Annotated in this window: 80 protein-coding genes, 1 pseudogene and 1 other annotated feature (1 of these 82 running past the window's edge); of the genes and pseudogenes, 55 read left to right on the forward strand and 26 right to left on the reverse strand. The window is 41.3% G+C overall.

Features of this window, described 5'->3' with window-relative positions; translation table 11 throughout:
• Positions 1-281 carry the 3' portion of a tyrosine--tRNA ligase gene (gene tyrS, locus AB4140_RS02985; RefSeq protein WP_102439257.1) on the forward strand. Its footprint begins 916 nt before the window's first position, so the window shows 281 of its 1,197 coding nt (coding positions 917-1,197); the start codon falls outside the window, past its left edge; the stop codon is at positions 279-281.
• A 124-nt stretch (positions 282-405) separates the two neighbouring features.
• Here tyrS and AB4140_RS02990 read toward each other — a convergent pair whose 3' ends face one another.
• From AB4140_RS02990 to gltB, 7 genes are all read right to left on the reverse strand, one after another.
• The gene (locus AB4140_RS02990) at positions 406-891 is read right to left on the reverse strand and encodes a nuclear transport factor 2 family protein (RefSeq protein ID WP_102439256.1); all 486 of its coding nucleotides are present in this window, start codon (positions 889-891) and stop codon (positions 406-408) included.
• Positions 892-1,518 (reverse strand): trimeric intracellular cation channel family protein, encoded by a 627-nt coding sequence (locus tag AB4140_RS02995; RefSeq protein WP_102439255.1) that lies wholly within the window; start codon positions 1,516-1,518, stop codon positions 892-894. It abuts the gene before it with no gap.
• Positions 1,511-1,891, reverse strand: coding sequence for a DUF2721 domain-containing protein (locus tag AB4140_RS03000; protein ID WP_102439286.1), 381 nt, complete (start codon positions 1,889-1,891; stop codon positions 1,511-1,513). The genes AB4140_RS02995 and AB4140_RS03000 overlap by 8 nt, the downstream gene beginning before the upstream one ends.
• 80 nt (positions 1,892-1,971) lie before the next feature.
• Positions 1,972-2,973 carry a cobalamin biosynthesis protein gene (locus tag AB4140_RS03005; RefSeq protein WP_371999744.1) on the reverse strand — a complete coding sequence of 334 codons (1,002 nt, stop codon included), beginning with the start codon at positions 2,971-2,973 and terminating at the stop codon, positions 1,972-1,974.
• A gap of 103 nt (positions 2,974-3,076) precedes the next feature.
• Positions 3,077-3,769 carry a 5'-methylthioadenosine/adenosylhomocysteine nucleosidase gene (locus AB4140_RS03010; RefSeq protein ID WP_102439253.1) on the reverse strand — a complete coding sequence of 231 codons (693 nt, stop codon included), beginning with the start codon at positions 3,767-3,769 and terminating at the stop codon, positions 3,077-3,079.
• A 206-nt stretch (positions 3,770-3,975) separates the two neighbouring features.
• On the reverse strand, positions 3,976-5,388 hold the full coding sequence (locus AB4140_RS03015; protein WP_102475604.1) for an FAD-dependent oxidoreductase: 1,413 nt from the start codon (positions 5,386-5,388) through the stop codon (positions 3,976-3,978).
• 6 nt (positions 5,389-5,394) lie between these two features.
• Positions 5,395-9,843 (reverse strand): glutamate synthase large subunit, encoded by a 4,449-nt coding sequence (gene gltB / locus AB4140_RS03020; protein ID WP_102475605.1) that lies wholly within the window; start codon positions 9,841-9,843, stop codon positions 5,395-5,397.
• Positions 9,844-10,358: 515 nt separating this feature from the next.
• Between gltB and AB4140_RS03025 the strand changes: the two genes are divergently transcribed.
• The 3 genes from AB4140_RS03025 (at position 10,359) to oxyR (ending at position 12,905) form a co-directional block, all read left to right on the forward strand.
• Complete coding sequence (locus tag AB4140_RS03025) at positions 10,359-11,279, forward strand: TIGR01212 family radical SAM protein (RefSeq protein ID WP_102475606.1); 921 nt, start codon at positions 10,359-10,361, stop codon at positions 11,277-11,279.
• A 190-nt stretch (positions 11,280-11,469) separates the two neighbouring features.
• On the forward strand, positions 11,470-11,835 hold the full coding sequence (locus tag AB4140_RS03030; protein ID WP_076542524.1) for an Hpt domain-containing protein: 366 nt from the start codon (positions 11,470-11,472) through the stop codon (positions 11,833-11,835).
• A gap of 164 nt (positions 11,836-11,999) precedes the next feature.
• Positions 12,000-12,905, forward strand: coding sequence for a hydrogen peroxide-inducible genes transcriptional activator OxyR (gene oxyR, locus AB4140_RS03035; protein ID WP_102439249.1), 906 nt, complete (start codon positions 12,000-12,002; stop codon positions 12,903-12,905).
• Between the two features lie 39 nt (positions 12,906-12,944).
• Here oxyR and AB4140_RS03040 read toward each other — a convergent pair whose 3' ends face one another.
• Together AB4140_RS03040 and mutH are read right to left on the reverse strand one after the other, a co-directional pair.
• Positions 12,945-13,961, reverse strand: a complete 1,017-nt coding sequence (locus tag AB4140_RS03040; protein ID WP_198589262.1) for an adenylate/guanylate cyclase domain-containing protein — start codon at positions 13,959-13,961, stop codon at positions 12,945-12,947.
• A gap of 181 nt (positions 13,962-14,142) precedes the next feature.
• Entirely contained in the window at positions 14,143-14,808 is a 666-nt protein-coding gene (mutH, locus tag AB4140_RS03045) for a DNA mismatch repair endonuclease MutH (protein WP_102439285.1), read from the reverse strand.
• 733 nt (positions 14,809-15,541) lie between these two features.
• Here mutH and rppH point away from each other — a divergent pair.
• The 9 genes from rppH to AB4140_RS03090 all read left to right on the forward strand — a co-directional run bounded on the left by rppH (position 15,542) and on the right by AB4140_RS03090 (position 24,008).
• Positions 15,542-16,060, forward strand: coding sequence for an RNA pyrophosphohydrolase (gene rppH, locus AB4140_RS03050; RefSeq protein ID WP_076542529.1), 519 nt, complete (start codon positions 15,542-15,544; stop codon positions 16,058-16,060).
• A 24-nt stretch (positions 16,061-16,084) separates the two neighbouring features.
• Entirely contained in the window at positions 16,085-18,319 is a 2,235-nt protein-coding gene (gene ptsP, locus AB4140_RS03055) for a phosphoenolpyruvate--protein phosphotransferase (RefSeq protein WP_371999748.1), read from the forward strand.
• A 160-nt stretch (positions 18,320-18,479) separates the two neighbouring features.
• Complete coding sequence (locus tag AB4140_RS03060) at positions 18,480-19,283, forward strand: sulfite exporter TauE/SafE family protein (protein ID WP_371999750.1); 804 nt, start codon at positions 18,480-18,482, stop codon at positions 19,281-19,283.
• A gap of 75 nt (positions 19,284-19,358) precedes the next feature.
• Complete coding sequence (locus tag AB4140_RS03065) at positions 19,359-20,210, forward strand: thymidylate synthase (RefSeq protein WP_102439245.1); 852 nt, start codon at positions 19,359-19,361, stop codon at positions 20,208-20,210.
• A 501-nt stretch (positions 20,211-20,711) separates the two neighbouring features.
• Positions 20,712-21,884 carry a Na+/H+ antiporter NhaA gene (gene nhaA, locus AB4140_RS03070; RefSeq protein WP_102439244.1) on the forward strand — a complete coding sequence of 391 codons (1,173 nt, stop codon included), beginning with the start codon at positions 20,712-20,714 and terminating at the stop codon, positions 21,882-21,884.
• A gap of 14 nt (positions 21,885-21,898) precedes the next feature.
• Positions 21,899-22,285, forward strand: coding sequence for a hypothetical protein (locus AB4140_RS03075; RefSeq protein WP_102439243.1), 387 nt, complete (start codon positions 21,899-21,901; stop codon positions 22,283-22,285).
• 28 nt (positions 22,286-22,313) lie between these two features.
• A complete protein-coding gene (gene nhaR, locus AB4140_RS03080) occupies positions 22,314-23,246 on the forward strand; it encodes a transcriptional activator NhaR (RefSeq protein WP_076542538.1) in 933 nt (310 codons plus the stop codon).
• Between the two features lie 30 nt (positions 23,247-23,276).
• Positions 23,277-23,525, forward strand: a complete 249-nt coding sequence (locus AB4140_RS03085) for a succinate dehydrogenase assembly factor 2 (RefSeq protein WP_371999753.1) — start codon at positions 23,277-23,279, stop codon at positions 23,523-23,525.
• A 51-nt stretch (positions 23,526-23,576) separates the two neighbouring features.
• Entirely contained in the window at positions 23,577-24,008 is a 432-nt protein-coding gene (locus tag AB4140_RS03090; protein WP_102475608.1) for a protein YgfX, read from the forward strand.
• An 11-nt stretch (positions 24,009-24,019) separates the two neighbouring features.
• Here the strand turns inward: AB4140_RS03090 and nadB are convergent, their stop codons facing one another.
• Positions 24,020-25,630, reverse strand: a complete 1,611-nt coding sequence (nadB, locus tag AB4140_RS03095) for an L-aspartate oxidase (protein WP_371999755.1) — start codon at positions 25,628-25,630, stop codon at positions 24,020-24,022.
• Positions 25,631-25,854: 224 nt separating this feature from the next.
• On the opposite strand from nadB, the gene rpoE reads away from it, so the two are divergent.
• From rpoE to AB4140_RS03155, 12 genes are all read left to right on the forward strand, one after another.
• Positions 25,855-26,433 carry an RNA polymerase sigma factor RpoE gene (rpoE, locus tag AB4140_RS03100; RefSeq protein WP_102439239.1) on the forward strand — a complete coding sequence of 193 codons (579 nt, stop codon included), beginning with the start codon at positions 25,855-25,857 and terminating at the stop codon, positions 26,431-26,433.
• Positions 26,434-26,457: 24 nt separating this feature from the next.
• Positions 26,458-27,072, forward strand: coding sequence for a sigma-E factor negative regulatory protein (locus AB4140_RS03105; protein ID WP_102439238.1), 615 nt, complete (start codon positions 26,458-26,460; stop codon positions 27,070-27,072).
• A gap of 12 nt (positions 27,073-27,084) precedes the next feature.
• Entirely contained in the window at positions 27,085-28,017 is a 933-nt protein-coding gene (locus tag AB4140_RS03110) for a MucB/RseB C-terminal domain-containing protein (RefSeq protein ID WP_102439237.1), read from the forward strand.
• A gap of 181 nt (positions 28,018-28,198) precedes the next feature.
• A complete protein-coding gene (locus tag AB4140_RS03115; protein ID WP_102439284.1) occupies positions 28,199-28,666 on the forward strand; it encodes a SoxR reducing system RseC family protein in 468 nt (155 codons plus the stop codon).
• A gap of 141 nt (positions 28,667-28,807) precedes the next feature.
• Positions 28,808-30,598 carry a translation elongation factor 4 gene (lepA, locus tag AB4140_RS03120; RefSeq protein WP_102531398.1) on the forward strand — a complete coding sequence of 597 codons (1,791 nt, stop codon included), beginning with the start codon at positions 28,808-28,810 and terminating at the stop codon, positions 30,596-30,598.
• Between the two features lie 208 nt (positions 30,599-30,806).
• On the forward strand, positions 30,807-31,721 hold the full coding sequence (gene lepB / locus AB4140_RS03125) for a signal peptidase I (protein WP_102475612.1): 915 nt from the start codon (positions 30,807-30,809) through the stop codon (positions 31,719-31,721).
• On the forward strand, positions 31,721-32,401 hold the full coding sequence (gene rnc / locus AB4140_RS03130) for a ribonuclease III (RefSeq protein ID WP_102439234.1): 681 nt from the start codon (positions 31,721-31,723) through the stop codon (positions 32,399-32,401). Before lepB ends, rnc begins: the two co-directional genes overlap by 1 nt.
• Positions 32,398-33,402, forward strand: a complete 1,005-nt coding sequence (gene era / locus AB4140_RS03135) for a GTPase Era (protein WP_102439233.1) — start codon at positions 32,398-32,400, stop codon at positions 33,400-33,402. The genes rnc and era overlap by 4 nt, the downstream gene beginning before the upstream one ends.
• Before the next feature lie 47 nt (positions 33,403-33,449).
• A complete protein-coding gene (recO, locus tag AB4140_RS03140; RefSeq protein WP_102439232.1) occupies positions 33,450-34,157 on the forward strand; it encodes a DNA repair protein RecO in 708 nt (235 codons plus the stop codon).
• Between the two features lie 113 nt (positions 34,158-34,270).
• A complete protein-coding gene (pdxJ, locus tag AB4140_RS03145) occupies positions 34,271-35,008 on the forward strand; it encodes a pyridoxine 5'-phosphate synthase (protein ID WP_102439231.1) in 738 nt (245 codons plus the stop codon).
• Positions 35,008-35,388 carry a holo-ACP synthase gene (gene acpS, locus AB4140_RS03150; protein WP_102439230.1) on the forward strand — a complete coding sequence of 127 codons (381 nt, stop codon included), beginning with the start codon at positions 35,008-35,010 and terminating at the stop codon, positions 35,386-35,388. The genes pdxJ and acpS overlap by 1 nt, the downstream gene beginning before the upstream one ends.
• Before the next feature lie 157 nt (positions 35,389-35,545).
• Positions 35,546-36,088, forward strand: coding sequence for a DUF962 domain-containing protein (locus AB4140_RS03155; RefSeq protein ID WP_102439229.1), 543 nt, complete (start codon positions 35,546-35,548; stop codon positions 36,086-36,088).
• Positions 36,089-36,166: 78 nt separating this feature from the next.
• On the opposite strand, the gene AB4140_RS03160 is transcribed toward AB4140_RS03155, so the two are convergent.
• Positions 36,167-37,450, reverse strand: coding sequence for an HlyC/CorC family transporter (locus tag AB4140_RS03160; protein WP_102439228.1), 1,284 nt, complete (start codon positions 37,448-37,450; stop codon positions 36,167-36,169).
• A 101-nt stretch (positions 37,451-37,551) separates the two neighbouring features.
• The gene (locus tag AB4140_RS03165) at positions 37,552-38,340 is read right to left on the reverse strand and encodes an inner membrane protein YpjD (protein WP_102439227.1); all 789 of its coding nucleotides are present in this window, start codon (positions 38,338-38,340) and stop codon (positions 37,552-37,554) included.
• Between the two features lie 266 nt (positions 38,341-38,606).
• Here AB4140_RS03165 and ffh point away from each other — a divergent pair, with 266 nt between their 5' ends.
• From ffh to AB4140_RS03205, 8 genes are all read left to right on the forward strand, one after another.
• Positions 38,607-39,980: a signal recognition particle protein gene (gene ffh / locus AB4140_RS03170; protein WP_102439226.1), complete on the forward strand. Its 1,374-nt coding sequence runs from the start codon at positions 38,607-38,609 to the stop codon at positions 39,978-39,980.
• 216 nt (positions 39,981-40,196) lie between these two features.
• Positions 40,197-40,448: a 30S ribosomal protein S16 gene (gene rpsP / locus AB4140_RS03175; RefSeq protein WP_102439225.1), complete on the forward strand. Its 252-nt coding sequence runs from the start codon at positions 40,197-40,199 to the stop codon at positions 40,446-40,448.
• Positions 40,449-40,466: 18 nt separating this feature from the next.
• On the forward strand, positions 40,467-40,997 hold the full coding sequence (rimM, locus tag AB4140_RS03180; protein ID WP_303445534.1) for a ribosome maturation factor RimM: 531 nt from the start codon (positions 40,467-40,469) through the stop codon (positions 40,995-40,997).
• Positions 40,998-41,012: 15 nt separating this feature from the next.
• The gene (gene trmD / locus AB4140_RS03185) at positions 41,013-41,759 is read left to right on the forward strand and encodes a tRNA (guanosine(37)-N1)-methyltransferase TrmD (RefSeq protein ID WP_076542576.1); all 747 of its coding nucleotides are present in this window, start codon (positions 41,013-41,015) and stop codon (positions 41,757-41,759) included.
• Positions 41,760-41,794: 35 nt separating this feature from the next.
• Entirely contained in the window at positions 41,795-42,148 is a 354-nt protein-coding gene (gene rplS / locus AB4140_RS03190) for a 50S ribosomal protein L19 (RefSeq protein ID WP_076542580.1), read from the forward strand.
• 249 nt (positions 42,149-42,397) lie between these two features.
• Positions 42,398-43,471, forward strand: coding sequence for a 3-deoxy-7-phosphoheptulonate synthase (locus tag AB4140_RS03195; RefSeq protein ID WP_076542582.1), 1,074 nt, complete (start codon positions 42,398-42,400; stop codon positions 43,469-43,471).
• A gap of 25 nt (positions 43,472-43,496) precedes the next feature.
• The gene (gene tyrA, locus AB4140_RS03200; RefSeq protein WP_102439223.1) at positions 43,497-44,636 is read left to right on the forward strand and encodes a bifunctional chorismate mutase/prephenate dehydrogenase; all 1,140 of its coding nucleotides are present in this window, start codon (positions 43,497-43,499) and stop codon (positions 44,634-44,636) included.
• A gap of 108 nt (positions 44,637-44,744) precedes the next feature.
• Entirely contained in the window at positions 44,745-45,077 is a 333-nt protein-coding gene (locus AB4140_RS03205) for a hypothetical protein (protein ID WP_102439222.1), read from the forward strand.
• Positions 45,078-45,177: 100 nt separating this feature from the next.
• Here the strand turns inward: AB4140_RS03205 and pheA are convergent, their stop codons facing one another.
• Together pheA and hpf are read right to left on the reverse strand one after the other, a co-directional pair.
• Positions 45,178-47,133 (reverse strand): prephenate dehydratase, encoded by a 1,956-nt coding sequence (pheA, locus tag AB4140_RS03210; protein WP_371999762.1) that lies wholly within the window; start codon positions 47,131-47,133, stop codon positions 45,178-45,180.
• 62 nt (positions 47,134-47,195) lie between these two features.
• Positions 47,196-47,311 (reverse strand) — a sequence feature (Phe leader region).
• Positions 47,312-47,442: 131 nt separating this feature from the next.
• Positions 47,443-47,796 (reverse strand): ribosome hibernation-promoting factor, HPF/YfiA family, encoded by a 354-nt coding sequence (gene hpf, locus AB4140_RS03215; protein ID WP_102439283.1) that lies wholly within the window; start codon positions 47,794-47,796, stop codon positions 47,443-47,445.
• A 599-nt stretch (positions 47,797-48,395) separates the two neighbouring features.
• Between hpf and AB4140_RS03220 the strand changes: the two genes are divergently transcribed.
• Positions 48,396-49,076 carry a cytochrome b/b6 domain-containing protein gene (locus AB4140_RS03220; protein WP_102439220.1) on the forward strand — a complete coding sequence of 227 codons (681 nt, stop codon included), beginning with the start codon at positions 48,396-48,398 and terminating at the stop codon, positions 49,074-49,076.
• 114 nt (positions 49,077-49,190) lie between these two features.
• On the opposite strand, the gene AB4140_RS03225 is transcribed toward AB4140_RS03220, so the two are convergent.
• The gene (locus AB4140_RS03225; RefSeq protein WP_102439219.1) at positions 49,191-49,640 is read right to left on the reverse strand and encodes a cytochrome c; all 450 of its coding nucleotides are present in this window, start codon (positions 49,638-49,640) and stop codon (positions 49,191-49,193) included.
• 204 nt (positions 49,641-49,844) lie between these two features.
• Here AB4140_RS03225 and trpR point away from each other — a divergent pair, with 204 nt between their 5' ends.
• A complete protein-coding gene (gene trpR, locus AB4140_RS03230) occupies positions 49,845-50,123 on the forward strand; it encodes a trp operon repressor (RefSeq protein WP_102439218.1) in 279 nt (92 codons plus the stop codon).
• Positions 50,124-50,141: 18 nt separating this feature from the next.
• Here the strand turns inward: trpR and AB4140_RS03235 are convergent, their stop codons facing one another.
• Together AB4140_RS03235 and AB4140_RS03240 are read right to left on the reverse strand one after the other, a co-directional pair.
• Complete coding sequence (locus AB4140_RS03235; protein ID WP_102439217.1) at positions 50,142-50,531, reverse strand: hypothetical protein; 390 nt, start codon at positions 50,529-50,531, stop codon at positions 50,142-50,144.
• A gap of 289 nt (positions 50,532-50,820) precedes the next feature.
• Positions 50,821-51,372: a peptidylprolyl isomerase gene (locus tag AB4140_RS03240; RefSeq protein WP_102475618.1), complete on the reverse strand. Its 552-nt coding sequence runs from the start codon at positions 51,370-51,372 to the stop codon at positions 50,821-50,823.
• 800 nt (positions 51,373-52,172) lie between these two features.
• Between AB4140_RS03240 and thrA the strand changes: the two genes are divergently transcribed.
• From thrA to AB4140_RS03260, 4 genes are all read left to right on the forward strand, one after another.
• A complete protein-coding gene (gene thrA / locus AB4140_RS03245) occupies positions 52,173-54,641 on the forward strand; it encodes a bifunctional aspartate kinase/homoserine dehydrogenase I (protein ID WP_371999766.1) in 2,469 nt (822 codons plus the stop codon).
• The gene (thrB, locus tag AB4140_RS03250) at positions 54,638-55,594 is read left to right on the forward strand and encodes a homoserine kinase (RefSeq protein ID WP_371999768.1); all 957 of its coding nucleotides are present in this window, start codon (positions 54,638-54,640) and stop codon (positions 55,592-55,594) included. Before thrA ends, thrB begins: the two co-directional genes overlap by 4 nt.
• 32 nt (positions 55,595-55,626) lie before the next feature.
• On the forward strand, positions 55,627-56,910 hold the full coding sequence (thrC, locus tag AB4140_RS03255) for a threonine synthase (RefSeq protein ID WP_371999770.1): 1,284 nt from the start codon (positions 55,627-55,629) through the stop codon (positions 56,908-56,910).
• A gap of 186 nt (positions 56,911-57,096) precedes the next feature.
• Positions 57,097-57,639, forward strand: coding sequence for a hemerythrin domain-containing protein (locus AB4140_RS03260; RefSeq protein ID WP_102439282.1), 543 nt, complete (start codon positions 57,097-57,099; stop codon positions 57,637-57,639).
• Between the two features lie 133 nt (positions 57,640-57,772).
• On the opposite strand, the gene AB4140_RS03265 is transcribed toward AB4140_RS03260, so the two are convergent.
• The 5 genes from AB4140_RS03265 to AB4140_RS03285 all read right to left on the reverse strand — a co-directional run bounded on the left by AB4140_RS03265 (position 57,773) and on the right by AB4140_RS03285 (position 64,879).
• Positions 57,773-57,958, reverse strand: a complete 186-nt coding sequence (locus AB4140_RS03265) for a DUF3545 family protein (RefSeq protein WP_076542968.1) — start codon at positions 57,956-57,958, stop codon at positions 57,773-57,775.
• 209 nt (positions 57,959-58,167) lie between these two features.
• Positions 58,168-59,805: a glucose-6-phosphate isomerase gene (gene pgi / locus AB4140_RS03270; protein WP_102475621.1), complete on the reverse strand. Its 1,638-nt coding sequence runs from the start codon at positions 59,803-59,805 to the stop codon at positions 58,168-58,170.
• A 17-nt stretch (positions 59,806-59,822) separates the two neighbouring features.
• Entirely contained in the window at positions 59,823-60,776 is a 954-nt protein-coding gene (gene tal / locus AB4140_RS03275; protein WP_102475622.1) for a transaldolase, read from the reverse strand.
• Positions 60,777-61,081: 305 nt separating this feature from the next.
• Positions 61,082-62,185, reverse strand: a complete 1,104-nt coding sequence (locus AB4140_RS03280; RefSeq protein WP_102475623.1) for an OmpA family protein — start codon at positions 62,183-62,185, stop codon at positions 61,082-61,084.
• Positions 62,186-62,512: 327 nt separating this feature from the next.
• Positions 62,513-64,879: a phosphoketolase family protein gene (locus tag AB4140_RS03285; RefSeq protein WP_102439209.1), complete on the reverse strand. Its 2,367-nt coding sequence runs from the start codon at positions 64,877-64,879 to the stop codon at positions 62,513-62,515.
• Positions 64,880-65,454: 575 nt separating this feature from the next.
• Between AB4140_RS03285 and AB4140_RS03290 the strand changes: the two genes are divergently transcribed.
• Complete coding sequence (locus AB4140_RS03290; protein ID WP_076542978.1) at positions 65,455-66,891, forward strand: sodium:alanine symporter family protein; 1,437 nt, start codon at positions 65,455-65,457, stop codon at positions 66,889-66,891.
• A 165-nt stretch (positions 66,892-67,056) separates the two neighbouring features.
• Positions 67,057-67,836: a peroxide stress protein YaaA gene (gene yaaA, locus AB4140_RS03295; protein WP_102475624.1), complete on the forward strand. Its 780-nt coding sequence runs from the start codon at positions 67,057-67,059 to the stop codon at positions 67,834-67,836.
• Between the two features lie 106 nt (positions 67,837-67,942).
• Here the strand turns inward: yaaA and AB4140_RS03300 are convergent, their stop codons facing one another.
• A complete protein-coding gene (locus AB4140_RS03300) occupies positions 67,943-69,379 on the reverse strand; it encodes a M20/M25/M40 family metallo-hydrolase (protein ID WP_102439207.1) in 1,437 nt (478 codons plus the stop codon).
• Positions 69,380-69,513: 134 nt separating this feature from the next.
• Here AB4140_RS03300 and AB4140_RS03305 point away from each other — a divergent pair, with 134 nt between their 5' ends.
• Entirely contained in the window at positions 69,514-69,810 is a 297-nt protein-coding gene (locus AB4140_RS03305; protein WP_076542961.1) for a metalloregulator ArsR/SmtB family transcription factor, read from the forward strand.
• 229 nt (positions 69,811-70,039) lie between these two features.
• Here AB4140_RS03305 and rpsT read toward each other — a convergent pair whose 3' ends face one another.
• Positions 70,040-70,306, reverse strand: a complete 267-nt coding sequence (rpsT, locus tag AB4140_RS03310) for a 30S ribosomal protein S20 (RefSeq protein WP_076542960.1) — start codon at positions 70,304-70,306, stop codon at positions 70,040-70,042.
• 256 nt (positions 70,307-70,562) lie between these two features.
• Between rpsT and murJ the strand changes: the two genes are divergently transcribed.
• From murJ to AB4140_RS03370, 12 genes are all read left to right on the forward strand, one after another.
• A complete protein-coding gene (gene murJ / locus AB4140_RS03315) occupies positions 70,563-72,122 on the forward strand; it encodes a murein biosynthesis integral membrane protein MurJ (RefSeq protein WP_371999774.1) in 1,560 nt (519 codons plus the stop codon).
• A 64-nt stretch (positions 72,123-72,186) separates the two neighbouring features.
• The gene (gene ribF / locus AB4140_RS03320) at positions 72,187-73,122 is read left to right on the forward strand and encodes a bifunctional riboflavin kinase/FAD synthetase (RefSeq protein ID WP_102439205.1); all 936 of its coding nucleotides are present in this window, start codon (positions 72,187-72,189) and stop codon (positions 73,120-73,122) included.
• 32 nt (positions 73,123-73,154) lie between these two features.
• A complete protein-coding gene (gene ileS / locus AB4140_RS03325; RefSeq protein WP_371999776.1) occupies positions 73,155-75,977 on the forward strand; it encodes an isoleucine--tRNA ligase in 2,823 nt (940 codons plus the stop codon).
• Between the two features lie 12 nt (positions 75,978-75,989).
• On the forward strand, positions 75,990-76,487 hold the full coding sequence (gene lspA, locus AB4140_RS03330; RefSeq protein WP_076542956.1) for a signal peptidase II: 498 nt from the start codon (positions 75,990-75,992) through the stop codon (positions 76,485-76,487).
• Positions 76,488-76,497: 10 nt separating this feature from the next.
• On the forward strand, positions 76,498-76,929 hold the full coding sequence (fkpB, locus tag AB4140_RS03335; RefSeq protein WP_277869342.1) for an FKBP-type peptidyl-prolyl cis-trans isomerase: 432 nt from the start codon (positions 76,498-76,500) through the stop codon (positions 76,927-76,929).
• A 31-nt stretch (positions 76,930-76,960) separates the two neighbouring features.
• Positions 76,961-77,890 carry a 4-hydroxy-3-methylbut-2-enyl diphosphate reductase gene (gene ispH, locus AB4140_RS03340; protein WP_198589266.1) on the forward strand — a complete coding sequence of 310 codons (930 nt, stop codon included), beginning with the start codon at positions 76,961-76,963 and terminating at the stop codon, positions 77,888-77,890.
• A gap of 272 nt (positions 77,891-78,162) precedes the next feature.
• Entirely contained in the window at positions 78,163-78,681 is a 519-nt protein-coding gene (pilV, locus tag AB4140_RS03345; protein WP_371999779.1) for a type IV pilus modification protein PilV, read from the forward strand.
• Entirely contained in the window at positions 78,682-79,674 is a 993-nt protein-coding gene (locus AB4140_RS03350) for a PilW family protein (RefSeq protein ID WP_371999781.1), read from the forward strand.
• Positions 79,675-79,687: 13 nt separating this feature from the next.
• On the forward strand, positions 79,688-80,116 hold the full coding sequence (locus AB4140_RS03355) for a PilX N-terminal domain-containing pilus assembly protein (protein WP_371999783.1): 429 nt from the start codon (positions 79,688-79,690) through the stop codon (positions 80,114-80,116).
• A 58-nt stretch (positions 80,117-80,174) separates the two neighbouring features.
• Positions 80,175-83,690, forward strand: a complete 3,516-nt coding sequence (locus AB4140_RS03360) for a pilus assembly protein (RefSeq protein WP_371999785.1) — start codon at positions 80,175-80,177, stop codon at positions 83,688-83,690.
• A 6-nt stretch (positions 83,691-83,696) separates the two neighbouring features.
• Positions 83,697-84,095: a type IV pilin protein gene (locus AB4140_RS03365; protein WP_371999787.1), complete on the forward strand. Its 399-nt coding sequence runs from the start codon at positions 83,697-83,699 to the stop codon at positions 84,093-84,095.
• Complete coding sequence (locus AB4140_RS03370) at positions 84,092-84,391, forward strand: TapY2 family type IVa secretion system protein (protein ID WP_371999789.1); 300 nt, start codon at positions 84,092-84,094, stop codon at positions 84,389-84,391. The genes AB4140_RS03365 and AB4140_RS03370 overlap by 4 nt, the downstream gene beginning before the upstream one ends.
• 80 nt (positions 84,392-84,471) lie before the next feature.
• Here the strand turns inward: AB4140_RS03370 and AB4140_RS03375 are convergent, their stop codons facing one another.
• Complete coding sequence (locus tag AB4140_RS03375) at positions 84,472-84,972, reverse strand: GspH/FimT family pseudopilin (protein WP_371999791.1); 501 nt, start codon at positions 84,970-84,972, stop codon at positions 84,472-84,474.
• 124 nt (positions 84,973-85,096) lie between these two features.
• Entirely contained in the window at positions 85,097-85,621 is a 525-nt protein-coding gene (locus AB4140_RS03380; RefSeq protein ID WP_371999793.1) for a GspH/FimT family pseudopilin, read from the reverse strand.
• A 145-nt stretch (positions 85,622-85,766) separates the two neighbouring features.
• On the opposite strand from AB4140_RS03380, the pseudogene AB4140_RS03385 reads away from it, so the two are divergent.
• A pseudogene (locus AB4140_RS03385) lies at positions 85,767-86,030 on the forward strand (transposase); the annotation flags it as partial.
• Between the last annotated feature and the right edge of the window lie 143 nt (positions 86,031-86,173).

Consider the following 86,173-nt stretch of genomic DNA (forward strand, 5'->3'; position numbering starts at 1 on the left):
ACTCAGCACATCAAGCCTTTATTGATCGTTTCCAGAAGGGCGCTATTCCTGATGATATCGAAGAAGTTGAGCTTGAAGCTGGCGAAGGCTTAGCGATTGCTAACTTACTTAAGAGTGCGGCACTGGTTGCTTCAACATCTGATGGCATGCGCATGATCAAGCAAGGCGCGGTTAAAATGGATGGCGAAAAGCTCACTGATACTCGTCAGGTATTTACTGCGGGTATGACCGCGGTATTCCAAGTAGGTAAGCGCAAGTTTGCTAAAGTTTCGCTTGTATAGGCAGACAATAAATTCTGATGGGGCTTAATCCCTAAAAGCAAAAAACGGCTCAATGAGCCGTTTTTTTATGGGTAAAATTTACCAAATAATGGCAATCTACACAGGTTTTTAGCGCGAGTTAACTTTATTGTGACTCAAGTTGATCGGACATGGTTTGATAGTCCATTAAGTCAACTTGTTCTGTCACCCGCTCGGTTTTCATATCGAACTTTAAGGTGGTAACACCAGGCACGGCGATTTCAATAATCTTGCCGGGTTTGCCAAATTGATCACCTGGGCCTCTAAGGTGATAGTTACCAATGAGTACCACTAAAGAGCCAGTATTAAACATGTGCTCAATATTCAATTTATACTCAAGAACGCCATCATGGGCGCGCTGGAAAAACTCGATAATATGACGACCGCCGGTGTATTTTACATTGGCGGTTTTATCAAAAAAGACGCTTTCACGATTATAAAACTTCTTTAAAGTGCGGTAATCATGGCTGGTTAATGCTTGCATGTATTGCACTGCAAGCTGCTGCTGTTTTGGCATTTCGCCGCTATTAGCCAGGCTTGAAGTGCTCCAAATACTACTCAATAAACAGCATACTAATAAAATGAGTCGCATCTAATGGCCCTTAGTTTTTAAATCGAATGCAGGTAATGATAAATGCCAGCGAATTGCACTTAAGCGAATAATCAAGGTGCTAAACATGGCCAAAAACAGCGCGTAAGTGCTATCCATACCCACTGCAATACTCAAGGTATAACAAATACCGCCAACAATAGAGGCAGTGGCATATATTTCGGTGCGCAGTACCATAGGCACTTGCTGGCATAATAAGTCTCGGATAATACCACCACCGACACCGGTGATTAAACCTAAGATCACCGCAGACATGCCAGATAACCCTAGTTGCAATGCTTTTTCTGCACCAATCACGGTAAACAGAGCCAAGCCAAAGGCATCGGCTATGGGGAGGGTTAACTTAGGTAATTTATGAGGTTTACGAACTAAAATGAAACAGGCAATCACGGTTGCCAAAATGACCACCACATAACTGGGGTTACTGATCCAAAACACCGGTGTTGAGCCAATAAGCGCATCACGAATACTGCCGCCACCAATGGCGGTCACTGAGGCCAAAACAATTACCCCAAATGGGTCCATTTTATGCTTACCTGCGGCTAATGCGCCTGATAAGGCAAAGACCGCGGTGCCACACAAGTCAAAAAAGTAAATCCACTCAATCATTGCTAAGCTCTTTTAAGTGGATATTGAGTGCATCGACCGAAATACGGATTTCAACTACAGATAAAATCAGTGAATAAAGTAAAAATAATAAACTCACCCCAAATACCATTGAGCCGATATCAAACAGCCCCAAATAAATAAAAATCATGCTAATGACACAGATGGCAAAACTGATGACGCCTGCTTCTTGCATGCGTCTAATAATCTTAATGCGCTGACGAAGGTTTTTAATTTGTTCGCTATTAATTGGCTTACCTGAGGAGCTTAAGTTTCTGATTAAAGCTGCTAATGCGAAAAAACGGTTAGTGTAAGCTAACAACAATAATGAAATAGCTGGGAATAACAAACCTGGGGTCGTTAAAGATATTTGCAGATTATCTAACAAAAGGAGTCGCCTCTACATCAAACAACAAAAATGACTAAGCTGGGTATAATAACCTTTTTATAATAAAGTTACATCGCTTGAAACCACCTTAATGCGGTCCACAAAATCGGAATGGCAATGGTAAAACAAATCCAAAAGCTGATTGCCCATGATGTCAAGCTGATCGCGTTGCGGATATCTTGAGTAAGCGGCATTCTTGATGGGTTTATCTTGCTTAATTCAACTCGTTGCAATTGGTGTTTTAAGATAAATTTTTGCGGCCCGCCTAACTCCACTTCCAACACTTTACTGCCAATGTATAAGCTTGAGTAACCGAACACTCCAGCTGTATGAGGTGGCTGTTTAACTAATGCTGATACGTTTTTTAATTTGCCTTGCAAAATTAAAGTCAGATTCCACAGTAAACTGGGGAGAGCAAAAATGATTTGGTTGAGGGCATAAATAGGGGCGCTGAAGTAGCGGTATTGCGGCACGTAATTAGGCCAGCAATGTTCTAATTGACGTAGCAAATGGATAAATAACACCAAGGGGGCACCGCCAATGGCAAAAAATAAGATGGTGGCGACAGTGCCATAACTTGGGCTGATTAATAGCCTTTCAATGGTGGCTTTACAAATACCGACTTCTGACAAACTATCGGTTTGCTGAATTAGCCATGGGCTCAGTAACTTTTTGGCTCGTTGTTTATCATTAAGCTTTAGGGAGTTTACAACGTCATTCGCGACGGGTCTAAAGCCTGCGTCACTGATGCAAAAATACACTAATAAAAAGTCAAAAAACCACGGGTATACCGCGAGCGACAAGATAAAGTAGACGCTAAACCACAGTGGTAAAATCAGTAACAGTGTTGCGAGTAGGCCGGCGGTAACTTGCTGTTGAGAAGAACGCTGTGGATGGTTAACTTTCGTGCTTAATTTATTAGCCAGTAGCTGAAAAAAAACAATTGGCTGCAAATGTCTAGGTATTGGCGCCACTCTAGAAATGAGCAACGCCATAAAAAGCACCAGACAGTTAGCTAGAAAACTACCATCAACCGTAATGAGCTGTTGGTAAAAAGAACTATCAAACAATGTCATAGCACCTTATTAGTCCACATCCACAGTGTTAACCCTATTGGCAGAACGACATCATTTTGCTGCCAATAACGGCTAAATTAAATTACCTTGGGCTTCTTTATAGGTTTTTTAGTAATGCAATGACCATTAATGCTGAGTAATGACCTGCTTTTACAATGTAGGAATCAAAATCAACAGGCGAGTCGTTGTTAGCATTATCTGATAATGAGCGGATGACAACAAACGGCACCTTAAATTGATGACAAACTTGCGCAATCGCAGCGGCTTCCATTTCACATGCCGCCATAGTTGGGAAGTTAGCCAGCATCACTTTTGTGCGTTCAGGATCGCAAATAAAGCTATCACCCGTGGCGATTAAACCTTCAATCACCTTAGCTTCACCTAATGATGAAATAGCCGCTTTTGCAGCAGTGACTAACTTTTCATCAGGGATGAAAGCAGCAGGCTGCGATGCCATTTGACCAATTTCATAACCAAAGGCGGTTACATCAACATCGTGATGACGTACTTCAGATGAAATAACAATATCGCCAATATTTAAACTGTCAACAAATCCACCTGCAGAGCCAGTGTTAATCACAGCGTCAACCTTAAAGTTGTTGATAACTAATGTGGTTGCAACGCTGGCAGCGACTTTACCAATGCCTGAACGGGTGACGACAACATCTTTACCTGAAAGTTGTCCTTCAACGAATTCGATTCCCGCTACAGTTGAGTGTACTGGATTGGTCATTGATTCAATTAGGTGAGCAACTTCAGGTTCCATTGCACCGATAATAGCGATTTTCATAATTAGCGTCTCAAACAGTTCATTTAAATAATGGCGGCTAATATAGCACAAAAGCAAACAGGGAATGAGCACTGTAGTAGCAATTTCAGCAAATAAAAAAGCGCATCAAAAGATGCGCTTTAAGAGTTTTGCTATCACAAGTTTTTGTTATTAATCAGCCCAAGCAGTGTTATTGACCGCGGCTTGTCAGTGGCTGCAAAAGTGAGTTATGCGTCTTCAAAAGCGTTTAAAATCCCTTGAGCTGCATCGCGGCCTTCAGCAATAGCGGTAACGACTAAGTCTGAACCACGTACCATATCACCACCGGCAAACACTTTCGGGTTGGTTGTTTGGAAAGGGTTATCGTCAAACTTACTGGCTTTTACTAAACCCCATTCATTGGTTTCAATGCCAAAGTCGCTAAACCAAGCTGCAGGGCTGGCTTGGAAACCAAAGGCAATGATAATGGCATCAGCTTCAAGGGTTTGCTCACTACCGGCAATGACTTCAGCTTTTTGACGACCAGATTCATCGGCTTCGCCCATTTGAGTTTCTACACTCTCAATGCCTGTGACTATGCCATCTTGCTCTTTGATTGCCACCGGTTGACGGTTAAATAAGAAGTTGACGCCTTCTTCGCGGGCATTTTGCACTTCACGGCGAGAGCCTGGCATGTTTGCTTCATCACGACGATAAGCACAAGTGACGCTTTTAGCCCCTTGGCGCACAGCAGTGCGGACACAATCCATAGCTGTATCACCACCGCCTAATACCACCACGTTTTTACCTTCAAGGCTTAAATATGGGTTTTCAGAGCATTCAGTGCCCATTAAATGATGAGTATTACCAATCAAGTAAGGCAGTGCTTGAATGACACCTTGACTGTCTTCACCGGGTAGGCGAGCTTTCATTGCTGTGTAGGTACCCATGCCGAGGAACACAGCATCATAACCATCTAGCAGGCTTTGAAAGGGAATGTCTTTACCAACGGTAACGCCCATTTTAAATTCAATGCCCATACCTTCAAGTACACTACGTCGGGTGGCCATAACCTCTTTATCAAGCTTGAAAGATGGAATGCCATAAGTCAGCAAACCACCAATCTGTGGGTATTTATCATATACCACAGCTTTAACACCGTTACGACTTAAGATATCAGCACAACCAAGGCCCGCTGGCCCTGCACCAATAATTGCCACGCGCTCTTTGCGTGGCTTCACTTTTGTCATATCGGGTCGCCATCCCTGGCTGATTGCAGTATCGGTAATGTATTTTTCAACATTACCAATGGTGACTGCGCCGAAATCATCATTGAGGGTGCAAGCCCCTTCACATAGACGATCTTGAGGGCACACTCTGCCACATATTTCTGGCAAGGTATTGGTTTCATGAACCAAATCTGCCGCTTCTAGAATACGACCTTGTTCGGCCAGTTTTAGCCAATTAGGAATGTAGTTATGCAGTGGACACTTCCACTCGCAATAAGGATTACCACAATCTAAACAACGGTCTGCCTGCTCAGCCACTTGAGGCTGAGAAAACGGCTGATAAATCTCAATAAATTGAGTTGAACGTTTCGAAGCGGCGTGTTTAGTTGGATCTTTACGATCGACTTCTATAAATTGAAAATCATTACTCATCTTAATTTACCCCGCCTTTACTGCAAGTTCCGGGCTTTTTTGCTCAATTTTGAGCAAGTCAGCAACGGCAATGTTCTTCGGCTTCACTAATACAAAACAATCTAACCAGTTCTCAAAATCACTTAAGATCATTTTGGCATGCTCACTGCCAGTGGCGCTTGCATGCTCTTCAATCAAGCCTTTAAGGTGTTGCTGCTGTATTGTTGATTCTAGTTTTTGGGTATCAACAAGCTCAGTATTAACTCGGCGACTAAAGTGATTAAAGCGATCAAAGATATAAGCAAAACCACCCGTCATACCTGCGCCGAAGTTAACCCCTGTTTTACCAAGAACAACTACGATGCCGCCAGTCATGTACTCACAACCGTTGTCACCCACACCTTCAACCACAGCTACGGCGCCAGAGTTACGAACCCCAAAACGCTCGCCAGCTTGACCTGCAGCATAAACTCGGCCGCCAGTTGCACCATATAGACAGGTATTACCCATAATGGCACTGCGCTCACTTTGGAATGGGCTGCCAACAGGAGGATGGATAATAATCTTACCGCCAGACATGCCTTTACCGACATAGTCATTAGCATCACCAATTAGCTCTAAATCTAACCCCGGGCTATTCCATACCCCAAAGCTTTGACCTGCACTGCCGTTAAATTGCAGTGTGATAGGTGATTTAGTGCCTTCTTTACCAATGTTGGTGGCAATAAAACCTGATAATGTCGCGCCGATTGAGCGGTCGGTATTGTTAATGGCATATTGCTTGGTTAACGCCTCACCGGCTAATACCGCTTGGGCTGTGTCTGAAACAATTTGTAGATTTAACTCACCTTTATCAGAAGGCGGGTTTAACTCTTTCCAAGTTATAGCACTTCCGTCAGCGACTTTTGGCTGATATAAAATTGGCGCTAAATCGAGTCCTAACTGCTTGGCTGTTTGGCCTTCAAGGGCATATAACCAATCAGTACGGCCGACTAAATCTTCAAATTTAGCAACGCCTAATTTTGCCATCCATTCACGGACTTCTTGAGCGACAAACTCAAAGTAAGTAATTACTCGCTCTGGCAAGCCATGATAATGCTTGTCACGTAAGTTTTTATCTTGGGTTGCAACACCGGTTGCGCAGTTGTTTAGATGACAAATACGCAGGTATTTACAACCTAAAGCAATCATAGGTACGGTACCAAAGCCAAAGCTTTCTGCACCTAACAACGCGGCTTTAATGATGTCTTGACCGGTTTTTAAGCCGCCATCGACCTGTAAGCGAATTTTATGACGCAAACCATTCTCAACCAGTGATTGATGCACTTCCGCAAGGCCAAGCTCCCATGGTGAGCCAGCATATTTAACTGACGTAATTGGACTGGCACCAGTACCGCCATCGTAACCTGATATGGTGATCATATCGGCGTAAGCTTTCGCAACACCCGTTGCGATGGTGCCAACGCCCGGCTCAGATACCAGTTTCACTGACACTAAAGCTTTAGGGTTGATTTGCTTTAAATCGAAAATCAGCTGGGCTAAATCTTCGATAGAATAAATGTCATGATGCGGCGGTGGCGAAATTAAGGTAACCCCAGGGCGCGCATGACGAAGACCAGCGATTTCAACACTCACTTTATGGCCAGGTAACTGACCACCTTCACCGGGTTTTGCCCCTTGAGCGACTTTAATTTGCAATACATCAGCATTAACAAGGTAGTGGGCTGTAACGCCAAAACGGCCAGAGGCAATTTGCTTAATCGCTGAGTTACGTTCGCTATTGAAACGACTTGGGTCTTCACCACCTTCACCAGAATTTGAACGGCCACCAATGCGGTTCATAGCAACGGCTAAGGCTTCATGGGCTTCCGGACTTAATGCGCCGATACTCATTGCAGCGCTATCAAAGCGTGGGAATAAGTTTCCGGCAGCTTCAACATTTGACTCGTCAATGGCCGCATTTGTGCCTTTAATGCCAATTAAGTCACGTAAGGTCGCAATAGGGCGGTCATCGACTAACGCTGCAAATTTCTTATATTTCGGGTAATCCTGATCTTTAAGACTTTGCTGTAACGTATTGACGACATCGGGGTTGAAACTATGATACTCGCCGCCTTCAACATACTTTAATAAACCGCCTTGTGGCAGTGGTATGTGAGCGCGAAACGCTGCGGTATGAAGCACTTTTTGATCGGTAGCTAAATGTTCAAAGCTTGCACCTTCAATACGGCTAATCACGCCTTTAAAGCACAATTCAATTACATCTGAAGATAAACCAATGGCTTCAAATTGCTGGCTACAACGGTAAGAGCCTACAGTGCTGATCCCCATTTTCGACATGATTTTACGCAGGCCTTTTTCAATACCTTGGCGGAAGTTCAACATCAAGATACTGTCATCTTCTACTTGATGTTTCTTTGCCATGGCTGAAATAGACTCATAAGCCAGATAAGGGTAAATCGCTGTCGCGCCAAAACCTAATAGCACGGCAAAGTGATGTGGGTCGCGCGCTGATGCAGTTTCAACAATAATGTTGGTGTCACAACGTAAGCTTTGATCAACAAGGCGTTGCTGCACCGCGCCCACAGCCATAGCGGCAGGGATCACTTGAACATTTTTAGCGGCGGCTCTGTCTGACAGGATTAGTAAGGTTGTGCCACTTCTTGCTAAACGCTCAGCTTCATCGGTAATGCGCTCGATAGCTTGCTTTAAGTTTTCGTGGGCGTCATAGTTTAAATCAATAGTATTCGCACGGTAGTAACTGCTATCAAGACCAAGTAACTGATTAAAATCACTAAAAAGTAAAACGGGTGATTCAAACATCACTCGATAAGCCACGCCGGTTGTTTCGCAAAATAAGTTTTGCTCGCGCCCAATACAGGTGGTTAACGACATCACATGTTTTTCACGTAATGGATCAATAGGCGGGTTGGTGACTTGTGCAAACTTTTGACGGAAATAGTCATACAGTGAGCGAGATTTTTTCGACAATACCGCCATTGGAGTATCATCACCCATTGAGCCAGTAGCTTCTTCACCTTTACTTGCTAGCACCCAAATAACTTGCTCTAACTCTTCACGGCTGTAACCAAATTGCTTTTGATACTGAAGTAACACATCAGCACTAAAATTACTGGCGCCTTGTTGAGCGGCATCAATTTTGGTCGCAGGTTTTAAGGTGCGGCTATTTTTAGCCATCCATTCTTTGTATGGGTGGCGACGTTTTAAGTCATTATCGATTTCAAATGACGAATACAAACGGCCATTCATGGTATCGAGTACTAATAATTCGCCAGGGCCAACACGGCCTTTTTCTACCACTTCATCGGCAGAATAATCCCAAATACCCACTTCTGATGCCAGTGTTAGGATGCGATCCTTGGTTATAACGTAGCGAGAAGGGCGTAGGCCGTTACGGTCTACGGCGCAGGCAGCATGGCGGCCATTGCTCATTACGATGCCAGCAGGGCCGTCCCACGGCTCCATATGCATCGAGTTGAAATCATAAAATGCTTTCAACTCATCATCCATTTCAGGATTACTTTGCCAGGCTGGTGGTATAAGTAAGCGCATAGCACGGTATAAATCCATGCCACCGGCTAATAGCATTTCCAGCATATTATCCAATGATGATGAATCAGAGCCAGTTTCATTAACAAAAGGCGCGGCTTGTTGTAAATCAGGCAATAGCGGTGAATTAAATTTATAAGCACGGGCTCTGGCCCATTGGCGGTTACCGGTAATGGTATTGATTTCACCATTATGTGCTAAAAATCTAAATGGCTGCGCTAATGGCCACTTCGGCGAGGTGTTAGTTGAAAAGCGCTGATGGAATAAGCAAATGGTGCTTTTGAGACGAATATCGGCTAAGTCAGAATAAAATGCTGGCAAGTCTGCAGGCATCATTAAGCCTTTATAGACAATAACCTCACCCGATAAGCTGGCAACATAGAAGTCGCTATCATCGATGATTTGCTGTTCAAGACGGCGTCTGGCCATATAAAGCCGACGTTCTAAATCTTTTTCACGCCAGCCCACAGGGGCATTAATTAACACTTGGTAAATTTGTGGCAGGCTTTTGCGGCCAATCTCACCCAGTACATCAGGGTTTACAGGCACCTTTCTCCAACCGGCAACACTTAAGGTTTCACGCTGGAGTTCTTTTTCTAAAATGGCTTTTGCGGTTTCAGCTTTGACTGGATCTTGGCTGAGAAATAGCATGCCCACTGCAAACTTGCGGCTAAGGTGCCAATCATTTTCAGTTGCAATGGCTGCAAAAAAGTCTTTCGGCATCGACATTAATAGTCCACAGCCATCACCTGTGCGACCGTCTGATGCTATCCCGCCACGGTGTTTCATTCTATCCAAACCGTGAATAGCAGTACGGACAATACGATGGCTAGCATCGCCATCCATTTGGGCTATTAAACCAAATCCACAATTGTCCCGCTCAAAACTGGGATGATATAAGCTCATACAAAAACTCCCTAAACCTAACTTAATACGACTCGGATAATGCGGAGAAGTTCTCATAGATATGCACCCGAACCACCCAAATTAGCTTGATAATGGATAAAGGTCAAACTTAAATTACTCAACAAAATGAATTGTTACTGTTATTACAAATGTTATAAAAAAGCTACTTTACGTTAACGTAAGATGTTTTTTTGTTCGTATAACCTTATGAATAAAAAGAATTTTAAAATTACAAAATTGTCACTTTTACTTTTGGTTAACATTTGGTGTTGATTGATATTGATTTATGGATAGTGAATTTATTTTCAAGTACAGTTTGAACAGGTAAATTGCCTTAAATGATTATTTATTCAATTAATTTGACTAAGAGTTGTAACTGCCAAGTTCAAAAATGTGCCCTTTGTCACTGTGTGAATATAAATTAATCGATTTATTTACTGTTTTTTTGATGTGGCACTAAGTTTTTATCTGTCAGAGCCTGTATTGTCTGCCACTTTTTGCCGTCAGGAGCAATTGTGGGTTTAGATGATTTTGTAAATACCTTCGGTGCAGTATGTAAGCAGCAATATGGCGGCAGAATTAAAAAGCTGACAATTGATGCTAAGTTCACTTGCCCAAATCGAGATGGAACCTTAGGTAAAGGCGGCTGCACTTTCTGTAATGTGTCGTCATTTAGTTATGAGCAAGGCACTGAAGCCAGTATCTCTGAGCAATTAAAGCAAGGTAAGCAGCGCTCGCTAAATGATAGTGCCAAATATATTGCTTATTTTCAGGCTTATACGAGTACCTATGATGAGTATCAGGTGCTAAAGACGAAGTATGATGAGGCCATTAAAGATTCAGATATTGTTGGCTTACATATTGGTACCCGCCCGGATTGTGTACCAGATGATATTTTAGATTTGTTAGTCAGTTATCAAGATAAGGGGACTGAAGTCTGGCTTGAGCTTGGCTTACAAACTTCAAACAATGACACCTTAAAGCGCATTAACCGTGGTCATGACTTTGCTTGTTATCAAGATACAGTGCAGCGCGCTCGAAAACGTGGCATTAAAGTCTGTGCTCATTTGATCCTTGGCTTGCCCGGTGAAGACTATAGTGATTACTTGCGCAGTTTGAACAGTGTCATTGAAACCGGAGTTGATGGCATTAAACTGCATCCATTACATATAGTAGAAGGGAGTGTAATGGCTAAGGCATGGCGTCATAAAGGGATGGCATTACTCACAAAAGAAGACTACGCCAACTATGCCAGTGAGCTTATTCGTCATACACCTAAAGATATTATTTTTCACAGAGTCACAGCTTATGCTAAAAAACCGCTATTACTGGCGCCTGATTGGTGCGGTTATCGATGGGAAGGCTTAGTGGCTATCGTGCAAAATTTAGCGGCTAACGGTGGACAAGGGCACTATTTGTCAGCCCAAAAAAACTAAAACTCAATCTTTAACTGCAATTTATGAAAGTTTATTCACTTACTTTATAAGGTTTTTTTAACAGCTTGTTAAAATACTGTGCTCATTTGCCAGAAATTAGACTTGAAAAGCCTTGTTTAGTTGCATAGGGGATTTTAGCGAGTATTATAAATTCAATTTTAAAGTTATGAATTGATTAAGAGGTGCCGAGATGGCCACAGTTGAGTTAGAGTCTGTATTGGATCTCAATACGTTAGAGCAATATTGTAGTGCTATTGGTGCTGGAACTTTATTAAAAAGTGTCGTGTTATTTGAGCAGCTAATGCCTGAATATTTAGGAAGCCTCATTAAAGCGAATGAAGCGAATGACAAAGATACCCTTTGTGCTGAAGCGCATAAATTTAAAGGTGCTGCAGGTTCTGTTGGATTAAAGCGTATTCAGCAATTTGCACAGCTTGTTCAACATGGCGAAGAGCCAGCTTGGGATACTGAGCATGATAAATGGTTAGGTCAAATCGTTGAGCATGCAGGTTCAGATCTACAGCAATTAAAAGAGTTTTTAGAAGCAAAAGCTTAATTGCTTTTGACTTTTAAAAGCCCCGCAAGGGGCTTTTTTTTGCCTTTAAAAAAGTAACAGCATTAAATTTGCTGATTATGCGGACTAGATCCAGCTTAATTTATTGTTATTTATGTTTAGTTAATTCATTATTTGAATGACATCATCTTATGGTAATCGATTAAATGAAAAACCTGCCAAGCCTTAAAAATCTATTTTATTTAGTGAATTTGCATCAAGAGCAAAACTTTAACCGAGCGGCAAAGTCTTGCTTTGTTAGTCAGTCGACTCTTTCAAGTGGGATTCAAAACCTTGAAGAGCAATTGGGATATCAGCTTATCGAGCGTGATCATAAATCATTTATGTTCACAGCCATTGGTGAAGAGGTGGTTGATAGAGCGAGAAAATTATTGACGGATGTTGATGATCTTGTCGAATTAGTCAAAAACCAAGGTGAACCAATGACAGGTGAAATCCGCTTAGGTTGTATTCCGACCATAGCGCCTTTTTTATTGAGTCGAGTGGTAAAACAGTGCCAAGCTGATTATCCCCAATTGAGTTTATTGCTAAGGGAAGACACCACAGAAAGTTTGTTAGCATCACTGGGAAAAGGTGAGCTGGATTTACTTATTTTAGCTTTGCCTGTGGATACTACAGGTTTTCATAGTATGAAAGTGGGCATTGACCCGTTCAAAATGGTGGTTCATCAGGAACTATCTAATGGGATCCATGTGCCTATTGATTATCAACAAATGCCCGATGAAAGTATTTTCTTACTGCAAAGTGAGCATTGTATTACTGGCCATGCGATTACGGCTTGCCAATTAGGCAATAGTGCTAAGATTAACCCCTTTGCCGCCACGAGTTTACATACTCTGGTGCAAATGGTGGATAGTAAGTTAGGAACGACCTTTTTACCGCAAATGGCCATTGATGCTGGTATTTTGAATGACACTGAACTTCAGATTATGACACCGCCTGGTGAAGCGCCATATCGTGATATTGGATTGGTTTGGCGACAAACCACTAGTCGTATTTCAACCTTTAGAACCTTAGGCTTGATGCTAGAAGGCTTATTGCAAAAGCAGTAATCAAGCTGGCAACGGTTTATCTTGTTTGGTGTTGTTTCATTAAGGGGTTATTTTCGGAGCTACACCAAATACTTCAATTTCGTGTTTTTTACCTTTTAGCATCATTGCACCTAAATCAGTTAAATCGTATTGGCTGGTTTGACGTTCTAAACGGTGGGCGACTTCACCGGAGATCAACATTCTCTGACCTAAAGGGTTACACTGATCTTGAAGCCTTGCGAGGGTATTGAGTACATCGCTAAAGTAGCTAATTTCTTGCTTATGAACGCCAACTACGGCAGCGACAACCTGACCACAATGGGCAGCAGCTTTAAATTTGGGTACAAAACCATAATGTTCTTCAAAGTAAGCGCGATGCCAGTTTAACTGTTGGCTGAATTCATAATAGATATTCATACAGCGATCTTCTTTAACACCTTCATCTAACGGCCAATGAATTAATACGGCATCACCCATATAACGGTAAATTTCAGCTTCATTATTGGTTACTGTATCTGCCAGCATGCTAAAACTATCTTGGATTAGACGACTGAAACGGTAATCACCTAATGTTTCTGCATGAGCGGTAGATGACACCATATCCACAAATAAAAATAGTCGGTGTTCATAACGTGGCTGGTGGTATTTACCTAAACCTATGTTAAGTAACACTCTTGGGCCTACAAGTAGCGCCATTTGTTCAATAAAGGCTAAGCCGACGCGTACCACGGCGAGATAAATCACTAAGGCCTGAAATGCTGGGCTGTATAAAATATGCGCAGTAAGCATTTGCCTTAGTGATACTAAATGGTTTTCTATGGCCCACATGTTTAAAAATTGGGTGACATAAGCCAGCGTCATGGCACCGAGTAGTAAAAATAGGCCTTTAAATATGACTGAAAAAATATAGGGCAGGCGGCTGATGGCGCTAAAATCGGCAATAAGGTTAGACATCCAATGCAGGCAGCCGAATACGAAGCCCATAAAAATAGCTAGCGTTGCTAAGTCTATTTTTCCGATGGCCCATTGAGGTAAATCAGGAGTTTGTGAATATCGGAAAAAGACAAATGCGCTCATGGCAATACACCATGCTAAAATCGCAAATAATAGCTTTCTTGTCTGACGACGTACTTTCACAGGATTATATCGAGTCCGTTGATATTTTAAGACAGGCTAGTTTATAGAAAATTCCCATACTTGTCATAGTGGTATTTACAATAGTTTTAATAAAAAGCCTTTATATTTACAGTTTGTAACGCTAACTAAATGCATTTGTTAGTATTTGGTGGGTAAAGTTGATCTTTAAATAGAAACCTCGGGGATTAGAGAGCTTAATCAGACCGTCTTCGGCAATTGACTCAGTTAATGCTTGGCTATTGGCTGCCTTTGGTCTTAGTTGTAATACTTCACCATGACGAGCGGTGATTTGCTCTACTTTTCCTATGGCGATTAATTCCATTATCTCTTCCCAGTCTTGCTTTAACTGGACATATTGTTGTTGATTGGGTTGCCATAATACTGGTGAGCCTATTTTTCGCTCAGCGACAGGGATACTTCTTTCACCCTGAATGGGGATCCACAGCACGTGTTGTAATTTATGATAAACCACACTGTCTTCCCAAGTGAGCCCTTGAATATTGGTCAGTGGGGCAACGGTGACATAGGTTGTTTCTATTGGTTTACCCTGTTTATCAATTGGAATGGTTTTTAACTCAATCCCCAAATGAAGAAAGTCTTGCTGTGGTTTTGAGCCTGCCGTTGCCCCTAGCTCCATTTCAATCAGTTGTCCTACCCAGCCTTTGTCTCTTCTTAAGTTTTCTGGCACGTTTACGCCATGCTCTTTTGCTATGTCACCTAAACTGACACCAGCCATGTCATAGGCTCTTTGCATCAATTCATCGATTGAGTTTGGTGGGGTATTCATCATGGAGCAATGTCTTACTTTTAAAAGTTCGCGTGTATTAAAGTGTACTGTTTTATCTATTATTTTAAAATGACAACTACTGGTTGTTTTTTGAGCGCCTTGGCAGGTTAAAGTTATCCAAGGTTTTGCAGTAATATATTGCTTTGTTTATTAACGACTTTTATGAATGCTGGTGAGTTTGTTTGACCATTTTATAAAGTTACACTCCTTTTGCTCCACTATTTCACACACACTTATCCACAGAATGAATGAATAACTTTAATTTGTTTATGCTTAGCGGATATTTTTTTGACAGTCAATGGTGAAAAATAGCTTTATTTTGATATTTATAAAATAAATATGTTGTTTTTTGTGTATAACTTATTTCGCCTGTATGGCCACAATTAATAATTACCTTTGCTGTTTAAAAAGTGACCTCTTGTGTGATTTAATTATAAGTTAACAATGCTCTAAAAGGTCAAGCTGTTGTATTAATACGTTTTTTTGCTGTTGATTTGGTTTTATTAAGGACAGTGGCTGTCACTGTAATTTAGCCTGTTTAGAGTTATTTTAGAGTTTCAAACAGAGATATCCACAGATTTTGTGGATAATAATGATAACTAAGGTCATCATCTGTTGATAAAAGTTGCTAAGGGCTTATTTTATCCAAGTGTTCTATTGAAATAGTCGTTTGCCCGTAGGCGAGCTTTATGAAACAATCTAGTCATTAATTTGTAGTGAAATTGGAGTCCATGTGATTGATAGCGACGGCTTTCGCGCAAATGTGGGCATTATTATCTGTAACAAATATGGTCAAGTAATGTGGGCCAGACGGTTTGGACAACATTCATGGCAATTTCCTCAAGGCGGTGTAGATGATGGTGAAACCCCAGAACAAGCCATGTACCGAGAATTGTATGAAGAAGTCGGTCTTAAACCTGAAAATGTGCAAATTTTAACGTCAACACGTTCATGGCTGAGATATCGTTTGCCTAAGAGGTTAATTAGGCAAGAAAGTAAACCAGTTTGTATTGGTCAAAAACAAAAGTGGTATCTATTACAACTGAAAGGCAGTGACGACACGATTAATTTGAATTCCTGTGGTCATCCAGAGTTTGATGATTGGCGTTGGGTGAATTATTGGTATCCAGTCAGACAAGTCGTTTCTTTTAAGCGTGATGTTTACCGTAAAGTTATGAAGGAGTTTTCCTCTATTACATTGGCATTTCAAGGCCGCGAGCCTAGCCGAAAAAGAGGCCGTTATAGAAATTAGCTGATCAAAAAAGGATGTGAAGCAGTGCTAAATACGCTTAGGGATATTACACAGTCTGTCGCCAGTGCTAATAGCTTAGAGACGGCATTGTCATTATTGGTTTCCCAAACCAAGTTGGCAATGCAAACGCACTGCTGTTCTATTTATATTCTTGAACAGCAACAATTGGTGCTTTCTGCTACAGAGGGCCTTGCACCTAATTCCATCAATCGTGTCAAAATGCCTTTATCTGAAGGCTTAGTGGGCTTAGCGGCAGAAAAAGAAGAAGCTGTTAACCTTGCCGATGCAAAATCACACCCCAGATTTAAACTATTTCCTGAAGTTGAAGAAGAAGAGTACCGCGCATTTCTGGCAGTACCTATAATCTTTCAAAAACAGGTTGTCGGCGTCATTGTGGTGCAGCAACCGCAGCCGAGACAGTTTAGTGAAAATGAAGAAGCCTTTTTGATGACTTTGGCGGCCCAACTAGCGGTTGTGGTACGTAATTTGAAAAACAAAGCTGCGATCAGTAATGTTCAACAACAAGTCGTCTTCAAAGGTACTTCAGCGTCAAAAGGTATCGCCATTGCTGATGGCTTTGTGCTTGGTGGTGCTATCTCTCTCGATCAGCCCGAAGAACAAGCCACAGACTTAGCAACAGAAATTCAGCGTCTAAAAGCTGCTATGCAACGCTGTAGTGATATTATCAGCACTTTATCCCAACGTTTTGATCGTGAAAATGTAGATGATGTTGCCTCTATTTTTTCTGCTTTACAATTACTGTTAGGTGAAGCCAGTCTTGGTGGCGAGTATCTACGGGAAGTGAATTTAGGTTGGCAAGCCGAATCTGCCGTTAGCCGGGTGTCTAAACGCTATATTGAGCAGTTTATCGCGATGGAAGACCCGTATTTAAAAGAGCGGGCCAGTGATATTCGTGAATTAGGCCAAAAAGTTTTACGCCAATTAATCGAACCAGACAAATTAGAACTCGCACCTGATAAACCGGTCATACTGGTGGCGAAAGAGGTTGATGCCACATTATTAGCAGAGTTTCCTCGAGGAAAACTTGCAGGAATAGTCACAGAACTTGGCGGGGTAAATGCCCACGCAGCAATATTGGCAAGAGCCTTGGGTGTGCCAGCAATTGTTGGTGTTGATCAGGTTTTATCTGCAGATGTTGACAACAAAAAGTTAGTGCTAAATGCCAATAGCGGCCAATTATTAATTTCGCCATCTGATGCCATTATTCATGAATATCTTTGCTTAATTTCTGAGAGTAAAGCCCAGCAACGACAATTTTCTGCTGAAATATCCTTACCCGCTGAAACCTTAGACGGTCAAAGAATACAGCTTTATTTGAATGCCGGTTTATTAAGTGGTTTAAGCACCGATATGGCAGAAGGCGCTGATGGTATTGGACTGTACCGCACTGAAATTCCCTTTATGCTGCATCAACGCTTTCCCAGTGAACTTGAGCAAGTTCAAGTTTATAAACAAGTGCTATCGGCAGCGCGAGACAGACCTGTGGTGATGCGCACCCTTGATGTGGGCGGTGATAAACCATTGCCTTATTTTCCTATCACAGAAGATAATCCTTTTTTAGGCTGGCGTGGCATCCGCTTATCTTTAGATCATCCAGAACTGTTTTTAATGCAATTACGCGCGATGTTGACAGCCAATGCTGACTCTTCACAATTGCAGATATTGTTGCCTATGGTCAGTAATTTAGACGAAATCGATCGAACATTACTTTACCTAGAACAGGCATATTCAGAGCTGACTGAAGAGCTCGCAAGAGAAATACCCAAACCTAAAATAGGGGTAATGCTTGAAGTCCCATCTTTGCTTTTCCAATTAGAAGATGTGGCTAAAAGAGTTGATTTTGTTTCTGTAGGTAGTAATGACTTAACCCAGTATTTGCTTGCGGTGGATAGAAATAACCCCAGTGTCAGTTCATTATTTGATAGTTTTCACCCTGGCGTATTAAGGGCGCTAAAATGGACTATTACTGACTGTAACCGTTTTCAGCTTGATGCCAGTATTTGCGGTGAACTTGCTGGCGAGCCCATGGGCGCCTTATTGTTAGTGGCTATGGGCTACGAAAAACTCAGTATGAACCAAGGCAGTATTGCGCGGATAAACTATCTACTTAGACGGATTAACAAAGCTGAACTTGAGCGATTACTAGACCAGGTATTAAGCTTGTCTAATGGTGAGCAAGTCAGGCAATTATTGAATCAATATTTGCAACAGCGTAATTTGCTGTCGATTTTAGACTAATGACAGGCCAACGTGACGCTTATTGCAGTAATTTCAAATCAGCAATTTAAAATCTGCAAGTTGAAATAAAAATACTGAAGCAAAGTTAGTTAATTAAACAAGTTGATAAAAGCAACTTGGCTAAGTCAATTTACACATTTTTCATTGTTAGGGCTGTACGTTGGACAATATATTGTTAGTTTTTTCACTTTGCTTGTTATTAGGCGCAGTGGTTGGATTTTTTGCTGGTTTGTTAGGCATAGGTGGCGGGCTTATTATTGTACCGGCACTGATTTATTTACTGCCCAGGATAGGCATAGAGTCCAGCCAACTCACCCATGTAGCCATTGCCACCTCGTTAGCCTCAATTATTATGACCTCGTTTAGCTCTGCTATTGCCCATCATAGACACGGTAATATCCCTTGGGAGCTTTTTAAGCCCATGTTGCCGGGTATTGTGGTTGGTGCGTTAGCATCGGCTTTTATCTCAGAACAAATAGCAGCCAATGTATTACAGCAGGCTTTCTCGATATTTGTCACAGTGATGGCAATACAAATGGCATTTCCATTAAAACCCAAAGCCGTAGCGAAAGTGCCAAGTTTTAAGCTGATGTTTATCGTTTCAATGCTAATAGCTGTTGTTGCCGGCTTAATGGGCATTGGCGGCGGGGTACTGCTTGTGCCTTTCTTGTGCTATTGCGGTTTACAAATGCGTCAAGCGGTTGGCTTTGCGTCGGTAACAGGTTTTTTAATCGCGATAGCGGGTACTGCGGGCTATGTTATTGCCGGATTAAATGCCACTGACTTACCCACTTGGACAGTCGGTTATATTTATATTCCCGCATTAGTGGGGATCATCATTACCTCTATGCTTATTGCACCTTTAGGGGTAAAGGCCGCCAGTATTTGGCCAACGCCGATACTGAAAAAGATATTCGCAGTTTTGCTGATGGTAATAGGTTTAAAGCTCGCGCTTTCTGCTTAAAAAAATTACACTAGCCACGAGTTTTGACAATTAATATTCTGCAAATAATAAACGTTTTAATAATAGGACAATAAAATGCGTCAGTATTTAGATCTCTGCAACCACATCGTTGAAAACGGCCACTGGATTGAAAATAAACGTACAGGTAAGCGCTGTTTAACGGTGATCAATGCAGATTTACAATACGATGTTGCCAATAATCAATTTCCCATTATTACGACTCGTAAAAGCTTCTGGAAGGCTGCAATTGCTGAGCTTATTGGCTACATTCGTGGTTACGATAATGCCGCAGATTTTCGCGCCATCGGCACTAAAACCTGGGATATGAACGCCAATGACAACCAAAGTTGGTTAAACAATCCACACCGCAAAGGTGAGGATGATATGGGCCGAGTATACGGAGTGCAAGGAAGACGCTGGCAAAAACCTTGTGGTGGAAGCGTTGATCAGCTTGCTAAAATTGTCGATAACTTATCTAAAGGGGTTGACGATCGTGGTGAGATTATCACTTTCTATAATCCTGGTGAGTTTGACATGGGCTGCTTAAGACCTTGTATGCATACTCATACTTTTTCGCTTCTCGGTGATACCCTTTACCTAACAAGCTATCAGCGTTCATGTGATGTGCCTTTGGGGCTTAACTTTAATCAAATTCAGGTGTACACCTTTTTAGCACTAATGGCGCAGATCACTGGAAATAAGCCAGGTCTGGCTTATCACAAGATCATTAATGCGCACATTTATGAAGATCAACTTGAATTGATGAAAACTGAGCAACTTGTCCGTGATCCATTCCCATCGCCACAGTTGAATATTAATCCTGATATAAAAAGTTTACGTGACTTGGAAACTTGGGTCACCATGGATGACTTTGAAGTGATTGGTTACCAACATCACGAAGCAATTAAGTATCCCTTCTCCGTATAAATCACATTTCAGCCATCATTTCACCCAATGGCTTTGGTTTACATCTAAACCAAAGCCATTGTCTTCTACTGCGTAAAGTATCGACGATTTTTAAACCCGATAATGAAAATAACAGCTAACCTTTAATGATCTTATGGGGACAGTGTATGCAAAACAGCCTCATTGCTAAGTTGCTTTTTAAGACTAAAAAGACAATGTTAGTTAATAATGCTTGTGATAATAATTTTGCAGAGTATTGTAAATAAAAGATTAATTAATTTAGCTGATTGTATTTTTATTCAGCAGTTGATATTTTTTTCAAGAAGCTTGTTGGTAATTGATTAGCTTAAAAAAGCGATATGTTGGCAATTTGGGCTCACGTTAATACACTTAAATGTGATCTTGTTCGTGTTATTTTGTTTAATACCTCGGAAATCCCGACATATAAGACCCAAACTAACGATTATGATTGTTTGAATAATTCCGCTAGACTCGAATTAATTGTTTTTTGTGGAGAAAATTATGGAACGTGCAATTAAGAATTTCTTAAGTCAAGAATCTGCAGGGGGTATCATTTTGATGATCTCTGTAGTGCTGGCGATGTTAATGGCAAATTCGCCATTAGCGGGTTTATACAGTGGTTTTCTTGATACAGAAGTCCAAGTACGTATCGGTTCACTGGATATAGATAAGCCATTACTGTTGTGGATTAATGATGGTCTTATGGCGTTATTCTTCCTACTAATTGGTTTAGAAGTTAAACGTGAACTGCTAGAAGGTGCGCTTTCAAGCGTTTCAAAAGCATCATTACCTACCTTTGCTGCTATTGGTGGTATGTTGTTCCCAGCGTTATTTTATTTAGCGTTCAACTACTCAGATCCTGTGACTCAAGTGGGCTGGGCAATTCCAGCTGCGACTGATATTGCCTTTGCACTCGGTATCATGGCGCTACTTGGTAGCCGTGTTCCGGTGGCATTGAAAGTCTTTTTACTTGCATTAGCCATTATCGATGACTTGGGCGTAATCGTCATTATCGCACTATTTTACAGTGCTGATTTATCGATGGTAAGCTTGATTGTTGCAGCTATTTCAATTGTATTAATGGTTGCTCTGAACCGCAAAGGTGTCAGCTCACTGATCCCTTACGGTTTACTTGGTCTGATCTTATGGGTTGCAGTGCTTAAATCTGGCGTACATGCCACATTAGCAGGTGTGATTATTGCGTTCTGTATTCCATTGCGCGCTAAAGACGGCTCATCACCATCTGAGCATTTAGAGCATAGCCTACACCCTTGGAGCACCTTCTTCATTCTACCCGTATTCGCCTTTGCCAATGCAGGCTTATCACTTGCAGGTATGAGCGTAACCTCGTTAGTTGAGCCAGTAACTATCGGTATTATCTTAGGCCTACTATTAGGTAAGCCTGTAGGTGTATTACTGTTTAGTTATGTTGCGGTAAAACTAAAATTAGCTGAATTACCACCAGGAATTGGCTGGAGTCAAATTATCCCTGTGGCAGTGATGACTGGTATTGGTTTCACTATGTCAGTATTTATTTCGTCGCTTGCCTTTGATGGTGCACCTGATCAATATGGTGATTTTGCAAGATTAGGTATTTTAACCGGTTCAATGCTAGCTGCATTAGTGGGTTATTTCTGGTTAAACAAGGTGCTTCCTAAAACTGAAGCAAAATAAGCTGGAGTGATTAAATGAAACTTAAACTGCTAATGTTAGCCTTTGCTATTGGGGCCGTTGTTCCTGCCCAAGCAACGTCATTCAATGTTTGTCAAAAGGATGTTGAATCAAGCGAGTGTAAAAGTTACTTAGATGGTGTGGTTGATGGTGCATTGATGTACCACGACGACGCTTCTGCTAGCCGATTAGACGCTGATAGTGGCTATGAGTCTCGAGCGCTTAAATACCGCGCAGGTAAACGCTATCAAGAGGCTAACCGCAGTTTTTGTGCAGAAAGAGTCCCTGACAAGGCAGATATTGTTTTGGCCATTCAAGAACAAACGGCCAATAAAAACATCAATGACCTAAATGAGTTGTCGATATTAATTGATAGCTTGTTGAACTGCCAGAGACTAAAATAAGTCATCTTTCATTAGCTGGCTTATATGAATGCAACATTTAAATTATAACCATCTATATTATTTTTGGATGGTTAGAAAGAAAGGGACGGTAGCCAAGGCTGCCGTCGCTTTATGTTTAGCCCCGCAAACTATCACAGGTCAAATTCGCGCTTTAGAAGAACGCCTCAATGGCAGTCTATTTAAACGTGTCGGCCGCAACCTTGAATCCACCGAACTTGGTGAAATCGTATTTCGTTATGCTGATAAGATGTTTAGTCTAAGCTACGAAATGATCGATTTACTCTCTTATCAAAAAGATGACTCAGTGTTATTTGAAGTGGGTATTGCTGATGCCCTGTCTAAAGCCTTAGCCAGTCGCGTTTTACTGACAGTGATCCCAAGTGACGGTTCAATGCATTTGAGCTGTTATGAATCAACCCATGAAAGCCTGATAGCAAGGTTACGTGAACATAAATTAGATATGATTTTATCTGATTGTGCTGGCGTATCACTTAAATACCCTGAAATCTTATCCAAAAAGTTAGGCGAGTGCGGTATTAGCTTTTTCTCTTCATCAAAGCCCTCTGCTGACTTTCCAGCATGTCTTGAGCAAGAGAAATTACTGATCCCAGGCAAGCGTACTTCCCTTGGGCAACAGTTACATCGCTGGTTTGCTGAAAAAAATCTTAATGTGAGTATTTTAGGTGAGTTTGATGATGCGGCTATGATGAAAGCATTTGGTTTGTTTAAGCGCGGTATATTTGTTGCTCCCTCTATTTATCGTCATGATATACTCTCTCAAGGCATGGTATTACTGGGTGAAACCACTGATATTAAAGAAGAGTATCATGTCATGTTTGCTGAGAGGATGATTCAACACCCTGCGGTTCAACGCTTGTTAGAAACAGACTTTAATGATTTGTTTGCTGGTGTTGATCCACAAGTTCAAGATGTTGAGCATCGAAGTTTGCAACATCTATAAAGTATCCGAAGAGATGTTAGGAGAAGTACATTGGAATTAATGAATATAGCAAGAGTGCGCTGGGCTTGTCGAAGAGGGATGCTTGAGTTAGATGTTCTTTTTCAACCTTTTGTAGAGCAACATTACCAAGCTTTAGCTGATAAAGATAAGCAAACCTTCATTGATTTATTAGCCTGTGAAGACCCTGAGTTATTTGCTTGGTTTATGGGGCATGAAGTTTGCCCTGATGCTGCTATGGCTGAGATGATAGTTACGGTTCGTGGTCGCCCTCAACCATAAGCTAGTTTATAGCGATATGAGCTTACTGCAAAAGATGAAGGTGCTTAACTGATGCATTTCAGCTTAAGCGCTTCATTTAATCAATTTTTATCACATATTGTATTGCTCTGTGTGTGTTTAAGCAGCTTTATTCTTTGGCCAGATTATCGCCACTGGGCTTATCAACTGGCATTCTATTTTATTCTTATCTCGTATCTGGCTTTTTTTGTCGCTCATCTGTTGGCGTTAAGGCATTGGCGTTGCCAATTTTCTTTACTTGATGCAAGTAAAGGTAAGTTATCCCAAGGGCAAGAATTTCAATTATGGCGCAGTTCAATAGTCACTGTATTTGCTGCAGTGATGTTTATTGAACTTGACGTTTTAGATGAGCGGGGAGTTGCAACTCGGGGAAAAAGGCAGTTATTAATTGTCTGGAGCGACATGCTTGACGACAGCAGTTACCGAAACCTGTGTCGTCAATTAATCGCATATCAAAAGCGTTAATAATCTTAACGCTATCGTTCAGGTTGTAAAATAGTTGGCTTTGGATTATCGACTTGCTCTGGGTAATCGGCATTATAGTGTAGGCCACGACTTTCTTTTCTTTCCATGGCGCAGCGAATGATTAACTCAGCTACTTGAACCAAGTTTCTCAATTCCAGTAAATTGTTACTGACTCTGAAGTTACTATAATATTCTTGAATTTCTTGTTGTAACAATGCGCAGCGGCGTAGCGCGCGCTCCAAGCGTTTATCGGTTCTAACAATTCCTACATAATCCCACATGAATAAACGCAGTTCATGCCAGTTATGGGCAATGACCACTTCTTCATCTGAGTTACTAACCTGACTTTCATCCCAGAGTGGCATAGGCCCGGGTGTCGGCACTTTTTCAAGCAAGCTTTCAATATCTTGAGCAGCAGCTCTAGCAAAAACCAAGCACTCTAATAAGGAGTTACTGGCCAGTCGGTTGGCACCATGTAAGCCGGTGTAGGCTACTTCACCAATGGCATATAGGCCATTGATATCAGTTTGACCATGCAAATCTGTCATGACGCCGCCGCAGGTGTAATGGGCTGCAGGCACCACAGGGATGGGATCGGTGGTGATATCAATACCAAATTCTAAACAGCGACTGTAAATCGTGGGAAAATGTTTGATGACAAATTCAGCGGGTTTATGGCTGATATCTAAATACAGACAATCAGCACCCAAGCGCTTCATTTCATAATCGATTGCCCTTGCCACAATATCACGGGGAGCAAGTTCCGCGCGTTCATCAAATTCAGGCATAAAACGGCTACCATCAGGTCGTTTTAAATATGCGCCCTCACCACGTAATGCTTCAGTGAGCAGATAATTTCTAGCATCAGCATGATACAAGCAAGTTGGATGAAATTGATTAAACTCCATGTTGGCAATACGGCAACCCGCTCGCCAAGCCATGGCGATTCCGTCACCACTAGCAATATCCGGATTAGAAGTATATTGATATACCTTTGAACAGCCACCTGTCGCGATAGCAACAAATTTGGCTGTTACCGTTTCAACGTGCTCAGCATCGCGGTTCCAAATATAAGCACCCACTACACGATTACCGGGGCGGTTTAATTTGCGAGTGGTGATTAGGTCAATGGCGTTATATCGCTCAAGTACTTTAATATTCGGGTGCGCGATTGCGCGTTCTTGCAAGGTTGATTGTACTGCTTTACCGGTTGCATCGGCAGAGTGCAAAATACGTCGATGGCTGTGACCACCTTCACGGGTCAAATGATAAGGTGCTGCGCTTTGATCGCCGTCAGTTTCTTCTTTATCAAATGCCACACCGCATTGAATTAACCATTGCATCGACTTTTTGGCATTTTCAGCCGTGTAAGTCACCACTTCTTTGTCACAAAGTCCTGCGCCAGCAATGAGCGTGTCGTTAACATGTGATTCAATAGTGTCCGATTCATCGAATACAGATGCGATTCCACCTTGGGCATAATAAGTCGAACCTTCCGCCAAAGGGCCTTTAGAAAGTAAAATAACTTTAGACTTTTCAGCTAGATGCAGGGCAAGTGTTAATCCTGCTGCACCGCTACCTATAACCAAAATATCAGACTGGTGTTCAACTGCTTGTTTCATAAGGTATCATGGAGTACTTAATATGTTCCTCAATGGTAAATCAATTACGCTTTTTTGGGTACTTAGACATTACTATTAGATGGGGTAATCGCTAATTTTTTAATTAAATTAATTTTTTTTCATTCAATATCGAACTTTTTCAAAGCATGCGAGTCTACTTTAATGTGAATATGATTCGAGCGACTGAGAAATCAGTATTATAGATTTAGGAGTAGTCGGCTCGGATGAGTGGACAAATAAGTGATCAACAGTTAGTTGAACGTGTTCAGCGTGGTGATAAAAACGCCTTCAATTTGCTAGTCCAAAAATACCAAAATAAGGTAATGAGCTTAATTTCGAGATACATACGAAACCAAGCGGACATAGCAGATGTTGCACAAGAAGCCTTTATTAAAGCTTACCGTGCATTACCCAACTTTCGGGGTGAAAGTGCTTTTTATACTTGGCTTTACCGCATTGCAGTAAACACTGCAAAAAATCATTTGGTTTCTCAGAGCAGAAAAACACCGGCTAACAGTGTTGACGCCGAAGAAGCTGAATACTACGAAGGCAGCGATGCATTAAAGGAATTTGCTTCACCAGAACGCTTGGTGTTATCAGATGAAATTAATCGGGTGATTTTTGAAACGTTAGAAACGTTGCCAGAAGAATTGAAAATTGCAATATCATTACGAGAACTCGATGGTATGAGTTACGAGGATATTGCCAATATCATGGATTGTCCTGTTGGGACGGTGAGATCAAGGATCTTCCGCGCACGGGAATCAATCGATAAAAAACTCCAGCCTTTGCTGGAACAGTAACAGTCTTTATGACATGGGTGAAAAATGCTTAAATCAGGTCAAGAATGGGTTTCATCAGCAGTTGACGGCGAAGTTGATGCAAAAACATTAGCGGAATTGTCAGCAGACGAAGGCTCACATAGCAAATGGCAAAACTATCACATGATAGGCGATGCAATGCGCGGCGAGTTACCACAGACAATTGATTTGGATCTTTCTGCTAATATTGCAGCGGCAATAGAATTAGAGCCAGCCATTATTGCACCTCAGACTCAAACAACTTCAGTACATGATACTGAAACCGTGAACGAGACTAAGAAAGATAATGTGGTACCGTTTTTCAAACAGTTTGGTCAATATGCAATTGCTGCAACTGTGGCTATGGTAGCAATTGTTGGTGTGCAAAATTATGAGCAAGACCCAAGTGTCGACTCACCATTACCTGTGTTAAATACTCGTCCTTTAATTGGGACTGCGTCACCTGTTAGTCTCCAAACTGGGGCTGTACAAAATCAATCTAATATCAGTAACGATAATATGGTTGAGCAACGTCGCCGTATAAATTCTTATATCCAAGACCATATGCTACAACAAAGGTTGAATTCAGGTGCGGTTGTGGACAACAATAGCGAAATTGAACTAAACGATTTTAATCATTAATTCGGAGTTAGCTTGCGTCTAATCCTGTTAGTACTTGCTGTATTGGCTTTCCCTAGTATTGCCGAAGAAGAAAAATCAGCGAAAGCTTGGCTTGAAAGTATGAGCCAAGCATTACAAACCAAACAATTCAAATCTTCTATTATTCAACTGCAAGCCGACCACATACGACCACTGGTTTATCTGCATGGTACGGTCAATGATAAAGAAGTCGCTTTTCTAGAGTACCTCAATGGCCCCCCTAAAAATGCGGTCAGAGTTGCTGATACGGTAACATTTATTGAGCATGACCAACCGGCATACAGCATCAGCGCTCCCCGTATTCAAGGTCTTTGGCCTGCTATTTTTGCATCTAATATCAATTCTTTAGAGCAGGGGTATCAATTTGTTTTAGGTGGAAGAAGCCGTATAGCTGGGCGCCCTGGGCAAATGATCCGCATTATTCCGGTTGATGAACACCGCTTTATGTCACAAGTTTGGGTGGACATGGAAACCCATTTACCACTGCGTTATGACATGATTAACCAAGACAAACAGCTTATTGAGCAAATGATGGTCATTGAGCTAATAGAGCTTGGTGAGCCAGCGAGCATTTTAGTCGAAGCTGAAAAGCAAGAACTGCCGCCTGTGATGAACCCAGCTGAACGGATTGAAGGACAGAATTGGCAATTTACTTGGTTACCTGCAGGGTTTCATTTAGTAGTAAAAGATCATCACCGCTTACTTGGCAGTGATGAATCAGTTGAATATATCGCTTTAACCGATGGCTTAGTTAACATTTCAGTGTATGTGGCCAGAATGGGTGATAGTCCAATGCCTGATGAGCTAATTACCCGCAACGGCCTTTCAATGGTGGTTGAGCAAGTGGGCAATGTTGAAGTAGTTGCTGTGGGTAAAGTGCCTGCAGATACGCTTAATCGTATTGCTAAAAGCCTAGTGTTGAAATAAAGATTCTTGAAATAAATGGTCTTGAAATAACGAGTATTAAAGTAACTGGCCATAAAACAAGCGTTAAAATAAGTGCTAGAATCACTAGCACTTAACCTACAGGGCGCCTTTCGCTATGACTCAACAAGTAGACTCAACATCAGCGCAAAAACCTCAATCACCTCCAGCATTATCGCAATCGATGTTGGAGGAGGTGGCGACGGTAATCGCTTACGATCCCAAAGGGTGGGTCACCGTTGAGATTGAACTTAAGAGTGCTTGTAATCATTGTTCAAGCAGTGACAATTGTGGCACCTCAACGGTTGCTAAAGCCTTTTCGATTAAAAAGCAGCAATTCTCTCTGATGGCAGAACAAGCCTGCGAAGCGGGTGATTTACTGAAACTTGCTCTGCCTGAATCCGTGATATTAAAAGCAGCAATGCTGGTTTATATCACTCCTTTAGTTGGGTTATTTTTAGGCGCTATTATGGGGCAGGGCTTAGCTGGTCTTTTGGATATCAACACTGACCATGGCGCAATGATGCTTGCAGCGATAGGCAGTTTCATGGCTTGGAAAGCCGGTAAAAGCAAAGCGCTAACGCTTGAAAAAGCCTCGACGCCCATCATTACAGCGTATTTAGGCCAAGGGATCAGCCTTTCGCGGGGGTAGATAGCATTATTTATCAGATATGAAGGGCGATTTTATTATTGTTTTTTGTCCAGTTATTGATTGTGATTGGTATTAACCCCTTTATCAGGTACAATTCGACCTCATTATATCCACCATTTTAGTAGTAGCCATTTCACCCACATGAAACACATTAGAAACTTCTCAATTATTGCCCATATCGACCATGGCAAATCAACATTGTCTGATCGCCTTATCCAATTTTGTGGTGGTTTATCAGACCGTGAAATGGACGTTCAAGTTCTCGATTCTATGGATATCGAACGTGAGCGCGGCATTACCATTAAAGCGCAGAGTGTTACCCTCGACTATAAAGCCGATGATGGTGAAACTTATCAGCTGAACTTCATTGATACACCCGGCCACGTTGACTTCTCTTATGAAGTATCCCGTTCACTTGCTGCGTGTGAAGGTGCATTGCTAGTAGTTGATGCCGGTCAAGGCGTTGAAGCACAGACACTTGCAAACTGTTACACCGCCTTAGAAATGGATCTTGATGTGGTACCGATTTTAAATAAAATCGATTTACCTCAAGCCGATCCTGAGCGTGTCGCTGCAGAAATCGAAGATATTGTTGGTATCGATGCTATGGAAGCTGTGCGCTGCTCAGCTAAAACGGGTATCGGTATTAAAGATGTACTAGAAGTCATCGTATCGGATATCCCACCACCAGAAGGTGATATCGATGCACCACTTCAAGCGCTGATTATTGATTCATGGTTTGATAGTTACCTTGGTGTTGTCTCGTTAGTACGTATTAAGCATGGCGTCTTGAAAAAAGGTGACAAGTTTAAAGTTATGTCTACCGGTCAAAACTACAATGCTGACCGTGTTGGTATCTTTACGCCTAAACAAACAGATACACCTGAACTTAAAGCCGGTGAAGTTGGCTTTGTTATTTCGGGCATTAAAGAAATTCACGGCGCACCAGTAGGTGATACCTTAACTCACGCTAAACATGGTGCCGAAGAGCCTTTACCTGGGTTTAAAAAGGTTACACCGCAAGTTTATGCCGGTGTATTCCCAATTTCGACAGATGAGTTTGAAAGCTTCCGTGAAGCATTAAACAAGCTAAGCTTGAACGATGCATCGCTGTTTTTCGAGCCTGAATCATCTTCAGCATTAGGTTTTGGTTTCCGTATTGGTTACCTTGGCTTATTGCACATGGAAATCATTCAAGAGCGTCTTGAGCGTGAATACAACCTTGATTTGATTACCACAGCACCGACGGTTGTTTATGAAGTTCAATTGAACAATGGTGAGGTGGTGTATGTAGATAACCCATCAGATTTACCGCCAATCAATAACATCGACATGATCCGTGAACCTATTGTTGAAGCAAACATGTTGGTGCCTAAAGAGTACTTGGGTAACGTTATCACTTTATGTGTCGAGAAGCGTGGCGTACAAACCAATATGGTTTATCACGGTAATCAAGTTTCTGTGACTTACGAATTGCCAATGGCTGAAGTCGTCATGGATTTCTTTGATAGATTGAAATCAACCAGTCGTGGTTATGCCTCATTAGAGTATAACTTTATTCGTTTTGAAGAAGCGGATATGGTGCGTTTAGATATCTTGATCAATGGTGACAGAGTTGATGCGCTAGCAATGGTTATTCATCGTTCAAACATTCGTCATCGCGGCTTAGCTTTAGTTGATAAAATGAAAGAGCTGATCCCAAGACAGATGTTTGATATCGCGATTCAAGCTGCGGTGGGTAGTCAGATTATTGCCCGCTCAAACATTAAAGCAATGCGTAAAGACGTTACCGCTAAATGTTATGGTGGTGATGTCTCGCGTAAGAAGAAACTACTAAATAAGCAAAAAGAAGGTAAGAAGCGCATGAAGCAAGTCGGTAACGTTGAAGTGCCTCAAGAAGCGTTCTTAGCTGTATTGAAACTTAATGATTAATCCTGCATAGGTTTCATTAGAGTTCAGATAACGCCGCAGTTTGCGGCGTTGTCATTAGCAAAAGTTAATTTTGCAACAACGGTTTATTCGTATAATTTGTAACATTACAGTTAGTGCTTAACGATGTATTCCATAGGATACTCATTATTCAGCGGTTTATTCATTAAACTATTATTTGAAAGTGTTAAAGGCAGGAGCTTAAATTTCAATGGCAGCCCATTTTTCTCTTATTTTAACCATAATAACCCTTGTGAGTGGGTTAATTTGGTTAATCGATGCAACGATATTTGCCCCTAAACGTCGTGAAAGCTTAGCCCTTGCAGAAGCAAAGCAACCTGATTTGAGTGATGATGCAAAATACAGCATTACGCGTGAATCAACCTTGGTTGAATTTGCCCATTCAATTTTTCCGGTTATCGCATTTGTATTGATATTGCGTTCATTTATTTATGAGCCATTTCAAATACCATCGGGCTCAATGAAACCGACTTTACTGGTAGGTGATTTTATTCTGGTAGAAAAATTCAGTTATGGTTTACGTGACCCCGTCTTTCGCAGCAAGCTAATTGAAACAGGTGAGCCTGAGCGTGGCGATGTGTTTGTGTTCAAATATCCTCAGCAGCCTGAAATAGACTATATTAAAAGAGTGGTTGGTTTACCCGGTGACCGTATTATTTACCAAAATAAGCAATTTCTTATTCAGCCTAAATGTGATGCAGCAACAAATTGTCCGCCAGCAAAAGCAATTAAGCTAACGCCAGTTAATCGTGGTGAGTTTACCCATGAAGGTGTGTCGTTATCTCGCTATACCGAGCAGTTAACTGATGTAGAACATGATATTTTAATCAACCCATCTCGCCCTGATTTTAGCTCACATTTCTTTGAGCAACCGGGTACGGCAGTGGGTGAATTTATTGTGCCAGAAGGTCAGTACTTTGCCATTGGTGATAACCGTGACAACAGCACTGATAGCCGCTTTTGGGGCTTTGTCCCTGAAGCTAACTTAGTAGGTAAAGCGGTAGCGATTTGGATTAGTTTTGAATTTGAACGACCTGCAAGTAGTTGGTTACCAACATGGGTACCAACCGGGGTGCGTTTTGACAGAGTAGGTGCGATCAAGTAATGGAACCAATTAAAAACTTACCGCGACTGTGTCGTACGCTGGGTTATGAGTTTACTAATGTTGATTTATTAACTCAGGCATTAACTCATCGTAGTGCTGCATCAAAACATAATGAGCGCCTAGAGTTTCTAGGTGACTCGATTTTATCAATCATTATTTCTGATGCCCTTTATCATCAGTTCCCTAAGGCTACTGAAGGTGATTTAAGCCGTATGCGTTCCACCTTAGTCAAAGGTGAAACCTTAACGGTTATCGCAAAAGAATTTAAGCTAGGCGATTACCTCTACTTAGGCCCTGGCGAGCTTAAAAGTGGTGGATTTAGACGTGAGTCTATTTTAGCTGATGCGGTTGAAGCAATTATCGGGGCGATTTATTTAGATGCTGACATAGAGACCTGTCGTAAGTTATTACTGACCTGGTACCAGCAGCGTTTGGCTGAAATCAAACCTGGCATCAATCAAAAAGATCCGAAAACGATTTTACAAGAATATCTGCAAGGTTATAAAAAGCCCTTACCTGAATACCATGTTGTTGATGTAAAAGGTGAGGCCCATGACCAGACATTTACAGTTGAATGTCGCGTAGCAGAAATCAATAAAGTAGTGACAGGCGTCAGTACTTCAAGAAGAAAAGCTGAGCAGCTAGCTGCCGCTCAGGTATTGGAGCTTATTAATAAATGACCAAAAAAACAGACTTGCCAGAGAACTCACCAGTTGAGCCGAGTTTAGATGAATTATTGGCAAGGATGAATGGCGCTGCGCCAGCCGCTACAGCAAAATACGAGATCACCTATTGTGGCATGGTTGCTATTGTCGGCCGCCCTAATGTGGGTAAATCGACCTTACTGAACAAGTTACTTGGGCAGAAGGTCAGTATTACCTCTAAAAAACCGCAAACCACTCGTCATCGCATTATGGGTATCCATACCGATGAAGCTAGGCAAATTGTTTTTGTTGATACTCCAGGCTTACATATTGAAGAAAAGCGTGCGATTAACCGCCTCATGAACCGTGCTGCAGCAAGTTCGCTTGCTGATGTCTGCATGGTTGTGTTTGTGGTTGATGGCATGACGTGGACTGAAGATGATGAGATGGTGCTCAAGAAATTAGAGCAAGGCAGTGGTCAGCGTAAAACGGTTTTAGCTATCAATAAAGTCGATAATATTAAAGATAAAGAGTCTTTATTCCCTTATCTTGAAAAGTTATCTGCTAAGTTTAAATTTGATGAAATTCTGCCTATCTCGGCTACTAAAGGCACGAATATTCAACGAATTTTAGATTTAGCCAGTGAGTCGTTACCTGAAGCTGGATTTTATTTCCCAGAAGATTACGTCACTGACCGTTCGCAACGCTTTATGGCATCAGAAATTGTCCGTGAAAAGCTAATGCGCTTCTTAGGTGATGAATTGCCTTATGATGCCACCGTTGAGATTGAACAGTTCAAAATGATGGAAAACGGCGTTTATCAAATCAATGCTTTGATTTTGGTCGAGCGTACGGGCCAAAAACGTATGGTTATCGGTAATAAAGGTGAGCGTATCCGCACTATCGCCACCCAAGCTCGACTTGATATGGAAACCTTGTTTGATAATAAAGTTTTCTTAGAAGTTTGGGTTAAGGTTAAGTCAGGCTGGGCAGATGACGAACGTGCTTTACGAAGCTTAGGCTATGGTGAAGACTAAGCCGATGCTTTACTTAATACCGACTTTAGCGACTGTGTAACCCTGCTATGTTAAGGGGGTACATACTACATCATCGACCATACAGAGAATCCAGTGTGATCGTTAACCTGTTAGTTGATGATGTAGGAAGGGTCGATGCCTTAGTCAGAGTAGGTAGCGGAAAAAAATCCCTTAAAAGTATCATTCAGCCATTTCAGCCGCTGATATTCCAGTTCAATAGCAAATCAGGCTCTACTGATTCTTCGCTTAAATTTATTACCCAAGTTGAACCCGCAGCGCCGGCATTACCCCTTAAAGCTGAAAGTTTATATTCTGCTATGTATCTTAATGAGCTGCTGGTTAGGGTACTTAATTCAGGCCAACATGCTGAAGGGTTATTCCTGCATTATCACCGCAGTTTAATGGGCTTGGCGCAGCAATTTAGTTCCAGTCATTTACGCTATTTTGAGATGGAGCTACTTTTAGAATTAGGTGCTTTGCCATCACTGGACTACGACACCTTAGGTGAGATGATCATGGCAGGTTGCAGCTATCGTTTTGTTACTGATGCCGGTTTTGCTGTCGTAAATCAAGCCGCATCAGAGCATTTTACAAGCAGTCGTAACTTGCTCGCTGGTGAGATGCTCATTCAGCTCAAGCAAAAACAATTAACCCCAGAGCACCTAAATCAAGCCAAAGGGCTCATGCGCTATCTGTTAACGCCGCTATTAGGCGGTAAGCCATTACTTAGCCGTAAGTTATTTATTAAACAATAACTTTTTAATATATGAGCAGCCAGTGGTTTACATTAGAATAGGCCCACTAGTTTGTAATATTACTTTTTAGATTTGCTAGTTAGCGAGTCAGTTTTGCCAATTAAGGAGCCACAATGAGTGGAATTTTATTAGGAATTAACATCGATCACATTGCCACTCTTCGTCAAGCTCGTGGAACCAGTTACCCTGATCCTATCCATGCCGCAGCGGTTGCAGAACATGCTGGCGCAGATGGCATCACTATTCATTTACGAGAAGATCGTCGCCATATTCAAGACCGTGATGTGTATTTGTTGGCTAAAACCCTTAAAACGCGGATGAATTTTGAGTTTGCCGTTACCGATGAAATGATTGCGATAGCCTGTGAAGTCAAGCCCGCCTATGCCTGCCTAGTGCCAGAAAAGCGTGAAGAGCTGACCACAGAAGGTGGCTTAGATGTGGCAGGTCAACTTGATAAAATCACTCAAGCTGTCACGACGTTAGCTGCAGAAGGCATCAAGGTATCTTTATTTATTGATGCCGACAAAAGCCAAATAGATGCTGCTGTAGCATCGGGCGCACCTTATATTGAAATCCATACCGGTTGTTATGCCGATGCTGAAACGGATGCTGAGCAGGCTATAGAGTTGGCGCGCATTACTGAAATGGCCAAATATGCTCACAGTAAAGGCTTGATTGTTAATGCAGGACATGGATTGCATTACCATAACGTCAAAGCTATTGCAGCTATCCCTGAGTTGTATGAGTTAAATATTGGGCATGCTGTTATCGCTAGAGCAGCCATTGACGGTTTAGCGACTGCAGTAAAAGATATGAAAACATTAATGCTAGAAGGGCGTAGAGGCGAATAATGGCCATTGTGGGTATTGGTACAGACATTATTGAGATAAACCGCATTGAGCTGCAATATGCCCGTTTAGGGGATAAGTTAGCTAAACGTGTACTCACGCCTACAGAGCTTGAAATTTACCAATCTTCAAAAATAGCCCATCGATACCTAGCAAAACGTTTTGCTGCAAAAGAAGCCGCAGCGAAAGCCTTAGGCACTGGTATTGGCCGCGGAGTTTCATTTCAGCATATTCATATCAGTAATGATGACAATGGTGCGCCACTAATTAGCTTTACTGATGGTGCATTAGCAAGGCTTGAGCAACTTGGCGCAACCCGCGGCCATATTACTATTGCTGATGAGCAACATTATGCCGTTGCAACCGTGATTATTGAGTCTTAGTGACTGAAATTGTTAATATTAAATATCTAAAGGCGCTTAATGCGCTTTTTTGTGGTTGAGTCTTTTTAGGGCGAAACTTGAGTTTGCTGATATCGATAGGGTAAGTTAACGTGAGTTAACCATTACTCACAAAAAACTAACAACTAAAGGTGGTGATATGAAATCAGCGGTCGAGCAGTTAGCAACTTATAAAAGTGTGCACTTAAACCCGAATAATATTCGCACCCATTTCATCGGCGTACCGCTGATTATCTGGTCAGTATTTTTGATGTTAAATTTTATACCGGTGAATTTGCTGTCTTTGCCAAATTTGTATATCAATGTGAATGTGGCATCCGCGTTTGCTATCGGTACTTTAATTTACTACTTCATCTTGCATAAAGGTTTAGCGTTAGGATTAACGATTTTTATTGTTCCAGTGCTTATCACCACTACGCTGGCAGCGCAGCATGGGGCGGGCTGGCTTGTGGCCATTGCTGTATTTGTTGTTGGTTGGGCGATTCAGTTTATCGGCCATAAATACGAAAAAGCCAAACCAGCTTTTATTGACGATTTAAATCAACTTTTGATAGGGCCGTTTTTTTTAATGGCAGAGTTGTATTTTATGCTTGGCTTTGGCAAAGAACTTGAAGAAGAAATCACCCCAATAGCGCGGGATAAACGCAGAGCGTTAGAGGCTAAAAAGCGTCAAACCGCATAAGTTTGATTGAATTTTTGGTATTAAAAAAGGCGCTCAATGCGCCTTTTTAGCTTTTTAATAGCTTAAAACTAACTAATGTTAGTCATCCTGCTCAACTTCAGTAAGCGCAGCATCCGGTATGACTTTTACCGTTTTAATCATGTTATCTGATACCTCTAAAACCTCAATGTCATAGCGGCCTATTTTAAGGCGAGTACTGGCTGATGGTATCTCTTCAAGGTGTTCGATGATCAACCCATTTAAGGTTTTAGGTCCATCGATGGCAAAATCCCATTTCATTTCTTTATTTAAGTCACGTATGGTGATGCTGGCTTCGATAATGAAACTGCCATCTTGTTGAATATCAATATCTTCACTGGCAGTGGTGATCATTGAAGTGGTGAAATCACCGACAATTTCTTCAAGAATATCTTCTAACGTCACCAAACCTTGAATATCACCATATTCATCCACTACTAAGCCAAAACGTTCTTTATTCTGCTGAAAGTTAGACAGTTGTACCGTTAACGGCGTGCCTTCTGGAATGAAGTACAATTCTTTTACGGCTCTTAATAATGTCGACTTACTAAATTCTTCTTTTGACTGCAGTCTTAAGGCATCACGCAGGTGGATAAAACCGACGGCATCATCGATATTATCGCGATACACCAACACTCGTGTGTGCGGGCTTTGAGTCACCTGTTTATTAATCAGTTTGAATTCGTCATTAACGTTAATGGCATAAATGTCTGAGCGCGGGATCATAATGTCTTCAACCGTGACTTTTTCTAAATCTAGAATCGACAAAAGCATTTCTTGATGTCGCTGCGGGATCAATGCCCCAGCTTCATGAACAACCGTGCGTAATTCTTCTTGGCTAAGGGCATCATTAACACTGACATTTTTAATTCCTAATACCCGTAAAAAACCAGAAGTGATTAAGTTAATTACTTTAACTAGCGGCCATAATATCGACAGTAAGGCTTTTAATAGCAAGCTTGACGGAAAGGCAATACGTTCAGGGTGTAAGGCGGCAATGGTTTTTGGGGTGACCTCGGCAAAGATGAGAACCACCAAAGTCAAAACACCTGTGGCAATAGCTACGCCCATGTCACCAAATAAGCGCATGCCAATAATGGTTGCTATAGCTGAGGCTAAGATATTAACCAGATTATTACCAATTAAAATCAGGCCGATTAAGCGGTCGGGTCGCTCTAACATTTTTAGTGCACGAATAGCACCTTTGTGGCCGCTAGCTGCTAAATGACGTAAGCGATAGCGATTTAAGGTCATCATGGCGGTCTCACTACCCGAAAAATAGGCTGAGATACAAATTAACACCAACAGAGAGAAGAGGAGTGCGCTGGTAGAAATAGCGTCCAAAAATGGCTCCAGTTATTGTAGTAAAAAAAAGACGAATGATGAGTATCAATCATTCGTCATGAGTGTCAAGCTTGGTTCATACTATTCAACCAAATATACGGTTATCGTAAAATAATTTCAGTAACGATTCGTGCGCCAAAATAAGCCAGAGAAAGTAACGTTGCCCCAGATAAGGTATATATTACAGCTGTACGAACACGACAACCGATGCTGTAATGCTGCCAAAGCATCACACAGTAAACCACCCAGGCCATAATTGATAAAATAGCCTTGTGACCTTTGCCATCTTCAAACATATCTTCCAAGAAGATAAACCCTGTCGCCAGTGATAATGTTAGTAGCATCACTCCGATAGTTACCAAATGGTACAGCTGTTTTTCAACTGTCATTAATGGCGGCATGCCGGGGCTCATCATGGTTTTCTTGTTTTTCAATTTATTTTGGATTAGCCACAACTGAATAGCGTACAAAGCTGCAATCATCAAGGCACTGTAGGCCATAAGCGATAATACAATATGTGCTAGGATTTCTGGGTGAACATCAAAGTGGATGATGTATTGAGGGGGGATGAGCCACAGCACAGCAACCGAAATAACTGAGCAAGCATAAACCACAGGCACCACAACAATCACTTTTAAGCGGTGCATGATAATGGTAAAGCTAAAGGCAATAATCCAATTAACCAGTGAAATCACATTGGTTAAACTAAAGTTTTGCCCATCAGCGGTAAAAATGGTTTGTGATAATGCAATGCCATGAAGCACAACGGCAATGGATGCAAAGATAGCAACGAGCTTGCGATTGGGACCTTCTACGTGGAAAAGTCGGCTTGTCACTAAAATAAGTGCAATGCAATAAAACAACATCGCCGAAGCTGGGAAAATGACCATCTGGAATAAACCTATCAAGTTATGAGTGCCGTTGTTTTTTACAATATAAAATCAGCACATCTTTAGTTAGTTAAGATTAACACGAACGCCCCCCAATAGTGGAGTGACCTAAGACTCAAAATTTAACAGTTTCCATCATTTAACTGCAAATTCTTTACGAAAGATGATGAATATCAAATCTGATAGCGCAGGCTGATGTCGCATCTTGAAGTAGTTTGGGTATAATGGGCGCCAATTATGGAATCGTTTAAGGTATACAGCAGCGCATGTTTGAGAATCTATCTGACAGACTGTCACGCACCCTCAAGAATATTAGTGGTCGTGGTCGCTTAACCGAAGACAACATTAAAGATACCTTACGTGAAGTGCGCATGGCGCTGCTTGAGGCTGATGTTGCTTTGCCAGTGGTACGCCAATTTGTTAACAGTGTAAAAGAACGCGCTGTTGGTCAAGAGGTGTCAAAAAGTTTAAGTCCAGGACAAGCATTCATTAAAATTGTCCAAAATGAACTTGAAATTGCAATGGGTGAGGCCAATGAAGCCTTAGACCTCGCTAGTCAACCGCCAGCAGTATTAATGATGGCAGGTTTACAAGGTGCGGGTAAAACCACCAGTGTTGCCAAACTGGCTAAATTTTTACGTGAACGCGAAAAGAAATCAGTACTGGTAGTGAGTGCCGATGTTTATCGCCCTGCAGCGATCAAACAGCTAGAAACCTTAGCCACCGAAGTAGAAGTTGAGTTTTTCCCATCGGATGTGAGCCAAAAGCCAGTAGATATTGCTACTGCCGCGATTGCCCATGCCAAGCTTAAGTTCATTGATGTTGTGATTGTCGATACCGCAGGTCGCTTGCATGTTGATGAAGCGATGATGGATGAAATTAAAGACCTTCATGCAGCCGTTAATCCTGTAGAGACGCTCTTTGTTGTCGATGCTATGACTGGCCAAGATGCAGCTAATACTGCAAAATCATTTAATGAAGCATTACCGTTAACCGGTGTGATCCTGACAAAGATTGATGGTGATGCACGTGGCGGCGCGGCGTTATCGATTCGTAATATTACTGGAAAACCGATTAAATTCTTAGGTGTCGGTGAAAAAATTGATGCCCTTGAGCCATTCCACCCTGAGCGTATTGCTTCACGTATTCTTGGTATGGGCGATGTGCTTTCACTCATTGAAGAAGTAGAACGTGGCGTTGATAAAGACAAAGCCATGAAGCTTGCTTCAAAAGTGAAATCAGGTGGCGGCTTTGATTTAGAGGATTTTCGCGAACAACTGCTGCAAATGAAGAATATGGGCGGCATGATGAACATGATTGAAAAGCTGCCAGGTGTAGGCCAATTACCACCCGAAGCGTTAGCCCAAGTTCAAGATGGCAAGATGACCGGCCAAATGGAAGCTATTATTAATTCAATGACACCAGGTGAGCGCAAGCGTCCTGATATCATTAAAGGTTCACGAAAACGTCGTATTGCCTTAGGTTCTGGCACTCAAATTCAGGATGTTAATCGTCTTTTGAAGCAGTTTACTCAAATGCAAAAAATGATGAAAAAAATGTCAGGTAAAGGTGGCATGAAAAAAATGATGCGCAGTATGGGCGGTATGATGCCTCCGGGAATGAAGTTTCCAGGACGTTAATGCCTAAGTTTTTCATGGATATCTATTCAAATACCGCCGGTTAGATTTATTTTGACCTATTGCAGGCATTAGCCTTCGATGTAAAAATCGTCGGATTTGGTTGCAATAGTTGAAAAGTCAGGTAAAATCTTCCGGCTTTCTACTGGGGCCCTTCGCGAACACGGAGTCCCAGTTTTTTATTTTTGCTTCTAGCAAATCATTAGAGGAATAAAACGCATGGTTACCATTCGTTTAGCTCGTGGCGGCGCAAAAAAGCGTCCATTTTACAGTATCGTTGTAGCAGATAGCCGCAATGCACGTGACGGTCGTTTCATCGAACGTGTTGGTTTTTTCAACCCTTTAGCTAAAGGTCAAGAAGAAACTTTACGTTTAGATTTAGATCGTGTTGATCATTGGGTTGCAACTGGTGCTGCAACTTCAGATCGCGTAGCAAAATTGATCAAAGACGCTCGTAAAGCTGTTGCTTAATAGCGTTAAGGTATAAAGATGAGTAGTAATCAACAACCCATCGTACTAGGCAAAATAGGTTCTAGTCATGGTATTAAAGGTTGGATGAAAATCACCTCTTATACCGATTCTGTTGAAGGTATTTTTGAATATTCCCCTTGGTACATAAAAGAACAAGGTGAATGGCGTGAGGTTAAGGTCTCTCAGTGGCGTTTTCAAGGTAAAGCACTCGTGGCTTGCTTAGAAGGCGTAAATACACGAGAGGATGCGCAAGCACTTACAAATTGTGAGATTGCCATTCAGTCAGACCAAATGAAAAACTTGTCAGAAGATGAATTCTACTGGCGAGATTTGATTGGTTGTACTGTGACTAACACCAAAGGTTACAACATGGGTGAAGTCGAACAGATCGTGGAAACAGGATCGAACGACGTACTCCTTGTTAAAGCTAACGTAAAAGATGCTTTTGGCAAAGCGGAACGAATGATTCCCTTTGTCCCTGAGCAGTTCGTCCTTGAGGTGAACTTGCAAAGCAAACAGATATTAGTGGATTGGGATCCAGACTTTTAAGTCGAGGTACATCATATGCGGTTAGGGGTAGTAACCCTGTTTCCTGAGATGTTTCGTGCCGTTACAGACTTTGGAGTCACGGGTCGAGCCGTTAAAAACGGCCTGTTAGAGTTGCAAACGTGGAATCCTCGTGATTTCACCCATGATCGACATAACACTGTTGATGACCGACCTTACGGTGGTGGTCCAGGCATGTTGATGATGGTGCAACCGTTACGCGATGCTATTCATGCAGCGAAAGCTGCGGCAGGTGACGGTGCAAAGGTGATTTATTTATCACCTCAGGGACGTAAGCTGGATCAGCAAGGCGTTTCTGAGTTAAGTAAATCAACAAGTTTAGTGTTGGTATGTGGTCGATACGAAGGTGTTGACGAACGTATTATTCAATCTGAAATTGATGAAGAGTGGTCAATTGGTGATTATGTGCTTTCGGGCGGAGAATTACCGGCGATGACCTTAATTGATTCAGTTGCAAGGTTAGTACCTGGTGTACTAGGTAAGCAAGCGTCAGCAGAGCAAGACTCTTTCTCTGATGGCTTATTGGATTGTCCACACTATACACGCCCTGAAACTTTAGATGGTGTCGGTGTACCAGCAGTGCTTTTAAGCGGTGACCACAAAAAAATTAGACTCTGGCGGTTGCAACAAAGTCTTGGTAGGACTTTTTTAAGACGACCAGAATTATTTGAAAATCTAGCTCTGACTGGCGAACAAAAGACTCTTTTAGCGGAGTTTGTCAAAAATTTAGACAAACCTGTGTAGTCATAAGCCCAGTTATTTCTAGAACGGAGTAAGTTATGAACAACATCATTAAAATGCTCAACGAAGAGCAAATGAAAACAGATGTACCTGAATTTGGTGCTGGTGATACAGTAGTAGTTAAGGTACGTGTAGTTGAAGGCAACAAAGAACGTCTTCAAGCGTTTGAAGGTGTGGTTATCGCTAAGCGTAACCGTGGTCTTCATTCTGCATTTACAGTACGTAAAATCTCTAATGGCGAAGGTGTTGAGCGTGGTTTCCAAACGCACAGTAAACTAGTAGCTAGCATCGAAGTTAAGCGTCGCGGTCGTGTTCGTCGTGCTAAGCTTTACTACTTACGTGATCGTTCAGGTAAATCTGCACGTATCCGTGAAAAGTTGGCAACTAAGTAAGACTAGTTACCCGCTTAAAAAAATTAGATGCAGTGTTCGCACAATAGCCCGCCTTTATGGCGGGTTTTTGTGTTTTTGGAGAAAATTAAATTTAGTGGTTGATTAGTGGCTTAATCCAAGGCATAGTTAGCCTAACCTTGTAATGGTGTAGCGGTACGGTGTTACTTTTTTGGTAAGGTCAGTTAGTGCAGTCATGGTTTACGCGATAGCCCCAAGACAGAAATAATTTTTTAAGAAGTGAGAAATATCATGCAGCAAGATACGATTAATAACGTTCATATTAGTTCAGAGAAAGTACTGGTCACCCCAGCAGAATTAAAAAAAGCATTGCCACTGTCTGATCACGCTTATCAGTACATTCTTGACGCACGTAAAACCGTTGCCGATATTGTCCACAAACGTGACAATCGAGTATTAATCGTTACTGGCCCATGTTCTATTCACGATATCGATGCTGCCAAAGAATACGCCCTAAAGCTTAAAAAATTACATGATGATCTCAGTGATGAGTTTTATATCTTGATGCGGGTGTACTTTGAAAAACCACGCACGACAGTAGGTTGGAAAGGCCTTATCAACGATCCTGATATGGACGAGTCATTCGATGTTGAAAAGGGACTGAGAATGGCGCGTGAGTTGATGATTTGGCTTGCAGAGCTCGAGCTGCCGGTAGCGACAGAAGCGTTAGACCCCATTAGCCCACAATATATGTCAGAGCTGGTGACTTGGTCGGCCATTGGTGCCAGAACCACAGAGTCGCAAACTCACCGTGAAATGGCATCTGGCTTATCCATGCCAGTAGGATTTAAAAACGGCACTGACGGTAAACTTGGAGTGGCGATTAATGCACTGCAATCTGCGGCAAGCAGCCACCGCTTTATGGGTATTAACCAGCAAGGGCAAGTGTCATTACTGCAAACTGCAGGTAACCCCGATGGCCATGTGATTTTACGTGGTGGCAAAACACCTAATTATGATGCTGACAGTGTGGCAGAGTGTGAAGCGCAGTTACATCAAGCCAAATTAAATGCCAGATTGATTATTGATTGTAGTCATGGCAATTCATCAAAAGACTATACAAGACAGACACTAGTTTGCGAGGATGTATTTAAACAAATACATGCAGGTAACCGTTCAATTATTGGGGTGATGCTTGAAAGTCACTTAAATGAAGGTAATCAATCCAGCAATAAGCCTCTGTCAGAACTGGCTTATGGGGTATCGGTAACCGATTCTTGTATAAATTGGCAAACTACTGAGACATTGTTGCGTAGCAATGCTAATTTACTTAAAACAGTATTACCTAATCGATTCGCAGCATAAACGCGGCGATGGATGGATTTAAGCGATGAATGAAAAAACCACTTTAGATTTAGACAATTTGCGTGAGCTCATTGACGGCGTTGATCAGCAACTACTGCATTTATTACGTAAGCGATTAGATCTTGTTGCTCAAGTCGGGGCGGTTAAGCATGCTGCTGGGGTGCCGATTTACGCACCGCAGCGTGAAGCGTCAATGTTGGCGAAACGCCGTAAAGAAGCCAGTGAGATGGATGTTTCACCGCAACTTATTGAAGATATTTTACGTCGTTTAATGCGTGAGTCCTATTTGAATGAAAAAGATGTCGGATTTAAGCAAGTAAAAACGGATCTTGGTCATATAGTCATTGTTGGTGGTGAAGGCCAACTTGGTGGTTTATTTAGTCAAATGCTGACGCTGTCTGGCTATACTGTAAAAAGCCTTGATAAAAACGACTGGCATCGCGCAGACGAGTTATTTGATGGCGCTGGCATGGTGATCGTTACCGTGCCAATTAATGTCACTTGCGAGGTGATAAGCAATCAATTAAACAATTTAGCTGATGATTGTATTCTTGCTGATTTGACCTCAATTAAAACTGAGCCTTTAAATGCCATGCTTGCAGCTCACAATGGCCCTGTAGTGGGTTTACACCCAATGTTTGGCCCTGATGTGGGCAGTTTAGCAAAACAGGTTGTGGTGGTGTGTGATGGCCGTGAACCCCAAGCTTATCAATGGTTGCTCGATCAAATTATTATTTGGGGTGCACGCATTGTTAACGAAGATGCACAAAAGCATGATAAAGCCATGCAACTAGTGCAAGCCATGCGTCACTTTTCAACTTTTGTTTATGGTTTGAACTTATGTAAAGAGCAGGCCGATATTGAGACGCTTTTACAATTTAGTTCGCCTATTTATCGTTTAGAGTTGGCTATGGTGGGGCGTTTGTTTGCTCAAGATCCAAAGCTGTATGCTGATATTATTTTTGCCCAAGAAGGTAGCCAAGTCGCCATTAGTGATTATCTCGATAACTATGGTCAAGCGCTTCAACTACTTAAGACCGGCAATCGAGATGAATTCGTGTCTCAATTTGAGCAAGTTGCAAAATGGTTTGGGGATTTTGCGCCACAATTTCAGCAAGAAAGCCGCGCTATGCTACAGTCTGTCAATGATATGAAGACCAATTAATCCGAGTTAACGCTGAATAATATTGCGAAATCATCAAACAGGGATTAAGGTTAAAGGGAGCTGCTTTTAAGTAGCTCTTTTTTTCGGACTAATAGGAGTGATAATCTAATGACAAATACTGAGGTTTACACCGCAGAAGATTTATCGCTTGGGCATTTTTTATATGCACTAATGAGCGCCTTTCCACTCTTTTTTTTACCAGTGTTTTTTAGTTTATTAATTAATATTTCCCAAAACCGTATTCCAGCAAGCTCTTTGCTGGGCTCTCATTTAAGATGGCAACGTAATAGCATGACAGGTTTGATGCCATTATTGATCTTAGGCTATTTTACTCCTCAATTATGGCTTAGTGTCCCGATATTTGTATTAGCTTTAGGCTGGTTTAGTTATCGTATTTTTAAAGGATGGCTTGGGTTAAATGATAATGTCAGCATGTATTAATTGTTGATTAACCAATAAAAAACCGAACTTAAAGTTCGGTTTTTTATTGGGCTAAAAGCAACCGCATGGTTTGGATAAATGATGCGGTTGGTTGCTGGTTTTATTGATGAAGCTCGTGTAGCAAGTGATGTTGGTCATCTGCCTCTGCCAGTTGTTGCTCATTCAGAATCAGCCCGTTGGCCTGTAGTTGCTTAACCGCTATGGCTTGCTGATGTAAAAGTGGGCTGTTAACCGCGTAACTGGTATTAACAATAACTGGCAAGTGGCATTGATGCTTTATTGCAATTAATCCGGCTAAATCCAATGACAGTTGCTCAGGATTAGTAAAGCTTCTAATGCCTGCTTCAACCAAGATCAGTTGTTGATTACCCGTGGTTAAAACTCTATCTGCAGCAGTAAGCCAGTCAGAGGTACTTGCCATAGTATTGCGCTCAAGCAATACCGGTTTACTGATAGCGCCAGCTGCATCTAACAGTTCTTTATCAAACATCGCCTTACCGGCAAGATAAACCATATCGGCCGACTTTACTGCGATATCGAAGCTGCTTACTGAGTCAACTTCAATGGCACTGAACAAGCCTGCTTGCTCAACGATATGACAATAGTTTTTAAGGTTTAACGGCGATAAGTTATCTGTAGATGAAGCTTGTAGCAATACCCCTTGATAACCAGACTCTTTCACCTGCTTCACCTTAGCGGCAAATAAGTCATCGGTGTCTGTAAGGGTCATTTGTTGCAGCGCAACTAAGTCCTTTTCACCAATGGCACACTGTTTGGTTTCAATAATGGTCTGCTCTTGTCGATACAACTTCGAATGCTTAGGGGCATCAAGATTGTCACTGGCAGTTTTATTGGGGGCTTTAGAGCTATTTGGCTCAATCACTAGCTGACTACTATTAAGTTGAGTTGGTTTGACGGTTTCACAAGGGTAACAGCCCAGCACTTTTATAAAGCGTGTCAGTCTTTCTAATTCTTTTAAGGCTTGCTGCATATCATGGTTTGCAAGATTTTCATCAACATCAAGGTAGAACATTTCTTCCCACGGGGTGCCAGGGATTGGGCGAGACTCTAACTTACTCATATTAATGTTATGGGCTTTTAATACGAGTAGCGCCTCAACTAGCGCGCCGGGCTTTTGTCCTGTAGCCATAATCAAGGTGGTTTTTGCCGGCAGTTGTGACGGCACTGCTACAGCTTTGCGTGCAACCACAATAAAGCGGCTTTGATTAATTTTTTGGTTGGCTAACCCTTTTTCTGTGGCACTTAATTGATATAAGGCGCCGCCTTCAGAACTGCCAATAGCGGCAACACTGTCATCATCTGCGTCAATGACTTGCTGCATGGCTTCAGCACTGCTTGAGCAATAGGCCAGCGTTAAGTTTGGATGTTGTGATAACCACTGACTGCATTGGCTAATGGGCTGTGGGTGAGCAAATACGGTTTTGATTTGTTCTAATTCAGCATTATTTTTGGTGAGTAAGCAATGGCCCACTTCAATGGTTGTTTCTCCGACAATTGAAAGAGAGGTGTGTTGCAGCACGTCATACACTTCATTAATTGAACCCGATGAGGTATTTTCAATAGGTAAAAAACCTAAGTCAGCATGGCCGAGTTCAACTGAACTGATAATTTCATCAAAACTTTGGCAGCCTAAATCAATCATTTCTACTTGGCGGCGCTGACAAAAACGGCTGGCGGCGAGATAAGAGTATGAGCCTCTAGCACCTAGGTAGGCGATGGTCGATTGTTGTTGCTGGATTTCAGGGTTAGCACGGCCATGTAAAAAGGCTTGTTGATTCAAGACTGAATCTTCAATAATGCTTTGATAAAGTGAGATAACAAAGTGAGCATCTAAACCTTGCTCTCTACCTTGTTGAACTAAGCGTTCTAATAATTCTTTTTCCCGCTGCGTATCTCTGATGGGCCTAACATCGACTTCTTTACTTCTGGCGACATCAAGGCTTAATTCACGCCTTTTGGCTAGTAAGGCTAATAAGTCCTTATCTAGTGAGGTAATTTGTTCTCTGGTCTGACTCAATTCTGGCGCTTTTTTCATAATAGCCTCAATGACGACTGCTTAGCTGACGTGGTGTTGAACAGCGAGCATTAAATATTTAATAATAAAAAGCCCCCCAGTTGGGAGGCTCTAAATTTCATTTTCGTTTTTACACAAAAAATCGGCCTCAATATGGGGGCTGAATAAAAAAGAAAATAAAATTGCGGCTAGTGATATTTTTCATACTGTAAAATTAAAGCGCTAAGCTATCAGTGTCAATCAAATAATGATCAAGTTTGCCCATTGTTGATGGTTTGCATAAAAAAGCGCACCCGAGGGCGCACTTTGGTTTAAGAGTAATAAAAAACATCAAGCTGCGGTTTCCTCCTTATAGACATACTCAAAATCATTATCGGTTTCAGTTGTTGGTGAAACGTGACGTTGAGCCTGGGGTTTATGAGTCAGGCGATTTAGCTGTTTTTCCAGCTTTTTACCCATTGCAGTTATTGCTGCGTAAAGGTTTTCATTTTTCGCCTGGGCGAATAGTTCTCCACTTGGCAAGCCTACTGACGCTTCTATCTTAAAGAGCTGCTTTTCCTGAGTGATAATTACATGCGGGTTAATGAGTTGTAGATCATGTCTTGCGAGTTTTTCAATTTGTCCTTCGATACGTTCAAGAATCGGTGCAGTTACTTCAAGTTGCTTGCTAGTGATTTTCAGCATATTTCGAACCTTCTGTTGTTTGCTTAAGTTCAGATTACCAAGCTCTGAAAGAAAAATCGTGATCTAAATCACGTTTTGTAGGCCTTTTTAGACTGTTTGATTCATATTTGATCGCTTAGACAATTTAGCTAAAAAACCGCTTAAAAAGTCTTGAAACTCAATCTAAATAGGCGCATATTTGAATGGATAACAACCTAGCTTACCTCCCAGTTTTGAATAATTTTTGTTCACCAACTCCATTCTATGCAGCGGTTCAACGTCATTGAAACCATGTTTGCTGCCAACGTTTATACTGCTTGTCATCACTGGCTCCAAATATCTTTCTAAGTTTGACACTCATATCCAGATTTAAGGCCGCACTCATAGGCAAAGCCCTATTTTCAGAGCTGATTAAATAAACCCAAGTTTTGTGTTTTAATCCAATAATACAGAAACATGTAAGCTGTTGATGCTAATTGCTCCACAAGTGCTAGAGTTTGCACTTGTTTGATGAAACGCTGTAATACTTAATTACTTTTCTTTACCTTAAGGGTCTATGAGTGCAAGAATTTGCTCTTTATAATCAAGCATATTAAAAGAACTAAGCTTAAGGCACATCTATGAGTATAGAACAAAAAAAAATTAAGGTATGGGATATACCCACTCGATTATTCCACTGGTTTACGGTGGCGTTGCTGATTTGTTTGTGGTGGACAGCAGATGCAGGAGAGATGGAGTGGCACCAAGTTTGTGCTTATAGCTTTTTAGTGCTGATTGTCTTTAGGTTACTGTGGGGGGTTGTAGGTAGTGATACCGCAAAATTCAAAGACTTTGTCGCTGGACCTAAAAAAGTTATTGGTTATTTACGTGAGCCGTTAAAAGAGCCTGTTGTTGGCCATAACCCTATGGGTGGTTATATGGTGATGCTAATGCTATTTGTGCTCACATTGCAGTTGCTAACGGGCCTATTCGCTACAGATGATATCTTTACCGAAGGACCGCTTTACGCCATGGTGTCTTCTGATACTGCTTCATTTATGACATGGTTACACAAAATGAACTTCAATTTTATCCTTGGGTGCATCGCATTGCATCTTTGCGCGATTACGATTTATGCCATTAAAGGACACAAGTTAGTAGGTGCGATGATTTCGGGTAAAAAAACCTTAACCCATGAGGAACATAAATTACTGAGCGCAGAGCCTAAAATGAAATCACCGTTACTTGCTTTTGGGATTGTCATGATACTTGGTTCAGGTGTCTGGGTATGGCTTATTGCACCTATCATTGCGTTTATGTGATTGAATTAATTCAAGAGACTGTCAGAAAAAAGCCCACTTCAGTGGGCTTTTTATTAGCGAGCTTAAATATGAATAGCATATTTAGGGCGCTGAATTTTTAACAATGTTTTATGGTTAGTCTTTCTTGTACATGTCATGGCAGCCTTTACAGCTTTTGCCTGTATTACCAAATGCTTGCTTGATTTGCTTTTTATCACCTGTTTGGGCTGCCAAGTCTAACTTAACCGCATTTTCTTGGAATTCGGTCATCTTAGTATCAAAGTCTGCTTTATTTGACCAGATCTTTGCTAAAGCTTCTGTATCGCCGTTATCAGAGCCTGCAATAAAACCTTCATGAGGGATTTTAGCTAGTGCCGCTAAATTAGCAGCGCGAGTTTGAAATACAGTTAATTCAAACTCTTTTTTGCCTTTCATCATTGCAGCCATATCGCCAAATTGGTAGCGGATTAAACTAAAACCTGCTTTACGATAATCGATAGCGTCATTGGCATCTTCAAAGTTATGTGCGTTGACAGTTGGAATAAGCAATGCGCTGACAGCTAAGGCCAATATTTTATTTTTCATGACAGATCTCTTTTTATTTATTGATTTATAGGTGTTTGTCACATTTTAAGCATAAATTTGAACCAAGTGCGAGTCTAGTTTTGTGTTTAATTGTAAATTTGATTTTTACAATAATTATCAGGCATATTTTGCATATATGATTTCTGTAAAAGCTGAATTGTTGCTACACTTTGTACTGTCGAGGCATTACTAAAAGAGAGCGTTATGCGAGCTAATTGGGATTCAGTTGTAGAAAAGGTACTAAGCTATCCAAATTCTGACGAATTAGGCATTTTATTTCAGTTATTAATGACAGAAGAAGAGCGTAGTGCAGTTGCTGGTAGGTTAAAGGTTTTTCAACTTTTATTGCAAGGTGAGCTAAGTCAGCGTCAAATATCTGCAGAATATCAAGTGAGCATTGCGACCATTACTCGCTGTTCAAACTATTTAAAAAATATGCCTCAGGCGCAAAAAGACAAAGTCCAGCAGCTGATACTGGACTAGTTACTTATGTCGCGCTAGCTATCTAAATTTAGCTTTAATGTTCGTTGAGGGATGCTTATGGCATCGATAGCTGATACGGCGCAGTAATATATAGCCTCCGTATGTAAAAAGCCCTATCGACAGTAACTGTGCTGAATCTTGAGGGAAAAAACGAAAGGTGATTACGGCCGAAATAATGTAAATGAATGGCATAAAGCCATATATTGAATCGGGTAGGTAACCCTCGACTCGTTTTCTTTTCTTATCCGTTCGGCGGTTTCTAGAGCGTAGGTTCCAGACATGAGCGCCGTAAAAAAAGACTAATATTGAAGCAACGACAATATAGGGTTGTTCAATGAAAGGTACGCTAGCTGCGCCGACAATCATATAGGCGTAAGGTAAGATTTCGTATAGCGGTTTAATTAACATAAGCACTCCTTCGCTTTAAATTAATTTTCAAACAGCAACAAAGGTTAACTCTATAACCTTCAAACCCAGCTGCTTTCTAGTTACCAAAGCACAGAGAAAGAAACAAAACCTGTGCCCAGCAATGCTTGTGGTTAAGTTTCACAGACAATCTATCTATGATTAATAATAACGTAAAAAAAATACGTCAACCTAAAAAAGACTAACGTATTTAATAATTCAAACTTTAGGCTGAGTTAATCCAGTCTAAGTTATTGAATCAATGTCTAGGACAAAAATTGTTTATTAGACTTTAGTGGCAGCCACAACCGCCATTGCCATCACAACCCGGTTTGTCAGTACCACAAGCTTCATGGGCGTGCTCGCTGCCACAACCACCAGCAGCATGAATATGACCATGGGCAATTTCTTCGGCAGTTGCTTCACGTACATCCATCACTTCAACGCTGAAGTTTAATGCTTGACCAGCTAAAGGGTGGTTGCCATCAACAACGACTACAGTATCTTTTACTTCAGTAACTTGAACTGGGCGTTGACCCATTTCAGTTTCAGCAATAAAACGCATACCTGGCACGATGTCTTCGATATCGCCGAATGCTTCAAGAGGGACTTCTTGTTTTAGGCCGTCATGGTATTCACCATATGCTTGTTCAGTTGGAATATTCGCGTCAAATTTGTCACCAATAACTTTACCTTCTAGCTCAGTTTCTAAGCCTGGAATTAAGCCTTCAGTTCCGTGTAGATAAACCATAGGTTCAGCTTCAAATGAGCTTTCGATTAAACGACCTTCTTGATCGGTTAAACTGTAGTGAATAGTTACTGCTGCATGTTTTGTGATTTTCATAACGACTCCAATTCTGAATGTGGCGGCATAATACTATTGTTTTTACAAAGTCGCGATAATTTGTATCAGCTTTTGCTTATTCAATCACATGTTTTTAAATCAAGTATCTCGCTGGCTGACATTTGCTTTAAATCGTGGCGCATCCGGTTACTTATCCTTTGACAATGGATGTTTTTACCATTGTTGCTGTGACTAAATTTACGCGCAGTACACAGGTCACTGTTTTTAAATAGATTAGATGAATCATTTTCATGGTGATTTGCGCTGCCATGTTTATGAAAATGCTAATTTTAGTGCTTAGGCACTGAAATTTAATGCAAGATGACTTTTGGCGCTTTTAAATAACCATATAAAAATCATAATAATAGTAAGCCTCTGACTTGTAAGCATTTATTCTTGTATATCTTTTTTGGATTACGTTTACGTAAACATACTAAAAACTTGTTTTGGAGGCGTTTTTTAGTGTGATAGCTGCGATTATTGTGATTTCAGCAGTGATTTAGCTTGTTATCAATAGAGTGCTTAAAAATAAACCACTAATTAGGGGTTGACAACATACCTTAAAAAAAGCAATTCTGTTATCAATTCAAAACAAACACATATTAAATCGAGTGTAATGATGAAATCCGTTAACCATGTTGTAGTTACCATTATTACAACCACCACAATTAACATTGTGGGGGCGGGCTGATTACACCCTAAAGATTTATAACGACAAGCCCGCTTCCCACAAAGAAGCGGGCTTTTTGTTTTCAGATTTAAAATTAATATTTAGTGCTAGCGAGTTAAGGGAGAAGAATATGAAAGTGATGAAGTTTGGTGGAACCTCGTTAGCCAATTGGCAACGTTTTTTGATGGCAGCAGACATTATTGAACAAGCTGCAGCTGAAGAGGCTATTGCGACTGTGTTATCAGCGCCTGCAACTGTTACCAATGCCTTGTTAGAGTTAGTAAGTCTCGCACAAACCAATCAAGACTATGCAGCGGTATTAGCCCATATTGAGTCGGTTTTTAGTGGCCTTTTTAGTGACGCTGAACAAGCGTTAATTTCACCGCAGCAAAAAGCGCTACTGGATGAAAAGCTGGCGCTGCAATTAACTGACTGGAATGACAAAGTCACTGGAATAAAGCTGCTTAACGAATGCCCCGATCATGTTCAAGCGCAGGTTATCGTCTCTGGCGAGCGTTTATCGGCAGCCTTAATGGAACAAGTGATGCTAGCAAAATCACTTACCGCAGCGCAACTTGACCCAAGAAAATTATTCTTAGCCCATGGTAAGCCACTTGAGTCTATTGTTGATATCAATGAAAGCAAACCGCGTTTTGCTGCGCTTTCATTAAATGAAGCACGGGTATGGATTATGCCAGGTTTTACTGCTGCTAATGAGCAAGGTAAAACAGTGACTTTAGGGCGAAATGGCTCAGATTACTCTGCAGCGGTTTTAGCAGCTTGTCTTGATGCCTCAAGCTGTGAAATTTGGACCGATGTCGATGGGGTTTATAACACGGATCCACGCGTGGTATTAGACGCTAAATTACTTGAACAACTTAGCTATCAAGAAGCTATGGAGCTTTCTTATTTTGGTGCTAAGGTGTTGCACCCTAAAACCATTGCACCGATTGCTCAGTATCACATTCCTTGCTATATCAAAAATAGTTTTAACCCATCAGCGCCTGGCACATTAGTGTCTAATCGGCCTGACAAAACAGGCTTGCAGGTTAAGGCCATTTCTAACCTTGATGAACAAACCATGTTTAACATTTCAGGCCCTGGCATGAAAGGCATGGTGGGCATGGCCAGTCGTACCCTTGAAGCGATTTCTCGCAGTGGTATTTCAGTTTCATTAATCACTCAAAGCTCGTCTGAATACAGTATTAGCTTTTGTGTTAGCTCTAATGAAGCTTATAAAGCAAAACAAGCATTAGAAGTTGAATTTGAGTTAGAAATCCAGTCTGAGTTACTCGAGCCTATCGAATTAAGACAAGATTTAGCGATTGTGTCGCTTATTGGTGATGGCATGAAAACCCATAAAGGCGCCGCTGCTAAGTTTTTCAGCGCCCTGGCTAAAGCCAGCGTTAATATTATCGCCATCGCCCAAGGCTCGTCAGAACGTTCGATTTCTACTGTAATTGAGCAACGTAAAACTAAGCATGCCATTGCCGCCTGTCATCAAGCCTTCTTTGATGTTCAGCAGTATTTAGATGTGTTTTTAGTAGGCAGTGGTAATGTGGGGGCAGGGCTATTAGAGCAAATCAAACAACAAGCCTCGATGCTTAAAGAGCAGCATATAACCATGCGAGTATGTGGTATTGCCAATTCTCGTAAAATGCTTCTGAGCAGTGCTGGGCTAGATTTAAATAATTGGCAGGCTTTATTGGCTGATAGCGATACAAGCTATGATCTCGCAGAGATGCTGGCCTGGGGTAAAGAACAGCAACTGCTAAACCCTGTTTTAGTTGATTGCACTTCAAGTGAGTTGGTTTCAGATCGTTATCTTGATGTGATGAATGCTGGCTACCATGTCGTCACCCCGAATAAGAAAGCCAACACTCGTGATTATGCTTACTACCAACAATTACGCACAACGGCGTTATTGCAGCGCAGACAATTCTTGTATGAAACAACCGTAGGTGCTGGCCTGCCAGTGATTGATAACTTAAAGAAACTGCTATATGCCGGTGATAAGTTACAGCGATTTAATGGGATCTTATCTGGTTCATTATCTTATATATTCGGCATGTTAGATGAAGGCATGAGCTTATCAGAGGCCACCTCAATCGCTCGTGATAAGTGTTTTACAGAGCCGGATCCTCGTGAAGATTTAAGTGGTTTGGATGTGGCGCGAAAAGTACTAATTCTTGCTCGTGAAGTGGGCATGCCATTAGAACTTGATGATATTAATGTTGAATCAGTTCTGCCAAGCTCGTTTGATGATTCAGGCGATGTAGACACCTTTATGAATCGTTTACCACAACTTGATGCGCAAGTCAGTGCGCGAGTTGAATCGGCAAAAGCGCAAGGTAAAGTACTGCGTTATGTGGGTCAGATTGAAGCAGGTAAGTGTCATGTACGTATTGTAGAGGTTGATTCATCAGATCCGTTATACAGCGTAAAAGGCGGCGAGAATGCACTGGCATTTTACAGCCGTTATTATCAGCCTATTCCATTTGTATTACGCGGTTATGGTGCGGGTACTGATGTGACTGCAGCTGGCGCGTTTGCGGATGTATTAAGAACTTTAAACTGGACTCGCGAGGTGGGGCTATGAGCAAACAAGTCACTTCGGATAAAGCGATAACTGTTTATGCTCCTGCTTCAATGGGTAATGTCGGTGTTGGATTTGATCTACTCGGCGCTGCGCTTGCGCCAATTGATGGCAGTTTACTGGGTGACAGAGTGATGATTGAAGCGGCTGATGCTGGTGTTCATTATTCTCAAACGGGTCCATGGGCGCATAAGTTACCAGAAGATGGTAAACAGAATATCGTCTATCAATGTGCTGTGTTTTTTCTTGAAAAACTTAATGCTAAACAAGGTGTGGCTATTTGTTTAGAGAAAAATTTACCAGTTGGCAGTGGGCTTGGTTCTAGTGCAAGCTCTGTGGTTGCAGCACTTTATGCATTAAATGAGCATTTTGAGCAGCCTTTTGATGAACAAGCATTATTGCTTTTAATGGGCGAGTTTGAAGGAATGATTTCAGGCAGTGTTCATTTTGATAATGTTGCCCCTTGTTATTTAGGCGGCATGCAGTTAATGCTAAATACTCCCAGTAAGGTGTGCGCTGGTATTCCTACGTTTAAGCAATGGTATTGGGTGGTGGCCTATCCGGGGATCTCACTGTCAACGGCCAAGATGCGCGACTTATTACCACAGCAATACGATAAAGCGGTAGCCATCGATTTTGGCCGTCATTTAAGTGCATTTGTGCATGCAAGCTATCAGCAAGATCCAAAGCTTGCTATTAGCGTTTTAAAGGATGTGATGGCTGAGCCTTATCGAGCCGATGCGATTCCGGGTTATAGCCATGCGCGCGCAGAACTTGAAACGTTAGGCATGTTAACCACCGGCATATCAGGAAGTGGCCCAACGCTGTTTTCTGTAACCGATAATCTAGAAACTGCTAAAGCTGCTAAAGCATGGTTAGAGCAGCATTATTTATCACAGGCTGGTGGGTTTGCCCATGTCTGCCAACTTGATGAGCAAGGTACGCGTCGAGTTTAGTCACCACATTTTAATTTTAAAGGCGTTTAGAAATGGAATTATATAATTTAAAGCACCCATCACAAGTGGTCAGTTTTAGTGAAGCGGTAAAATTAGGTTTAGGTAAAGATAGAGGGCTTTTTTTTCCAAAATCTATTCCTGTGCTTGATAATATCGATGAGCTACTCGCGTTACCTTTTGTTGCAAGAAGTCAGCGTATTTTAGGGGCTTGGCTTGCTGATGAAATTGGTCAAGATAAAGTTAATGAGTTAGTTAATGCAGCATTCACTTTTGATGTGCCTTTAGTGAAAGCTGATGATAAACGTGCGTGTTTAGAGTTATTTCATGGGCCTACATTGGCATTTAAAGACTTTGGCGCGCGCTTTATGGCGCAGTGCGTTAACTTGCTAGCAGGAGATGAAAAGCTCACTATTTTGACGGCGACATCTGGTGATACCGGCGCCGCTGTTGCTGATGCTTTCTTCGGGCTTGAATCTGTACAAGTGGTGGTGATGTACCCCAAAGGAAAAATCAGTGAGCTGCAAGAGAAGATGTTCACGACTCTAGGTAAGAATATTCATACTGTCGCTGTTGCGTCAGATTTTGATGCTTGCCAAACACTGGTTAAGCAGGCATTTGATGATAGTGATGTTCGTGATGGGCTGCACTTAAACTCGGCTAATTCAATCAATATTAGTCGGTTATTGGCGCAAATTTGTTACTACTTTGAAGCGGTAGCTCAAATGAAGCAAACCAGCAATGCTGAGATTGTGCTGTCAGTGCCTAGCGGTAACTTTGGTAATTTAACCGCAGGTTTATTTGCCAAGGCGATGGGCTTACCTATTAAGCGCTTTATTGCGGCGACTAACTCAAACGATACTGTGCCACGTTACCTTGCTGCAGGTGATTGGGCGCCAAATACTACCGTTGCGACTATGTCTAATGCGATGGATGTGTCCGAGCCATCAAACTGGCCAAGAGTCGAAGCCATTTGTGAGGCGTTAAATTGGCCGTTATCGTCTATTACAGGGGTGGCGCTTAATGAAGCGCAAACCACTGCGGTGTTAAAAGAGTTATATCAGCTGGGTTATCAATCTGAGCCTCATGCCGCAATTGCCGCACAAGCTTTATCTGATGAGCTTAAAAGTGGTGAAACCGGTATTTTCTTAGGAACGGCGCATCCAGCGAAATTTAAAGATGTGGTCGATGTGCAATTACAAATCGATTTACCATTACCCCATGAGCTTGAAGCTGTAGTGAATAAGCCGATTTTATCTGCAGAACTGAGCGCTGATTTTACCAAGCTGAAAGAGCACTTATTTAACATTCTTAAATAATAAAGCTTTAATATCAGCTTACTAAAGCACCTTAGGGTGCTTTTTTGTTATTTAAACTCATCTGAATGTTTCAGATTTGTATTTTATGATCTCGGTCATAACATCTGCGCAATCCATAGTGTAGATTAATAATACTAGAGGTTTAAACTTTTTAGACATGAAGGAATTGTGGTAATGGAGAAGATGATACTTAAAAGGCTAATGAATGATCACAAACACATAGCCATATTATTGAATATTCTAGCCAAGAAAAATCACAAACTTTCTCAGGGTGAATCAGTTAATTTTGCGCTTATTCGTGATGTCGTCGAATATATGCAGGTTTATGCTGAGCATAGTCACCATCCGGTAGAAGATATTACTTTTGATTACTTTATTAAGCACTTTCCTAGCCCTAGTACGACCAGGCTTCATGATGAACATAGCAGTCTAGCAGAGTCATCTGGTGCATTGATGTATAGTCTGAATTTGATACTTTCAGATGTGGTGATTTCCCGAGAAAAGTTGGTTTCCGACTTAAAAGCGTATGTTGAAATCCAAACGGCTCATATGCAATATGAAGAAAAAGAGCTATTTCCTCTGTTTGCTAAGCACATGCAGGGCAGTGATTGGGATAAAATATGGCAACAATGTGAGCAGCGTTTAGTTGATGATCCGTTATTTAACGATAGTGATGATAATATCTTTGAAGAGCTTAAAGAGCATATTGCTGAAGTTGAACCACAGTAGCTGACTCTGTGTTATCTCCCCTAAAGGATTAATGATAACGAGTTACAGTTAAAAGCATTGCAATTAAAAAGAGCGCGATAAGCGCTCTTTTTATATATAGACCTTTGAATAACTATTCAGTTAGTTATCTTGCTTACAATGGCATCGCATCGAAATCAAAATCGAAACTTGTGTCAATGTCTTGAAGTTCCTTAAGTAAGCGCTGTTTATCCTTTAACGCTTCTATTTCTCGCCATTTACGTTTTTTGTTTGAGCTTTTTGAGCGAGTTGGTCTTTCAACAACTTGGTCTAGCGCACCACCATAGTCTAAACGATCCATGGTAAACCTCCCTTGTTATTATGATGTCTCTATTCAAATAAATATCATATTCCGTCACTATAGTGCAATAGTTATGTTTCAATATTGTTAATGGAAGGTGATGTTTAAGTGATGTTCAAGTGGTGTTTTGCTGGCGTATTTAGAGGCTTGTGCTATGAGGAAATGAAAGTGTATATAAAAAAGCCAGCTTTAGCTGGCTTTTTTAGTGTTTAAATCTGACCTTGACGGTATAAATTAATTAATGAATTACTGGAGCTATCAAGCTCTGTGGCATCATTTTTGGCGCCGATGCGGTCTAGGACATCGTTGCCAAGGACTTTACCTAATTCCACACCCCATTGATCAAAAGAGTTAATTTGCCAAATAGCGCCTTGAACAAACGTGCGGTGTTCATATAAGGCAATTAACGAACCTAAGGTCGTTGGAGTTAGCTTATCCATTAATAAGGTATTACTTGGCTTATTACCTGCCATTGTCTTGTGCTTAGCAATAAGGGCTTTATCAGCATCAGGCGTATCTTTGCCTGCCAATTCCGCTAAAGCTTCTTCATAAGTGCGACCTTGCATTAATGCTTGGGTTTGGCCAAAGCAGTTTGAAGCAAGCTGGTTATGATGTTCACCTAATGGATTGTGACTTTGCAGTGGCATAATAAAGTCAGCTGGGATAAGTGCTGTACCTTGATGTAACAACTGGTGATATGCATGCTGACCATTGGTGCCTTCACCACCCCAGATCACTGGGCCGGTATTGAAATCTACCTGAGTTCCATCAAGCATGACCGACTTACCATTACTTTCCATATCAAGTTGCTGGAAGTAAGCGGGTAAACCACGTAAATAATGATCATAGGTCAAAACTACATGGGATTGTGCATCATGAAAATTGCTATAAAGCACTGACAACATGCCCATAATCACAGGCATATTTTGTTCAAGTGGCGCTTGGGCAAAATGTTGATCCATTTGGTTGGCACCATCAAGCAGTTGCTTGAAGTTATCCATACCCACTAATAACGCTATGGGTAAGCCAATGGCTGACCATAATGAATAACGTCCACCCACCCAATCCCACATCGGGAAAATATTGTCAGCATCAATACCAAACTCAGTCGCTTTAGCAACGTTTGATGTTACTGCGACAAAGTGCTTGGCGACATCGGCTTGGCTACCACCTTGCTCGAGGAACCAGTCTTTAGCGCTTAGGGTATTGGTCAGTGTTTCTTGGGTGCCAAATGACTTCGATGACATGACAAATAAGGTTGTTTCAGCATCTAAGTTTTTAAGCTTCTCACAGATAGAGCTTGCGTCAACGTTAGCCACAAAATGGCAATTAAGGCCTTTTTGCCAATAAGGCCTTAATGCTTGAGAGACAATTTTAGGGCCAAGGAAAGAGCCACCAATGCCAATACTGACAATATCAGTAATGGTTTTGCCGGTGTAACCTTTCCATTCACCTTGAGATACAGACGCCACAAACTGAGTCATCTTTGCTAGTGTTTGCTGCACTTCAGGGACGATATTCGCCCCTTCAGCCATAATTACTTGCTCAGGATTACTCCTCAGCGCTGTGTGTAATACTGCACGGCCTTCGGTGTTATTGATAATATCGCCATTAAACATGGCAGAAATTTTAGCTGATAACTGGGTTTCTTCAGCTAATGCAAACAATAATCCTAAGCCTTCCTTATCGATACGGTTTTTAGAATAATCTAATAATAAACCGCAGCTTTTGAGGCTCATCTTCTCAAAACGTTTAGGGTCATTAGCAAATAGCTCCCGCATATGGGGAAGCGCTGCTGTATTTTTCTTTAGCTGCTGCCAAGTATTACTCTGAGTTAAATTAGTCATGCAAATCACTCCGTTGATTAGCTAAGTTTTGCGTTTAGCATAACCTCAAGTTTACCTTGGTCGATGGCAAAGTTGCGAATGCCTTCAGCAAGTTTATCAACAGCCATTGGGTCTTGGTTATATTCCCAACGGAACTGTGCTTCGGTTAATGGTGCTGGCGCGGCAACCGTTGTTGTTGCAGGTTTTAGCTTTTGGCTAATAACAGTATCGCTATTGGCTAACTCTTCTAATAGCGCAGGGCCTATCGTTAGGCGGTCACAGCCCGCAAGCTCGATAATTTCGCCAGTGTTACGGAAACTTGCACCCATTACCACAGTGTTATAGCCGTGAAGCTTATAGTAGTTATAGATATCGGTTACTGATACCACACCAGGATCGGTTTCAGCGGTGTAATCAAGACCTGTGTCTTTCTTATACCAATCTAAAATACGACCAACAAATGGCGAAATAAGGTAAACACCTGCTTCAGCACAAGCTCGGGCTTGAGCAAAGCTAAATAATAGCGTTAGGTTACAGTTGATGCCTTGTTGCTCAAGCTCTTTTGCTGCGCAGATCCCTTCCCAAGTAGATGCTAACTTGATCAGAATGCGAGATTTATCAATACCGGCTGCTTGATATAGGTTAATTAGCTTATGGGCTTTTTCGATAGAGCCTGCTTTATCAAAAGAAAGTCTGGCATCGACTTCTGTTGAGATGCGGCCTGGAACAATCTTAAGAATTTCTACACCGATGTTGACGGCTAATTTATCACCTGCGTCTTCAACTTGCTGAGCTGTGTCATTTGACTGCTGTTTTGCCCAAGCAATAGCATCATCAATTAATGGGGCATATTCAGGAATTTGCGCCGCTTTTAAAATTAGAGAAGGGTTGGTGGTTGCGTCTTCTGGTTGGTAGCGTTTAATTGCTTCAATGTCGCCGGTATCAGCAACGATTGTGGTTAGTGCTTTTAGTTGAGCTAACGTGTTCGCCATGGAAATTTCCCTCTCAAGTAACAAAGTTATTTTGTTCAATACAGTTATTAAATGCGATCTTACTGTATTTTCCAACAACATTTGTAAAAAAATAACGCAAATAAACGTGAAATGAGCTCATAAGCAACTAATTGTGTAATTTAATGCCTGATTTATTAGTTGTTTAAGTTGTTTTTATCGTTGAAATAAAAGTGTTACCGATAACATCTCTTTATTGGTAAGGGTTTTTATTTTTTAGCTGATGGCTACAAAAACAAAAAAGTCGCTGCAAGCAGCGACTTTTTATTACCAGCTTAATTAGTTGATTATTTTAGAACCGCACGTTTTTCTGTGCCGGTTACGATAGCTTCAATACGACGATTTTGCTTATGGGCTTCAGCGGTATTGCCTTCCATAATAGGTTTAGTAATACCATAGCCAATAGCTTGAATACGACTTGCTTCAATATCATATTTAGCTGCTAAAGCTTCAGCGACTGATTTAGCACGACTCTCAGAAAGGGTCATATTATATGCAGGCTTGCCAACATTAGAAGCGTGACCTTCGATTGATACGGTATGCTCAGGATTTTTCTTCAAGTAATTAGCTAATTTTTCAATGTCAGCATAAGAAGCTGACTTAATAACAGAAGAGTTGTTATCAAATAAAATACCACCTAAGTCATGATTGTCTGTTACAAATTCGTAGACAGTACAACCATTGGCATCAACTTTGTGAGTTGCTGGTGTATCTGGACAGCTATCTTGATCATCCATTACGCCATCGTTGTCGGAATCAATTGGTGCAACAGCAGCTGCAACAACAGGGGCTGCTGCTTTAGCTTTACCAAAGCGGTAGCTTAATTCTAAGCCCCAATAGTTACTTTCCATTTCAAGGGTATTATATTTATCATCGTCTAAGTTTTCGTAGCGACGATATTTAGCCTGCAGCTTTAAGTTTTCGGTAAAATTATAACCGATACCAGCACCGATATAGGGCGCAATACCGCTGTCACTGTAATACTCAGTGCCATAATTTTTTATGTTCTTTAAAAGGTAGTTCATTCCGCCAGCCTCAGCAGACAAACTCCACTTGTCAGCGAAAGGATAAAAACCGACTAAACCTAATGCCATGCCTCTAGCGCCGACATCATTACGTTTATTACTGAAATCTGTCCATTGAATACGACCTAAGTCTCTATAACCGAGTTCAATACCAAAATAGTCATTAAATAAGTAACCACCGAAGACATCCCAAGCATAAGGGTCATCATCTTCACATTGGGTCATTGTTTTAAGGTCGCAATGTGGTTCGTAATTATTAATCCCTAAACCACCACCGACATACCATGGCGTTAACTCTTGTTCTGCGACAGCGGCAAAAGGCAACATTGAGGTGAGTAATACTACTTTTAAGGTGTTTTTCATCATATATAGTCCATTGTTATTTTATGTCACCAAAACACATGTAAACCGATTGTTTACCTTAAGTGTCACCAGCACTTATTTGGCGTTCCTATTATGATTTAGCTGGCAAGCTAATTATCGTCTTAAATTCAATGGTTTTCCATAGTAGTTACGAATATTTTTAAAATATTACCAACAAATACCTAACGAATCCCCGCAAGATGTTGCAGTGTTGGTTTTTTCTAATGAATTGACGATGGGCTTTGTTGTCCGTGGTATAAAGAAAAAGCGCCCAAAGGCGCTTTAACTCGTTATAAACGATTGTAGTTTGTTTTTTGAACTCTAATCTAATTACCGAGTCCAAACCCAATTTTCAATGTCTACTGGGTCAACACCGTTGGCCTTAATGTAGTTACGGTGTTCTACTAATCTTTGGAGCATATCCGTTGTGATTTGAACATGCTGAGTTTCATCAATAACACCTTGTTGGAATAGTTTGTATGCCATATCAATCACAAGGTGATAACGTGATGTGCCATTACGAACGCCCATATCAAATGGTGTTGTAGTTGAACCTTCTTCTTCATAGCCTTTAATGCGGAAACGTTTACTGCCTTTATAATCAAATACCAATTTCTTGATGGTATTTGGATAACCATGGTAGTTAAATACCACGCCTTTATCTTCAGTAAATATTTCATCCATTAACCAAGGCTTATTTTGGAATTTACGACTACCTAAACCGTTACTATTAAGTTCAGTTACACTGACATAACGAATACGCACTCTTGGCAGTAGTTCTCTAATGAGTACTAATGACGCCATACATTCTTGAGTGACATAATCACCACAACCTGCAAGTACTACATCAGGATTATCATCTGATGCAAAATCCCATACCATCACGCCATCTTTAGTTTGCTTACGGGCTTCATCTAGTGATAGCCATTGAGGTAACTCTTTTTTACCTGCAACTAAAATGTTGAGTTTGTCGCGGTCTTCATATGCACGCTCTGTATAAGTGAGTGTACTGTTACCATCAGCAGGTAAATATGCAGAAATAATATCTGGATGCTTTTCTAACATAGCACCTAGAAATGAAGGGTTTTGATGCGAATAACCATTATGATCTTGACGCTCTAATAAAGAAGACAAAACAACATTACAAGAAGGTACAGGTTTACGGAAGTGAACCCCTTGACTGGCATACACATATTTACAGTACTGATCAGCCATTGATGAAACTACTTGAGAGAAGGCTTCATAGGTTGGGAACATGGCATGCCGACCTGTTACTGTGTAACCGTGCATCATACCGAAAAGTAAGTTTTCCGATAGCAGTTCAATAACACGGCCATCACGCGCCATATCTTGATCCCAGCTTTCAATCGGCCATTGCCATGCACGATCTGTTTCTTCAAATACCGCTTGCAGTTGATTTGAGTATGTTTCATCTGGGCTGAAGATACGTAAGTTACGTTGATCTCGATTTAATTTGAATGCGTCACGCATCCACTCGCCCATTTTGTACATTGATACGCCGCGAGTACCACGTGGGGTTTCTGGACCATAACTTAGTTTTTTAAGATCTGGTTGAGCAAGTGCACGGACTACTTCACCGCCATAACTTAAGTGTTGGCGACCACAACATAACTGCTTAGGTGGAATCAAAGATTGAATTTCTTCATCAAAGGTAATTTCACCTTGCGCATTGATACTGCACAGTTCATCAAATTTGTAACTTGCTAACCAGTCATTAAGCGCTTTTAGGTGACCTGCATCTGTTGCACACTTATTGACGATGACTTGATGAGATTCGCAGTTGCCAGCTAGCTTCTTACCGCCAAACTCAGATGTACCTGTCCAGCCTTTAGCTGTTCGCATAAGAATAACCGGCCAGCGAGGCTTACAAACATCTTCGCCGCGACGGGCACGAGTTTGGATATCATTGATCATCTCGTAAGCTAAGTCCATAGCCTCTTTCATTTGAACAAACACATCCTCTTCAAGTTGATCATCAACAATAATGGGATGATAACCTAAACCACGAAATTCAAGATCTAACTCTTCATGACTCATGCGTCCCATACGAGTCGGGCCTGAGATTTTATAGCCATTAATATGCACAATGGGCAGTACCGCACCATTGGTTGCAGGGTCGACTAACCGGTTGGCATACCATGATGCAGCTAATGGCCCTGTTTCAGACTCACCATCACCAACTAAACAAGCTGCGATTAAGTTTGGATTATCAAGAACGGCGCCCCAAGCAACGGATAATGAATAACCTAATTCGCCACCTTCTAAAATTTGGCCGGGGGCTTCAGGGTTTGCATGAGAAGGGTAGCCATATGCTGCTGAGAACTTTTTACAGATATCTTCAATACCTGATTCGTTATAGGGGATGGTTTCTGGATAAAAATGGCTTAAAGAACCTTCAACAAACAGGTTAGCTTGAACTGCTGGGAAGCCGTGACCAGGACCGACTAAATAAATGAATTCTCTTTCATGCTTAACGATTAAGCGATTAACGTTTGCATACACAAAATTGATACCTGGACAGGTACCCCAATGACCTAAAAGTCGAGGTTTAATGTCTGTATGTTGTAGCTCTCTTTTAAAAAGCACATTTTGCTTAAGATAGATTTGTGAGGTAGCGAGGAAGTTAGTTGCTCTAACATATTTTTTAAGAGCAGTGATTTCATTTTGCTGTGTCATAGTGACCTCATTATGAAAGATAAGATTGATTTAGCTTTTAATGAGAACACTGTATTCCCTAAATTGAACCAATAATGTGTTATTGATCTAACTTTGTATTAAAAAAAATCATTAATAAAATGATGTTAGGTTAAGAAATTGTTGAGTCACTTGGTGTTAGGCGATTTGCAATTGTTATTCTAGATGGGGCTTTAGGCGGCTATTTAAATAAATGTGATCACTATCACCTATGTTTGAAGTTTTTCTATGCTAGTTTTTTCTCGCATTTTTTTGAGAACACCTATAACTAAGCGATAAGTGGTAAAGAGTGGTAATGTTTGCTGGGCTTTACTGGTTAAAGTCAGTAAAGTTAACTTGAATAATGCTAAATAATAATTAACTAATATATTCGCTCACTGAATTTAATAAACAGTAACAGCTTGGCTATTTACGAATACATGCTGAGGCTGCGAACTTAGATTTTGATGAGCTCATTATAATAATTCGATAATTTTATTTTGTCTGAAGGTGTTGCTCGGTTTAAGCATATTTTTACAAAATAAAGTTATTCCAAGGAATAGATTAAGCAAATGGCAATGTTAGAAACAATTGTTGGTTTCATGAACAATTTACTCTGGGGTAAATTGTTAGTTTATGGGCTGGTAGGCGCAGGTATCTTTTTTACTGTTCGTCTTGGCTGTATTCAAATTACTCATTTCGTACACGGCGTTAAAGTATTAGCGATTAGCCGCCGCCCTGGTAAGCATGGCTTATCTTCATTTCAAGTTTTTTGTACCAGTATGGCTGCCCGTGTCGGAGCCGGAAATATGGCTGGTGTTGCGGTTGCAATCGGTGCCGCAGGTCCTGGGGCAGTATTTTGGATGTGGGCCATTGCCATGCTCGGTATGGCGACGGCAATGATCGAGTCAACGTTAGCGCAAGTTTATAAAGTTAAAGACGTTGACGGGCAGTATCGTGGTGGCCCTTCATATTATATGGAAAAAGGCCTTGGCCAACGCTGGATGGGGATTCTATTTTCAATCCTACTGATTATTTGTTTTGGCTTAGTGTTTAATGCTGTTCAAGCAAATACTATCTCTGGTGCAATGACTGCCGTATTTGATTTAAATCCAATTTATGTCGGTCTTGGGATTGCGCTATTGAGTGGCCTCGTGATTATGGGCGGTCTTAAAAAGGTCGCTAGAGTGTCAGAAATTATCGTTCCGATTATGGCATTAGCCTACATTGCGATTGCCTTGGTTGTTGTTTTAATGAATGTTGAGCAATTGCCTGCCGTATTTATGTTGGTGATTAACAGTGCATTTGGCTGGCAAGAGGCCGCTGCTGGTGGTGTAGCATACAGTGTTGCTCAAGCAATGCAGGCGGGTATTGCTCGCGGCTTGTTCTCTAATGAAGCAGGTATGGGTAGTGCCGCCAATATTGCAGCAAGTGCTTCACCGAATCCTAATCACCCAGCGTCACAAGGTTTTGTGCAAATGATGGGTGTGTTTGTGGACACTATTGTTATCTGTACTGCTACTGCGGCAATTATCTTATTGTCTGGTGATGGTGGCGGCTCTGGTGATGGTATTGCAAGAACCATTAATGCATTAACGCATCATGTGGGTGACTGGGGTGGGGCATTTATTGCCTTTGCTATTTTACTTTTCTGTTTCACGTCAATTATTGCTAACTATTCGTATGCAGAAACTAACGTGATGTTTCTATCTGGCAATAAAAAAGGTGCACTACCAATCTTCCGTATCGCAGTATTAGGTATGGTTATGTTTGGCGCAGTGGCTAAGATTGGCATCGTTTGGGATTTAGCCGACGTTTCTATGGGCTTGATGGCGTTAGTTAATATGATTGCCCTGCTGTTATTGTCAGGTTTAGCGGTGAGAATTATTAATGATTACCGCCAACAAGTTAATAAGGGTGAAGATCCTGTATTTGATACGACTAAGTTCCCAGAGCTTGAAGGTCAGATAGAAGATGGGATTTGGATCAATAAAGAAGTTGAAGTGACCAAGTAACTCACTTTACTTAATCGCGAATGTTAATTGCAGATTAATCAAATCTGAAAAAAGCATTTAGCACAATCTAAAAAACCATGCAGTAATTGCATGGTTTTTTTTATGAAGCTCAGTATGATAGATAGCATGAATTAGAGTCCATTTTATAAAATAGGATTATCAGCAATGCTAGTATTAGTTTCTCCTGCCAAAACACTTGATTTTGAAACGCCTGCATCAACCAAGAAGTTTACTCAACCGACTTTGCTAGATTACAGCCAACAATTGATTGACGTATGTCGTGAATTGACGCCAATGGATATTGCCTCTTTAATGAAAGTGAGCGATAAAATAGCAGGTTTGAATGCGGCTCGATTTGCACAGTGGCAACCACGTTTTACTCTAGATAATGCCAAGCAAGCTATGTTTGCCTTTAGGGGCGATGTATATACCGGCCTTGATGCTGACTCACTGTCTGATATGGAAATCGATAAGGCTCAAAAGCACCTACGAATTTTATCTGGTTTGTATGGCTTACTGAAGCCGCTGGATTTGATGCAAGCCTACCGTTTAGAAATGGGCACCAGCTTGGTAAACCCCGCAGGTAAAAGTCTTTATGCATTTTGGGGCGAGACAATCACCAATGAAGTTAACGCAGCTGTTGCTAATCAAAGCGATGATATCGTCATTAATTTAGCCTCAAATGAGTATTTTAAAGCGGTTAAACCCAAACTACTTAAGGCCACTTTAATCACCCCGGTATTTAAAGACTGCAAAAATGGTCAATACAAGGTGATCAGTTTTTATGCCAAAAGAGCCCGCGGCTTGATGGCGCGTTACATTATCCAAAACGATGTGACGTCATTGGCACAATTGCAGCAATTTGACTTAGATGGCTATTATTACAGTGAAGACTTATCGACACCTGCAGCGCCAGTGTTTTTAAGAGAAGAGCAAATTAAGTAACCACTACAAGTTTCAGTGTAATGTAACGGGTAAAAAAATACTTAATAAAAAAGCAGCTAAGGTTTGAACTCCTTAACTGCTTTTTTTGCGATAAAAGGCTGATAGATTATTTCTTATCGGCCTTTTTAGCTAATGGGCGTAAGTTAAGTTCTGATTGCGCCATGATATAAGCAAATTGCGCATAAGCAGCGACATTTTGCGCTAATGCGGTAGGGTCGATTTTATCTAAAGTGTCGTTAGGGGTGTGGTGATAATCAAAGTAATCAGTACCATCTTGTCGAAGGGACGCCACAGGGACACCTAGAGAGGGCATCATAGACACGTCAGGGCCACCAGAAGCGTTATTGTTCCCTAACTTAACCCCGTTGATGGTCATTGAACTGTGCTCAGTTTTAACTTGCTCAAATACGTGTGGATTAACGTTGAAATCAATTTGGTAAATCTTGCCTGCGCCAAAATCAGATTCTGCGGCAATATAATGATTAACCAGCTCGTCAGCATGTTGCTTTGCATAAGCCTTACCGCCAACTAATCCCACTTCTTCTGCGGCATATAATACCACTCGAATGGTTCTCGCTGGTTTTTGAGGTAAATCTTGAATCAATTTCGCCGCTGCAGTCACAATCGCAACGCCTGCACCATCATCAATTGCACCCGTGCCTTCATCCCAAGAGTCAAGGTGAGCGCCAATCAGCACCACTTCTTCAGCCTTACTACTGCCAGTTACCTCGGCAATAACATTGTAGGATGTTGCGACCCCTAAATTCTTTGAAGATAGGTTAAGTGATAAGCTGATGTTCTTATCCCTTTTTAACATAGCATTAATCATATCAGCATCTGGTGCAGACAATGCAGCAGCTGGAATTTTTGCCACTCCATCTTTGTAACGCATCATGCCGGTATGGGCCATGCGGTCATGATCGGTACCTATTGAGCGAATGACCACAGCGACAGCGCCTTTTTCTGCTGCAGCAACCGCGCCTCTTGAGCGGCCGCCAACAGACTGACCATAGCCTTTACCACTAATATGGCGCTCGGTTTTATGATCAATAAAGACAATTTTGCCTTCGACTAATGCTGGATCGGCGACTTGTAGTGCAGCAAGGGTGTCAAAGCGCACTATCTGGGCTTGTAAACCTGACTCAGGCGTTGCCACGCTGCCACCTAGAGCGCTAATGACCAGCGGTTGCTCAAACGGTGAGACGATTGATGCCTGAGCATGGCCTCGTGACCAAGCTGGGACTTGGACAGATTCCTTATAGACCTTATCAAAACCTAAGCTTTTGAGTTTATTCATCGCCCATTCGACTGCGATGAGATCTTTCTCGGAACCGGCGAGTCGAGGGCCGACTTCCACTGTCAATGATTCAACAATGTCATAACCTAAAGTAGAAGATAACGCCTTTGTGGCTAGTTGCTGGCTAATTACATCGTTAGCAGACTGTGGTAATTGTGTTACTTGGGTATCATTTGTCTGGCTTTGACAGCCTGATATAGCGGCTAAAACTATCCCTGTAAAAATTGATTTCTTATAGTTTTTCATGAGTTTCCTTCATTTTTATTAGCTAAGTCTCATTTTTAAAAACAATCTACCAAAAAGTGTGCTTCATGTCGCTGCCCGATTTGTTAGGGAAGGCTATATTAGTCTCAGTGATGATTAAGGAGAGCTAACGCGTGATGAATATAGAAATGATGCAGCAGCGAGCAGATCATGCTGTGGTAATGCTAAAGGCACTGGCAAATGAACGCCGTTTATTTATTTTGTGCCATTTGCTGAATGAAGGTGAAATGTGTGTCGGTGAGATGAATAAAAAACTAGGTCTAAGCCAATCTGCGTTATCGCAGCATTTAGCTTGGCTGAGAAAAGACAATCTCGTTTGTACACGTAAAGAAGCGCAAACTGTGTTTTATTCACTTAAAAGTGATGAAGTTCGTGAGCTAATAAAAGTATTGGATAATTTATACTGCCATTAATGGCAATAATTTTGATACCTATAACGTCTTAACAATATCTTGCTACTGATGACAGTAAGATCGAGTTAAGGCGTTTTTTTATGTCTTAAATATGGATTTGATATTTAGCGCAAAAATGTCCGTAAAAGCTTGAAGGCTGGGCAAGTGGAGAGAGTATTTTTGTGAGTTATTTTATTGCAGATATAAAAAAACCGACCTAAGTCGGTTTTTGTAATATAAATCGCTAAAATTAAGCAGCTAGTGCTTTGATTTTTGCGTTTATACGTGCCTTTTGACGAGCAGCTTTATTCTTGTGAATAAGGCCTTTAGTCGCCATACGGTCAACAATTGGTTGTGCTGCTGCGAATGCTTCGGTAGCCGCTTTGTGGTCACCGCTCTGGATAGCAGCGATAACTCTTTTAACGTATGTACGTAACATTGAACGACGACTAGCGTTATGCTGACGACGTTTTTCAGACTGAAGCGCGCGCTTCTTTGCAGACTTGCTATTAGCCAAGGTGCAACTCCTAAAACTGGGTTTAATACTTTGAGGGCGAGGAATATGCCTGCTTTTATTCATTTTGTCAATGAATATGATAGAAATAACGTCGAAAAGACAAATAAAACTACCTGGCTCGGTTATCTTCAACCCAACTCGTGTAAGATGTGGCGCAATTCTATCAGTTCTTATACCCCATAGACAGCATTAGAATCGAAAATTTGAGATATATCAGACTTAATTTAAACGCTTGTGTGCGGCTTTGGAGTGATGCTTGAGTAAATCGTTATTAAAATCAGGTGCTATCGTCAGTGTTATGACCTTGATATCTCGGGTGCTTGGCTTGGTTAGAGATGTAGTCATTGCCAACTTAATGGGTGCAGGTAGTAGTGCCGATGTGTTTATCTTTGCCAATAAAATTCCCAATTTTTTACGTCGATTATTTGCTGAAGGTGCTTTCGCACAGGCATTCGTGCCGGTGTTGACAGAATACCAACAAAACAAAACCCCAGCTGAAACCCGTGAGCTTATAGGTAAAGTGGCCGGTACTTTGGGCGGCATAGTGAGCGTTGTAACCTTAATTGGTGTTATCGGCTCACCGATACTTGCTGCATTATTTGCTGGTGGCTGGTTTTATGATTGGATGAACGATGGGCCGGATGCGGCAAAGTTTGAACTTGCCTCTATGATGCTCAAAATTACCTTCCCTTATTTATGGTTTATTACCTTAACCGCACTGGCTGGCTCAATATTAAATACCCGCAGTAAGTTTGCAGTTTCTGCCTTTACGCCGGTATTTTTGAATATTACCATTATTATTGCCGCTTTAGTGTTTGCCCCCAAGATGGAACAACCTGAAATCGCTTTAGCTTTAGGGGTGTTTTTTGGTGGTTTAGTGCAGTTTTTGTTTCAAATTCCGTTTTTACTACGTGAAAATGCCTTAGTAAAACCGTCATGGGGCTGGAACCACAGTGGGGTCGTGAAAATCAGAACCTTAATGATCCCTGCATTATTTGGCGTTTCTGTTTCGCAAATCAATTTACTGTTCGATACCTTTATTGCCAGTTTTTTAATGACAGGCTCTATTAGTTGGCTTTACTACTCAGACCGCTTACTTGAGTTCCCTTTAGGATTGTTTGGTATTGCCATTGCGACGGTTATTTTGCCAGCTTTATCTAGAAAGCATATTGATGATAAAGGCAGTGGTTTTAGTGACACTATGGACTGGGGAGTAAGAGCCATTTTATTATTGGGCATGCCAGCCATGCTGGGATTAATCATTCTTGCTCAGCCGATGTTAATGGTGCTTTTTATGCGCGGCGCATTTACAGTATCTGATGTTGAGATGGCATCGTACAGTTTAGTGGCTTATGGTTGTGGCTTACTGAGTTTTATGATGATTAAAGTATTGGCGCCGGGGTATTACTCACGCCAAGATACTAAAACCCCAGTTAAATTCGGTATTATCGCCATGGTAAGCAATATGGTGTTCAATATCATTTTTGCCATTCCATTTGGCTACGTAGGACTTGCAATTGCCACTTCTATGTCAGCCTTTCTTAATGCCGGCCTGTTATATCGAGGCTTACACCTAGCTGGTGTCTATAAAGTCAATCGTTCAACCATGGTATTTTTCGCTAAAGTGGTCATTGCGACACTCGTGATGGCAGCGCTTTTAGTTTACTTATTACCAGAGCAGCAAATGTGGTTAGATATGGCAATGCAAGTTAAGGTTTACAGCCTGTTAAAACTCATCATATTAGGTGCATTAGCCTATTTATTCAGCTTAGTGCTAATGGGGCTAAAACCTTGGACAATGAAACGTCGATCATGAATGCTGATTATCCATTCTATCTAGTATATAATCAGCCGATTTACAGTAGCAGTTGTTTGGCGTAATGGAACTAATTCGCGGTATACATAATATTTTACCTTCGCATAATGGATGCGTGCTCACTATTGGTAACTTTGATGGTGTGCATCGTGGTCATGCGCAAGTGATTAATAATTTAGTTAATAAAGCTAAACACTTTCAGCTACCTGCTGTAGTAATGACCTTTGAGCCACAACCGCAAGAGTTATTTCGCCAACAAGATGCCCCTGCAAGAATTAGCTTATTAAGAGATAAAATTAGTTTGCTAGAAGAGCTCAATATTGATCGTCTTCTGTGTGCTAATTTTAATACTCGTTTTGCTAATCAACCGGCAGAGCAATTTATTGAAGATTTATTAGTCAATAAATTAGGGGTGAAGTATCTAGTGGTTGGTGATGATTTTTGTTTTGGTAAAAACAGAACTGGCACCTTTGATATGTTACTTGAAGCGGGTAAAAAGTTCGGTTTTACTGTGGTCAGTACCCAAAGCTTTATCTTAGGTTCGACCAGAGTGAGCTCCACTGCGGTTCGTGAGCAGTTAGCATTAGGGAACTTAGAGCAAGCAAGGCGTTTACTCGGGCACCCAGTGTTACTGTCAGGTAAAGTGGCCCACGGCCAAAAAATTGGGCGAACCATTGGTTTTCCAACTGCCAACATTGCATTAAAGCGCAAAGTATCACCTGTTAGAGGGGTGTTTGCGGTAAAAATGTATTGGGATGGCAGTGATATTTATGAAGGCGTTGCTAATGTTGGTTTTAGGCCAACTGTTGAAGGGCAAGTCTGTCAATTAGAAGTGCACTTATTCGACTACTCTGGTGACTTATACGGTAAAAGAGTGGAAGTTGAATTAGTGGCAAAAATCCGTGATGAACATCCGTTCGAGTCACTGGATGCGTTAAAAAAACAAATTTTGAATGATGTAAATGAAGCAAAAGCTTTATTTAGCAATGATGCAGGTTGAGATTAATCAGCCCAAATAATGGTATAGGATCAATGACCGACTATAAATCTACTTTGAATTTGCCGGAAACCGATTTTCCGATGCGCGGTAATCTGGCTAATCGTGAGCCAGCTATGTTAGACCGTTGGACTCAAGACGAACTTTATCAAAAAATTCGTGACAGTCGAATTGGTCGCAAACCGTTTATTTTGCATGACGGCCCCCCGTATGCGAATGGCAATATCCATATTGGTCACTCGGTAAACAAAATATTAAAAGATATCATTGTTAAGTCTAAAACAATGGCAGGTTTTGATGCGCCTTATATTCCTGGATGGGATTGTCACGGCTTACCAATTGAATTAATGGTAGAGAAAAAAGTTGGCAAACCAGGTCAAAAGATTTCAGCTGCTGATTTTCGCGAAGAATGCCGTAAATACGCCGCTAAGCAAGTTGACGGTCAACGTGAAGACTTTATTCGTTTAGGTGTATTTGGTGATTGGCATAATCCTTACTTAACCATGGATTACAGCACTGAAGCTAACATCGTACGTTCTTTATCTAAAGTGATTGAAAGCGGTCACCTGCACAAAGGTGTTAAACCTGTTCATTGGTGTACTGACTGTGGTTCCGCGTTAGCAGAAGCAGAAGTTGAATACGAAGATAAAACCTCACCCGCTATTGATGTGGCATTTAATGCCGTTGATAGCGCAGCGGTTGCAGCGAAATTTGGCGTTGAAGGTTACACAAACACGGTTTCAGCGGTTATTTGGACCACGACGCCTTGGACTATCCCTGCTAACCGTGCATTATCATTAAGCCCAGAGCTTGATTACAGCCTAGTTGAGCTCGTTAAAGATGGCGTAACTAAAACCGTTATTTTAGCTGAAGTGCTAGTTGAAGGCTGTTTAACCCGCTTTGAAGCTGAGTCACATCAGGTTATCGGTATTACAAAAGGCGCTGAGCTTGAGCTAATGCGTTTCAAGCATCCTCTTTCTGCATTTGATGTGCCTGCCATTCTTGGTGACCACGTAACAACTGAAGCTGGTACTGGCGTAGTTCATACTGCACCAGGTCATGGTCAAGACGATTTCGTGGTTGGTCAAAAGTACGGCTTAGAAGTCGCAAACCCTGTTGGTGACAATGGTGTCTATAAAGCTGACACTGAGTTTTTTGCTGGTCAACACGTATTCAAAGCCAATAAGAGTGTTGTTGATTTATTAGAAGAGAAAGGCCAGCTGTTGTGTCATGTGGCATATCGTCACAGCTACCCACATTGCTGGAGACACAAAACGCCCATTATCTTCCGTGCAACGCCACAATGGTTTATCTCAATGGATAACCATGGCTTGCGTAAGCAGGCGTTATCTGAAATTGAACAAACGCAGTGGATCCCTGACTGGGGCCAAAGCCGTATTGAAAAAATGGTTGAGAACCGTCCTGACTGGTGTATTTCACGCCAACGTACCTGGGGCGTACCAATCACGTTATTAGTGAACCGTGAAACTGAAGAATTACACCCTGATAGCGTTTCTATCATGGAGCGCGTTGCGCACCGTATCGAGCAACAAGGTATTCAAGCTTGGTGGGATCTTGAGATCAGTGAACTGATTGGCGATGAAGCCGATCAATACCGTAAAGTGACTGATACTTTAGATGTTTGGTATGACTCAGGTTCTACTTTCTCATCAGTTGTTGCATCACGCCCTGAATTCCAAGGCCACGAGATTGACTTATACCTTGAAGGTAGCGATCAGCATCGCGGCTGGTTCATGTCTTCATTGATGATTTCAACGGCAATGAATGGTAAAGCACCTTACAAGCAAGTACTAACACACGGTTTCACCGTTGATGGTAAAGGCCGTAAGATGTCTAAATCAGTAGGTAACGTGATTGCACCGCTACAAGTTATTAATAAGCTTGGCGCTGACATCTTACGCTTATGGGTTGCAGCAACTGATTACAGTGGTGAGATGACGGTTTCTGATGAAATCTTAAATCGCAGCGCTGATTCATATCGCCGTATTCGTAACACCGCGCGCTTTTTACTTGCTAACTTAAGTGGCTTTAATCCAGAAACGGATATGATTGCTACTGAAGATATGGTGTCACTGGATCGCTGGGCAGTACGCCGCGCTGCAGCACTACAAGAAGAAATCATTGAAGCTTACGAGCAATATAATTTCCACTTAGTGACCCAAAAACTAATGCAGTTCTGTTCTGTTGAGCTTGGTAGCTTCTACTTAGATATCATTAAAGATCGCCAGTATACTGCTAAATCAGATAGTCACGCTCGTCGTAGTTGCCAAACTGCTTTATACCATATTGCTGAAGCAATGGTACGTTGGATTGCACCAATCTTAAGCTTTACCGCTGATGAAATCTGGCAGCTACTTCCTGGTGAACGTGAGCAATACGTGTTTACTCAAGAATGGTACCAAGGCCTAGAGTCAGTGACCTTAGCTGACGATTTAAATGATGAATACTGGCAGCAACTTTTAGCTGTTCGTAACGAAGTCAATAAAGTATTAGAGCAAGCCCGTCGTGATAAGCGTATTGGTGGCTCACTGCAAGCTGAAGCGACTTTATATGCTGATGAAGAGTTAGCGGCAAAACTGGCTCAAGTGAATGATGAGCTACGTTTTGTATTGTTAACATCTAAAGCGATTGTTGCCCCATTAAGTGATGCGCCAGCTGATGCAATTGAAACAGAGCTTGCTGCATTAAAGCTTGTTGTTGCAGCAAGTGAAGCCCAGAAGTGTGAGCGTTGCTGGCACTACAGCGAAGATGTTGGCACTGTCGAGTCTCATGCGACATTATGTGGCCGCTGCGTAACTAACATCGAAGGCGATGGCGAACATCGCGACTTTGCATAAAGGACTTGCTTGATGCCACTAACATGGAAAGAAAGCGGCATTCGTTGGTATTGGGTAGCTGTATTGGTATTTATTGCCGATCAGCTATCTAAGCAATGGGTGTTAGCCAATTTTGAGCTGTATGAATCAATACAGCTGTTACCTATTTTTAATTTCACCTATGTGCGTAATTACGGCGCCGCGTTTAGCTTTTTAAGTGAAGCCGGTGGCTGGCAGAGGTGGTTTTTTACCATCATAGCCGTTGGTTTTAGCACACTGCTGACGATATGGCTGCGTAAACAGTCAGCGTCGCTGTGGCGCACCAACCTTGCGTATACGCTCATTATTGGTGGCGCCATTGGTAATTTAGTTGATCGTTTAATGCATGGTTACGTAGTGGACTTTATCGATTTCTATTGGAAAACCAGCCACTATCCAGCATTTAATATTGCTGATTCAGCTATTTTTATCGGTGCAGCATTGATTATTTGGGAAGCGTTTAAACCCGAAACCCAAGCGGCAGAAAGTTAGGGAGTCTATTTTGTCTGAGCAACAACTTGCACGTTCCATAGTGTGTCATATGAATATCATTTTAGAAGATGGCTCAACGGCAGAAAGCACCAAAGCATCAGGAAAACCAGCTCGTTTTAATGTTGGTGATGAGAGCTTAAGCCCTGCATTTGAATCAGAAATTTCAAGCCTGAATAAAGGTGATAAGCACAGCTTTACCTTAGATGCGATTGATACTTTTGGTGAGTCTAATCCTGATGCTGTGCATCATATGGACAGAAGTAAATTCCCTGCTGATATGGCATTAGAACCTGGTGTCATTGTTAGTTTCGGTGGTCCAGGCGGCAGTGAAATCCCAGGTATGGTTCGTGAAGTTGCTGGTGATTCAGTGACTATAGACTTGAATCATCCTCTAGCTGGTCAGAAATTAACTTTCGAACTTGAAGTGGTAGAGGTACTTTAAAATGCTTAAAGTTGATCCTACATCGCCAGAACTGAACATCTTACTGGCAAATCCGCGCGGTTTTTGTGCTGGTGTTGATCGGGCGATTAGCATTGTCGAACGTGCTTTAGAGTTATTTGAACCACCGATTTATGTCCGCCATGAAGTCGTACATAACCGTTACGTGGTACAAAACCTAAAAGACCGCGGCGCTATATTTGTTGATGAGTTAGAGCAAGTGCCTGATAACAGTATTGTGATTTTTAGTGCTCATGGTGTTTCTCAGGCTGTTCGCAAAGAAGCAAAAGTGCGTGGTTTAAAAGTATTTGATGCCACGTGTCCTTTGGTCACTAAAGTGCATCTTCAAGTTACTCGTGCAAGCCGTAAAGGCGTGGAGTGTATTCTGATTGGCCATGAAGGCCATCCAGAGGTTGAAGGCACTATGGGTCAATACGACAACACTGAAGGTGGGGTTTATTTGATTGAATCCCCGGAAGATGTAGCGTCTTTAAAGGTTAATAACCCAGATAACCTATGTTTCGTCACGCAGACCACATTATCAGTTGATGACACGCTAGATATTATTGCGGCCTTGCAACAACGTTTTCCTTCCATTGAAGGGCCGCGTAAAGATGATATTTGTTATGCCACTCAAAATCGTCAAGATGCAGTGCGCAATATGTCATCAGATGCAGACTTAATGATTGTTGTAGGCTCAAAAAATAGCTCTAACTCCAATCGACTGCGTGAACTCGCTGAGAAAACTGGTACAGAAGCCTATTTAGTTGATACCGCTGCCGATGTTGATGAAGCTTGGTTTAAAGATGTAAAAAAAGTAGCAGTGACTGCTGGCGCTTCAGCGCCTGAAGTGCTGGTTCAACAAGTTGTTGACGCAATAGCTAAATTTGAGCCATCGGTAATCACTGAGGTTGAAGGTCGTAAAGAAGATACTGTCTTCGCTGTTCCCGCTGAATTGCGCTAGCACTTAATAAACACGCAAACTAACTAAAAGCTAAAAAACCGTAAATCTGTAAAGGTTTACGGTTTTTTTATATCTGCAACTAATAGACTATACTCTTGAAACAGTCTAAGTTAACGATTTACTTATATTTGGCAAACAACTAGACACCTTTCGGTTACATCTTGCTCAAGTGTAGGTAAACAGATATTATTAACCGCTAAGTGATGGATTTATAAAAAGATAGTGATTTAACATTCGTCAATGTATTGGCAAATAATGGAGATTTGACACTCATGCCTGTTAAAAGGAATGGATTTTCTTTAATAGAAGTTATGGTTTCTCTGGTGATTCTGACTGTAGGGTTAATTGGGATTTTTAATCTTCATATTGTTTCTAAACGAGGTAGTTTTGAATCATTTCAGCAAACCCAAGCTTCATATTATGCCAACGATATAATCAATCGGATGAAATTAAATCCAAGCCAACTGGCAAATTATGCCGGAACTTATAGTGGTGCTCCGGCGGGTACCCCTCCCAATTGCACTACTGCGACCTGTGACACCGCTGACATGCTTGCGTGGGATCTCTATGAATGGCGATCATCTTTTACTGGCGCAGATGAAGTTATTGGCACTCAAAATGTGGGTGGCTTAGACACAGCAACAGCATGCGTTATTGTTAATAATAATACGGTCAATGTGATCATGTCATGGAAAGGGATCCGTAAAACCTCTGATGCAGGTGATACAGATGATTGCGGAACAGCCAATGATAGACGTCGTCTCTATTCTGTACAAACAGTGATTATCTAAATGAATCAACAAAATATATTAAACCTGAGTCAAAAAGGTATGTCCTTAGTTGAACTCATGATTGCCATGGTGATTAGCTTGTTTTTAACTTTGGGTGTTTTTACCATGTTTAGCATGTCATCTTCCAATGTAACGACAACCAGTCAATTTAATCAGCTCCAAGAAAATGGCCGAATTGCACTAGCTATTCTTGAGCGCGATATTAGCCAGTTAGGCTTTTTTGGCGATTTAACCGGCACAGATTTTATTTTAGGTATTAATACTACAATTGAAGGCTTAGTTGCAATTACTGATTGTGAAGGTGCTGGTTTAAATAACGCGACATTACCTAACAGCCAACCGTCTCACTTTAGACGCTTATGGGGCTATGAACAAACATCAAGTGCGACAGAGACATTAACCTGCCTTGGCACTGCCAATGTGAAAATTGGTACCGATGTTATTCAGATTAAGCGTTTTGTTGGCCCCAGTATACCACCTGCACCGGCTAATCAAGGTGATATATATGTTTCTGCTAATACGAGTGAAGCCGTGTTTTATAAAGGCGCTGCTCCTGCTAAAACATTAACTAACGCCCGAGAGTGGCAATATCAGCACCATGTTTATTATATTGCTGATGATGCCGATAGTATCCCTTTACTGCGAAGAGTCACGCTGACAGAGAATGGCATGACAAATAGAGAGCAGTTGGTTGAGGGTATTGAGAATGTCCGTTACTTATATGGCTTTGATGATGATGGCGATAGTACGCCTGATTCTTACTTAGCGGAGTCAGATGTGTTATCAAATATGTGGGATAACGAATCGTTTCAGCGTTTAGTCGCAGTGAAAATTTTTATTCTAGTTCGCTCTATTCAGGCGGATAGAAGTTATACCAATGAAACAACTTATCAATTAGGCGATAAAGAGATAACCGCTCCGAATGATAATTTTAGACGTAAAGTTATGTCAACAACTGTGGTATTGGAAAATCCAGTACTCATTCGTAATTAGGTGAAATCTTGTGATGAAAAAACAGCAAGGAATCGTATTATTTTTCTCGCTCATAGTATTAATTATTATGACCGTGATAGGGGTCGCGCTGGCCGTTAATTCAACCCAATCATTAAGAATGGCAGGGGCCGGAGCTGAAAGAATCGAAGCTAAAGCTGTTGCTGATGGGGGCTTGGCACAAGTTATTGATAATTACTCTGGTGCGCCTTTTGCCAACTTACTGGACGTAACTGATGAAGCAGAATTTGAAGCTACACAGAAACTTACTCCGCTACCTGAAGGAGCGGTTAAGGATGTTGCTTGTCAACGGACTTCAAGAGCGTCAGGGGCAAATTTAATTAGTTGCCGTAGAGTACAGATTACCAGCACAGTTTCATATGGGCGAGGTGGTCTAGGCTCTCTGACAGTTGCATCAGGTGTAGAGCAGCAAGTGCTGCCGTAGATGAATAGCTTCAGTTATAACAGTGATGAGCAGGATAAGCTTACAGGAAACTAATATTATGTTTAATAAAATAGTCATAGCTATACTAACCGCATCAACCATTATTTCAGCATTTACTTTTGCGGATGATACTGAGCTGTATCTGGTTAATTCAAGTGTAAAATCCGGCAAGCGTCCGCAGGTTTTATTCATTTTTGATAATTCTGGCAGTATGGGGACTGAAGATCAAGACACGGTATCTCCATATTGCTCCGCTGAAAAGAAAGCTAATGAAGATTGCAGTTATGCTGATGGATTCGAGACTTATTTAAATAGTTACTCTGGTTACATTAATGACAAAGGCCTGTATTGGACCACCGATGGTCTTGATAATGCCAGTGCACCGACACCAGATGACGCAAATGATGCACGTAGGTTTTATGCAGCTAACAACAACTGTAATAGCTCTATTGCAATTTTAGAAGAAAGAGGGCGCTACACCGGCTATTTGTATGAATACAAGTCGAAAGGTAATACCGGAAGTTGGGTTTCACTAGCCGAAAATAATGGCTTTAATCAAGGTCAGATTGTCGATTGTCTTCAAGATATAACAGAAAAAGATGCTTTAAATCCAGGGGAAGAAAAACAAGGCAATAAATATACTCCATATGATGCTGGATTCCCTATTCATAACGAGATGTATACAGATAGTCAAGAAAACAGTGAACAGATAATGGCCGCGGTTCCTGCTGAGCCCATTACCTTGTATACAGCTCATTATCTAGTTTGGTATAAATGGGTTACTACCACTACAGAAGGACAAAATAGTGGAGGTACGGGGTCTCGTATGAGTGTCGCTCAGGATGCGTTTGAATCCGCACTCACGGATTTGAATATCCCTATCGATGCAGGTTTAGCCGTATTTAATTTAAACCATCCTGCTGAAGGCGATGCTGATGGCGGTAGAATAGTATTTGCGGTAGAGGAAATGACCTCTGATAATCAAGATAACCTCATAAACACAGTTAATAATTTAGTTCCTTATACCAACACACCACTTTGTGAAACGCTTTTTGAGGCTTATCGCTACTTTAGCGGTGGCCCTGTGACCTTTGGTAACAAGGATAGCGCAGGTGAAGGAAAAGATAAGGATAAAGATTATAATGCGAACTCGCCAGCAAGCATTATTGATTCAGGTAATTACACTTCACCTTTAAAGACATGTCCTGATACAGCCTATGTGATTTATATTACCGATGGCGCGCCCTATAAAGATCGTTCAGCAGATGATTATGTGAAAGCGCTTACTGAAGATGCAGAAATATCTGCCGATTATACAGTTGTGTCTGCATTAAATGGTAAAGGTAAAATAGAAGACAGTTACTTGCCTGCTCTAGCTGCTTACATGGCCAATAATGATGTAGTCCCGGGTGTGTTAGATGCCAAAGGTATAGATCATAAGCAAACGGTAAAGTTATATACTATTGGTTTTTCTGCAGGTGCTGACTCTGCTGCTAAGCTCCTTGAAGAGGCGGCTTTCAGAGCGGGAAGTCCAAGAGAGGATGGTGTTTCAACTGGTTATTTTAGAGCAACTAGTGGTCTATCGCTTCAGGCTGCGATCAGTGACATATTAGTGGATATTCTTGAAATTAATACCTCGTTCACTTCCCCAAGCATTGCCAGTAACAACTTTGATAAAACCCAAACCTATAATTCCGCTTATTTTGCAATGTTTAACCCTGGCGATGGGCCTCGCTGGACAGGTAACCTTAAAAAATTAAAAGTTAATAGTGCCGGTGAAATTGTTGGACCTGGTGGCACAAATAATGCCATTGATACTGACGGTAACATTGCAGATGATACCTGCACTTATTGGAACACGTGTTCGGAAGCCTTGAAAGATGGAAACAACGTTAATGCTGGCGGCGTATTACCTGCTTTAAGGACATCTCTCAAAAACAGAAAAATACTCACTAATAGTGGTGGCCTGACAAGTATTGATGCATCAAGTTTCGCATCGACTTACTCTCAATCTGATTTAGATTGGTTATATGGGGTCGATGTTGATGACGATAACAATAACGATAATGATACTGAAGCCCGTGTTGATGTCATGGGCGATCCATTACATTCAAAACCATTAGCATTAAATTATGGTAGTAGTGACTCCAATTTAGATGTTCGCATCTTAGTTGGGACAAACCAAGGGTTAGTGCATATGTTTAAAGACTCGGATAGCGGCAGTGATGATTTCTCTGTTGGAGAGGTATCAGAGTCTTGGGCTTTCATCCCTCAAGAGTTATGGGGCAACGTGCCTGTATTAAGGGAGAACAATCCTACAGGGGTTCATAGTGTTTATGGAATGGATTTGTCTCCAGTTGCCTATACCGAACTGAATGTTTCAGGTGCACTATCAAAAGCTTGGGCATTTTTTGGAATGCGCCGTGGTGGTTCGTCATATTATGCTTTAGATGTGACTAACCCTGATAATCCTTCATTTAAGTGGCAGTTAACTTCTGGTATGTCAGGTTTTGAAGAATTAGGCCAAACATGGTCTGAACCTGTTGTTACTTTTGTTCCAGGTATAGATAAGCCTGTATTAATATTCGGTGGGGGTATGGGAACCGATGATGGTACAGGTGAGGCTATTTATATCGTTGATGCAGATAATGGGCCACTTGACGGACTAATAAAAACGTTTACAGCAACCGATATGAGTAGCATTGCAGCTAAAGTTGCAATATTAGATAGTAATAATGATGGTGTTACAGATCGGATTTACGCGTCCGATATTAGTGGAAATGTTTGGCGTATGGACATGCCATCAGCTGATAAATCAACTTGGTCTATATTTAAATTCGCGGCCTTAAGCAGCGGTTCTGCACCAGATAATCTGATGTTTTTTGCCGAACCAACTATTGCACAGACTCAATTTAATAATATTCATAGTACTAATGGTGAGATAAGTTATCAAAATATTCCATATGATGCAGTAGCCATTGGTTCTGGAAATCGAACTAATCCATTAGGCACTGTAACTGATGATATGTTCTTTGTACTGCAAGATAGACATGTTGTGACTAATCAGTATGGTACAGGTGGCCTTGATATCCCAGATCCTTTAAATGTTACTGATTTGTATAATGTAACTTCCGCATCTCCAGACACTAAGGAACAACAGTTGGTTTTTGGAGCTAAGCGGGGCTGGTATTATGACTTCACAAATACAGGTGAGAAAAGTTTATCTTCTCCATTGATTTTTGATGGGAATGTATATTTTACCTCTTTTATACCGCCTCAAGAGGGAGAAATCAGTTTTGAGTTGGGTGTTTGTGGATTTGGTGGTCAAGGACGGCTATATGTATTGGGCCTTCAAAAGGGAACCCGAACCTATAGTGAACTCTATTATGATGTAGGTGAGCGGGTTCCCGATACACCTCAAATCATCATACCCAAACCTGAAGATGGGGAAGAGGCTATTGCTTATATTATCGGTGTAGGTAAAGGTGAATGTGTAAATGGTGAATGTAAAGGAACGGCACCTTTAGGAAGCAGTTTAAATACTAATCGAATTTATTACCATATTGAAGAGTAGAGCTAAATGATTAAATCTTGTAACAATGGTTTCACTTTAATCGAAGTGATGATCACAGTCGTTATCGTTGGTATTTTGGCCTCTATTGCTTACCCATCTTATACCAGCTTTATAACCAAAAGTGGCCGCTCTGAAGGGGTTGCTGCCGTCATGCGAGTGGCGAATTTACAAGAGCAGTATTATTTTGACAATCGTGCTTATGCTACAGATATGTCCAAGCTAGGCTTAGATGCAAGCCCGTTTATAACTGAAAGTGGTTACTATAGTGTTGCTTCTACTGGTACCGATAGCTTTACCATTACAGCAACTGCGAAAGGTCGACAAGCGACCCTTGATTCGACATGTACTACGATTACCTTAACAAGTGCAGGGGTCAAAGGCCCGTCATCGGAGTGTTGGAAATGATAAAGCTTATTAGTATTAGTTTCTGTATGTTATCTATGCTAGCAGTAAGCCCTGTAAAGGCAGCTAAGCAAGATTATAAATGTTTTATTACTAGCTCCACTAAAGGTGATGAAGTGGTGTTTTTTCATTGGAATGCTAAAGATGTAAAACTAAAAGCACGGGCTTTAATTGGTAAACAGCGTGCAGATCATAAAGGGAAAAAGTATTTTATTAAGGGTGTTGAAGAGTGTGTACCGTTAGCGCAAGATTTTGCTAGCGAAAAAGCTCAACGGGTTGATAAAAAGACATTAAGATAAGGTAGATTCGTAAAAACCTAGAATAATTCTAGGTTTTTTCTTTTAAGCGTCTATAAATATCTGTAACAGAAGTATTAAATTTACGAACATGATAGCGCATCAACGCCATAAGAGATTAAGCCACTAGTACTGACATTTACGCTCTTTGAATCAGCATCTTTAGCACCAGGACAATAGATAATACTGCCACTGCCTGTATCAACCATGCCTTCAGCGGTAAAGGAAAGGCTGGATGCTGGGCCTTTTACGATATCTTGACTGTTAAAACCATCAATAGCTCTTAATTCATGATTAACATTATTTCCATCGGTGATATAAACGCGAATGCCGTTACTCCAATCTGTAGTCGCACCACAAGTGGTTGCACTAGCAAATGGACATATGTTCACGGTAGCACCGTAGCTAACGGCTTGATTGCGTGCAAAAGCAACGATGTTATGAATCTTGCCAACATTATTGTTTACTCTGACAGATTCATAAACTGATATTAATGAAGGCACACCAACCGTTAATAGTATTGCCGCGACGGCTACTGTGACCATTAGCTCGATAAGCGTAAAACCATTTCTAATTTTTAACATGATTATAATCCTTGTTACATGTTTAATTAGTATAAGTGATAATCTAGTCAATTTCAGTAATTAAAGACTTATCAAGCTTGATTTTAAAAGGGTATTTTCTTAGATACCCCCCATTTTCAGTGTGCTACAGAATTGAGCACTGAATGTTTTTCTTGGTTGAATATCTGGCACGACCTGCTTGATTAATCACGATTGCTTGAGAGTAAGGGTTATCGTGAGCTTCGGGGCAATAAGTTAGGGTACCATTAGTACCTGAAGCTAAACCATCAGGCAAAAAACGTACTCCGTTACGATTATATTGAATGATATCTTCGCGATGAAAAGCGCCAATCTGCTTTAAGAGAATGTCACCAGAGGTAAATTGATTAACGCTGCCTGTATCAACAAAGATGGCGTAGCCATCCTGCCAGTTTTTATGGCATTTTCCATCAACTAATGGGCACACAGTTACCCTTGCACCGTAGTTAATGGCCATGTTTCTGGCAAATTGCAGTGAGTGTTGAATAGTGCTGATATTACTTTTAGCTCTAATTTGAAGTTGAACTGAGTTTAAGGCGGGTACACCAATGGCCAATAATATGCTGGCAACGGTTACTGTTGTCATTAACTCGACTAAATTAAAGCCACGACGATAATAGTGAATATTCATATCTAACAATCCTTGTTTATTAAGTGCTGCATCCTGCAGCGCATATTGAGTATAGACAGGGATTGATTTATTGTGTAACCCTCCCTTAAAATCAGAATGTTTTAAATAGAGTTTTCCATTTACACTAAACCAAATGGAGAATCACATGAAAAAGACACGTTTTACTGAAAGCCAAATCATCAACATCCTCAAAGAAGGCGAGTCTGGCGCATTGACGGTGCCAGAGTTATGCCGCAAACATAATGTGGGTCAAAGTACCTATTACAAATGGAAATCTAAATATGGTGGTATGCAAGCCTCTGATTTAACCCGTATGCGTGAATTAGAAGCCGAGAACGCCAAACTTAAAAAGATGTTTGCTGATGTCAGCTTACAAAACATGGTACTCAAAGACATTGTTGAAAAAAAGCTATAAAGCCAGCAGAGCGGAAGGTGTTAGCCCACTATGCCATTAATGAATTTGGCCTAGGTGTTGTGTTGGCTTGTGATGCGCTAAGCTAAGTATTAGTCGTTGCACATTTTATTACCAACTGCGTATCGATGATAATGACA

It is taken from the genome of Shewanella sp. 10N.286.51.B2 (genome assembly GCF_041469265.1).
In the GTDB taxonomy this organism is placed as follows: domain Bacteria; phylum Pseudomonadota; class Gammaproteobacteria; order Enterobacterales; family Shewanellaceae; genus Shewanella.

Coding starts and splice junctions, on each gene's coding strand:
- AB4140_RS02990 (WP_102439256.1), bottom strand. CDS start 891: ATGCGACTCATTTTATTAGTATGCTGTTTATTGAGTAGTATTTGGAGC.
- AB4140_RS02995 (WP_102439255.1), bottom strand. CDS start 1,518: ATGATTGAGTGGATTTACTTTTTTGACTTGTGTGGCACCGCGGTCTTT.
- AB4140_RS03010 (WP_102439253.1), bottom strand. CDS start 3,769: ATGAAAATCGCTATTATCGGTGCAATGGAACCTGAAGTTGCTCACCTA.
- AB4140_RS03015 (WP_102475604.1), bottom strand. CDS start 5,388: ATGAGTAATGATTTTCAATTTATAGAAGTCGATCGTAAAGATCCAACT.
- gltB (WP_102475605.1), bottom strand. CDS start 9,843: ATGAGCTTATATCATCCCAGTTTTGAGCGGGACAATTGTGGATTTGGT.
- AB4140_RS03030 (WP_076542524.1), top strand. CDS start 11,470: ATGGCCACAGTTGAGTTAGAGTCTGTATTGGATCTCAATACGTTAGAG.
- oxyR (WP_102439249.1), top strand. CDS start 12,000: ATGAAAAACCTGCCAAGCCTTAAAAATCTATTTTATTTAGTGAATTTG.
- AB4140_RS03040 (WP_198589262.1), bottom strand. CDS start 13,961: ATGAGCGCATTTGTCTTTTTCCGATATTCACAAACTCCTGATTTACCT.
- mutH (WP_102439285.1), bottom strand. CDS start 14,808: ATGAATACCCCACCAAACTCAATCGATGAATTGATGCAAAGAGCCTAT.
- AB4140_RS03065 (WP_102439245.1), top strand. CDS start 19,359: ATGCGTCAGTATTTAGATCTCTGCAACCACATCGTTGAAAACGGCCAC.
- nhaA (WP_102439244.1), top strand. CDS start 20,712: ATGGAACGTGCAATTAAGAATTTCTTAAGTCAAGAATCTGCAGGGGGT.
- AB4140_RS03075 (WP_102439243.1), top strand. CDS start 21,899: ATGAAACTTAAACTGCTAATGTTAGCCTTTGCTATTGGGGCCGTTGTT.
- nhaR (WP_076542538.1), top strand. CDS start 22,314: ATGCAACATTTAAATTATAACCATCTATATTATTTTTGGATGGTTAGA.
- AB4140_RS03090 (WP_102475608.1), top strand. CDS start 23,577: ATGCATTTCAGCTTAAGCGCTTCATTTAATCAATTTTTATCACATATT.
- nadB (WP_371999755.1), bottom strand. CDS start 25,630: ATGAAACAAGCAGTTGAACACCAGTCTGATATTTTGGTTATAGGTAGC.
- rpoE (WP_102439239.1), top strand. CDS start 25,855: ATGAGTGGACAAATAAGTGATCAACAGTTAGTTGAACGTGTTCAGCGT.
- AB4140_RS03105 (WP_102439238.1), top strand. CDS start 26,458: ATGCTTAAATCAGGTCAAGAATGGGTTTCATCAGCAGTTGACGGCGAA.
- AB4140_RS03115 (WP_102439284.1), top strand. CDS start 28,199: ATGTTGGAGGAGGTGGCGACGGTAATCGCTTACGATCCCAAAGGGTGG.
- lepA (WP_102531398.1), top strand. CDS start 28,808: ATGAAACACATTAGAAACTTCTCAATTATTGCCCATATCGACCATGGC.
- lepB (WP_102475612.1), top strand. CDS start 30,807: ATGGCAGCCCATTTTTCTCTTATTTTAACCATAATAACCCTTGTGAGT.
- rnc (WP_102439234.1), top strand. CDS start 31,721: ATGGAACCAATTAAAAACTTACCGCGACTGTGTCGTACGCTGGGTTAT.
- era (WP_102439233.1), top strand. CDS start 32,398: ATGACCAAAAAAACAGACTTGCCAGAGAACTCACCAGTTGAGCCGAGT.
- recO (WP_102439232.1), top strand. CDS start 33,450: ATGTTAAGGGGGTACATACTACATCATCGACCATACAGAGAATCCAGT.
- pdxJ (WP_102439231.1), top strand. CDS start 34,271: ATGAGTGGAATTTTATTAGGAATTAACATCGATCACATTGCCACTCTT.
- acpS (WP_102439230.1), top strand. CDS start 35,008: ATGGCCATTGTGGGTATTGGTACAGACATTATTGAGATAAACCGCATT.
- AB4140_RS03155 (WP_102439229.1), top strand. CDS start 35,546: ATGAAATCAGCGGTCGAGCAGTTAGCAACTTATAAAAGTGTGCACTTA.
- AB4140_RS03165 (WP_102439227.1), bottom strand. CDS start 38,340: ATGGTCATTTTCCCAGCTTCGGCGATGTTGTTTTATTGCATTGCACTT.
- ffh (WP_102439226.1), top strand. CDS start 38,607: ATGTTTGAGAATCTATCTGACAGACTGTCACGCACCCTCAAGAATATT.
- rpsP (WP_102439225.1), top strand. CDS start 40,197: ATGGTTACCATTCGTTTAGCTCGTGGCGGCGCAAAAAAGCGTCCATTT.
- rimM (WP_303445534.1), top strand. CDS start 40,467: ATGAGTAGTAATCAACAACCCATCGTACTAGGCAAAATAGGTTCTAGT.
- trmD (WP_076542576.1), top strand. CDS start 41,013: ATGCGGTTAGGGGTAGTAACCCTGTTTCCTGAGATGTTTCGTGCCGTT.
- rplS (WP_076542580.1), top strand. CDS start 41,795: ATGAACAACATCATTAAAATGCTCAACGAAGAGCAAATGAAAACAGAT.
- AB4140_RS03195 (WP_076542582.1), top strand. CDS start 42,398: ATGCAGCAAGATACGATTAATAACGTTCATATTAGTTCAGAGAAAGTA.
- tyrA (WP_102439223.1), top strand. CDS start 43,497: ATGAATGAAAAAACCACTTTAGATTTAGACAATTTGCGTGAGCTCATT.
- AB4140_RS03205 (WP_102439222.1), top strand. CDS start 44,745: ATGACAAATACTGAGGTTTACACCGCAGAAGATTTATCGCTTGGGCAT.
- pheA (WP_371999762.1), bottom strand. CDS start 47,133: ATGAAAAAAGCGCCAGAATTGAGTCAGACCAGAGAACAAATTACCTCA.
- hpf (WP_102439283.1), bottom strand. CDS start 47,796: ATGCTGAAAATCACTAGCAAGCAACTTGAAGTAACTGCACCGATTCTT.
- AB4140_RS03220 (WP_102439220.1), top strand. CDS start 48,396: ATGAGTATAGAACAAAAAAAAATTAAGGTATGGGATATACCCACTCGA.
- AB4140_RS03225 (WP_102439219.1), bottom strand. CDS start 49,640: ATGAAAAATAAAATATTGGCCTTAGCTGTCAGCGCATTGCTTATTCCA.
- trpR (WP_102439218.1), top strand. CDS start 49,845: ATGCGAGCTAATTGGGATTCAGTTGTAGAAAAGGTACTAAGCTATCCA.
- AB4140_RS03235 (WP_102439217.1), bottom strand. CDS start 50,531: ATGTTAATTAAACCGCTATACGAAATCTTACCTTACGCCTATATGATT.
- AB4140_RS03240 (WP_102475618.1), bottom strand. CDS start 51,372: ATGAAAATCACAAAACATGCAGCAGTAACTATTCACTACAGTTTAACC.
- thrA (WP_371999766.1), top strand. CDS start 52,173: ATGAAAGTGATGAAGTTTGGTGGAACCTCGTTAGCCAATTGGCAACGT.
- thrB (WP_371999768.1), top strand. CDS start 54,638: ATGAGCAAACAAGTCACTTCGGATAAAGCGATAACTGTTTATGCTCCT.
- thrC (WP_371999770.1), top strand. CDS start 55,627: ATGGAATTATATAATTTAAAGCACCCATCACAAGTGGTCAGTTTTAGT.
- AB4140_RS03265 (WP_076542968.1), bottom strand. CDS start 57,958: ATGGATCGTTTAGACTATGGTGGTGCGCTAGACCAAGTTGTTGAAAGA.
- pgi (WP_102475621.1), bottom strand. CDS start 59,805: ATGACTAATTTAACTCAGAGTAATACTTGGCAGCAGCTAAAGAAAAAT.
- tal (WP_102475622.1), bottom strand. CDS start 60,776: ATGGCGAACACGTTAGCTCAACTAAAAGCACTAACCACAATCGTTGCT.
- AB4140_RS03280 (WP_102475623.1), bottom strand. CDS start 62,185: ATGATGAAAAACACCTTAAAAGTAGTATTACTCACCTCAATGTTGCCT.
- AB4140_RS03285 (WP_102439209.1), bottom strand. CDS start 64,879: ATGACACAGCAAAATGAAATCACTGCTCTTAAAAAATATGTTAGAGCA.
- AB4140_RS03290 (WP_076542978.1), top strand. CDS start 65,455: ATGTTAGAAACAATTGTTGGTTTCATGAACAATTTACTCTGGGGTAAA.
- yaaA (WP_102475624.1), top strand. CDS start 67,057: ATGCTAGTATTAGTTTCTCCTGCCAAAACACTTGATTTTGAAACGCCT.
- AB4140_RS03300 (WP_102439207.1), bottom strand. CDS start 69,379: ATGAAAAACTATAAGAAATCAATTTTTACAGGGATAGTTTTAGCCGCT.
- AB4140_RS03305 (WP_076542961.1), top strand. CDS start 69,514: ATGAATATAGAAATGATGCAGCAGCGAGCAGATCATGCTGTGGTAATG.
- ribF (WP_102439205.1), top strand. CDS start 72,187: ATGGAACTAATTCGCGGTATACATAATATTTTACCTTCGCATAATGGA.
- ileS (WP_371999776.1), top strand. CDS start 73,155: ATGACCGACTATAAATCTACTTTGAATTTGCCGGAAACCGATTTTCCG.
- lspA (WP_076542956.1), top strand. CDS start 75,990: ATGCCACTAACATGGAAAGAAAGCGGCATTCGTTGGTATTGGGTAGCT.
- pilV (WP_371999779.1), top strand. CDS start 78,163: ATGCCTGTTAAAAGGAATGGATTTTCTTTAATAGAAGTTATGGTTTCT.
- AB4140_RS03350 (WP_371999781.1), top strand. CDS start 78,682: ATGAATCAACAAAATATATTAAACCTGAGTCAAAAAGGTATGTCCTTA.
- AB4140_RS03355 (WP_371999783.1), top strand. CDS start 79,688: ATGAAAAAACAGCAAGGAATCGTATTATTTTTCTCGCTCATAGTATTA.
- AB4140_RS03360 (WP_371999785.1), top strand. CDS start 80,175: ATGTTTAATAAAATAGTCATAGCTATACTAACCGCATCAACCATTATT.
- AB4140_RS03365 (WP_371999787.1), top strand. CDS start 83,697: ATGATTAAATCTTGTAACAATGGTTTCACTTTAATCGAAGTGATGATC.
- AB4140_RS03370 (WP_371999789.1), top strand. CDS start 84,092: ATGATAAAGCTTATTAGTATTAGTTTCTGTATGTTATCTATGCTAGCA.
- AB4140_RS03375 (WP_371999791.1), bottom strand. CDS start 84,972: ATGTTAAAAATTAGAAATGGTTTTACGCTTATCGAGCTAATGGTCACA.
- AB4140_RS03380 (WP_371999793.1), bottom strand. CDS start 85,621: ATGAATATTCACTATTATCGTCGTGGCTTTAATTTAGTCGAGTTAATG.